The organism is Nocardioides candidus, from assembly GCF_041321175.1.
In the GTDB taxonomy this organism is placed as follows: domain Bacteria; phylum Actinomycetota; class Actinomycetes; order Propionibacteriales; family Nocardioidaceae; genus Nocardioides.
Genome location: NZ_JBGGWC010000003.1, coordinates 400,652 through 512,746, shown reverse-complemented (window position 1 = coordinate 512,746; position 112,095 = coordinate 400,652). Strand labels below are relative to the sequence as shown.

106 protein-coding genes and 1 pseudogene (2 of these 107 only partly in view) are annotated in these 112,095 nt (G+C 71.5%); 59 read left to right on the top strand and 48 right to left on the bottom strand.

Annotated features, from left to right (window positions below; translation table 11 throughout):
* The 4 genes in view from ACAX67_RS16720 to ACAX67_RS16705 are tightly spaced (each overlapping or abutting the next) and all read left to right on the top strand, a layout consistent with a single transcriptional unit that may run on beyond the window.
* On the top strand, positions 1-18 hold the 3' portion of the coding sequence (locus ACAX67_RS16720; RefSeq protein WP_370705002.1) for an SDR family NAD(P)-dependent oxidoreductase. The gene continues 828 nt to the left of window position 1, outside the view; 18 of the gene's 846 nt are visible here — the last part of the coding sequence; the start codon falls outside the window, past its left edge; it ends in the stop codon at positions 16-18.
* Positions 15-944: a ferritin-like domain-containing protein gene (locus ACAX67_RS16715; protein WP_370705001.1), complete on the top strand. Its 930-nt coding sequence runs from the start codon at positions 15-17 to the stop codon at positions 942-944. Before ACAX67_RS16720 ends, ACAX67_RS16715 begins: the two co-directional genes overlap by 4 nt.
* A complete protein-coding gene (locus ACAX67_RS16710; protein WP_370705000.1) occupies positions 941-1,528 on the top strand; it encodes an NAD(P)/FAD-dependent oxidoreductase in 588 nt (195 codons plus the stop codon). Before ACAX67_RS16715 ends, ACAX67_RS16710 begins: the two co-directional genes overlap by 4 nt.
* Positions 1,525-3,045, top strand: coding sequence for a flavin-containing monooxygenase (locus ACAX67_RS16705; RefSeq protein ID WP_370704999.1), 1,521 nt, complete (start codon positions 1,525-1,527; stop codon positions 3,043-3,045). Before ACAX67_RS16710 ends, ACAX67_RS16705 begins: the two co-directional genes overlap by 4 nt.
* Here ACAX67_RS16705 and ACAX67_RS16700 read toward each other — a convergent pair.
* Positions 3,032-3,235, bottom strand: coding sequence for a hypervirulence associated TUDOR domain-containing protein (locus tag ACAX67_RS16700; RefSeq protein ID WP_370704998.1), 204 nt, complete (start codon positions 3,233-3,235; stop codon positions 3,032-3,034). The genes ACAX67_RS16705 and ACAX67_RS16700 overlap by 14 nt on opposite strands.
* Positions 3,236-3,414: 179 nt before the next feature.
* Here ACAX67_RS16700 and ACAX67_RS16695 point away from each other — a divergent pair, with 179 nt between their 5' ends.
* The 11 genes from ACAX67_RS16695 (at position 3,415) to ACAX67_RS16645 (ending at position 14,816) form a co-directional block, all read left to right on the top strand.
* Positions 3,415-3,990 carry an HhH-GPD-type base excision DNA repair protein gene (locus ACAX67_RS16695; protein WP_370704997.1) on the top strand — a complete coding sequence of 192 codons (576 nt, stop codon included), beginning with the start codon at positions 3,415-3,417 and terminating at the stop codon, positions 3,988-3,990.
* Between the two features lie 79 nt (positions 3,991-4,069).
* Positions 4,070-4,696 carry a TetR/AcrR family transcriptional regulator gene (locus ACAX67_RS16690; RefSeq protein ID WP_370704996.1) on the top strand — a complete coding sequence of 209 codons (627 nt, stop codon included), beginning with the start codon at positions 4,070-4,072 and terminating at the stop codon, positions 4,694-4,696.
* Positions 4,693-6,381, top strand: a complete 1,689-nt coding sequence (locus ACAX67_RS16685) for an FAD-binding dehydrogenase (protein ID WP_370704995.1) — start codon at positions 4,693-4,695, stop codon at positions 6,379-6,381. Before ACAX67_RS16690 ends, ACAX67_RS16685 begins: the two co-directional genes overlap by 4 nt.
* A gap of 64 nt (positions 6,382-6,445) precedes the next feature.
* Positions 6,446-7,120, top strand: a complete 675-nt coding sequence (locus tag ACAX67_RS16680) for a TetR/AcrR family transcriptional regulator (RefSeq protein WP_370704994.1) — start codon at positions 6,446-6,448, stop codon at positions 7,118-7,120.
* On the top strand, positions 7,117-7,920 hold the full coding sequence (locus ACAX67_RS16675; RefSeq protein WP_370704993.1) for an alpha/beta fold hydrolase: 804 nt from the start codon (positions 7,117-7,119) through the stop codon (positions 7,918-7,920). The genes ACAX67_RS16680 and ACAX67_RS16675 overlap by 4 nt, the downstream gene beginning before the upstream one ends.
* Positions 7,917-9,386 (top strand): aldehyde dehydrogenase family protein, encoded by a 1,470-nt coding sequence (locus ACAX67_RS16670; RefSeq protein ID WP_370704992.1) that lies wholly within the window; start codon positions 7,917-7,919, stop codon positions 9,384-9,386. Before ACAX67_RS16675 ends, ACAX67_RS16670 begins: the two co-directional genes overlap by 4 nt.
* A 14-nt stretch (positions 9,387-9,400) precedes the next feature.
* Entirely contained in the window at positions 9,401-10,873 is a 1,473-nt protein-coding gene (locus ACAX67_RS16665) for a flavin-containing monooxygenase (RefSeq protein WP_370704991.1), read from the top strand.
* Entirely contained in the window at positions 10,873-12,543 is a 1,671-nt protein-coding gene (locus tag ACAX67_RS16660) for a GMC oxidoreductase (protein ID WP_370704990.1), read from the top strand. The genes ACAX67_RS16665 and ACAX67_RS16660 overlap by 1 nt, the downstream gene beginning before the upstream one ends.
* Before the next feature lie 11 nt (positions 12,544-12,554).
* On the top strand, positions 12,555-13,115 hold the full coding sequence (locus ACAX67_RS16655) for a DUF4334 domain-containing protein (RefSeq protein ID WP_370704989.1): 561 nt from the start codon (positions 12,555-12,557) through the stop codon (positions 13,113-13,115).
* A complete protein-coding gene (locus tag ACAX67_RS16650) occupies positions 13,112-13,909 on the top strand; it encodes an enoyl-CoA hydratase/isomerase family protein (protein ID WP_370704988.1) in 798 nt (265 codons plus the stop codon). The genes ACAX67_RS16655 and ACAX67_RS16650 overlap by 4 nt, the downstream gene beginning before the upstream one ends.
* 1 nt (position 13,910) lies before the next feature.
* Positions 13,911-14,816, top strand: a complete 906-nt coding sequence (locus ACAX67_RS16645; RefSeq protein WP_370704987.1) for an oxygenase MpaB family protein — start codon at positions 13,911-13,913, stop codon at positions 14,814-14,816.
* Here ACAX67_RS16645 and ACAX67_RS16640 read toward each other — a convergent pair.
* Positions 14,813-16,402: a TolB family protein gene (locus tag ACAX67_RS16640; RefSeq protein WP_370704986.1), complete on the bottom strand. Its 1,590-nt coding sequence runs from the start codon at positions 16,400-16,402 to the stop codon at positions 14,813-14,815. The genes ACAX67_RS16645 and ACAX67_RS16640 overlap by 4 nt on opposite strands.
* Before the next feature lie 194 nt (positions 16,403-16,596).
* Between ACAX67_RS16640 and ACAX67_RS16635 the strand changes: the two genes are divergently transcribed.
* On the top strand, positions 16,597-18,099 hold the full coding sequence (locus tag ACAX67_RS16635) for an RNA polymerase sigma factor (RefSeq protein ID WP_370704985.1): 1,503 nt from the start codon (positions 16,597-16,599) through the stop codon (positions 18,097-18,099).
* 48 nt (positions 18,100-18,147) lie between these two features.
* Here the strand turns inward: ACAX67_RS16635 and ACAX67_RS16630 are convergent, their stop codons facing one another.
* The 5 genes from ACAX67_RS16630 to ACAX67_RS16610 form a co-directional block, all read right to left on the bottom strand.
* Entirely contained in the window at positions 18,148-18,495 is a 348-nt protein-coding gene (locus ACAX67_RS16630) for a DUF2510 domain-containing protein (RefSeq protein ID WP_370704984.1), read from the bottom strand.
* A 191-nt stretch (positions 18,496-18,686) separates the two neighbouring features.
* Positions 18,687-19,877, bottom strand: a complete 1,191-nt coding sequence (locus tag ACAX67_RS16625) for a CapA family protein (protein ID WP_370704983.1) — start codon at positions 19,875-19,877, stop codon at positions 18,687-18,689.
* Between the two features lie 56 nt (positions 19,878-19,933).
* Positions 19,934-21,283: an amidase gene (locus ACAX67_RS16620; protein WP_370704982.1), complete on the bottom strand. Its 1,350-nt coding sequence runs from the start codon at positions 21,281-21,283 to the stop codon at positions 19,934-19,936.
* Positions 21,284-21,314: 31 nt separating this feature from the next.
* Positions 21,315-22,151: an EamA family transporter gene (locus tag ACAX67_RS16615; protein WP_370704981.1), complete on the bottom strand. Its 837-nt coding sequence runs from the start codon at positions 22,149-22,151 to the stop codon at positions 21,315-21,317.
* Between the two features lie 85 nt (positions 22,152-22,236).
* On the bottom strand, positions 22,237-22,467 hold the full coding sequence (locus ACAX67_RS16610; protein WP_370704980.1) for a DUF7455 domain-containing protein: 231 nt from the start codon (positions 22,465-22,467) through the stop codon (positions 22,237-22,239).
* A gap of 224 nt (positions 22,468-22,691) precedes the next feature.
* Here ACAX67_RS16610 and ACAX67_RS16605 point away from each other — a divergent pair, with 224 nt between their 5' ends.
* Positions 22,692-24,809: a DNA gyrase/topoisomerase IV subunit B gene (locus ACAX67_RS16605; RefSeq protein WP_370705095.1), complete on the top strand. Its 2,118-nt coding sequence runs from the start codon at positions 22,692-22,694 to the stop codon at positions 24,807-24,809.
* 35 nt (positions 24,810-24,844) lie between these two features.
* Here the strand turns inward: ACAX67_RS16605 and ACAX67_RS16600 are convergent, their stop codons facing one another.
* Genes ACAX67_RS16600 through ACAX67_RS16580 form a run of 5 tightly spaced genes read right to left on the bottom strand, consistent with a single transcriptional unit; the run spans position 24,845 to position 30,673 of the window.
* Complete coding sequence (locus ACAX67_RS16600) at positions 24,845-25,339, bottom strand: beta-class carbonic anhydrase (protein WP_370704979.1); 495 nt, start codon at positions 25,337-25,339, stop codon at positions 24,845-24,847.
* Between the two features lie 13 nt (positions 25,340-25,352).
* Positions 25,353-27,086 carry an MFS transporter gene (locus ACAX67_RS16595; protein WP_370704978.1) on the bottom strand — a complete coding sequence of 578 codons (1,734 nt, stop codon included), beginning with the start codon at positions 27,084-27,086 and terminating at the stop codon, positions 25,353-25,355.
* Positions 27,087-27,093: 7 nt separating this feature from the next.
* Positions 27,094-27,861, bottom strand: coding sequence for an LppX_LprAFG lipoprotein (locus ACAX67_RS16590; RefSeq protein WP_370704977.1), 768 nt, complete (start codon positions 27,859-27,861; stop codon positions 27,094-27,096).
* Between the two features lie 4 nt (positions 27,862-27,865).
* Positions 27,866-30,355 (bottom strand): DNA gyrase/topoisomerase IV subunit A, encoded by a 2,490-nt coding sequence (locus ACAX67_RS16585; protein WP_370704976.1) that lies wholly within the window; start codon positions 30,353-30,355, stop codon positions 27,866-27,868.
* Positions 30,356-30,409: 54 nt separating this feature from the next.
* Entirely contained in the window at positions 30,410-30,673 is a 264-nt protein-coding gene (locus ACAX67_RS16580; protein WP_370704975.1) for a hypothetical protein, read from the bottom strand.
* A gap of 66 nt (positions 30,674-30,739) precedes the next feature.
* On the opposite strand from ACAX67_RS16580, the gene ACAX67_RS16575 reads away from it, so the two are divergent.
* The 8 genes from ACAX67_RS16575 to ACAX67_RS16540 all read left to right on the top strand — a co-directional run bounded on the left by ACAX67_RS16575 (position 30,740) and on the right by ACAX67_RS16540 (position 40,397).
* Complete coding sequence (locus ACAX67_RS16575) at positions 30,740-33,445, top strand: bifunctional acetate--CoA ligase family protein/GNAT family N-acetyltransferase (protein ID WP_370704974.1); 2,706 nt, start codon at positions 30,740-30,742, stop codon at positions 33,443-33,445.
* An 18-nt stretch (positions 33,446-33,463) separates the two neighbouring features.
* Entirely contained in the window at positions 33,464-34,057 is a 594-nt protein-coding gene (locus ACAX67_RS16570) for a DUF5998 family protein (RefSeq protein WP_370704973.1), read from the top strand.
* Positions 34,054-35,187, top strand: a complete 1,134-nt coding sequence (locus ACAX67_RS16565) for an alkaline phosphatase family protein (RefSeq protein ID WP_370704972.1) — start codon at positions 34,054-34,056, stop codon at positions 35,185-35,187. The genes ACAX67_RS16570 and ACAX67_RS16565 overlap by 4 nt, the downstream gene beginning before the upstream one ends.
* A gap of 73 nt (positions 35,188-35,260) precedes the next feature.
* Positions 35,261-36,940 carry a calcium-binding protein gene (locus ACAX67_RS16560; RefSeq protein WP_370704971.1) on the top strand — a complete coding sequence of 560 codons (1,680 nt, stop codon included), beginning with the start codon at positions 35,261-35,263 and terminating at the stop codon, positions 36,938-36,940.
* Between the two features lie 106 nt (positions 36,941-37,046).
* A complete protein-coding gene (locus tag ACAX67_RS16555) occupies positions 37,047-37,586 on the top strand; it encodes a SigE family RNA polymerase sigma factor (RefSeq protein WP_370704970.1) in 540 nt (179 codons plus the stop codon).
* A complete protein-coding gene (locus ACAX67_RS16550; RefSeq protein ID WP_370704969.1) occupies positions 37,583-38,776 on the top strand; it encodes a hypothetical protein in 1,194 nt (397 codons plus the stop codon). The genes ACAX67_RS16555 and ACAX67_RS16550 overlap by 4 nt, the downstream gene beginning before the upstream one ends.
* 42 nt (positions 38,777-38,818) lie before the next feature.
* On the top strand, positions 38,819-39,472 hold the full coding sequence (locus ACAX67_RS16545) for a thymidine kinase (protein WP_370704968.1): 654 nt from the start codon (positions 38,819-38,821) through the stop codon (positions 39,470-39,472).
* Between the two features lie 103 nt (positions 39,473-39,575).
* Entirely contained in the window at positions 39,576-40,397 is an 822-nt protein-coding gene (locus tag ACAX67_RS16540; protein WP_370704967.1) for a hypothetical protein, read from the top strand.
* Between the two features lie 19 nt (positions 40,398-40,416).
* On the opposite strand, the gene ACAX67_RS16535 is transcribed toward ACAX67_RS16540, so the two are convergent.
* The 7 genes from ACAX67_RS16535 to ACAX67_RS16505 all read right to left on the bottom strand — a co-directional run bounded on the left by ACAX67_RS16535 (position 40,417) and on the right by ACAX67_RS16505 (position 47,028).
* Positions 40,417-41,610, bottom strand: coding sequence for a sensor histidine kinase (locus tag ACAX67_RS16535; protein ID WP_370704966.1), 1,194 nt, complete (start codon positions 41,608-41,610; stop codon positions 40,417-40,419).
* A 5-nt stretch (positions 41,611-41,615) separates the two neighbouring features.
* Positions 41,616-42,767, bottom strand: a complete 1,152-nt coding sequence (locus ACAX67_RS16530) for a histidine kinase dimerization/phospho-acceptor domain-containing protein (protein ID WP_370704965.1) — start codon at positions 42,765-42,767, stop codon at positions 41,616-41,618.
* A 1-nt stretch (position 42,768) separates the two neighbouring features.
* Positions 42,769-43,470, bottom strand: coding sequence for a response regulator transcription factor (locus ACAX67_RS16525; RefSeq protein WP_527891038.1), 702 nt, complete (start codon positions 43,468-43,470; stop codon positions 42,769-42,771).
* 1 nt (position 43,471) lies between these two features.
* On the bottom strand, positions 43,472-43,849 hold the full coding sequence (locus tag ACAX67_RS16520; RefSeq protein WP_370704963.1) for a hypothetical protein: 378 nt from the start codon (positions 43,847-43,849) through the stop codon (positions 43,472-43,474).
* Entirely contained in the window at positions 43,849-45,672 is a 1,824-nt protein-coding gene (locus tag ACAX67_RS16515) for an Ig-like domain-containing protein (protein ID WP_370704962.1), read from the bottom strand. The genes ACAX67_RS16520 and ACAX67_RS16515 overlap by 1 nt, the downstream gene beginning before the upstream one ends.
* A 58-nt stretch (positions 45,673-45,730) precedes the next feature.
* Positions 45,731-46,396 (bottom strand): signal peptidase I, encoded by a 666-nt coding sequence (locus ACAX67_RS16510; RefSeq protein ID WP_370704961.1) that lies wholly within the window; start codon positions 46,394-46,396, stop codon positions 45,731-45,733.
* Between the two features lie 98 nt (positions 46,397-46,494).
* Positions 46,495-47,028 carry a TasA family protein gene (locus ACAX67_RS16505; RefSeq protein WP_370704960.1) on the bottom strand — a complete coding sequence of 178 codons (534 nt, stop codon included), beginning with the start codon at positions 47,026-47,028 and terminating at the stop codon, positions 46,495-46,497.
* A 160-nt stretch (positions 47,029-47,188) separates the two neighbouring features.
* Here ACAX67_RS16505 and ACAX67_RS16500 point away from each other — a divergent pair, with 160 nt between their 5' ends.
* Together ACAX67_RS16500 and ACAX67_RS16495 are read left to right on the top strand one after the other, a co-directional pair.
* Positions 47,189-48,361, top strand: a complete 1,173-nt coding sequence (locus ACAX67_RS16500) for a hydroxymethylglutaryl-CoA reductase (RefSeq protein ID WP_370704959.1) — start codon at positions 47,189-47,191, stop codon at positions 48,359-48,361.
* A 51-nt stretch (positions 48,362-48,412) separates the two neighbouring features.
* Positions 48,413-50,440, top strand: a complete 2,028-nt coding sequence (locus ACAX67_RS16495; RefSeq protein WP_370704958.1) for a M3 family metallopeptidase — start codon at positions 48,413-48,415, stop codon at positions 50,438-50,440.
* A gap of 156 nt (positions 50,441-50,596) precedes the next feature.
* On the opposite strand, the gene ACAX67_RS16490 is transcribed toward ACAX67_RS16495, so the two are convergent.
* The 3 genes from ACAX67_RS16490 to ACAX67_RS16480 are packed head-to-tail and all read right to left on the bottom strand — an operon-like array spanning position 50,597 to position 53,214.
* Complete coding sequence (locus ACAX67_RS16490; RefSeq protein ID WP_370704957.1) at positions 50,597-51,829, bottom strand: PQQ-dependent sugar dehydrogenase; 1,233 nt, start codon at positions 51,827-51,829, stop codon at positions 50,597-50,599.
* Positions 51,830-51,847: 18 nt separating this feature from the next.
* On the bottom strand, positions 51,848-52,678 hold the full coding sequence (panB, locus tag ACAX67_RS16485; RefSeq protein WP_370704956.1) for a 3-methyl-2-oxobutanoate hydroxymethyltransferase: 831 nt from the start codon (positions 52,676-52,678) through the stop codon (positions 51,848-51,850).
* 47 nt (positions 52,679-52,725) lie between these two features.
* Positions 52,726-53,214, bottom strand: coding sequence for a VOC family protein (locus ACAX67_RS16480; protein ID WP_370704955.1), 489 nt, complete (start codon positions 53,212-53,214; stop codon positions 52,726-52,728).
* Between the two features lie 61 nt (positions 53,215-53,275).
* Here ACAX67_RS16480 and ACAX67_RS16475 point away from each other — a divergent pair, with 61 nt between their 5' ends.
* From ACAX67_RS16475 to ACAX67_RS16455, 5 genes are all read left to right on the top strand, one after another.
* Positions 53,276-55,300, top strand: a complete 2,025-nt coding sequence (locus tag ACAX67_RS16475; RefSeq protein WP_370704954.1) for an NAD(+) synthase — start codon at positions 53,276-53,278, stop codon at positions 55,298-55,300.
* A 68-nt stretch (positions 55,301-55,368) separates the two neighbouring features.
* A complete protein-coding gene (locus ACAX67_RS16470; protein ID WP_370704953.1) occupies positions 55,369-56,706 on the top strand; it encodes a glutamine synthetase family protein in 1,338 nt (445 codons plus the stop codon).
* A gap of 19 nt (positions 56,707-56,725) precedes the next feature.
* Entirely contained in the window at positions 56,726-57,415 is a 690-nt protein-coding gene (locus ACAX67_RS16465; protein ID WP_370704952.1) for a type 1 glutamine amidotransferase, read from the top strand.
* A complete protein-coding gene (locus tag ACAX67_RS16460; protein ID WP_370704951.1) occupies positions 57,412-60,414 on the top strand; it encodes a bifunctional [glutamine synthetase] adenylyltransferase/[glutamine synthetase]-adenylyl-L-tyrosine phosphorylase in 3,003 nt (1,000 codons plus the stop codon). Before ACAX67_RS16465 ends, ACAX67_RS16460 begins: the two co-directional genes overlap by 4 nt.
* A gap of 558 nt (positions 60,415-60,972) precedes the next feature.
* Positions 60,973-61,098, top strand: coding sequence for a hypothetical protein (locus ACAX67_RS16455; protein WP_370704950.1), 126 nt, complete (start codon positions 60,973-60,975; stop codon positions 61,096-61,098).
* Positions 61,099-61,102: 4 nt separating this feature from the next.
* On the opposite strand, the gene ACAX67_RS16450 is transcribed toward ACAX67_RS16455, so the two are convergent.
* Positions 61,103-62,461 (bottom strand): helix-turn-helix domain-containing protein, encoded by a 1,359-nt coding sequence (locus ACAX67_RS16450; protein WP_370704949.1) that lies wholly within the window; start codon positions 62,459-62,461, stop codon positions 61,103-61,105.
* Between the two features lie 128 nt (positions 62,462-62,589).
* Here ACAX67_RS16450 and ACAX67_RS16445 point away from each other — a divergent pair, with 128 nt between their 5' ends.
* Positions 62,590-63,477 (top strand): Gfo/Idh/MocA family protein, encoded by an 888-nt coding sequence (locus ACAX67_RS16445; protein WP_370704948.1) that lies wholly within the window; start codon positions 62,590-62,592, stop codon positions 63,475-63,477.
* A gap of 28 nt (positions 63,478-63,505) precedes the next feature.
* On the top strand, positions 63,506-63,952 hold the full coding sequence (locus tag ACAX67_RS16440; RefSeq protein WP_370704947.1) for a DUF4383 domain-containing protein: 447 nt from the start codon (positions 63,506-63,508) through the stop codon (positions 63,950-63,952).
* A 54-nt stretch (positions 63,953-64,006) separates the two neighbouring features.
* Here the strand turns inward: ACAX67_RS16440 and ACAX67_RS16435 are convergent, their stop codons facing one another.
* On the bottom strand, positions 64,007-64,693 hold the full coding sequence (locus ACAX67_RS16435; RefSeq protein ID WP_370704946.1) for a hypothetical protein: 687 nt from the start codon (positions 64,691-64,693) through the stop codon (positions 64,007-64,009).
* A gap of 140 nt (positions 64,694-64,833) precedes the next feature.
* Here ACAX67_RS16435 and ACAX67_RS16430 point away from each other — a divergent pair, with 140 nt between their 5' ends.
* Together ACAX67_RS16430 and ACAX67_RS16425 are read left to right on the top strand one after the other, a co-directional pair.
* Positions 64,834-66,141, top strand: coding sequence for an ammonium transporter (locus tag ACAX67_RS16430; protein ID WP_370704945.1), 1,308 nt, complete (start codon positions 64,834-64,836; stop codon positions 66,139-66,141).
* A 48-nt stretch (positions 66,142-66,189) separates the two neighbouring features.
* A complete protein-coding gene (locus tag ACAX67_RS16425) occupies positions 66,190-66,681 on the top strand; it encodes a VOC family protein (RefSeq protein WP_370704944.1) in 492 nt (163 codons plus the stop codon).
* Between the two features lie 127 nt (positions 66,682-66,808).
* Here the strand turns inward: ACAX67_RS16425 and ACAX67_RS16420 are convergent, their stop codons facing one another.
* Positions 66,809-67,261, bottom strand: a complete 453-nt coding sequence (locus ACAX67_RS16420; protein WP_370704943.1) for a nitroreductase/quinone reductase family protein — start codon at positions 67,259-67,261, stop codon at positions 66,809-66,811.
* A gap of 71 nt (positions 67,262-67,332) precedes the next feature.
* On the opposite strand from ACAX67_RS16420, the gene ACAX67_RS16415 reads away from it, so the two are divergent.
* From ACAX67_RS16415 to ACAX67_RS16400, 4 genes are all read left to right on the top strand, one after another.
* Positions 67,333-67,923, top strand: a complete 591-nt coding sequence (locus ACAX67_RS16415) for a DUF6529 family protein (protein WP_370704942.1) — start codon at positions 67,333-67,335, stop codon at positions 67,921-67,923.
* 142 nt (positions 67,924-68,065) lie between these two features.
* Positions 68,066-68,437: a cupin domain-containing protein gene (locus tag ACAX67_RS16410; RefSeq protein ID WP_370704941.1), complete on the top strand. Its 372-nt coding sequence runs from the start codon at positions 68,066-68,068 to the stop codon at positions 68,435-68,437.
* The gene (locus ACAX67_RS16405) at positions 68,434-68,859 is read left to right on the top strand and encodes a hypothetical protein (protein ID WP_370704940.1); all 426 of its coding nucleotides are present in this window, start codon (positions 68,434-68,436) and stop codon (positions 68,857-68,859) included. The genes ACAX67_RS16410 and ACAX67_RS16405 overlap by 4 nt, the downstream gene beginning before the upstream one ends.
* Positions 68,860-68,875: 16 nt before the next feature.
* The gene (locus tag ACAX67_RS16400; protein WP_370704939.1) at positions 68,876-70,567 is read left to right on the top strand and encodes a hypothetical protein; all 1,692 of its coding nucleotides are present in this window, start codon (positions 68,876-68,878) and stop codon (positions 70,565-70,567) included.
* Here the strand turns inward: ACAX67_RS16400 and ACAX67_RS16395 are convergent.
* On the bottom strand, positions 70,525-71,715 hold the full coding sequence (locus ACAX67_RS16395) for an MFS transporter (protein WP_370704938.1): 1,191 nt from the start codon (positions 71,713-71,715) through the stop codon (positions 70,525-70,527). The genes ACAX67_RS16400 and ACAX67_RS16395 overlap by 43 nt on opposite strands.
* Entirely contained in the window at positions 71,712-73,031 is a 1,320-nt protein-coding gene (locus tag ACAX67_RS16390) for an FAD-linked oxidoreductase, L-gulonolactone oxidase family (RefSeq protein ID WP_370704937.1), read from the bottom strand. Before ACAX67_RS16390 ends, ACAX67_RS16395 begins: the two co-directional genes overlap by 4 nt.
* Positions 73,032-73,123: 92 nt before the next feature.
* Here ACAX67_RS16390 and ACAX67_RS16385 point away from each other — a divergent pair, with 92 nt between their 5' ends.
* From ACAX67_RS16385 to ACAX67_RS16375, 3 genes are read left to right on the top strand one after another with little or no spacing between them, the layout of a single operon-like run.
* Positions 73,124-74,344 (top strand): alanine racemase, encoded by a 1,221-nt coding sequence (locus ACAX67_RS16385; protein ID WP_370704936.1) that lies wholly within the window; start codon positions 73,124-73,126, stop codon positions 74,342-74,344.
* Positions 74,345-74,386: 42 nt separating this feature from the next.
* Positions 74,387-74,659 (top strand): hypothetical protein, encoded by a 273-nt coding sequence (locus ACAX67_RS16380; protein ID WP_370704935.1) that lies wholly within the window; start codon positions 74,387-74,389, stop codon positions 74,657-74,659.
* Positions 74,656-74,925 carry a hypothetical protein gene (locus ACAX67_RS16375; protein ID WP_370704934.1) on the top strand — a complete coding sequence of 90 codons (270 nt, stop codon included), beginning with the start codon at positions 74,656-74,658 and terminating at the stop codon, positions 74,923-74,925. The genes ACAX67_RS16380 and ACAX67_RS16375 overlap by 4 nt, the downstream gene beginning before the upstream one ends.
* A 15-nt stretch (positions 74,926-74,940) precedes the next feature.
* On the opposite strand, the gene ACAX67_RS16370 is transcribed toward ACAX67_RS16375, so the two are convergent.
* From ACAX67_RS16370 to ACAX67_RS16355, 4 genes are all read right to left on the bottom strand, one after another.
* The gene (locus ACAX67_RS16370; RefSeq protein WP_370704933.1) at positions 74,941-75,237 is read right to left on the bottom strand and encodes a DUF4235 domain-containing protein; all 297 of its coding nucleotides are present in this window, start codon (positions 75,235-75,237) and stop codon (positions 74,941-74,943) included.
* Entirely contained in the window at positions 75,227-75,451 is a 225-nt protein-coding gene (locus ACAX67_RS16365; RefSeq protein WP_370704932.1) for a DUF3618 domain-containing protein, read from the bottom strand. Before ACAX67_RS16365 ends, ACAX67_RS16370 begins: the two co-directional genes overlap by 11 nt.
* Positions 75,448-75,894 (bottom strand): phage holin family protein, encoded by a 447-nt coding sequence (locus tag ACAX67_RS16360; RefSeq protein ID WP_370704931.1) that lies wholly within the window; start codon positions 75,892-75,894, stop codon positions 75,448-75,450. Before ACAX67_RS16360 ends, ACAX67_RS16365 begins: the two co-directional genes overlap by 4 nt.
* 67 nt (positions 75,895-75,961) lie before the next feature.
* Positions 75,962-76,360 carry a hypothetical protein gene (locus ACAX67_RS16355; protein WP_370704930.1) on the bottom strand — a complete coding sequence of 133 codons (399 nt, stop codon included), beginning with the start codon at positions 76,358-76,360 and terminating at the stop codon, positions 75,962-75,964.
* 46 nt (positions 76,361-76,406) lie between these two features.
* Between ACAX67_RS16355 and ACAX67_RS16350 the strand changes: the two genes are divergently transcribed.
* Together ACAX67_RS16350 and ACAX67_RS16345 are read left to right on the top strand one after the other, a co-directional pair.
* Positions 76,407-76,748: a DUF1801 domain-containing protein gene (locus tag ACAX67_RS16350; RefSeq protein WP_370704929.1), complete on the top strand. Its 342-nt coding sequence runs from the start codon at positions 76,407-76,409 to the stop codon at positions 76,746-76,748.
* Between the two features lie 13 nt (positions 76,749-76,761).
* Positions 76,762-77,274, top strand: a complete 513-nt coding sequence (locus tag ACAX67_RS16345; protein WP_370704928.1) for a VOC family protein — start codon at positions 76,762-76,764, stop codon at positions 77,272-77,274.
* 15 nt (positions 77,275-77,289) lie between these two features.
* Here the strand turns inward: ACAX67_RS16345 and ACAX67_RS16340 are convergent, their stop codons facing one another.
* The gene (locus ACAX67_RS16340; RefSeq protein WP_370704927.1) at positions 77,290-78,051 is read right to left on the bottom strand and encodes an SDR family NAD(P)-dependent oxidoreductase; all 762 of its coding nucleotides are present in this window, start codon (positions 78,049-78,051) and stop codon (positions 77,290-77,292) included.
* A 105-nt stretch (positions 78,052-78,156) separates the two neighbouring features.
* Here ACAX67_RS16340 and ACAX67_RS16335 point away from each other — a divergent pair, with 105 nt between their 5' ends.
* Positions 78,157-80,961, top strand: coding sequence for a type II toxin-antitoxin system Rv0910 family toxin (locus ACAX67_RS16335; RefSeq protein WP_370704926.1), 2,805 nt, complete (start codon positions 78,157-78,159; stop codon positions 80,959-80,961).
* 27 nt (positions 80,962-80,988) lie between these two features.
* The gene (locus ACAX67_RS16330; RefSeq protein WP_370704925.1) at positions 80,989-81,402 is read left to right on the top strand and encodes a hypothetical protein; all 414 of its coding nucleotides are present in this window, start codon (positions 80,989-80,991) and stop codon (positions 81,400-81,402) included.
* Here the strand turns inward: ACAX67_RS16330 and ACAX67_RS16325 are convergent.
* On the bottom strand, positions 81,386-82,144 hold the full coding sequence (locus ACAX67_RS16325; RefSeq protein ID WP_370704924.1) for a M14 family zinc carboxypeptidase: 759 nt from the start codon (positions 82,142-82,144) through the stop codon (positions 81,386-81,388). The two genes, ACAX67_RS16330 and ACAX67_RS16325, sit on opposite strands and share 17 nt — an antisense overlap.
* Positions 82,145-82,169: 25 nt before the next feature.
* On the opposite strand from ACAX67_RS16325, the gene ACAX67_RS16320 reads away from it, so the two are divergent.
* Positions 82,170-83,915 carry a DUF429 domain-containing protein gene (locus ACAX67_RS16320; RefSeq protein ID WP_370704923.1) on the top strand — a complete coding sequence of 582 codons (1,746 nt, stop codon included), beginning with the start codon at positions 82,170-82,172 and terminating at the stop codon, positions 83,913-83,915.
* Between the two features lie 10 nt (positions 83,916-83,925).
* On the opposite strand, the gene ACAX67_RS16315 is transcribed toward ACAX67_RS16320, so the two are convergent.
* Positions 83,926-84,399, bottom strand: a complete 474-nt coding sequence (locus tag ACAX67_RS16315; RefSeq protein ID WP_370704922.1) for a hypothetical protein — start codon at positions 84,397-84,399, stop codon at positions 83,926-83,928.
* Between the two features lie 98 nt (positions 84,400-84,497).
* Complete coding sequence (locus tag ACAX67_RS16310; RefSeq protein WP_370704921.1) at positions 84,498-84,758, bottom strand: hypothetical protein; 261 nt, start codon at positions 84,756-84,758, stop codon at positions 84,498-84,500.
* A 252-nt stretch (positions 84,759-85,010) separates the two neighbouring features.
* Between ACAX67_RS16310 and ACAX67_RS16305 the strand changes: the two genes are divergently transcribed.
* Genes ACAX67_RS16305 through ACAX67_RS16295 form a run of 3 tightly spaced genes read left to right on the top strand, consistent with a single transcriptional unit; the run spans position 85,011 to position 87,834 of the window.
* Positions 85,011-85,361 carry a YciI family protein gene (locus ACAX67_RS16305; RefSeq protein ID WP_370705094.1) on the top strand — a complete coding sequence of 117 codons (351 nt, stop codon included), beginning with the start codon at positions 85,011-85,013 and terminating at the stop codon, positions 85,359-85,361.
* A gap of 56 nt (positions 85,362-85,417) precedes the next feature.
* Complete coding sequence (locus tag ACAX67_RS16300) at positions 85,418-86,695, top strand: RNA polymerase sigma factor (protein WP_370704920.1); 1,278 nt, start codon at positions 85,418-85,420, stop codon at positions 86,693-86,695.
* A gap of 20 nt (positions 86,696-86,715) precedes the next feature.
* A complete protein-coding gene (locus ACAX67_RS16295) occupies positions 86,716-87,834 on the top strand; it encodes a carboxylate-amine ligase (protein WP_370704919.1) in 1,119 nt (372 codons plus the stop codon).
* On the opposite strand, the gene ACAX67_RS16290 is transcribed toward ACAX67_RS16295, so the two are convergent.
* From ACAX67_RS16290 to ACAX67_RS16280, 3 genes are read right to left on the bottom strand one after another with little or no spacing between them, the layout of a single operon-like run.
* Positions 87,831-88,226: a hypothetical protein gene (locus ACAX67_RS16290; RefSeq protein WP_370704918.1), complete on the bottom strand. Its 396-nt coding sequence runs from the start codon at positions 88,224-88,226 to the stop codon at positions 87,831-87,833. The two genes, ACAX67_RS16295 and ACAX67_RS16290, sit on opposite strands and share 4 nt — an antisense overlap.
* Positions 88,223-89,602, bottom strand: coding sequence for a DUF4331 domain-containing protein (locus tag ACAX67_RS16285; protein WP_370704917.1), 1,380 nt, complete (start codon positions 89,600-89,602; stop codon positions 88,223-88,225). The genes ACAX67_RS16290 and ACAX67_RS16285 overlap by 4 nt, the downstream gene beginning before the upstream one ends.
* Positions 89,602-89,871 (bottom strand): twin-arginine translocation signal domain-containing protein, encoded by a 270-nt coding sequence (locus tag ACAX67_RS16280; RefSeq protein WP_370704916.1) that lies wholly within the window; start codon positions 89,869-89,871, stop codon positions 89,602-89,604. The genes ACAX67_RS16285 and ACAX67_RS16280 overlap by 1 nt, the downstream gene beginning before the upstream one ends.
* Before the next feature lie 174 nt (positions 89,872-90,045).
* Between ACAX67_RS16280 and ACAX67_RS16275 the strand changes: the two genes are divergently transcribed.
* Positions 90,046-91,485: a glyceraldehyde-3-phosphate dehydrogenase gene (locus tag ACAX67_RS16275; RefSeq protein ID WP_370704915.1), complete on the top strand. Its 1,440-nt coding sequence runs from the start codon at positions 90,046-90,048 to the stop codon at positions 91,483-91,485.
* 88 nt (positions 91,486-91,573) lie between these two features.
* Here ACAX67_RS16275 and ACAX67_RS16270 read toward each other — a convergent pair whose 3' ends face one another.
* Positions 91,574-92,155, bottom strand: a complete 582-nt coding sequence (locus ACAX67_RS16270; RefSeq protein ID WP_370704914.1) for a dihydrofolate reductase family protein — start codon at positions 92,153-92,155, stop codon at positions 91,574-91,576.
* Positions 92,156-92,318: 163 nt separating this feature from the next.
* On the opposite strand from ACAX67_RS16270, the gene ACAX67_RS16265 reads away from it, so the two are divergent.
* The gene (locus ACAX67_RS16265) at positions 92,319-92,729 is read left to right on the top strand and encodes a VanZ family protein (protein WP_370704913.1); all 411 of its coding nucleotides are present in this window, start codon (positions 92,319-92,321) and stop codon (positions 92,727-92,729) included.
* A 104-nt stretch (positions 92,730-92,833) separates the two neighbouring features.
* Here the strand turns inward: ACAX67_RS16265 and ACAX67_RS16260 are convergent, their stop codons facing one another.
* The 4 genes from ACAX67_RS16260 to ACAX67_RS16245 all read right to left on the bottom strand — a co-directional run bounded on the left by ACAX67_RS16260 (position 92,834) and on the right by ACAX67_RS16245 (position 95,855).
* Positions 92,834-93,289, bottom strand: a complete 456-nt coding sequence (locus ACAX67_RS16260; protein ID WP_370704912.1) for a pyridoxamine 5'-phosphate oxidase family protein — start codon at positions 93,287-93,289, stop codon at positions 92,834-92,836.
* A gap of 4 nt (positions 93,290-93,293) precedes the next feature.
* Positions 93,294-94,214, bottom strand: a complete 921-nt coding sequence (locus ACAX67_RS16255; RefSeq protein WP_370704911.1) for a universal stress protein — start codon at positions 94,212-94,214, stop codon at positions 93,294-93,296.
* Positions 94,215-94,332: 118 nt separating this feature from the next.
* Entirely contained in the window at positions 94,333-95,283 is a 951-nt protein-coding gene (locus ACAX67_RS16250) for an Acg family FMN-binding oxidoreductase (RefSeq protein WP_370704910.1), read from the bottom strand.
* Entirely contained in the window at positions 95,280-95,855 is a 576-nt protein-coding gene (locus tag ACAX67_RS16245) for a CBS domain-containing protein (protein WP_370704909.1), read from the bottom strand. Before ACAX67_RS16245 ends, ACAX67_RS16250 begins: the two co-directional genes overlap by 4 nt.
* 152 nt (positions 95,856-96,007) lie before the next feature.
* Between ACAX67_RS16245 and ACAX67_RS16240 the strand changes: the two genes are divergently transcribed.
* Complete coding sequence (locus tag ACAX67_RS16240; RefSeq protein WP_370704908.1) at positions 96,008-96,679, top strand: response regulator; 672 nt, start codon at positions 96,008-96,010, stop codon at positions 96,677-96,679.
* Position 96,680: 1 nt separating this feature from the next.
* Positions 96,681-98,402 carry a sensor histidine kinase gene (locus tag ACAX67_RS16235; RefSeq protein WP_370704907.1) on the top strand — a complete coding sequence of 574 codons (1,722 nt, stop codon included), beginning with the start codon at positions 96,681-96,683 and terminating at the stop codon, positions 98,400-98,402.
* A gap of 9 nt (positions 98,403-98,411) precedes the next feature.
* Here ACAX67_RS16235 and ACAX67_RS16230 read toward each other — a convergent pair whose 3' ends face one another.
* Positions 98,412-98,816, bottom strand: a complete 405-nt coding sequence (locus ACAX67_RS16230; protein WP_370704906.1) for a pyridoxamine 5'-phosphate oxidase family protein — start codon at positions 98,814-98,816, stop codon at positions 98,412-98,414.
* A gap of 275 nt (positions 98,817-99,091) precedes the next feature.
* On the opposite strand from ACAX67_RS16230, the gene ACAX67_RS16225 reads away from it, so the two are divergent.
* Entirely contained in the window at positions 99,092-99,688 is a 597-nt protein-coding gene (locus ACAX67_RS16225) for a hypothetical protein (RefSeq protein ID WP_370704905.1), read from the top strand.
* A 108-nt stretch (positions 99,689-99,796) separates the two neighbouring features.
* On the opposite strand, the gene ACAX67_RS16220 is transcribed toward ACAX67_RS16225, so the two are convergent.
* The 4 genes from ACAX67_RS16220 to ACAX67_RS16205 form a co-directional block, all read right to left on the bottom strand.
* Positions 99,797-100,633, bottom strand: a complete 837-nt coding sequence (locus ACAX67_RS16220) for a UbiA family prenyltransferase (RefSeq protein WP_370704904.1) — start codon at positions 100,631-100,633, stop codon at positions 99,797-99,799.
* A gap of 16 nt (positions 100,634-100,649) precedes the next feature.
* Positions 100,650-101,717, bottom strand: a complete 1,068-nt coding sequence (locus ACAX67_RS16215; protein ID WP_370704903.1) for an NAD-dependent epimerase/dehydratase family protein — start codon at positions 101,715-101,717, stop codon at positions 100,650-100,652.
* Between the two features lie 236 nt (positions 101,718-101,953).
* Positions 101,954-106,681 carry a Calx-beta domain-containing protein gene (locus tag ACAX67_RS16210; protein ID WP_370704902.1) on the bottom strand — a complete coding sequence of 1,576 codons (4,728 nt, stop codon included), beginning with the start codon at positions 106,679-106,681 and terminating at the stop codon, positions 101,954-101,956.
* A 132-nt stretch (positions 106,682-106,813) separates the two neighbouring features.
* Positions 106,814-108,199: a hypothetical protein gene (locus ACAX67_RS16205; RefSeq protein ID WP_370704901.1), complete on the bottom strand. Its 1,386-nt coding sequence runs from the start codon at positions 108,197-108,199 to the stop codon at positions 106,814-106,816.
* Between the two features lie 400 nt (positions 108,200-108,599).
* Between ACAX67_RS16205 and ACAX67_RS16200 the strand changes: the two genes are divergently transcribed.
* The 3 genes and pseudogenes from ACAX67_RS16200 to ACAX67_RS16190 form a co-directional block, all read left to right on the top strand.
* Complete coding sequence (locus ACAX67_RS16200) at positions 108,600-109,130, top strand: phytanoyl-CoA dioxygenase family protein (RefSeq protein WP_370704900.1); 531 nt, start codon at positions 108,600-108,602, stop codon at positions 109,128-109,130.
* Between the two features lie 367 nt (positions 109,131-109,497).
* Positions 109,498-110,513: pseudogene (mobF, locus tag ACAX67_RS16195) on the top strand (MobF family relaxase); the annotation flags it as partial.
* A 225-nt stretch (positions 110,514-110,738) separates the two neighbouring features.
* Positions 110,739-112,095: the 5' portion of an AAA family ATPase gene (locus tag ACAX67_RS16190; protein ID WP_370705093.1), read on the top strand. The gene runs 908 nt beyond the window's last position; only the first 1,357 of its 2,265 coding nucleotides appear in the window; the start codon lies at positions 110,739-110,741; its stop codon lies off the right edge, out of view.

Sequence of the window (112,095 nt, the reverse complement as noted above, 5' to 3'; positions counted from 1 at the left end):
GAGGAGGACCCGTCATGACCTACGACTTCGAGGCGATGCTGCAGACCATCAAGGACAAGCAGTGGTCGCTGGCCGACATCGACTGGGACGCCCCCGGTGCCGAGGAGATCACCGACGAGGTACGCGCCCGGATGCAGCCGTTCATGGCCGATCTGGTCTGGATCGAGCACGTCGGCGCGCGGGGCTTCGCCTCGCTGGCGAAGAAGGCGCCGACCCCGGCGATCAAGGAGATCTACGAGTACTTCCACGCCGAGGAGCAGAAGCACGCCAACGCCGAGCTCGCCCTGATGAAGCGGTGGGGGATGCTCGACGACGACGGCAACGTCCCCGAGCCCAACATCAACGTCAAGCTGGCGATCAAGACGCTCGACACGTTCGGCGACTCCCTGCCGCTGACGGGCCTCGCGACGCTGATCCCGCTGCTGGAGTGCGCCCTCGACGGCGCCCTGGTGAAGTTCCTCCTCGACGAGGTGCACGACCCGGTCTGCCACGAGGTGTTCCGCCACATCAACTCCGACGAGGCCCGCCACATCGCCGTCGACTTCCAGGTGCTGGAGCTGATCGGGGCCGGACCGCTGCACAAGCTCGTCATCGAGTCGGCGGCCAACCTCAAGCCGCAGGTGGTGCTCGGGCTGATCGTGGTCTTCACGCCCCTGATCAGCAAGATGCGCGACAACATCGTCGCGATGGGGCTGCCGGAGCAGAAGCTCTACAACGCGGTGAAGCGGTTCGGGTCGATCGGCGGCAGGGGCGAGCACACCAGCCGGATCCCGGCCTTCCACGTGCTCAAGGCCCAGGCCGCGATGATCATCGACCGGTCCTCTCCCTACCACCGGCTCCTCGCCGACCCGATGGTGCGGATCACCTCGTTCGTGCCCGCCAAGGTCCTCGGCAAGCCGCAGTCGTGGACCGAGGAGATCACCCACGAGCCGGTGGCCCCGTGAGCGGCCTCCCCGCCGAGCTCCCCGACGTCTTCACGGGCGAGCTCCTCCTCGGCGACGCCTGGCGCGACCACTCCTTCGGTGGCAGGCGCGTGGCGATCATCGCGCGGGGCAACGACGCCGTCCGCGTGCTGCCCGACATCGCCTGGACCGCGCGCAGCGTGAAGGTGTTCCTCGATGACCCGGCCTGGGTGCTGCCGGCGCTGCCGGTGCCGGTGGGCGTCGCGGTGCGCGCGGCGTCGTACGTCCCGGTCGCGGGGCCACCCGCCCGCCGGCTGCTGGCCCGTGCCCACCTGCGGCTCGCGGTCAGGGACCCGTGGGTCCGCCGGCTGCTCACCCCGGACGACCGGTTCGGGCCGCACCCCGCGGCGCGCGGCGACCTCTTCTACTCCGTGCTGCAGCAGGCGCACTGCACGCTCGTGCGGTGGCCGGTCTACGCCGTCACCGAGGACGCCGTGCGCTCGGCAGAGGGCATCGAGCACCAGGTCGACTGCATCGTCGTGCCCGACCCCGACCGGCTGCGCCGGATCCCCGTAGCGTTGGCCACCGCCGGCCCGCGCCGCACCCGAGAGGACCGCTCCGCATGACCGATCGCCCCGACCACCCCAAGCAGCCCGACCACGAGGTCGCCATCATCGGCGGCGGCTTCTCCGGCATCGGCGCTGCCATCCTGCTCGACCGGGCCGGCTTCGACGACTACCTGATGATCGAGGAGGGCGACGGCGTCGGCGGGGCGTGGCACTGGAACACCTATCCCGGCGTCGCGGTCGACATCCCGTCGTTCAGCTACCAGTTCTCCTTCGAGCAGATGACCGACTGGTCGCGGGTGTACGCGCCCGGCGAGGAGCTCAAGGCGTATGCCGAGCACTGCGTCGACAAGTACGACGTGCGACGGCGGACCAGGCTCGGCACGCGCGTCGTGTCCGCAGAGTTCGACGACGACGGCGAGCTCTGGCGGCTCGGCACCGCCGGCGGCGAGCAGATCACCGCGCGCCACGTGGTGGTCGCGACCGGGGTCCTCACCCAGCCGAAGAAGCCCGAGATCGAGGGCATCGGGGACTTCGCGGGCGCGGTCATGCACACGGCGCGGTGGGACCACGACGTCGACCTGCGCGGCAAGCGGGTCGCGATCATCGGCACCGGTGCGTCCGCGGTGCAGACCATCCCGTCGATCGCGCCGGAGGTCGCCCACCTGACGGTCTTCCAGCGCACGCCGATCTGGTGCCTGCCCAAGCTCGACGCCCCGCTGCCGCTGCCGGCGCGGCTGGCGATGCGGGTGCCGGGGGCCCGCCGCGCCACGCGTCTGGTGAGCCAGACGTTCGTCGAGCTGACCTTCCCGATCGCCGCTCACTTCCACGACCTGTTGCCTGTCGCGGGCGTGGGCGAGCGCATCGGCCACGGCCACCTGCGTCGCGCGGTGAAAGACCCCGAGGTGCGGGCGAAGCTCACGCCGTCGTACGCCCTCGGGTGCAAGCGGCCGAGCTTCTCCAACGACTACCTGCAGACCTTCAACCGCTCCGACGTGCACCTGGAGACGACCCCGATCGAGCGGGTCACGCCGACGGGCGTCGTCACGACCGACGGCGTGGAGCACGACGTCGACGTGCTGATCCTCGCGACCGGCTTCAAGGTCTTCGAGAAGGGCAACATGCCGGCCTTCGGCGTCGCGGGCACCGGTGGAGCGGACCTCGAGGACTGGTGGGGCCGGCACCGCTTCCAGGCCTACCAGGGCGTCAGCGTGCCGGGCTTCCCGAACTTCTTCGCGATCCTCGGCCCCTACGGCTACAACGGGTCGTCGTACTTCAACCTCATCGAGACCCAGATGGCCCACATCGTGCGCTGCCTGAAGCAGGCGCGGCGGGTGGGTGCCACCCGGGTCGAGGTGACACCTGAGGCGAACACGCGCTACTTCGAGCGGATGCTCGGGCGGCGCCGGCACCAGGTCTTCTTCCAGCCGTCGTGCTCGACGGCCAACAGCTACTACTTCGACGCCAACGGCGACGTCCCGTTCCGCGCCTCGCCCACGCTCGAGACGATGTGGACCAGCAGCCGGTTCGACCTCGACGACTACGCGTTCGCGAGCCGTTCGGTCACGACAGCCTGAGCGACGACTCCTTGTGGGCCGCTCGGGCCCCGGTCTTCTCCGACTCCACGATCCAGTACGGCTCGTCGTCGGAGGCGTTGAAGGTCTGCTTGTCGAACTGGAACTGCTGCGTCCGCTTCTCCACCGCGTGTCCGTAGGTGCGGCCCTGAGAGGTGCCCCAGGAGACCGCTGTGCCCTTCCTGATCGCCATGCTGGGTCGGTAACCGCCGCAGCGTTCGTCAACCGGGGGAGTGGGGGAGGGCGGCCCCCGTCGCGCGCCGACGGACGTACCGAACCCGCCTTTCCGGGGGGACCGTCAGGCGTGACGGATCGTCCCGGACCGACTTTGGTACGTCGGTCGGCTGTTGCCGGATGAGAGAAGATGGCGCCATGGCGTTCCAGATGACGGGCCTGCCCGAAGCCGACGAGGTCCTCGACCAGCACCCGTTCGCCGTGGTGGTGGGGATGATGCTCGACCAGCAGTACGGGATGGAGCACGCCTTCCGGGGCGGTTGGAAGGTGCTCGGCCGGTTCGGCACGCTGGACCCTGCCGCGATCGCGGCCGCCGAGCCCGAGGCGTTCAAGGCACTGTGCAGCGAGCCGCCGGCGATCCACCGCTTCCCGGGTTCGATGGCAGCGCGGCTGCAGGAGCTCGCTGCGCTCGTCGAGAGCAAGTACGACGGCGACGTGACCCGGCTCTGGTCCGAGGCGACCACCGGCAAGGAGCTCTTCAAGCGGGTGCAGGAGCTGCCCGGCTTCGGCAAGCAGAAGGCCCAGATCTTCGTGGCGCTCCTCGCCAAGCAGCTCGGCGTCCGGCCCGAGGGTTGGGAGGCTGTTGCGGGGGACTACGCGCTCGAGGGCTACCGGTCGGTGGCCGACGTGGTCGACCCGGACTCGCTGCAGAAGGTGCGGGACTTCAAGAAGGAGAAGAAGGCCGCTGCGAAGGCGGCCGCCTCCGCGGTGTGACCGCACCTCGACGCTCGCACGTCTCCTCGCACGTCTCCGCCCGCTCGATACACCGCTGTATCCGATACAGTTCTGCATCGTGACCGAGCGACCAGCCACCCGGCGCCGCGCCGAGACGCGCCAGCGACTGCTGGACGCCGCGCTCGAGGTCTTCGCCGCGCGGGGCTTCGGGAGCACCTCGGTCGAACAGGTCTGCGCCGGCGCTGGCTTCACGCGAGGCGCGTTCTACTCGAACTTCGACTCCCTCGACGAGCTGTTCCTCGCGATGTGGGAGCAGCGCTCGCAGCAGATGCTCCAGGAGCTGGAGGCGCTGCTCGCTGCGCCCGCCACCCGTCCGTCAGGCGACGCGCCCCGAACGCTGAGGGACGCGGTCGCTCAGGTGGCGGACGCCGTACCAGTGGACGACGCGTGGTACCGCGTGACGGCCGAGTTCACCGCGCACGCCCTCCGCAACCCCGCGCTCAGGCAGGTGGTCGCTGCGCGGGAGGACGCGATCCTCGCGACCCTCCTGCCGTTGCTCGACCGACTGCTCGCGCTGGTCGGGCGCCGCATCACCGACCGCGATGCGCTCGGCCCGGCCCTGGTCGCCGCCCACGACGGCACCACCGTCCAGTGCCTGATCGACAACGACCCGCGGGCTGCCCGCGCCCGCCGTACCGACCTGTTCACCGTGCTCGTCGAGCACTACACCGAGGAGATCCGATGAGTGCGGACAAGAGCTCTGACTTCCAGTCCGACGTGATCGTCGTCGGCGCCGGCCTGGCCGGCCTGGTGGCGACGCACGAGCTGGCGAAGGCCGGCCGGAAGGTGCTCGTCCTCGACCAGGAGAACCGCAACAACCTCGGCGGACAGGCGTTCTGGTCGCTCGGCGGCCTGTTCTTCGTCGACTCTCCCGAGCAGCGCCGGGTCGGCATCAAGGACTCCTTCGACCTGGCCTGGCAGGACTGGCAGGGCTCGGCCGCCTTCGACCGCCTCGACGACGAGGACGTCTGGCCGCGGCGCTGGGCGGAGGAGTACGTCGCCTGGGCGGCCGAGGGCAAGCGCGACTACGTCCGCGAGCTCGGCCTGAGGTCGATGCCGTTCGTCGGCTGGGCCGAGCGCGGCTCGGGGTCGGCGACCGGTCACGGCAACTCCGTGCCGCGCTTCCACCTGACCTGGGGCACCGGTCCCGAGGTCGTGCGGATCTTCGCCGAGCCGGTGCAGGAGGCGGAGCGGGCAGGCCTGGTGCGCTTCGCGTTCCGCCACCAGGTGGACGAGCTCGTGCTCGAGGACGGCCGGGTCGTGGGCGTGCGTGGCACCGTGCTCGAGGCCGCCGACGGGCTCGCGCGGGGTGTGCGGTCGTCTCGCGAGGCCGTCGGCGCGTTCGAGCACCACGCTTCGGCGGTGGTGGTCTCCTCGGGCGGCATCGGTCACAACCGCGACCTGATGCGCAAGAACTGGCCGATCGAGCGGGTCGGCCCGGCGCCCGAGCACATGATCTGCGGCGTGCCCGCGCACGTCGACGGCCGGATGCTCGCGATCACCGAGGAGGCCGGGGGCCGGATCATCAACCGCGACCGGATGTGGGCCTACGTCGAAGGCATCCACAACTGGGACCCGGTCTGGCCCGACCACGCGATCCGGATCCTGCCGGGCCCGTCGTCGATGTGGTTCGACGCCAACGGCGACCGGCTCACGGGGATGGCGGGTGTGCCCGGCGCCGACTCGATCGGGTCGATGAAGCAGATCCTCGCGACCGGGCACGACTACTCGTGGTTCGTGCTGACCCAGTCGATCATCGAGAAGGAGTTCGCCCTGTCGGGCTCCGAGCAGAACCCCGACATCACCGGCAAGGACCTCAAGTTCCTCCTGAGGTCGCGCGTCGCCAAGGGTGCGCCCGGCCCGGTCGAGGCGTTCAAGCAGCACGGTGAGGACTTCGTGGTCGCCGACAGCCTGGCCGACCTGGTGGAGGGCATGAACGCCATCGCCCGCGGGCCGCGGCTCGACCCGGCCCACCTCGAGCGCCAGATCGAGGCGCGCGACCGGCAGGTCGACAACGCCTTCGCCAAGGACGCCCAGGTGATGCAGATCCACAACGCCCGCAAGTCGCTGACCGACAAGCTGATCCGCGTGGCCAAGCCGCACAAGATCCTCGACCCCGAGCACGGTCCGCTCATCGCCGTACGCCTCAACATCTTGTCGCGCAAGACGCTGGGCGGGCTCGAGACCAACCTCGACTCGCAGGTGATGGGTGCCGACGGGGCGCCGGTCCCGGGCCTCTACGCCGCGGGCGAGGTGGCCGGTTTCGGCGGCGGGGGAGTGCACGGCTACAACGCGCTCGAGGGGACCTTCCTCGGCGGCTGCATCTTCTCCGGCCGGGCGGCGGGCCTCGCGCTGGCGCGCGACCTGTAGCCCGAAGGCAAAAAGAGGAATCAGGTGCTTCCGGGAATCGCATGATTCCTGTTATGGTCTGTTCGTGGCCAGCGCGACGACGACCCCCGAGGACGACCCGTCCGGGTCGTCGGGCCGGCTCTGGCAGGGTCAGACGCCCGACGCGCGCGAGGCCGACCGTCGCCAGCGGCTCGTCGCCGCGGGCATGGAGCTGGTCGGCACCCAGGGCGTCTCGGCCCTGACCATGCGGGCCGCCTGCCGGGAGGCCTCGGTCGGGCCGCGCTACTTCTACGACCTGTTCGCGACCCGCGAGGACCTGCTCGAGGCCGTCTACGACGAGACGGTCACGCAGATCCGCGAGCCGATCCTCGCCGCCGTCGTCGCCGCGGTGGCGACCGAGGGCGTCGCGGCCGCGATGAGGATCGCCTTCGACACCGCGGTGGCCGTGGTCGAGGACGATCCCCGGATCGGCCGGATCCTCTTCCGCGAGTCCTCCGCCGACGACACGCTGCGGCCGCGGTCGCAGGCCGCGATGCCGGAGTTCGTGCTGGCCGTCGTCGCCGAGGTCTTCCCCGACCGCGTCGAGGAGCTGCGGGCCGATGCGGGGCGATGGACCCTGATCGGCTTCTCAGCGGCGATCTTCGCGCTGTTCCTCGCCTGGAGCGAGGGGCAGCGCCACACCACGCGCGAGGAGTTCGTGCGTCACTGCACGGCCCTGGCCGTCGACTCGCTGGGGCTGGACATGGAGGTGGTCCGATGATCAGCCACGAGCGGCGCGGCAGCGGCGCACCGATCGTGCTCGTGCACGGCATCGGCAGCCGCTGGCAGGTCTTCGAGCCCGTCCTCGACCGGCTCGCGGAGAGCCACGAGGTCGTCGCGATCGACCTGCCCGGCTTCGGCGCCTCGCCGCTGGTCGACGGCGTCCGGCCCGGTCCGCAGGGGTACGCCGACTGGCTGACCGGCTGGCTGGCCGACAACGGCATCGAGCGTCCGCACGTCGTCGGCAGCTCGATGGGCGGCGGCATCGGCCTCGAGCTCGGACGCCGCGGTGTCGCGTCGGCGGTGACCGCCTTCTCGCCCGTCGGCTTCTGGCGCGCCCCCGGGCTGCGCTGGACCCAGTCCCTCCTCAGCGTCCTCCGGGTAGCCGCGGTGACCAGCGGACCGCTCCTCGACCGCGTCGTGGAGCACCCGGTCGGTCGGGCGGTCGCCCTCGGCAGCATGTTCGGCCACCCCACCCGGGTCAGCCCGGAGGCCGCTCGCGGCGACCTCGCGGGACTTGCCGGCGCGACGGCTTTCCACGCGGCCCGCAACGACTTCGGGCGCTACTTCGTCGCCGCCGACGGCGACCCCGGCCACCTCCCCGAGATCCCGGTGACCGTGGCGTGGGGCACGCGCGACGTCGTCCTCGTCCACCGCACGCAGAGCGCGCAGGCCCGCCGGGCGCTGCCGTTCGCCCGCCACGTCGACCTCCCGGGCTGCGGGCACCTCCCGTTCTCCGACGACCCCGTCACCTGCGCGCGCCTCGTCCTCGAGGACGCCACCCAGAAGGAGCACCGATGACCGAGCAGCTGGTCAGCACCAACCCGGCGACCGACGAGGTCGTCGCCACGTTCGACATCCACACGCCCGAGCAGGTGCAGGCGATCGTCGCCCGCGCCCGTGAGGCGTCGGTCTGGTGGCGCGACCAGGGGTACGACGGCCGGCGGGCCGCGCTGCTCAGCTGGAAGCGCCACATGGCCAAGCACAGTGCCGACCTGGTCGACCTGATGCACCGGGAGAACGGCAAGCCGCTCACCGATGCGCGGCTGGAGCTGATGCTCGCGCTGGAGCACATCACCTGGAACGCCAAGCACGCCGCCAAGGAGCTGAGGTCGGAGAAGCGCAAGCCCGGCTTCCTGCTCTCGAACTTCTCCGCCCGTCTGGAGCACGTGCCCTTCGGCGTGGTCGGCGTGATCGGCCCCTGGAACTACCCGATCTTCACGCCCAACGGCTCGATCGCGACCGCGCTCGCCGCCGGCAACACCGTGGTCTTCAAGCCGAGCGAGTACACCCCCGCGATCGCGCAGTGGTACGTCGACGCGTTCGCCGCCGCCAACCCGGACGCGCCCGACGGGGTGCTGTCGCTGGTGACCGGCTTCGGCGAGACCGGCGCCGCGCTCTGCCGGGCCGGCGTCGACAAGCTCGCCTTCACCGGCTCCGGTCCGACCGGCCGCAAGGTCATGGCGGCCTGCGCCGAGTCGCTCACGCCGGTCGTGATGGAGCTCGGTGGCAAGGACGCCGCGATCGTGGCCCACGACGCCGACCTCCCGAAGGCCGCCGAGGCGATCGCGTTCGGCGCGATGGGCAACAGCGGCCAGACCTGCGTGGGCATCGAGCGGGTCTACGTGGAGCGCGCGGTCCGCGACGAGTTCCTCGACGAGCTGACCCGGCAGGTCGAGAAGGTCCGGCCGGGCTCCGACGGCTCGGCCTCCTACGGACCGATGACGATGCCCAGCCAGATCGCGATCGTGCGCCGCCACGTCGAGGACGCGATCGCGGGCGGCGGCAAGGCCGTCGTCGGCGGCGTGGCCAGCGTGGGCGAGCGCTACATCGAGCCGGTCGTCATCCTCGACCCGCCGCACACGTCCTCCGCGATCCAGGAGGAGACCTTCGGCCCGACCCTGACCGTCACGACGGTCGAGTCCCTCGACGAGGCCGTCAAGCTCGCCAACGACACCCCCTACGGCCTGGCCGGTGCCGTCTTCTCCAAGGACCACGCCGACGAGATCGTCGACCACCTCGACACCAGCCAGGTCTCGGTCAACTCGGTGCTCGGCTTCGCCGGCATGGCGACGCTGCCGCTCGGCGGCAAGGGGGAGAGCGGCTTCGGCCGCATCCACGGGCCGGAGGGGCTGCGCGAGTTCACCCGCCCGCGCGCGATCGCGACGCAGCGCTACGCGCCGCCGATGAACCTGCTGACCTTCGGCCGCAAGCCGTGGGTCGTGCGCCTCCTGCCGCGCATGATCAAGTGGCTCCACGCCCGCTGAGAGGCCCCCACACCATGAAGAAACCCTCTGTCGCCGTCATCGGCACCGGCTTCGGCGGCCTCGCCGCCGTGATCGAGCTGAAGAAGCGCGGCTTCGACGACATCGTCGTCCTGGAGAAGGCCGACGACATCGGCGGCACGTGGCGGGAGAACACCTACCCCGGTGCCGCCTGCGACGTGCCGTCGCCGTTCTACTCCTATTCCTTCGAGCCGTTCCCGGTGTGGCCGCACCGCTTCTCGCGGCAGCCGGTGATCCTCGACTACATCCGTCACGTCGCGAAGAAGTACGACGTCCTGCGCCACATCAGGTTCGGCACGGAGGTCACGGGCGCGAGCTACGACGACGACACGGGCCGATGGACCGTGCAGGTGAGCGGGGGAGACCCGCTCGAGGTCGACGTGCTCGTCTCGGCCGTCGGCCAGCTGTCGCGGCCGTCCTACCCGGACATCCCGGGTGCGGAGACGTTCGCGGGACCGGCCTTCCACTCGGCGCTGTGGGACCATGACGTCGACCTCGCGGGCAAGCGGGTCGCCGTCATCGGGACCGGGGCCAGCGCCATCCAGTTCGTGCCGGCCATCCAGCCTGAGGTCGACCGGATGACCGTCTTCCAGCGCACGCCGCCGTACCTCGTGCCGCGGTTCGACCGGGAGTTCTCGAAGCACCACCACACGGTCTTCGAGAAGGTGCCGCTGACCCTGCTCGCCGAGCGGGCCGCGTGGTACGGCGTCACCGAGGGTCTCAGCGTCGCGTGGGTCTACTCCAAGACCCTCTCCTCGGCGATCCAGGCGATGTCGAAGCGGCACATGCGCAAGCAGGCGAAGGACAAGCCGGGGCTGTTCGAGAAGATCTGGCCCAGCTACCAGATCGGCTGCAAGCGGATCCTCTTCTCCAGCGACTACGTGCCGGCGCTCGCGCAGCCCAACGTCGACCTGGTGACCGACGCGATCAGCGAGATCACCCCGACCGGGGTCCGTACGGCCGACGGCGTCGAGCACGAGGCCGACGTCCTCATCTGGGGCACCGGCTTCAAGGCGACGGAGTTCCTCGCACCGATGTCGATCAAGGGCGGCGACGGGCGCGACCTCCACGACGACTGGCGGGACGGGGCGCGGGCCTACTACGGCATGACCGTCCCGCACTTCCCGAACCTGCTCATCATGTACGGCCCCAACACCAACACCGGTGGCGGCTCGATCATCTACTTCCTCGAGGCCCAGGCGAGCTATCTCGGCGACTACGTCGAGCACGTGGCGGCCACGGGGCGCCCGCTCTCCGTGCGGCCCGAGGTCGAGCAGGACTACGACGAGCGCATCCAGGAGCAGCTGTCCGGGAGCGTCTGGAGCCGGTGCTCGTCGTGGTACCGCAACGCCAACGGGCGCATCACGACCAACTGGCCGACGCTCGGCCGGCAGTACAAGAAGCAGGCGAGGTTCGACCCGGCCGACTACCAGGTGGCCGCCAGAGCTGCCGAGAAGGTGGATGTCTGATGAGCAAGTACGACTACGACGTGATCGTCGTCGGATCCGGCTTCGGCGGCAGCGTGACCGCGCTGCGGCTGACGGAGAAGGGCTACAAGGTCGGCGTGCTCGAGTCCGGCCGGCGCTGGGACGCGGACAACCTGCCCAAGACCAACTGGAACATCCGGAAGTCGATCTGGGCGCCGCGCCTGGGCCTGACCGGCCCGCAGCGGATCAGCTCGCTCGGCAAGTGCCTGGTCTTCAGCGGTGCCGGTGTCGGCGGCGGCTCGCTGATCTACGGCAACACGCTCTACGAGCCGCTGCCCGACTTCTACCAGGACCGCGCGTGGTCCCACATCACCGACTGGCAGGACGAGCTGGCGCCGTACTACGACCAGGCGAAGCGGATGCTCGGCGTCGTCGAGAACCCGCGCACCGGCCCGAAGGACGAGCTGCTCCTCCAGGTCGCCCGGGACCGAGGTGTCGCGGACACCTTCCACAGGACCCAGGTCGGGGTGTTCTTCAACGAGGGCCGCGAGGGCGAGGAGGTGCCCGACCCCTACTTCGGTGGCGCCGGACCGAGCCGCGCGGGCTGCATCCACTGCTCGGAGTGCTTCACCGGCTGCAAGCACAACGCCAAGAACACCACGACGACCAACTACCTCTACCTCGCCGAGAGCAAGGGTGCCCAGGTGCACCCGCTGACCACGGTGACATCGGTCCGGAAGGGCGACGACGGCGGCTACGTGGTCGAGACGGAGAAGTCCAACGGCAAGCTGCGCAAGGGCCGACGCACGTTCACCGCCGAGCAGGTGGTCTTCGCGGCGGCCGCGCTCGGCACCCAGAAGCTGCTCCACCGGCTGAAGGACGACGGCGTGCTGCCCGAGCTCTCGCCGCGTCTCGGCGAGCTGACCCGCAGCAACTCCGAGGCGATCATCGGCGTGCAGAGCCAGTCGCGCTTCGACTTCGCCCAGGGCGTGGCGATCACCTCCTCGATCCACCCGGAGCCGCAGACGCACGTCGAGGTCTGCACCTACGGGAAGGGGCACAACTCGCTCTTCGCCCAGACCGTGCCGATGGTCGACGGCGGGGCGTTCCGCTTCCTGCGGTTCCTGCTCGGGATCGTGCTGCACCCGCTGCTGTTCCTGCGCTCGCTCAACCTGCGTCGGGCCTCGGAGCGGTCGGTGATCCTCCTGGTCATGCAGTCGCTCGACAACTCGCTGACGTCCTACCGCAAGGGCGGGCTTCTCAAGACGAAGCAGGGGAGCGGTGAGCCCAACCCCGACTGGATCCCGATGGCGCACGAGATCGCCCGGCAGTACGCCGGCCACGCCGATGCCGACACCGGCAACATCGCGACCGACATCTTCAACATCCCGGCGACCGCCCACTACATCGGCGGGTGCACGATCGGCGACTCGAAGGACACCGGCGTGATCGACCCCTACCAGCGCGTCTACGGCTACCCGGGGCTCCACATCGCCGACGGCAGCGCGATCACCGCCAACCTCGGGGTCAACCCGTCGCTCACGATCACCGCCCAGGCGGAGCGGGCGATGGCCTTCTGGCCCAACAAGGGGGAGGCCGACACCCGACCCGCCCTGGGCTCGTCGTACCAGCGGGTCGCCCCCGTCATGCCGCACGCACCGGCGGTGCCCGAGTCCGCGCCGGGCGCGCTGCGCCTGCCCGCCTCGGCCTGAGAGGAATGCTGATGCCCAGGACGAGGACCACCCCCACCGCTGCCGAACGGCTCGCGGCCCTGGAACCGGCGTGCACCACGGCCGAGGCCCTGGCGCTGTACGACGACCTGCCGGCCGTGCGCCCCGAGGAGATCACCGGTCGCTACCACGGCCGGGAGCTCGCGACCGGGCACGCGATGGACGGGCTGCTCGTGCCGTCGGGCTGGTACGGCAAGCAGTTCGACTCCGTCGATGCCGTCCACCCGCTGCTGTTCTCGACGCCGAAGGGCGAGATCTTCGCCGTCGACCCGCGCAAGGTGCCGCTCGGGCTGGTCGGGAAGGCGCCGGCCGCCCTCGTCGACCGCTCGCGGGCGCTGCTCGCCGCGCTGAAGCCGGCGGTCCGCACCCGCAAGCCGCGTGCCCGGCTGCGGGCGGTCGAGCACCGTGGCGTCGTCACCGCCGCGATGGTCTACGACCACCTGCCGATCATCGACGTCTTCCGCCGGGTCGACGAGACCATGCTGCTCGGGGTGATGGACCTGCGGATCGACCCGCAGCCCTACTTCTTCATCCTCGAGAAGGACCCTGCATGAGCACCATAGCGACCATGACGGCCGACGAGCTGGCGCACGCCGGGCTGCGTCTCTCCGTCGACGGCGTGGTCGCCACGATCACGCTCGACCGGCCCGCGGTCCGCAACGCGCAGGTGCCGCGGTTGTGGGCCGGCATGGCCCGCATCCTCCGCGAGCTCGGCGACGACGTGCGGGTCGTGGTCGTGCGTGGTGCCGGCGGCACCTTCTCCGCGGGCCTCGACCTGTCCCTCCTCGACCCGGCGCAGGCCGAGGAGGAGGGCAACTTCATCGCCACCCTCGCGAGCAGTGACCAGGAGATCATCGACCAGATCGCCATCTACCAGGAGCCGTTCGCGCTCCTGTCGGACCCGCGGTTCATCACCGTCGCGGTCGTCGAGGGACACGCGATCGGCGCCGGCTTCCAGCTGGCGCTGTGCTGCGACCTGCGGATCGTGGCCGACGACGCCCGCTTCTGCATGAAGGAGCCCGCGCTCGGCCTGGTGCCCGACCTGGTCGGCACCAAGCCACTCGTCGCCGCCGTCGGCTACGCCCGTGCCCTGGAGATCTGCGCGTCCGCGCGGGTCGTCTCCGGCGCCGAGGCGGGCGAGATCGGACTCGCCCAGGTGGTGGCGCCCGCCGCCGAGCTCGACGGTGCACTGGCCGCGATGGTCGAGGCGCTCACCGCGCACCCGCACGGCGCCGTGTCCGCGACAAAGGCGCTGCTCCAGGACGCTCCCGCGCGCAGCCTGGACGACCAGCGGCTCGCCGAGCGCACCGCACAGGTGAAGCGGTTCCGGGCGCTCGCCGGACGCTGACGTGGGCGGCTACTTCGGGCGCCGGTCGATGGTGGTCCGCGCCCTGCAGCAGCGAGCGGTCGGGCTGTCCTGGGGCCAGCGCGCGCTCGTCATCGGCGCGCTGCACCCGCGGCTCTTCGTCGGCACCGCCCAGCACACGAGCCACCGGACCTCGCCCTACACGCGCCTCGGGCTGACCGCCCGGCTCATGGAGGCTGTGTTCCTCGGCAGCCGGGAGGAGGCCGACCGCGCCCTGGCCTTCAGCGCGAAGCGGCACGAGACGGTCCGCGGCACGATGGCGGTCGACGGTGGTCCCGCCCACCCCGCGGGAGCGCCCTACGACGCCGCCGACCCCGCCCTGATGTGGTGGACCGCGGCCTTCTCGCTGGACTCCGTGGAGTTCATGTACGACGCCCTGGTCGGCCGGCTGACCGGCGACCAGCGCGAGGACCTCTTCCAGGGCTTCGTGTCCTGGGCGGAGCTCTTCGGCATGCCGCGCTCGGCCGCCCCGACGTCGTACGACGACTTCCGGACCGCGTTCGACGCCTGGCTGCACTCCGACGAGCCGCACCTGGTCGAGGAGGCGCGCCTGATCGGCCGCAACATCGCCGGCACGTCGGGCTACCACCTGCCGCTGCGGCCCCTGAGCTCCCCGGCGTTGCGCACGGTGGTGCAGGGCAGCCTGCCATCGGTGGTGCGGGAGCACTACGGCATCACGTGGAGCGTCCTCGACGAGGCGCGGTGGCAGGCCGTGGCCCGGGCGAGCCGGCTCGCCCACGGGCCGGTGCCGGTGCTCGCCCGGACGCCGCTGCTTCGTGGGCGCAGCGCGGAGTTCTACAAGGTCGTCCAGCGCTCGGAGAAGGCGCTGCTGCGCCGCGGTGGGGTGAGCATCCCCGGCGTGTCCGACGTGCCGTCGCCGTACGGCTAACCCAGACGGCCGCGCACGAACACGTCGCCGTGGTGGTTGTCGAACCGCCGTGCGACGAGGTTCTCGGCGAGCGAGCTGAACGCGACCCAGCGGCGGTTGGCCGAGATGACCGGCGCGAAGCTGGACCCGTCGGCCGGCCCGTTGGTGAGGCTGAGGCTGAGGGTCGCGGTCCCGACCGCGCCGCGCTCGTCGAAGATCCCGTCACCGTCGGTGTCGCGGTCGCGCAGGTAGATCCCGGACAGGCCGGACTGCGGGGCGATCGTCGACGCGTAGGACTCGAAGACGATGATCCGGCCGTCGGAGGAGATCGACGGTCCGTTGCTCTTGTCGTCGGCCTGACGTCCGTTGCCGCCGACGCTGATCCGGGTGGTGCGGGTGGCTCCGCCCTCGTCGAGGACGCCGTCCCGGTCGGTGTCGCGGTCGATCACGAAGACGTCGCGCACGCCGTTGGTGTCGTTGGCCACCAGGTTGGAGGCCTGCGACGAGAAGGTGACGAACCGGCCGCTCGGCGTGATCGAGGCCTCCTGGCTCTCCTGGTCGGGGACCGCCCCGGCGAGGCCGCGGGTGAGGCGCCGGGTCGTCACGGCGCCCGGCTGGGTCGTCTCGTCCCAGCGGCCGTCGTGGTCGGCGTCGCGGTCGCGCACGTAGATGTCCATCGCGTGGTTGGTGTCGGTCGGGTCGAACGCCTGGCTGAGGGTGTTCCAGACGACGTAGCGACCGTTCGCGCTGATGCTCGGCATCTCGCTGGTGCTCTGCTGGTGGGTGCCGTTCGCCAGCAGTGACATCAGGGTGGTGCGGACGGCGCCGGGCTCGTCGTAGATCCCGTCGTGGTCCACGTCGCGGTCGCGCAGGTAGATGTCCTGGCCGTTGTCCGGGTCGAGCGGCGACAGGGTGGTCGCGATCGAGCTGAAGACCACGTAGCGGCCGTTGGGGGAGATGCTCGGCTCGAGGCTCGCGTTGTCGCCCTGCTGGCCGCCGGTCCCCGTGCTCATCCGGGTCGTGGCGACCGCGTCGGGCTCGTCGTAGATCCCGTCGTGGTCGGTGTCCCGGTCGCGCACGTAGACGTCGTAGGCGCCGTTGGTGTCCTCGGGGGCAAGCGCCTCGGTGCTCTCGAAGGCGACGTAGCGGCCGTCGGCGGAGATCGAGGGCGCGACGCTGCGGGCGCCGTGTTCCTGCCGCCCGTCGGTGCCGACGCTCACCAGGACCGTGGTGACCTGGCCGGCCTCGTCGAGGATGTTGTCGTGGTCGGTGTCGCGGTCGCGGACGAACACCGACGCCCGCCCGTTCGCGTCGCCGGGCACGAGCGTCTCGGCCGTCGACTCGAAGGCGACGAAGCGACCGTCGGACGAGATCGACGCCTCGTTGCGCGCCGTCACGCTCACCCCGACGCCGCCGCTGTCGTACTCGCCCAGACCGCCGTCGGTGCTCACGCTCATGACCGCGTTGCGCGGAGCGGCCACGCGGTCGTCGGCACGGCCGGCGCCGCCCGCGGACGCGCCGGAGGCGGTCGCCGGGAGGGTCGCCAGGCCCGCGCCGGTCAGCACGAGGACGGCGACCACGGCGGCGGATGTGGGCGACCTGCGCATGGACAGCCTCCTCGGGCGGAAAGTAAAGGCCCGAGGCTGCAGACCGTACCCGGGGCGGTGCCATCTCGTGGCGGATCCCCGTACCTCCGGGCTGGGTTCGGTCGGCTTCGCCCTGCGTGGCAGAATGTGACCTGCGGTCTTGACGCCTCCGGGCTGGGCCGCGCCCTACTGCTGGTCTCCGCTGTATTCGAGAGGTGTTCGTGTCGTCGAACGCACGCAAGGTCCCTGCTGAGGTGCTCGCGCATCCGTCCATCGTCGCTCTGATCGAGCGAGCCGCCCCGACGGGCAGCGTCAGTCCGGAGGACGTCCGTCAGGCCTGCGCGGCCGCCGAGGTCGCCGCGCCCCACCTGAAGTCGTTCCTGGGCCACCTGGCCGGTCTCGGCATCCACGTCGCCGTGCCCGCCGCGGGCCGCACCGCCGCGGCGACGAGCACGCGCAAGACCGCCACCGCGAGCACCGCCAAGAAGGCCGCTCCGGCCAAGAAGGCCGCCGCGGAGCCCGCGGCGAAGGCTGCTCCCGCGAAGGCTGCTCCGGCCAAGAAGGCGGCACCGGCGAAGAAGGCCGCTGCGAAGGCCGGCGCGGCCTCTCCCGCTGCAGCCGAGGTCCCCGCCGTCGGTCCCGACGGCAAGAAGGTCCTCCCCGACATCCCCGACGACCAGTTCGAGAAGGACGTCGCCGCCGACCCGACCATCAAGGCGGACGAGGAAGAGGCCAGCGCCACCTCGTCGTTCGTGGTCTCCACCGCCGACGACACCGACGAGCCCGCCCAGCAGGTCATGGTCGCCGGAGCGACGGCCGACCCGGTGAAGGACTACCTCAAGCAGATCGGCAAGGTGCCGCTCCTCAACGCCGAGATGGAGGTCTCCCTCGCCAAGCGGATCGAGGCCGGCCTCTTCTCCGACGAGAAGCTCGCCCGCGGCACCAAGCTCTCCCCGAAGCTCCAGGAGGAGCTCGAGTGGATCGCTGAGGACGGCCGCCGCGCCAAGAACCACCTGCTCGAGGCCAACCTGCGTCTCGTCGTCTCGCTGGCCAAGCGCTACACCGGTCGCGGAATGCTCTTCCTGGACCTGATCCAGGAGGGCAACCTCGGCCTGATCCGTGCGGTCGAGAAGTTCGACTACACCAAGGGCTACAAGTTCTCGACCTACGCCACGTGGTGGATCCGGCAGGCGATCACCCGCGCCATGGCCGACCAGGCCCGCACCATCCGCATCCCGGTGCACATGGTCGAGGTCATCAACAAGCTGGCCCGCGTGCAGCGCCAGATGCTCCAGGACCTGGGCCGCGAGCCCACCCCGGAGGAGCTCGCCAAGGAGCTCGACATGACGCCCGAGAAGGTCGTCGAGGTCCAGAAGTACGGCCGTGAGCCGATCTCGCTCCACACCCCGCTGGGTGAGGACGGCGACTCGGAGTTCGGCGACCTGATCGAGGACTCCGAGGCGATCGTCCCGGCCGACGCGGTCTCGTTCACGCTGCTCCAGGAGCAGCTGCACGCCGTGCTCGACACGCTCTCCGAGCGTGAGGCGGGCGTGGTCTCGATGCGGTTCGGCCTCACTGACGGCCAGCCCAAGACCCTCGACGAGATCGGCAAGGTCTACGGCGTGACCCGCGAGCGGATCCGCCAGATCGAGTCCAAGACGATGTCGAAGCTGCGCCACCCGAGCCGGTCGCAGGTCCTGCGCGACTACCTGGACTGATTGATCGCCCGAGCGCGTCGCAGATGGAGTCTGCGGACGGCGAGAAGATCAGTAACCGTTGTACGTGCTGTAGGTCGTGTCGGGTGTCAGCGCGTTGAGCCAGAACATGAATGCGACGATCGAGATCACCAGCATCGCCGCGCCGTGGCCCCCGCGGCCCTTGGACATCGCGACGATCCCGATGATGAAGCCCACGACCGGGATGAAGATGGCCGTGATGTAGCCGACCACCAGAACGCCGTCGCCCATGCCTTGGGCGCGAACCATCGGCATGGGTGCGAGCATCGGCATGGGCGCGATGTGGTCGGTCCACCTCGAGCCGTCCCAGTAGCGCTGGGTGCCGACCATCGAGGGGTGCGGGTACCAGCCTGCTGGTGCCACCTGCTGCTGAGACATGGTGCGACGATAAAACTCGCCCGAGACGATGTCCGGAGATCGACGAAAACTGCTCCGTGGACCTCAGGGGTGTCACCCGTCGCCGTGCCGATCATGCAGGCCGTACTGGGACGGGAGGACTGGTGCCCGTGGGTCCGATGTGACTCGGGAGGCGGCCCAGGAGGCTGGGCAGACCGACTGCTCCCGTCCGGTTACGGCCGGTCGAGTCGCTCCGCGACGGTCGGCCAGTCCAGGCGCTGCTCGATCGCGCGGGTCTGCGCGGCGTCGGCCGGTCGGGTGACGCCGTCGGCGCTGGTCGTCCCGACGATGCTGTAGCGGTAGTCGAGCCGGGGCTTGGGCAGCCCGGCCTGCCGGACCTGCCGGAGGCAGTCGCCCTGGCGAGCGCGGCAGAGTGCGCCGAGAGCGAGCCAGCGCGCGAGGTCCTCGTCGTCGGTGCTCAGGCTCACCTGGAGCGCGGCGGAGCGGGTGACCTCCGCGTCGAAGCGTTGGTCGAAGATGAAGTTGCCCAGGGAGTAGGCGATCAGCCGGCCGTGCCAGACCTCGGCGGGCTGGATCCAGTGCGGATGGCCGCCGACGACCAGGTCGGCGCCGTGGTCGATCAGGCTGCGGTCGAAGGAGACCTTGATGCTGTCGGGCGTGCTGGTGTACTCCAGCCCGTTGTGCGGCATGGCGACGGTGGGCAGCAGCTCGGCGTAGGTCGCGAGCTCGTCGACCGCGGCCTCCGACGGGATCCGGAACACGCCGTCGAAGCCGCAGAGCGCGAGGGGCAGGCCGCCCGATGTGGTCGAACCGTCGTCGACGGTGACCCGGACGGGCACGGTGACGACGTTGCAGACGTGGTCCAGGCGGCGGGGGTCCGGGTCACCGAAGTGCTGGATGCCGTGCTCGTCGAGGTGGTGGCGGGTCTCGGCCAGGCCGTCGCGGCCCTGGTTGCCGGTGTGGTTGTTGCCCAGGGAGAAGGCGGTGAACCACCGGGCGGCCTCGTCGAGGAAGCCGGGATCGCAGTTGAAGCTGAGCAGGCGGTCCTGCTCAGCCGCCGGCAGGTGCAGCCCGGCGACGACGGGGCACTCCAGGTTGCCGATCCACGCGTCGTAGTGGTCGCGTTCGAAGCCGCGCAGCCCGCTGAAGGGGTAGCGCGCGCCGAGGCCGCTCCGGCGCGCCTCCTGCTCGACGAAGCGCCCCCAGAACGTGTCGCCGACGAACAGGAGGTCGGAGCTCGCCGACACCGGGACCGCCGCGCGCGGGGCGGGGTCGCTCGCGACGCTGGCCGCGGACGGTGCGGGATCGGGAGCGCGCGCCGGGGTCGGCCGCGGGCCAGCGCACGCGGCGGCGAGCAGCGCCGCGACGACCAGCGTCGAGGATCGGCGGAGTGTTGTCGTCACCATCACGTGGTTGACGCACGAGGCTGCCGATCGGTTGCCGCGCCCAGCGGGAAGGGCTAGGGGGCTGTGCGCGGCCAGGGCTGCAGCTGCTCGACCTGGGCGGCGAGTGCGAGCAGGGTGGCCTCCGAGCCGGGGCGGCCGACGAGCTGGACGCCGAGGGGACGGCCCCGGGAGTCGAGACCGGCCGGCACGGACATGGCGGGCCAGCCGGCCATGTTCCAGGGCGCGGCGAAGGGCGCGTAGCGCGCGTTGGACTGGAGGGTGGCCAGCCATCCGCCCTTCGACCAGTACCTCGCCTTGATCGGCGACTGCGCCAGCGTCGGGGTGATGAGCACGTCGGTGTCGGTGAAGAAGTCCTCCGCCCGCGAGCGCCACTCCTCGCGCGGGCCCGGCTTCGGGTGCCCGCGCTTCGCCAGCTGGCGCCCGATGCCGACGTGGCGGGTGTTGCGCTTCTCGATCCTCGTCGGATCGGCGAGCAGGTCGGCGTCGAGAGCGGCGCCGGTGGTCCACAGCGCCATCGCGGTGGTGGTCATCAGGGTCGCGGGGTAGCGCGGCGTGCGCTCGGTGAGCCGATGGCCGGCAGCGCGCAGGGCCTCCGCCGTACGCCGGGCAGCCCCCACCCACTCCTTCGACACCGGGATGCCGGCGCCCGGCGCGCGGGTCGACAGCGCCAGGCGCAGGGTGCCCGGCTCGCCGATCGAGGTGTACGACGGCTCGCCGGCCAGCACGGAGAGCATCAGCGCGGCGTCGGCGACCGTCGTGGCGAGCGGTCCGTTCTCGGCCATCCCGTGCCAGGAGCCGTTGCCGAGGTCGGAGGGCACGACGCCGTAGCCGGGCTTGAGCCCGACCAGCCCGCAGCAGGCCGCCGGGATCCGGATGGAGCCCATGCCGTCGTTGCCGTGGGCGATGGGGACGGCGCCGGAGGCGACCGCCGCCGCGCTGCCACCGGAGGAGCCGCCGGGCGTGATCGCGGTGTCCCAGGGGTTCCGGGTGATGCCGAAGACGGAGTCGGTCGCGCCCCAGATGCACAGCTCGGGCACCCGCGTGATGCCGACGACGACCGCTCCCGCGGCCCGGAGCCGCTTGACGATCTCGTGGTTGCGCGGCTGCGGCGTGGGGTCGGAACCGGCGGACCCGTCGCGCATCGGCTCGCCGGCCACCGGCATGTTGTCCTTGATGGCGACGGGCACCCCGGCGAGCGGCAGCGCGAAGCGGTCCGAGCGCTGGTCGACCGCGTCGGCCTCTCGGAGCGCCGCCTCCCCGCGCACCACCTGCCAGGCATTCGTGACCTTCTGCGAGCGCGCCACCCGATCGAGCGCCGCCTCGGTCGCCTGACGCGCCGTCATGGTGCCGGCGTGCACCTCACCCACGATCGAAGCGGCGGTCGGTGCCGTCGTGTCTGCCATGGGGCCACGCTAGACCCGGGCTCGTCGGGAGTCAGCCGGCGGCCACCAGGGCGACGGCGGCACCGCAGAGGACGAGGCCGGCGCCCTGCCCGCGGTAGATGTGCTCGCGGAGGACGACTGCCGCCAGCAGGATGGTGAATGCGGGGTAGAGCGAGGTGAGCACCGCCGCGACGGTGAGCAGCCCGGACTGGGTCGCGAGCAGGAACATCAGCACCGCGGCGGTCGCGATCAGGCCGGCGACCGCGCCCGACAGCTCCGACACAGCCGTCGGCACCCAGGACTCCCGCAGCACGGCCGCGATGAGGCAGATGGCGACCAGCGAGGCGCCCTGGGCGAGCGCCAACGGCCAGAACCCGGCGTCCTCGGGCACCTGGCCGAGCGCCACGAAGAGCAGTCCGAAGCCCAGGCCGGCGAGCACGCCGTCGACGAAGCCGGTGTGCTCCGGCTGCGCGGCGGGGTCGGCCTCGGGCATCCGGGCCACCAGCCAGATGCCGGGCAGCGCCGCGACGATGCCGACCAGGGTCAGCGTCGAGGGCCGCTCGCCGGTCGCCAGGCCCACCACCACGGGAAGCACGGCCGCGCCGACCGCGGAGACCGGGGCGACCACGCCCATCCGCCCGGTGGCCAGGCCCCGATAGAGGAAGACGCTGCCGGCGCCGCTGCCGAGCCCGGCTGCCGCGCCCCAGGCGAGGTCCGCCCCGGCCGGGTCGCCGCCGCGGACGAGCGCGACGACCGTGGCGCCGACCAGGCCGCCGAGCGCGGCGAGGAAGGCCACCGGCCAGGGCGTCGTACGCCGGCTGGCGAGCCCGCCGACGAAGTCCGACAGCCCGTAGGCGACGGCGGCGCCGAGCGCCAGCACCACACCCATCAGTGCCCCTCCTGGGGACGTCCAGCGAAAAGGGCGAAGGCCCCGGACCAGTGTCCGGGGCCTTCGACGAAGTCGGTCGGGCCGGTCAGCGCTCGTCGTCCGCGGCGACGGCGGGCGTGCTGCCCAGCTTGTGCGTCTCGTCCTGGACGGTCACCGCGACCTCCTTGAGCTTGTCGCCGTGCTCGCGGGCGTGGTGCGCGCAGAACAGGAGCTCGCCGCCCGTGGCGAGCTCGACACGAAGGTAGGCCTGGGCACCACAACGGTCGCAACGATCTTCGGCGGTCAAGGGTGCGCTGGGGGCAACAGCAGTGCTCATGTTGTGCCTCTTTCTTCGGTCGGTACCGGGATCAACGTAGCGAGCGGTGCCAAGATTCCCGCTCTCCTGTGGTCCACGGCACGTCCATCCCATCACATCGGGTCCTGCGCTGATCGGGATTTTCAAACCCCGAAACATCCTTGTTATGCATTGGCGGCTGTTGGCCCATCGTGGCCCCGCCCCGGTCCGTGTCCCTGCACCGAACCTCGGCGTGTCGCAGGTAGATTCGTACCCAGGAAGACCCCGTTCCAACCCAGGTTTCCACCAGGAGCACCGCCATCACCGACAAGACCTACAACGCCGCTCACCTGCTCGTCCTCGAGGGGCTGGAGGCCGTGCGGAAGCGCCCGGGCATGTACATCGGGTCCACGGACACCCGGGGCCTCATGCACTGCCTGTGGGAGATCATCGACAACGGCGTCGACGAGGCCCTCGGTGGGCACGCCCGCCGGGTCGAGGTGACGCTCCACCCCGACGACTCCGTCGAGGTGTACGACGACGGCCGCGGCATCCCGACCGACAAGGAGCCGAAGACCGGGCTCCCCGGAGTCGAGGTTGTCGCGACCAAGCTCCACGCCGGCGGCAAGTTCGGTGGCGGCTCCTACAACGCCTCCGGTGGCCTGCACGGTGTCGGCCTGTCGGTGGTCAACGCGCTGTCGAGCCGGATGGACATCGACGTGGACCGCTCGCCCTCGCAGCAGGGCCTCTCCTTCCAGCGCGGGATCCCCGGCGTCTTCACCGGCGAGGGACCGAAGGCGGCCTTCGAGCCCAGGTCGGGACTGACCCGCAAGGGCAAGCGCGTCGGGAAGGACCGCTCGGGCACCCGCATCCGCTTCTGGCCCGACCGGCAGATCTTCACCAAGGACGCGCGGTTCGAGATCGAGGGTCTCGTGGGGCGCGCGCGCCAGACCGCCTACATCGTGCCGGGCCTCGAGCTGGTCGTGCGCGACCTGCGCGGGCCGGAGCTCGTCGAGGAGAAGATCCGCCACGACGGCGGCATCTCGGAGTTTGCCGAGGCGCTCAGCCACGGCGAGCCGGTCACCGACGTGGTCCGGATCACCGGCACCGACACCTTCACCGAGACGGTCCCGATGCTCGACGACCACGGGCACATGACCCCCCAGGACGTCGAGCGCGAGCTGACCGTCGACATCGCCGCGCGGTGGGACACCGGCTACGAGACCGAGCTGCGCTCCTTCGTCAACGTGATCGCGACGCCCAAGGGCGGCACTCACGTCGCCGGCTTCGAGGCGGCGCTGACCAAGACCTTCAACGACGCGATGCGCGCGTCCAAGGCGCTCAAGGTCAACGACGACGACGTGGTGAAGGACGACATCCTCGAGGGCATGACGGCCGTCGTCACGGTGCGCCTGGCAGAGCCCCAGTTCGAGGGCCAGACCAAGGAGATCCTCGGGACGCCCGCCGTACGAGCGTCAGTGCGGAAGGTCGTTGCCGCCCAGCTCAAGGACTTCCTCACCTCCACCAAGCGCGCCGAGAAGGCCCAGGCCAAGCTCCTGATGGAGAAGGTGGCCGGGGCGGCGAAGACCCGCATCGCGGCCCGCCAGCACAAGGAGACGCAGCGGCGGAAGAACGCTCTAGAGTCCTCGACGCTGCCGGCGAAGCTCGCCGACTGCCGGGCCTCCGACGCCGAGCGCACGGAGCTCTTCATCGTCGAGGGCGACTCGGCGCTCGGCACGGCCAAGCTGGCGCGCAACTCGGAGTTCCAGGCGCTGCTGCCGATCCGCGGGAAGATCCTGAACGTCCAGAAGGCCTCGGTCGGCGACATGCTGAAGAACGCCGAGTGCGCCTCGATCATCCAGGTCGTCGGCGCGGGGTCCGGGCGCACCTTCGACCTCGAGGCGGCGCGCTACGGCCGCATCATCTTCATGGCGGACGCCGACTCTGACGGCGCGCACATCCGCTGCCTGCTCGCGACGCTGTTCTTCAAGTACATGCCCGACCTGGTCCGCGAGGGGCGGGTGTTCTCCGCCGTCCCACCGCTGCACCGCATCGAGATCTCCAACCCGCGCAAGGGCCAGGACAAGTACGTCTACACCTACTCCGACGACGAGCTCCAGCGGAAGCTCGCGGAGCTGAAGAAGAAGAACGTCCGCTGGAAGGACCCGGTGCAGCGCTACAAGGGCCTCGGCGAGATGGACGCCGACCAGCTGGCCGAGACCACCATGGACCCGCGCCACCGCACCCTGCGCAAGCTGACGGTCTCCGACGTCGAGGAGGCCGCCCAGGTCTTCGAGCTCCTGATGGGCTCCGACGTGGCGCCGCGCAAGGAGTTCATCGTGCAGGGTGCCTACGAGGTCGACATGGAGTCGCTCGACGCCTGACGCCTGACCCCGGGCTCTCGGGCGCCCCGCCCGGGTCACACCTCCTGCGTGAGCAGCCCGGTGTCGACGTTGTAGATGAACCCGCCGACCTGGACGGTGTCGGGGATGAGCGGGTGGGCACGCACGCGCTTGACGTCGGCCTGGAGGGCGGCCTCCTGGCCGTCCGTGACCGGCAGGGTCAGCCAGGAGGTGTCCTGGCCGGTCGCACCGTCGAGCCGCTGGCGCAGCGCCGACTCGCTGTTGCTCGCCACGGCACAGCGGGTGTGCGGGACCACCATGATCCGGTCGACGTTGAGCATGTGCACCGAGATGACCAGGGCGTCGAGCGTGAGGTCGTCGACGCGACCGCCGGGGTTGCGCAGGATCTTGGCGTCGCCGGGCTTGAGCCCGACGGTGCGCAGCGGGTCGATCCGCGAGTCCATGCAGGTGACGATGGCGACGCCGGCGTGGGCGATGCCGTCGAAGCCGGACAGGTCGAAGTCGGCCGCGAAGTCGCGGTTGGCAGCGAGCAGGTCGTCGAAGTTGGCCACGCCCGGATGCTATCTAGCCGCCGGTGCGCAGGACCTCGGAGGTGTCCAGCCCGCGAGTAGGCGCCTTGCGGAGCAGCACGAGCGCGAGCGCGCCGGCCAGAAGTGCCGCGGCCGCCGCACCGGTGAAGACGGAGTGCTCCTGCACGATCGCGAGGTCGGTCAGGCCGAGATCGGGGTCGTTGACGTGCTCCACGTGCAGCCGGTGCAGGCCCCAGGTCGTGAGCACCGAGATGCCGACGAGCATGCCGACCATCCGGGCGACGACGACCAGCGCGCTCGCCAGGCCGTGGGCGTCCTGGGTCGTGGTCGCGAGCATCGCCGCGTTGACCGGGGCGAGCGCGAGACCGAACCCGAGTCCGCCGAGGACGAGCGGGATGTTGGAGGCGAAGCCGTCGAGGCTGTGCTCGCCCCACTGGGCCATCCAGAGGAAGCCGCCGGCGGCCAGCACCATGCCGACGGCCGTGATCACGCCGACCGGCAGCCGGCGCACGAGGTAGCCGCCGACCACAGCTCCGACCGGCAGCGCCACGAGGAACCGCAGCAGCACGAGGGCGGCGCCGAGCTGGGAGTCGCGGAAGGTCGTGGTGCGGGCGAAGAGCGGGATGTCGACGAGCGCGGCGATGAGCGCCCAGCCCACCAGGAAGCTGACGACCAGGGAGCCCCACGCGGGCACGGCCACGAGCGCGGACCGCGGGACGATCGGAGCGTCGGCTCGGAGGACGTGCACGACGAACGCCGCCCCGGCGAGCGCGGCGCCCAGCAGGAACCAGCCGCCCTTCGGGTTGAAGACCGCCTGCTCGGGATCGGCGCTCGCGAAGGCGAGCACTAAGCCGGCCAGGGCCAGCGCGAGCAGCGCCGCGCCGACGAGGTCGGCCTCGCGGGCCGAGCCGTACCAGCCGCGCAGGTCGACCAGCGGCCGCCGGGCGAGCAGGCACCAGAGGAACAGCGTGACGCCGGCCGCGATCGTGAGGAGACCGATCGGGGTCACCCAGATGCTGCCCCCGTCGACGTACGGGATGAAGAGCTGGCCCCACGTGAGGTCGCGCTTGAGCTCCACCGGCTGCACGAACGCGACCACGAGCGCGACGACCAGCACGGCGGCCAGCAGGAGACCGATCAGGTCGGGTCGTGGTCGCGAGGATCGCGAAGCCCCCTCCCCGGCCGGCGGCCTGGGCCCGGCCCACAGCACCCGGACCGCGACGGCGAGCAGCACGCCGACGGCGAGGTTGATCGCGAAGATCGTGCGCCAGGTGCCGAACGCCAGCACCACGGCCCCGAACAGCGGCCCCAGGACACTGCCGATCTCCTGGACGCCGGAGACGATGCCGAGAGGCAGGCCGCGGTCCTCGACGGGGTAGAGGGCGGCGACCAGCGCCATCGTCGCCGGCACGAGGCCGCCGCCGCCGGCTCCCTGGAGGAACCGGCCGATCACCATGGTCGGCAGGTCGTAGGAGATCGTCGTGACCAGTGAACCGGCGGCGAACACCACCAGCGACGCCGCGAGCACCGGCACCTGGCCACGGAGGTCGGCGATGCGCCCGATCAACGGGAGCATCGCGACGTAGCCCAGGAGGAAGCCGGACACGATGGGCGCGGCCCGCTGCAGCTCGTCGACCGGGATGCTGACCGCCGCCATCATGTCGGGCAGGGCGAGCACGACGACATAGGTGTCGACCGCCGCGAACGCGACGGCGGCGGCGCAGAAGCCGAGGAGCAGTCGGGACCGCCGGTCGGGGGCGGCGTTCATGCGCGCCTCATTCGGGGGCCGAGATCTCCTGCTCGACGTCGTACTTCTCGACGTCGATGGTGTAGGTGATGGCGTCCTCGCCGGAGAAGAACTCGCCGGTGATCTCGGCCTGGGTCAGCGCGCCGTCGCTGTTGACCCGGAACGTCGCGTCGAAGCTGTCGCCCTTGGCGCAGGGAAGGATGTTGCGCACGCTGTCGCCGGGGACGGTGCCGGTGTAGGGGGTGAGCGTCTCCTTGTTGTCCTCGCCGCCGAGCTCGCTGTCACCGGCCTCGAGGTCCTCGGTCGAGGTGAGGATGGGGGAGACCCCCTTGTCGGGGTCGAGCAGCTGGGCGGGGTCGGGGGCGCAGAAGTCGCTCGGGTCGATGTCGTTCCAGCCGAGGACCGGCACCTTGACGTAGAGGGTGCCGTCGACCGAGACCACGGGGATGTCGGAGGCGTCGACGCCCATGACGCGTCCGGCGACCTTGCCTTCGAAGGCCGGCGGATCGGCGACGATCACGCCGTCGGCGGAGGAGAGGTAGTCGCCGTCGCTCGGCTCGTCGTCGGTGCTGAGGCTGACCTCCACTCCGCTGGTGTCGTCGAGCTTCTGCTTGGCGCCCGCCATGACCTCCTCGGGCGAGACCGTGCCGTCGCCGTCCTCGTCGAGCTTCTTGTTCGAGGTGACCGGGTCGTCGCCCCCGCTGCACGCGGCGAGCGAGGTGGCGGCGACGCCACCGAGCAGGAGGGCTGCGGCGAGCCGGCGGGCGGGTGCGTGGCGTCGGGTCGTGGCGCTCATGGCGTCACCCTGACACAGACGCGGTCAGCACGGTCGCCAGAGGTCCGGCGCACGCCGCCAGCGGCTGGCTGCCCGGCACGCCGGAGCCGTCGCGCCGGCCGGTGGCCTCGGGGAGGTCCACCGGTGCGCCGCTCGCCGCCGCACCGCGGGCCGGCGCCGGGCCCGCCCACGCGAAGACCAGGGTGTCCTCGCCCTTGAGGAAGCGGTGGCACCGCACGCCGCCGGTCGCGCGCCCCTTGCCCGGGTACTCGGCGAAGTCGGTGACCTTGAGGGCGCCCGGCTCGGTGCCGGGGAGTGCCGTCGACGAGCCGGAGGCGGTCACCAGGACCGCGCCGCCGTCGTACGACGGCAGGTCGAGCGCGCCGAACCAGACGACCCGCTCGCCCCCCGTCACGCGTACCCCGGCCATGCCGCCGCCCGAGCGGCCCTGCGGTCGGACCCCGGAGGCGGGGAAGTGGAGCAGCTGGGCGTCGGAGGTCACGAAGCAGAGCTCCTCCTCGCCGGTGCGCAGCTGGACGGCGCCGACCACCTCGTCGCCGTCCTTGAGGCCGATCACGTCCCACTCGTCCCTGCCGAGCACCTCGGGGTTGACCCGCTTCACCACACCCTGGCGGGTGCCGAGGGCCAGGCCGGGTCCGTCCGTGGCGAGCGTGCAGAGCGCGAGCGCGCGCTCCCCGGTCGCCAGCGAGACGAGCTCGGTGAGCGGCACCCCGCCCTGGAGGTTGGCCTCGTTGGCCGACGCCGGGATCGCCGGGAGGTCGAGGACGCCCAGCCTGAGGAGCCGACCGGCGGACGTGAGCACGCCGATCTCCCCGCGCGCCGTGGTGCGGATCGCGGAGACGACGACGTCGTGGTTGGCGCGCGACCCTCCGGTGCCGACCGGCTCGTCGGTGCTGGTGCGCGCGAGCAGCCCGGTGGACGAGAGCAGCGCGAAGCACGGGTCGTCGGGCACCTCGAGGGAGGTGGCGGCTGCCGTGACCGCGGCCGTGCCGGCCGACTCGAGCAGCACGGTGCGCCGCGGGGTGCCATAGGTCTTCGCGACCTCGGCCAGCTCGTTGCTCACCACGCTGCGCAGCAGGTCGTCGTCGGCGAGGATCGCCTCGAGCTCCTCGATCTCGCGCCGGAGCGTCTCCTGCTCCTTCTCCAGCTCGATCCGGGAGAACCGGGTCAGTCGCCGCAGCTGCATCTCCAGGATGTAGTCGGCCTGGGCCTGGGACAGGTCGAAGACCGAGATCAGCCGCTCCTTGGCCGCCGCCGAGTCGTCGCTGGTGCGGATCACCTGGATGACCTCGTCGATGTCGAGGAGTGCGATGAGCAGCCCGTCGACCAGGTGGAGCCGGTCGGCCTTCTTGTCGCGGCGGTAGCGCGAGCGCCGTCGTACGACGTCGTAGCGGTGGTCGAGGAAGACCGTCAGCATCTCCTTCAGCCCCAGGGTGCGGGGCTGCCCGTCGACGAGCGCGACGTTGTTGATGCCGAAGGTGTCCTCCATCGGCGTCTGCTTGTAGAGCTGCTCGAGGAGCGCTTCGGGGACGAAGCCGTTCTTGACCTCGATCACCAGGCGCAGGCCGTGCTCGCGGTCGGTCAGGTCCTTCATGTCGGCGATGCCCTGGATCTTCTTGCCCTGCACCAGGGTCTTGATCCGCTCGACCACCTTCTCGGTGCCGACGCCGTAGGGCAGCTCGGTCACCACGATGCCCTTGCGCCGGCCGATGGTCTCGATGCGCGCGGTGGCGCGCATGCGGAACGTGCCCCGCCCGCTGAGGTAGGCGTCGCGGATGCCGTCGAGGCCGACGATCTTGCCGCCGGTCGGCAGGTCGGGGCCGGGGATGAACCGCATCAGCCCGTCGACATCGGTGCCGGGGTGCTTGATGAGGTGACGCAGCGCCTGCACCACCTCGACCAGGTTGTGGGGGGCCATGTTGGTGGCCATGCCGACCGCGATGCCGGTGGTGCCGTTGACGACCAGGTTGGGGATCGCCGCCGGGAGCACCGAGGGCTCCATCTCGCGGCTGTCGTAGTTGGGCCGGAAGTCGACGGTCTCCTCGTCTATCGAGTCGGTCATCGCCGTCGCCGGGGGTGCCATCCGGCACTCCGTGTAACGCATCGCTGCCGGCGGGTCGTCGCCGCCGGGCGAGCCGAAGTTGCCGTGGCCGTCGACCATCGGCAGCCGCATCGCCCACGGCTGCGCCGTGCGGACGAGGGCGTCGTAGATCGCGCCGTCGCCGTGCGGGTGCAGCCGCCCCATGACCTCACCGACGACGCGCGCGCACTTGGAGTGGCCGCGGTCGGGGCGCAGGCCCATGTCGTTCATCGTGTAGAGGATCCGCCGCTGGACCGGCTTCAGCCCGTCGCGGGCGTCGGGCAGTGCCCGGGAGTAGATGACCGAGTAGGCGTACTCCAGGAACGACGACTGCATCTCGTCGCGGATGTCGGTGTCGAGGATGTGCTCCTCGAAGTCCTCAGGGGGTGGGGGAGTCGTCGTACGCCGTGCCATGCGGTCATTCTCCCCGCCGGGTCCGGCGCAGACGACGACGGCTCGCCGTCCCGGTCAGGAGTAGCGGTGGCTCTTGGCCGTGTGCCCCTTCTCGCGGGTGCACGTGCGCCCGTTCATCGACCGGTGGCCGCACAGCTCGTCGGTCGTCGCCTCGACCGGCACCTCGGCCGCGGGCTTCTTCGCCGACCGGGCCGGTGTCCGCTTCGTCGGCTTGGCGGGCTGGCCCGGCTGGTCTGTCCTGCCGGTCGGGGCGGACGGCGCCGCCGACCGGGCGTACTTGGCTTCCCTCATCGCGCGCAGCGCGGCTTCCTTGCTCATCGGGCCTTCACACCCTGCACTTTAGGGGGAGGGTCCGACACGGGACGACCCCGCTAGATTGAGTCCGTGACGGACGGGACGCCCACCCAGGAGATCAAGACTCCTCCCGCGCACTGGGAGAGCGACGTGCTCCTGCGCGACGGGCGCACCGCGCACATCCGGCCGATCCGCTCCGACGACGAGCAGCTGATGGTCGACTTCTACTCCCGCGTGTCGGACCAGTCGAAGTACTACCGGTTCTTCTCGCCGATGCCGACCCTGTCCGAGCGCGACGTGCGTCGCTTCACCCACGTCGACCACACCGACCGCGTGGCGCTGGTGATGCTGCTCCAGGGCCGGATGATCGCGGTCGGACGCTACGACGTGGTCGAGCCCAAGGAGGCCGAGGTGGCCTTCCTCGTCGAGGACCGCCACCAGGGTCGCGGCATCGCCCAGCTGCTCCTCGAGCACCTGGCCCAGGCCGGACGCGAGCGAGGCGTCGAGCGGTTCACCGCCGAGGTGCTGCCCGACAACAGCCGGATGATCCAGACCTTCCGCGACGCCGGCTACCGCGTGGCGAGCGGGTACGCCGACGGCGTCATCACCCTCGAGTTCCCGATCGACCCCACCGACACCGCCATCGGCGTGATGCACAACCGGGAGCACGTCGCCGAGTCGGCCTCGATCCACCGCTTCTTCCACCCGACGTCGGTGGCGATCGTCGGCGCCAGCCGCCGGCAGGACACGATCGGCCAGCTGCTCGTCCGCAACCTGGTCAACGCCGACTTCGCGGGGCGGGTCTACGTCGTGAACCCGTCGGCCAACGCGGTGAGCGGCATGCCGGCGTACAACTCGGTCAACGAGATCCCCGACGAGGTCGACGTGGCGATCGTGGCGGTGCCGGCCGATGCGGTGACCGACGTCGTCCTCGACTGCGCCGCCAAGGGCGTCCACGGCCTGATCGTCATCTCCTCCGGCTTCGCGGAGACCGGCGACGAGGGCCGTCGCCGACAGCGACACCTGGTCGGGCTCTCGCGCTCCTACGGGCTGCGCCTGATCGGCCCCAACTGCCTCGGCGTGATCAACACCGACCCCACCGTCTCGGTGAACGCCTCGCTGTCCTCGGTGATGCCCGCCCGCGGTCGGGCCGGCTTCTTCTGCCAGTCCGGGGCACTGGGCTCGGCGATCCTGGAGAAGGTCAAGAACCGTGGGCTCGGCATCTCGACCTTCGTCAGTGCGGGCAACCGCGCCGACGTCTCGGGCAACGACCTCCTCCAGTACTGGGAGGAGGACGACGCCACCGAGGTGGTGATGATGTACCTCGAGTCGATCGGTAACCCGCGCAAGTTCTCCCGCATCGCGCGCCGGGTGTCGCTGCGCAAGCCGATCGTCGCCGTGCGCTCCGGGCGCACCACGCAGGGCGTGCCGATGGGCCACACCGTGCGTCAGATCTCCGCGCCGCAGGCGGCGGTCGACGCGATGTTCCGCCAGGCCGGGATCATCCAGGTCGACACCCTCGAGGACATGTTCGACGTCGCCCAGCTGCTCGCGCACCAGCCGCTGCCGCGGGGACGACGGGTCGCGATCGTCGGCAACTCCGACGCGCTCGGCCTCCTCGCCGCCGACGCCGCGGCCGCGGTCGGGCTGGTCGTCAACCGCTCCGTCGCGCTCGGCTCCGACGCCACCGCCGAGGACTTCGAGGACGCGCTCGACGAGGCGATCGACGACCCCGACGTCGACTCGGTGATCGCGGTCTACATCCCCCCGCTCAACGTCTCCGGCGACGAGGTCGCCAACGTGCTGGCAGCGGTGGGGGAGCAGTCCGACAAGCCCCTGGTCTCCTCCTTCCTCGGTGCGTCCGGCATCCCCGAGCTGCTGAGGGTCCCCGACGTCGCGGGGTCGACGGCCGGACGCGGCTCGGTGCCGTCCTACCCCGCCGTCGAGGCCGCCGTGCGCGCCCTCGCGCGCGTGGTGGAGTACGCCGTCTGGCTGCACACGCCCGACAGCGCCCCCGCCGACCCGGGTGATGTCGACCCGCCCGCCGCGCGCCAGTTCGTGCAGCGGGTGCTGCTCGACCGTCCGGAGGAGGTGCTGCTCGACCCCGAGGAGTCGGCCACGCTCCTCGGCGCCTACGGGATCGACGTCTGGCCGGCCGTCCCGGTCGCCAGCCTGAAGGAGGCGCAGGCCGCCGCGCGGACCCTGGACTGGGACGTCGTGCTCAAGGCCACCGCCGAGTCGGTCCGCGAGCGGCCCGACCGGCAGCACGTCTGGCGCAACATCGACTCCACGAGCGAGATGAAGGAGGCCTGGGGCACGCTGACCGCGTTCGTCCCCGACCCGGCCGCGGCCGACTTCGTCGTGCAGAAGAACGCACCGGCCGGCGTACCGATCTCCATCCGGTCGTTCGAGGACCCCCTCTTCGGTCCGGTCGTCTCCTTCGGCATCTCGGGCCCGATCATCGAGCTGCTGGCGGACTGGTCCTACCGGATCCCGCCGCTGCAGGAGCACGACGTCGCCGCGATGATCCGCGAGGTCAAGAGCTCGCCGCTGCTCTTCGGCTACCGGGGCGCGCAGCCGGTCGACGTCGCTGCGCTCGAGCAGCTGATCACCAAGGTGGCTCACCTCCAGAACGACCTTCCCGAGGTGAGTGCGCTCGAGCTGTCGCTGGCGCTGGCCGGCGTCGACGGCGTGACCGTGCTGACCGGCTCGGTGCGCCTCGCTCCGGTGCGCGACCCGCGACCCGACTCCTTCGTGCGGCGGCTGCCCGACGTCGGTGCGACGCTGCCCGACTGACGTGACAGGATGCGAGGCATGCCAGACCTCCGCGCCCGTGCCAATGAGGACCGGGACCGCGCCCCCGAGCTCCGCGAGGCGCTCGACCGCACCGGCTACTACCCCGAGGTCGTCGCCGACGCCGTGACCGAGGCGGTCGGCGGTGAGCACGTGGTGTCCTTCTACGTCCACCACGAGCCGACCTTCGAGCGCGACGAGGTGCGCCGTCACCAGAGCGTCATCGTGCTCACCCCGAGTCGGTTGATCCTGGCCCACACCGACGAGCACGAGGGCGACGACCTGCTGCCCGAGCCCTACACCTCGACCTCGACCGAGGCGGTCAGCCTCAGCGCGGTCTCCTCGGTCGTCGTGACCCGGATGACGACCAACCCCACCGCGGGTCCGCAGCCTCCCGTCGAGGCGGTGCTCACGATCGGCTGGGGCGCCGTGCACCGGGTCGACCTCGAGCCCGCCGGCTGCAACGACCCCCAGTGCGAGGCCGACCACGGCTACACCGGCACGCTCGCGTCCGACGACTTCTCGCTCCGGGTGTCCGCCGCCGCCGACGGCTCCGACGCGGTGGGCGGGCTGTTGTCGTTCGCCGCCTCGCTGTCGGCGCGCACACGCGTGTGAGCACCCTGCCCCCGCCGGCGTTCTGCGAGCCCGCCTACGGCGACCGCTCGCTCGGTGACATCGTGCCCGCCGTCGCCGCGGCCCTCGGGCACGCGCTCGACTCCACCCCGCGCGGCCTCGTCCTGCCCGGCGCACCGTCGTACGTCGTCTTCCTGATCGACGGCCTCGGCCACAACCTGCTGAAGCGCCACGGCGACGCGGCGCCGTACCTGTCGTCCCTGCTCGCCGGTTCCGAGGTCGGCACCGCCGGCGTCCCTTCCACGACCTCGACGAGCCTCACGTCGCTGGGCACCGGGCTGACCCCGGGCGGGCACGGTCTCGTGGGGTTCACCACGCGCGTCCCCGGCACCGAGGAGCTCCTCAACGCACTGGTGTGGGACGTCGACATCGACCCCGTGGAGTGGCAGCCGCACCAGACCGCGTTCTCCCGGCTGCAGTCCGCCGGGGTGCGGGTGAGCGTGGTGAACAAGCGGGAGTTCAACGGCAGCGGTCTCACGGTCGCCGCCCACCGCGGTGCCGAGTACGTCGGCGTCGACCGTGTCGGCGAGCGCATCGCGGCGGTGGTCGCCGCGTCGTCGGAGGCCCCGTCCCTGACCTACGTCTACGACGGCGACCTCGACTGGACCGGTCACCGGTGGGGCGTCGCGTCCAGCCACTGGCTCCAGCAGCTGGCGATGATCGACCACGAGGCCGAGCAGCTGCGCGAGGCGCTGCCGGCCGACCGCAGGCTCCTGGTGATCGCCGACCACGGCATGGTCGACGTGCCGGCCGAGGCGCGGATCGACGTCGCCGACGACGCCGACCTTGCCTCCGGGATCGCCCTCATCGGCGGCGAGGCGCGTTTCCGTCATCTCTACTGCGTGGGTGGTGCGGTGCCCGACGTCGTGGCGACCTGGCGCGAGCGGCTCGCGGACCGGGCCGAGGTGCTGACCCGCTCGGAGGCCGTCGGTCGGGGCTGGTTCGGGCGGGTCGACCCGACCGTGCTGCCCCGCATCGGCGACGTCGTCGTGGCCTGCCGGGGGGATGCCGCGGTGCTGTCGACCGAGGGCTTCCCCTACGAGACCAGGCTGATCGGCATGCACGGCTCGCTCACCGACGACGAGATGCTCATCCCGCTCCTCGTCGACTGATCGGTCTAGACCTCCGGTCCCAATTCTCCGGGTTCGGTGATGCGCGGGGCTCTTTACTGTTTTACTCCCGCGCATGACCTCCCTCTGGCCGCGCGCCACTGCCCGGGCCCTCCTCACCCTGCCGGTCGCGCTCGGTGTCACCGGTCTCGCCGCTTCACCCGCGATGGCAGCGGGCCCGGTGATCTCCAACGTCGGCGGCGTCCTGACGGTCACCGCCACCTCCGCGCTCGACCTCTACGTGACCGGCAGCGGGAGCAGCGTCAGCGTCTCCAACTCGGGCGGCGACTTCGCAGGTGCGACAGGGTCGTGCACCGGCAGCGGCAGCAGCTACCAGTGCACCGGGGTCACCCGGATGGTCGTCAACGGCAGCAGTGCGGCCGACGACGTGCTGGCCATCAGCTCGCCGGTGCCGATGGAGGTGCACGGCGGGTCCGGCGACGACGAGCTCAACACCGGTGACTCCGACGACGTCGTCTACGGCGACGCCGGGTCCGACGAGATCGGGCCGTACGGCGGCGACGACATCGTCGACGGCGGGGACGGGGACGACTGGCAGCTCCGCGGAGACGCGGGCAACGACGTCGTCAGCGGTGGCGCCGGCAACGACGACGTCCAGGGCAACGAGGACGACGACGTCGTCTCCGGTGGTCCGGGCGACGACGACGTGAGCGGCGACAACGGGAGCCACTACAACGCCGCCACCGACGGCGACGACGTCCTCAACGGCGACGCGGGGGACGACAACCTCTACCCGGGCGCGGGGGACGACGTCCTCAACGGTGGTGCGGACGAGGACACGGCTGACTTCGCCGGCTACCACGGCAACGGCGTCTCCTTCCGCGCGTCCCTCGACGGTGTCGCCAACGACGGTCCCGTGGGCGAGGCCGACAACGTCGGTCCGCTCGGCGACGTCGAGGACGTCAGGACGCCCGACCTCAGCGGGATCGAGGACGTCACCCTCGTCGGCGACGGCGGGCCGAACGTCCTGACCGTCGAGAACGCTTCGGGCGTCGTCGAGGTCAGCGGCCTCGGTGGCGACGACGAGATCGTCACCGACTACATCTCCGGCGACGACCCGGCGCACGTCGACGGCGGCACCGGCGACGACGAGATCACCGACTACGCCTCGGTCGACGGCACGGTCCTCGTCGGCGGCGACGGCAACGACACCATCGACGGCCGCTACGGCGCTGACCTGATCGACGGCGGCGCGGGTAGCGACACCATCACGGGCGGGCCGGACGACGACGCCATCGACGGCGGGCCCGGCACCGACTCCATCAAGGGCGAGGAGGGCAACGACGTCATCGAGTCCGCGGACGGCTCGGTCGACACCGTCTCCTGCGGGCTCGACGCCGACATCGCGCACGTCGACGCGGCGGACGTCGTCGCCGTGGACATCGTGAACCTCTGCGAGTCGCTGACCAAGGTGCAGCCCCCGAAGCCGGACGTCACCGTGCCCACCTCGACGAAGTACCGGCTGAACGCCCGCGGTGTGGCGACGTTCTCCCTGACCAACAACAGTGCGTTCGCCGTCACCGCGACCGCGACCGCGAGGACCACGAAGGCGATCGGCTCCGGCACCTCCACCCTCGCCTCGAACGCGAGCGGCAAGCTCGGCATCAAGCTGAGCAAGGCGGCGCTGTCGACCATCAAGAAGAAGGGCAAGCTCAAGGCGAGCGTCACCTTCGTACTCAAGGGCAACGGGCAGTCCACCCAGGTCAAGCGGTCGGTCACCTTCCTCAAGCACTGACCACGTCCTCGTCAGCCGGATGGGATCCTGGCCGAACCATTCCGCGACCTCGCGTCGTCAGGGTGGGTGACGGGGCAACCAGCCCCGCTGCTTCGGAGGAGACAGGATGGCTGCTCGGGACCGGGCTGCGTTCGCGGAGTTCGTCACGGCCAGGTCGACGGCCCTGCACCGCGCCGCCTACCTGATGGTCGGTGACGTCGGCCTCGCCCAGGACCTGGTGCAGGAGGCGTTGACGAAGACCTACGTCGCGTGGCCCCGGCTGCGCGAGGTCGGCAACGCCGAGGCCTACACCCGCAAGGTCATCACCAACACCGCGATCACCTGGTTCCGGCGCAAGGGATGGCACGGGGAGCGCGCCACGGCCGACCTCCCCGAGACGATCCACGCCGGTCACGCGGAGCACGTCGCCGACCGCACGTCGCTCATGCAGGCGCTCCAGCAGCTGCCGCCGCGGCAACGGGCCGCGATCGTGCTCCGTTTCTACGACGACCTCACCGAGGCCCAGACCGCGGCGGCCATGGACTGCGCCGTCGGCACCGTGAAGAGCCAGGTGTCCGCCGGTCTTTCGAAGCTGCGCACCCTCCTTGGTGACGCGGTCGACGCCACCGAGTGGGACGACCTGATGCCCGCAGGAGGTGCGGCATGACCGAGAAGCTGAAGAACCTGATGGACGAGGTGACCGGCATGGTCGACCAGGACTTCGCCACCCCCGACCTCGACGCGATCGTGCGCAGCGGCGACCGCGCCGTGCGCCGCCGGCGCGTGCTCGCCGGCGCGGCCGGCGTCGCGGCGCTCGCGGTCATCGCGACCGGCACCCTGCTCGCGGGCGGCGTCGGCGACGACAAGGCGGACGTCGCCGACGACGTCTTCCCGACCGACGTCCCCCTGTGGGCCGTCGGCAGCACGCTCCACACACCCGACCACACCTACGACCTCGGGGTCGGCGTGACGACGCTGGTGCGCACCTCCGAAGGCATCGCCTTCGTCGGCAAGGACGACGCGGTCTACACCTTCGACGGCAGCCGCGTCGACCGGATCGGCTCGGCGGTCGACACCGAGAGCTCTCCGCTGGTCGGTGACCCCGAGGGCGACTGGGTCGGCTGGATCAGCAACGACGGCGACCAGCGTGACTTCGTGGCGCGCGACGTGGTCTCGGGCACGGAGGTGCGCGACGCCGTGGAGCTCGACCCGGAGGCGGAGAAGCCGCTGGACGCGGGGCTGTTCCTCGCGATCGACGGCACCACCGCCTACCACCTCGACGCACGCGGCACCACGCGGACCGACCTGAGCACGGGAGAGTCGGCCGTCGTGGGCGAGGCCGACCACCCGACCCTCATCATCTCCGCGGCGGACGGTCTCGTCGTCACCTGGATCGAGACCAGGACCGGAGGCGACATCGGCACCGACGTCGTGGACGCCGACGGCCGGGTAGTCCTCGGCCACGAGGGCGGCCGCACGGTGGGTGCCTTGTCGCCCGACGGCACGTGGGCGGCCGACATCGAGGCGGCGTCGGTCTGGGAGGTCGGCACCGGTCGGGAGGTCGGCCTCGACGCCGGGAACCAGGGCGATGCGATCGGCTACGAGTGGCTCGACGACGACTCCCTCATGGTGCTGGCAGAGGGCTCCGGTGACGCGATCAGGCTGCTGCAGTGCGAGGTCCCCGCAGGCACCTGTGCCGACGTGACCGAGCTCGACGTGTCGGGCGAGCCGCTGGCGCTCCCGTCCTACGGCCTGTTCGCCGCGATGCTGGTCGGTGGCGCCGCCACGTCCACCTCCGCCTCCGAGGAGGCCAGCGCCGTCATCCCGGCACCGTCCTCGAGCACCGGCGCCCCCTGACCTCCCGCGGCGCCATGGGGTGGAGCGGCTAGATTTCGACCCGTGGCGGAGCTGACCTTCTGGACGGGCACGATGGACGCGGGGAAGTCGACGCTCGCTCTCCAGACCAACCACAACCACGCGGCGCGCGGCCGGGTCGGCCGGCTCTACACCTCCCATGACCGGGCGGGGGTGGCGACGGTGTCCTCACGCCTCGGGCTGACGGCGGAGGCCTACGAGGTCACGGGGGACTTCGACTTCTGGCGTACGACGGTCGACGCGCTCACCGCAGGCGCGCGGATCGACTACTTCGTGTGCGACGAGGCGCAGTTCTACACCCGCGACCAGATAGACCAGCTCGCCAAGATCGTCGACGAGCTGCAGATCGACGTGTTCTGCTTCGGCATCCTCACCGACTTCCGCACCCGGTTGTTCGAGGGTTCGGCCCGGCTCGTCGAGCTCGCCGACCGCACCGAGCTGCTGCAGGTCGAGGCGTTGTGCTGGTGCGGCAAGCGCGCCACCCACAACGCCCGCACGGAGGACGGCGTGATGATCACCGAGGGCGAGGTCATCGTGGTCGGCGACGTCGACGTCCCCAAGGACGAGCCGGCCGTCGTGTCCTACGAGGTGCTGTGCCGCCAGCACCACCGGCGCGGCCTCACGGCTGCCCGCGCCCGCGCGGTCTCCCTGGCACCCGACCCGCTGCCGTTCGGCTGACCCGAGTCTCAACGTCGGCTCAACTTCGCCGCCGGGACTTCCCGGCAGGGCGGGAACGACCAGCACGATGAAGGGCTTCGTCTCCTCCTGGGAAGGTCCCGTCATGTCCGTCCTCCGTCGTCTGCCCCGCCTGCGCAGGCCCCAGCTGACCTACGCCAACATCGCGTCCACGGCAGCGCTCGTCATCACGCTCGGCACGGGAACCGCCTATGCCGCCAACACCGTCTTCTCGGCCGACATCGTCGACGGTGAGGTGAAGAACGCCGACCTGGCCACCAACGCGGTCAACACCGGCAAGATCATCAACGGCGGCGTCTGGGGCCAGGACATCAAGGCCGGCGACCTCACGGGTGCCCAGGTCGCCGACGGCGGTCTCACCGGCGTCGACCTCGCGGCCGACTCGATCGGCAACGCCCAGGTCGCGGACGGAGCGGTGGGCTCGGCCGAGGTGCAGAACGAGTCCCTCACGGAGAACGACCTGGGCACCGACTCCGTCGGTGCGACCGAGGTCCAGGACGACAGCCTCGACAGCGGCGAGATCATCAACGACAGCCTCACGAGCAGCGACCTGGCACCGGGCTCGGTGGGCGCGAGCGAGGTCAGCGACGGGTCCATCACCGGCGCGGACGTGGCCAACGACGGCCTGACCATGGCCGACATCGCGGGCGGTGGCACGACCAACGGCGTCGTGGCGTTCGGCTCGCTCGCAGCAGGGCGCTGCAACACCTACAACGTGAGCATCTCCGGCGCCACGGCGGGTGACGGTGTCGTCATCACCGCGAAGGCGCCCATGGCGACCGGCACGTTCGTCTACGGGACCAGCGTGACGGCGGCCAACATCGCCCAGATCGTCTACTGCAACCTGAGCGGGGCCACGGCCGCCGCGGTCAGCAGCCTCCCCGTCCGGATCGTCACCTTCCACTGAGGAGGGACGCGGCCGGGTCTCACGCAGGCAGCGTGAACCAGACCGTCGTACCTCCGGCGACGCCGTCCTCGACGCCGATCCGCCCGCCGTGCGCCTCGACCGCGCGGCGGGCGGTGGCGAGCCCGATGCCCGTGCCCTCGACGGACCGGTCGACGCGCTGGTGGAGCTCGAAGACCGCCTCCCGCTGGTCCTCGGGGATCCCGCGGCCGTTGTCGGTCACGGTCAGGCGCCAGGCGTCGTCGGTGCGCTCGGCGCCGATGGCGATCTCCGGGGTCCGGTCGGCCGGGGTGAACTTCACGGCGTTGGTGAGCAGGTTGAGCAGCACGGCGTAGAGCTGCTCGACGTCGCCGACCACCTCGGGCAGCGGCTTCCGGTGCACGACGGCGCCTCGCTCGTCCAGCACCGCGGAGAGGTCCGCGAGGAGATGGTCGAGGACGAGGTCGAGCTGGACGGGGCGGCGGTCGAGGGTGGCCCCGACGCGGGCGTAGGCGAGCATCGTGTCGATCAGGGACGCCATCCGCCGGCCGGCATCGGTGGTGCCCTTCACGAGCGAGACGAGACCCGGGTCGCTGGTCACGGCCGGCTCGGTCGCGAGCAGCTCGGCGTTGGCCAGAACGGCTGTGAGAGGTGACCTGAGGTCGTGGCTCACCTGGCCGGCGAAGAGCGACAGCAGCTCGTTGGAGCGGGTCAGCTCCTCCTGGGTGCGGGTCAGGGTCTCGAGCGACTGCTCGAGCTGTCGGCTGCGCAACCGCAGCTCGAGGACGTCGACCACCCGTGCCGCGACGACGTCGAGGAGGGTGACCCGGTCGGCGGCGAGCTCGTGCGGCTCGGTGTCGAACACGCAGAGCCGTCCGAACGTGGTGCCGTCGGGGGAGACGAGGGGCGCTGAGGCGTAGAACCGGACGGTGTCGATCTCTCCGGAGACGAACGGGTTCGTCGCGAACCGCGGGTCGACGCTGGCGTCGGGCGCGACCACCGGACGGGGGTCGTCGAGCACGAGGGCGCACATCGAGTCGTCCCGCGAGCAGACCGACGGGTCGATGCCTGCGGCGGCGACCTGGTGCTGGTGGTCGCGGGTGATCAGGTTGATCGCCGAGTTGGGCACGCCGCACACGAGCGCAGCCAGCTCGACCAGCGCCTGGAGGTCGCGCCCTCCAGGCTCTTCGAGCGCGCCGTAGCGGGCGATGACGTCGTCGGCAGTGGATGCGGCCACGTTCTTTACCTTACGGTGACCGGCCGTCGGGGCAACCGCAGCAGCACCCCCGTGTCGGTCGTCGTCAGCTGACCCCCGGCCGCGGCGACCAGGTCGGCCGCCTGACCGCGCGAGACGAGCCGCTCGAGGTCGGCGCCGGTGATGCGGACCTCGAGGTAGGAGGGCCGCACGAGCTCGGTGACGTGGTCCGCGTGCGGCAGGAGGAGCTCGAGCGCCGCGACGACCGGCTGCGGGTCGAGACGGGTCGGGATGGAACCGACCGGCGCGTGGGCGACGTGGTGTCCCCGCGCCACCAGCCGGGCCACGGTGTCGGCGACGAGCGCGTCGAGGTCGAGGTCGATCTCCGCGGTGGCCGACAGGTGCTGCGACGTGCTGAGCAGCTCACCGATGGCGTCGGAGAGACGATCGAGCTCGGCGACCGAGCGCTGGAGCTGCTCGGCGACGGCGGGGTCGGTCTCGGGCCACAGGGCGAGGTCCTCCAGCTCCAGGCGCAGCGCGGTCACCGGTGTCCGCAGCTCGTGCGAGGCGTGGACCGTGAGCTCGCGCTCGTGGGCGAGCAGCGCGTCGAGCTTGTCGCCGCTGGCCGCCAGCGCTTGTGAGATCTCGCGGGCCTCCGGGATCCGGTAGGAGGGCAGCTTCGGGTGGAGCTGTCCCGTGCCCAGGCCACGGGCTGCGGTCGCGAGCTGCTGGAACGACCGCGCGATCCGGGCGGCGACGAGGTAGCCGACAGCACCGGCGAGCAGGACCAGGAACAGGCCGAGCAGGACGAGCGGGAGGATCGCGGAGGAGATCTCGGAGCCGATCCGATCGCCGTCCAGCGTCATGATCACGGTGCGTCCCCCGACCTTCACCGTCGAGGAGATGTCGGTCCCACTCGGGTCGGTGTAGCCCGTCGTACGCGTGGCCTTCCCGGACGGGGACCAGACGATGATCGCCTCACCCTCGTCCGCGAGCCCGTCGAGGTACGCGGAGTCGACCTTGCCGTGGGCGGCGCGTCGTTCGGCGACCGTCTCGGCCACGAGCTCCGTGGTCCGGTCGAGGCGCTCCTGCTGCTGGTCGCGGACGAGGTCGGCCAGCACGTAGGCCCGCGGGATGCCGTAGAGCGCGACGACGAGGATCGTCAGCCCGACGAAGGCGGCGACCAGACGCTCGCGCACCTCAGCCCGCTTCGAGCCGGAAGCCGACGCCCCGGACGGTCACGATCCGGACCGGCGCCTTGCTGTCCTCGAGCTTCTGCCGCAGTCGGCCCATGGTGACGTCGAGCGTCTTGGTGGAGCCGAACCAGTTCTCGTCCCACACCTCGTCCATGAGGCGCTCGCGCGTGAGCACGGTGTCGCGCTCGGCGTGGAGGAGGGCCAGGAGGTCGAACTCCTTGGAGGTGAGCGCGACCTCGGTGTCGTCCACCCAGACCCGCCGGGCCTGCACGTCCACGCGCAGCCCGCCGGTCGCCGCCGGAGCGGCGGGCGGTGCGTCGTCGTCGGCCGGGTCGGCGCGGCCGGCGCGGCGCAACAGGGCCCGGGTGCGGGCGAGCAGCTCGGCGAGGGCGAAGGGTTTGCCGAGGTAGTCGTCGGCCCCGACGTCGAGTCCCACGACGCGGTCGAGCTCGCCGCCGCGTGCGGTGAGGATGAGGATGCCGGAGTCGTAGCCCTGGGCGCGCAGCTGGCGGCACACGTCGAGGCCGTCCATGTCGGGCAGGCCGAGGTCGAGCACGACCAGGTCGACGCCACCGCGCTTCGCCCGGGCGAGACCGTCGCCGCCGGTGGCGACCCGCTCGACGCCGTACCCCTCACGCTCGAGGGTCCGGACCAGGGGAGTCGCGATGCCGTCGTCGTCCTCGACCAGGAGGAGGGTGTGCGTCACCTCAGAGAGCATACGGATGCCGCCGGTCGTCCTTGCGCGGCGCGAGCGCCACGCAGCCGACGAGAAGCAGTACGGCGACGCCGACCGCCATGACCGCGAACCCCGTCGCCGTCCACTGCGGCGCAGCCATGCCGGGTCCGCCGAGCCAGGACGCCAGCAGCTGGCCCGTCACGACGACCCCGGCGATCAGCCCGGTCGCCATCCACACCTCCGGGGTGCACACCGCGGCGCGCCACAGGCGGACGGCGGCGGTCACCGCGGCGGCGACCACCGTGCCGACGAGAGCGATGCCGTAGCCCTCGACGTGGCCGGCGCCGGCCAGCTCGAAGGTGACGAGCGTCGCGAGGGCACCGGTCAGCACCGCTGCGGCCCGGCGCATCAGAAGTCCCTGTCCAGGGCGCCGAGCTCCGTGACGGGCGACGTCGAGCAGGCCTTTCCGTTCAGGTCGGTGACCGTCGCGGAGGGGGTCCACACCATGTTCGCCGCCGTGGCGGTGCGCAGGCCGCTGCCGGAGGCGACGGACCCGAGGGTGATGGTGACGACCGTCGCGGTGCTTCCGTTGACGGTCGTGGTCGTGGCGACCATGGTCGCGTTGAACTGGACGGTCTTGTTGTTCTTGATGAAGTTCTGCTTCAGGTTGATCGAGCCGAGCGGGACCACGGCGCCGTTGACCGCCTTGAGGATGTCGACGGTGTCGTTGTTGCCGCTGCTGCCCAGCACCGTCGCGTCGCGGAGGCGGACCACCACGGCGGTCGAGGCGCCGTTCCAGCCGGCCAGGATCGACGTCAGCGAGACCTGCTCGGAGTAGGTGAGCCTGAGCGAGTCGCTCGCAGCCAGCTTGCCGGCGGACGCCCCGTTGGTCGCCTGCACGTCGTAGGCCCGCAGCGGGCTGTTGTCGACGCGCCGGGCGCTGACCACCGTCGAGGTCGTGACGGCCCCGCGGTTGTCGGTCATGACCGCCCGCAGGTCGTAGAGACCGTCGGCGACGGCCGTGGTGTCCCACGAGCAGGTGTAGGGCGACGTGCTGTCGGTGCAGACGGGCGTCCAGCTCGTGCCGCCGTTGACGGCGCGCTCGATGCGGACCGACGCGATGCCGGCGGAGGAGGAGGCGCTCGACGTCAGGGTCACGGTGCCGCTGAGGTAGGCGCCCGGGTCCTCCATCGAGACCGAGCCCACGGTGTTGTCGACGACGCGGTTGCTCACGACGGCCGAGGTCGTGGTGTTGCCGATCGCATCGGTGGCGATCGCCCGGAACGCGTAGGTGCCGTCGGCGAGCTGGTTGGTGTCGTAGCGGCACCCGTAGGGGTCGACGGTCGGCGTGCAGAAGGTGGTCCAGGTCGAGGTGCCCGAGCGCTGGTACTGCAGCTGCACCTGGGCGATGCCCGCGTCGGCGTCGGCGGCGGTCGCGCCGAAGGACGAGGTGCCGCGCAGCGGCGTGCCCGGGTCGGTCATCGTCACGGTCGGCGCGACGTTGTCGACCAGGATGTCGGTCACCACCGCCGAGGTCACCGTGGTGAGGCCGATCGTCGCGGTCGAGCGGAGGTCGTAGGACTCGCCCTGGGTGAAGGCGCTGCCGTTGGTGTTCCAGGTGCAGGTGTACGGCGCGACGAGCAGCGCGGTGCACGTGCCCAGGGTCCTCCAGGTCGTGGTGCCGGTGACGGCGTACTCGACCTTCACGCTCGGCACGCTGATGCCCGCGTTGTAGATGGTGGTCGTCAGGCTCACGTTGCCGCGGACGACGTCGCCCGGGTCGCTCAGCACGACGAGGAGGTTGTTCGCGACCTGCGTCGGGACCTCGTCGGAGAACGCCTGGTAGCCGGCGTTGTCGGTGGCGATCGCGCGGAGGCTGTAGCTGCCGTCGGCGCCGAGCTTGGTGTTCCAGGAGCAGGAGTACGGCGCCGTGGTGGCGGTGCAGAGAGTGGTCCAGCCGGCGGCGCCGGGCGCGAAGTACTGGATCACGACGTTGTTGATGCCCGAGCGGGCGTCCGCAGCCGTGGCGGTGATGGTCACGGTGTCCTTCACCACGCTGCCCGGGTCGCCGACCGACACGGTCGGGGGCGTCCAGTCGTTGGCCGCAGCGACGGTGCTCACCGTGTTGGAGGTGGTCGCGTTGTAGCTCGCGCTGGAGAACGACGGCATGCCGAAGCCCGCTACTCCCACGACGGCCCCCAGGGCCATCAGGATCAGCGGGCGGCGTGCCATGTCGGTGTCTCCTCGTCGGTGCTGCGGTTCGGTGGGTCTTACGCTAGGGATCGGCGGGTCACTGCTCGGCAACAGCGAGCAGGTCCGACTTCAACAGGTCGGTAACAGTCGCGTCGGACTCGTCCTCGTCGGGGACGTTCCCGTCGGGGACGTTCTCGTCGGTGTCGCTCTCGTCGTCCTCGGACCGGCGGAAGGCACCGATCAGCTGGCCGAGCGCGTGGAGCGCGATGAGGGCGGCCGGGATGCCGATCACGCCGATGCGGACCTGGCGGTCGGCGAGCGCGATGAAGACCCAGCCGACGTGCGGGACGCTGTACTTCACGACCGGCTGCTGCTGGTCGACGAGCTTGAAGTGCCACGGGTCGGGCTGGGGGTTGTGGTCGCCCTGCGTGGTGAACAGGACGCCGCCGCCCTCGGCGGGCTCCATCTTGATGATGCGGTGGGTGACCAGGTCGGTCGTGCCCGCATCGGCCGGTGGCCGGTAGGTGATGATGTCGCCGACCTCGAGCTGGTCGACCGACTCCGGCTCCTCGAAGACGACGGAGCCCTTGTCGATCGTGCCGGTCATCGACTCGCCGGTGATGACGTAGCGGCTGAGCCCGAAGAGGCTCGGTGCGATCCACGCGACGCAGAACAGCGTGACCAGGAGGACCGCGGTGGTGAGCGCCCATCCGCCCACGCGGCGCGTGACGCGGGTACGGCGGCGGTGCGGGTTGTTGCTCACGATGGGCTCCTGTCGCGTGTCGGTGGCGGGGTCAGGACGCCGACGACGGCGAGGCGCTCCCCCCGGAGGAGCGCCCCACCGTCATCGGGCGGCCGGGATCACTGGTTGTAGGTCTGGCCGTCCAGCTGCACCGAGCTCCAGCTGTAGACCGCGTTGGCGACCTTGCCCTGGTCGGCGTTCGGGGTGTTGGGGTCGAGCTTGACCACGAACTTGAAGTTGTGGGTGGCGCCGGCGGCCCAGGTGCCGAGGGCCTGCTTCGTGCCGTCGGCGAGACCGCCGAAGGTGCCGGTGTAGACCGTGGTGTTGGCCGTCACGTCGACGATGTCGAGGGTCAGGTTGAGACCGGTGAAGGCGTTGTTCGAGGAGACCTCGGTCAGCGAGAAGGCGGCGGGCAGCGTGCCCGTGTTGGTCAGCGCCAGGCTGCCGTTGAGGGTGTCGCCCGGCTTCATGTTCGTGAGGTTGAAGATCGCCTGGTCAGCCTTCGAGTTCGACTGGGTCAGCGTGCCGGCGGTGACGGAGCTGATGGTGTTGCCCGAGGTGCTGTCGAAGGTCGCACCCGAACCGACCGCGACGGCGCCGGCGGCAGCGAGGGTGGCGAGCGGGATGAGGATCTTCTTGGTCTTGTTCTGCATTGGAATGGCTCCTTGTGAGGTTTCCGCAGCAGTTCCGCTGCGATGAGTTCAGGTCGTTTTCCCGATGACCAGAACGTTATGGAGACCAGATCCACAGGCAGGCAACGCGAAGGACTCAGCCGGACCACACTCAGGAACCAGGCATGACATCCTTCGCAACATGTCCGACCTCAAGATCCCGCGCGACCGTGACGACGACTACGGCGTGGCCGCGGTGAAGGCCCGCCAGGAGCTGGTCCGCGACCGCACCGGTTCCCCCCTCGAGCACGTCGCGAGCCACTCGCTCGACCCCGCGACGCTCCCCGGGAACATCGAGAACTTCGTGGGGGTCGCCCAGGTCCCGATCGGTCTCGCCGGCCCGTTGCTGGTCAACGGCGAGCATGCCCAGGGGGAGTTCCTGGTGCCGCTCGCCACGACGGAGGGGACCCTGGTGGCGTCGTACAGCCGGGGCATGAAGCTGTGCCGCGAGGCCGGCGGCATCACGACCACGGTGCTCGACGACCGGATGCAGCGCGCGCCGGTCTTCAGCTTCGAGAGCGCACGGGAGGCCCGGGCCTTCGGGGAGTGGCTCGACGCGAACTTCGAGCCGATCGCCGCCGCCGCGCAGACCACGACGTCGTCGGGCAAGCTGCTGGAGATCCAGCAGTTCTCGGTGTCCAAGCTGCTCTACACGCGATTCAACTACTCCACCGGCGACGCGGCCGGCCAGAACATGACCGGCAAGGCCACCTTCGCCGCGTGTGCGTGGATCAAGCAGAACTACCCCGGGGAGCTGCACTTCCTCCTCGAAGGACAGTTCGCCACCGACAAGAAGACGTCGGTCGTCAACATGCTGCACACCCGCGGCAAGCGGGTGGTCGCCGAGATCACCCTGCCGGCCGCGCTGGTGGAGGAGCACATGAACGTCTCCACCGACAAGCTGTGGGCGGCCCGGCTGCGCGGTCAGCTCGGCTCGATCATGTCCGTGACCAACAACAACGGCAACCACTCGGCCAACGGCATCACCGCCGTGTTCATCGCCACCGGGCAGGACGTGGCGAACGTCGCTGAGAGCTCGGCGATGTACGGCTTCACCGAGCTGCTCCCCAACGGCGACCTCTACGCCTCGGTGACGCTGCCGTCGCTGATCATCGCGACCTACGGCGGCGGCACCGGACTGGCCACCCAGCGCGAGTGCCTGGAGGTGATGGACTGCTACGGCAGCGGCAAGGTGCGCAAGCTCGCGGAGATCATCGCTGCGACCGTCCTGGCCGGCGAGCTTTCGCTCGGTTCGGCGGTCGTGGCCGAGGAGTGGGTGCAGGCCCACGACGACCTCGGCCGCAACCGCCCCTGACCCGGTCGGCGGGTGTGCGCGTGACGGGGGCGGCTACGTAAGGTGCATCACATGCACCCGATGCTCCTCGCCAGTGACCTGCCCTACCAGCTGCCGCGCTTCTCGGACTTCACCGACGACGACTTCGCGCCGGCCCTCGACGAGGGCATGGCTGCTCAGCTCGAGGCGGTCGCGGCGATCACGGCCGATCCGGAGCCCGCCACGTTCGACAACACCGTGGTGCCGCTGGAGCTGAGTGGCGAGCCGCTGGCGCGGGTGCTGCGCATCTTCTCCAACAAGGCCAGCGCCGACACCAACGAGCAGGTCGACGAGCTGCGGTCCACCTACGCCCCCAAGCTGGCGGCGCACACCGACGCGATCGCGCTGGACCCCGCCCTCTACCAGCGGCTGCTCGCGGTGCACGAGCAGCGCGGCGCCCTCGACCCGGAGGCGCGCTACCTGGTGGAGCGCTACGTCGTGGAGTTCACCCTCGCCGGCGCCGCCCTCGGCGACGACGAGAAGGACCAGCTCCGCAAGCTCAACGAACAGCTCTCCGCCCAGGAGGCGGCGTTCGAGATCACGTTGCAGGCCGACACCAACGACCTGGCCGTGGTCATCGACGACGAGGCTGACCTCGCCGGCCTGACCGCGGGCGAGATCTCGGCGGCAGCTGCTGCCGCTGCCGGGCGCGGGCTCGAGGGCAAGTGGCTGCTGACCCTGGTGCTGCCGACCGCGCACCCCAACCTCGCCTCGCTCACCGATCGCGACGTCCGGCGCCGGCTCTCCGAGGCGCAGCGCTCGCGGGGGAGCCGGGGCGGCGCCCACGACACCCGGCAGACCGTCCTCGACATCGTGCGCATGCGCGCCGAGCGCGCCCGGCTGCTCGGGTTCGCCAACCACGCCGAGCTGGTCACGACGGACAACACGGCGGGCACGCCCGCCGCGGTGCGCGACATGCTCGGCAAGCTGGCGCCGCCGGCCGCGCGCAACGCGCGACGCGAGCAGGAGGCCCTCTCGGCGCAGGCGGGCTTCGCCGTCGAGGCCCACGACTGGCCGTTCTACGCCGAGCAGGTGCGCGCGGCGGAGTACGACGTCGACCTCGCCGCGCTCCGGCCCTGGTTCGAGGCCGAGCGGGTGCTCCACGACGGCGTCTTCTTCGCCGCCGGGAAGCTCTACGGGCTCACCTTCGCCGAGCGCGACGACCTCGAGGGCTACCACCCCGACGTGCGGGTCTTCGAGGTCAAGGAGGAGGACGGCACGCCGGTGGGCCTCTACCTCCTCGACCTCTACACGCGCGACTCCAAGCGCGGCGGGGCCTGGATGAGCAGCTTCGTGGACAGCTCCGCGCTGACGGGGACCGAGACGTCGGTCGTCTACAACAACCTCAACGTGCCGAAGCCGGCGCCGGGCGAGGCGACGTTGCTGACCTTCGACGAGACCCGGACCTTCTTCCACGAGTTCGGCCACGCTCTGCACGGGTTGCTCGGCCGCGCGACCTACCCGCGCTTCTCCGGCACGGCCGTCTTCCGCGACTTCGTCGAGTACCCCTCGCAGGTCAACGAGATGTGGATGCTGTGGCCCGAGGTGCTCGCCAGCTACGCGGTGCACCACGAGACGGGGGAGCCGATCCCGGCCGACGTGGTGGAGCGGATCGAGGCGTCCTCGACCTTCAACGAGGGCTTCGGCACCAGCGAGTACCTTGCCGCCGCGCTCCTCGACCTCGCCTGGCACGAGCTCGGTCCCGACGAGGTCCCGACCTCGCCCGACGACGTGCTGCGCTTCGAGGCCGATGCCCTGGCAGCGGTCGGACTCGACAACCCCGCTGTGCCGACGCGGTACTCGACGCCGTACTTCGCCCACAGCATGAGCTCGGGCTACGCGTCGGCGTACTACTCCTACATCTGGAGCGAGGTGCTCGACGCCGACACCGTGGCGTGGTTCAAGGACAACGGTGGCCTCACCCGCGAGAACGGCGACCTCTACCGCAAGTACGTCATCGGCATCGGCGGCACCAAGGACCCGCTCGACTCCTACGCGGAGTGGCGCGGTCGGCCGGCCCCGATCGAGCCGCTGCTGGAGCGTCGCGGCCTCGCGGAGTGAAGATCCTCCGGAAGGTGGAAGCGCGGGCGTCGGACGTACTGTCGATCGCGGTCTGAGGGGATTCGGGCTGCTCGACGACCGAGGGCTTCGCTCGCCGAGTAGGAGCGAGCGCAGCGAGCGACGTATCGAGACGCCGTAACTGGCGCGGGCGGCGGGTCAGCGGCGGGGATGCACCCAGAGGATCTTGTCGACGCCCGAGTGACCGCCGCCGCCGTTGGAGGTGGTGATGAGCAGGCCGCCGCGGTAGGTGGTCACCCCCCGGATCCGGCCGTAGTCGCCGTGCAGGCGCGCCGGTGCCCAGGTGCGGACGAGGTGGCCGGAATCGTCGAGCTTGACGAACATCAGGCGCTCGCCGGCGAGGCAGCCGACCGCGAGGGTGCCGGACAGGGCGCCCCAGCCCCTGCCGGACACGAACGACGCGCCGGAGGTGGCGATGGTCGGGTTGCCCGAGCGCCAGCGGGCCGGCCACTGCTTGCCCGGCAGGGCGAAGTTGGTCATCGGCGGCGACTCGTCGTAGTGCGGCCCCGGCTGCCACCCGTAGTTGCGACCGCGGCCGAGCAGGTTGATCTCGTCGTCGCGGTAGGTCCCGTGCTCGACCGACCACAAGGTGCCGTCGGCGCGCTGCGCCAGGCCCTGCACGTTGCGGTGGCCGTAGGTGAAGATGTAGCGCTTCTTCTTGTTCTTCGCGTGGCGCCACGGGTTGGTCGACCACGGGCGGCCGGTCTCCGGGTCGAGGCGCAGCGTCTTGCCATTGAGCGAGCGCAGGCTCTGCGGGTTGCGGGTGACCGCGGCGTCGCCGGTGCCCACGTGCATCGAGCCGGCCTTGTCGATCAGCAACCGGCAACCGCCGTGCCGGCCCGTGACCGTCTGGATCCCCTTGATGAGCAGGTCGGGATGGGTGGCGGCGGACAGGTCGGCGTTGAGCCGCCACGCGATCACCCGGATGTCCTTGTGGCCGCCGGGCAGCTTCCAGCCCTGGCAGGTGTAGATGCGGTGGTTGGTGCTGAAGTCAGGATCGATCTCGAGGCCGAGCAGCCCGGTCTCGCCCGAGACCCACACCTTGTTGCTGGGGAACTGCACGTGGTGCAGGTCGGCGTCCTGGTCGATCAGCGTGAGCGTGGCCGAGTCACGCTGGGTGAACAGCAGCTGCCCGCCGCCGATCGGCCGCACGTCCCACGGCACGTCGAGACCGCGCGCGATCGTCTTCACCCGGAGGCGGGGCACCGCACGGCGCGAGGTCGCGTCATGGCGCGGATCCTTCTCCTGGATCCGGGTCGCGTGCGACGAGCCCTCCCGGTGCGTCGAGGACGCTGAGGCCGGGTGGATCGAGAGTGCGGACAGGGCGAGGGCGAGGGCGAGGAGGGCGACGGGGGCACCGAGCTTGCGCATGCGCCCCACCGTACGTCCTCAGAAGGTGTGTTCGGGACCCGGGAACGCGCCGGACTTCACCTCGGAGTCGTAGGACCGCGCGGCGTCGAGGAGGACCGAGCGCAGGTCGGCGTACTGCTTGACGAAGCGAGGCATCCGGCCCGTGCGCAGGCCGAAGGCGTCCTGCCAGACGAGCACCTGGCCGTCGCACTGGTTGCCCGCACCGATCCCGATGGTGGGGATCTGCAGCTTTTGCGTGACCTGGGCCGCGACGTCGCCGGGGACCATCTCCATCACGACCGCGAAGGCGCCTGCCTCCTGCACCGCCTCGGCGTCGCGCAGCAGCCGCTCCGCGGCGTCGCCACGTCCCTGGACGCGGTAGCCGCCGAGGGCGTGCTCGGACTGCGGCGTGAAGCCGATGTGGGCCATCACGGGGATCCCGCCACGCGTCATCCGCTCGATCTGCGGCACCATCTCGACGCCGCCCTCGAGCTTCACGCAGTGCGCGCCGCCCTCCTTCATGAACCGCACGGCCGTCAGGTAGCCCTGCTCCGGCGAGGCCTGGTAGGAGCCGAAGGGCAGGTCGCCGACGACCATGGCCCGCTCGACCGCGCCCGAGACGGCGCGGGTCAGCGGGATCAGCTCGTCGACCGTGATCGGCAGCGACGTGACGTTGCCCAGCACGTTGTTCGACGCGCTGTCGCCGACGAGCAGCACCTCCACGCCGGCCTCGTCGAAGACCTGTGCGGTCAGCATGTCGTAGGACGTCAGCATCGAGAACCGCTCGCCGCGCTGCTTCATCTCGTGCAGGTGGTGGGTCCGGATCCGCTTGATCGTCGGGCCGTACGGCGCCGTCGTCTCCTCGCTCATGGACCAACGCTAGCCCCGGATCGTCCGGGAGGGAGGTGTGCGCTGTGTCACCCCGCGGCGTCGGCGGCCGCCTCCAGCTCGGCGACGACGATCCTGCGCATGCCGAGCATCGCCCGGGTGACCGCGCTCGCCCGCCTCGGTTCCGGGTCCGAGGCGAGCTCGTAAAGCCGAGTGGGGACGATCTGCCAGGACAGCCCGTAGCGGTCCCGCAGCCACCCGCACACCGACTCCTCGCCGCCGTCGGCGAGCGCGTCCCAGTAGTAGTCGACCTCGGTCTGGTCGCGACAGCTCACCGAGAACGACACGGCCTCGGTGAAGCCGAAGTGCGCCGGTCCGCCGTTGATGCCCCGGAAGAGCACGCCGTCGAGGACGAACTCGCCGGCCATCACCGCGCCGGGCCGCCCGTGGCCGGCCTCGTCGTAACGGGCCAGGTGCCCGATCGAGGAGTTCGGGAAGATCCCGGTGTAGAACCGGGCGGCCTCCTCGAGCTGGTCGTCGAACCACAGGCAGGGCGAGATGCTGGACGCGAGGGTCATGTCGAGGTGGACCGGGCGGCGCCGCCGTACTCATCGGCGGGGGTTTCCCTAGACTCGACGTGTGGACTTCTACTCGGCCTACGCCCACGGTTTCGCGAGGGTCGCCGCCTGCACGGTGCCGGTGGCGGTCGCCGACCCGGCGACCAACGCCGCGCGCACGCTCGAGGAGGCCCGGGCGCTGAGCGAGCAGGGCGTCGCCCTGGCGGTCTTCCCCGAGCTCGGGATGAGCGGGTACGCCGTCGACGACCTCTTCCTCCAGGACGTGCTGCTCGACGGGGTCCGTGGGGCGCTCGCCGAAGTGGTCGAGGCGTCGGTCGACCTGCTGCCGGTGATCGTCGTCGGAGCCCCGGTCGCCCAGGGCAACCGGGTCTACAACTGCGCGGTCGTCATCCACCGCGGCCGGGTGCTCGGGGTGGCGCCGAAGTCCTACCTGCCCAACTACCGCGAGTTCTACGAGCGCCGCTGGTTCGCGCCCGGTGACGACGTGACGGGCACGATCGTGCTGGCCGGCCAGGAGGTGCCCTTCGGCGCCGACCTGCTGTTCGAGGCCACCGACGTGCCGGGGCTGGTCGTGCACGTCGAGGTCTGCGAGGACATGTGGGTGCCGGTGCCGCCCAGCGCCGAGGCCGCCCTGGCCGGCGCGACCGTGCTGGCGAACATCTCCGGCAGCCCCATCACGATCGGCCGCGCGGAGGACCGACGGCTGCTCGTGCGGTCGGCGTCCAGCCGGTGCCTGGCGGCCTGTCTCTACGCCGCGGCCGGACAGGGGGAGTCGACCACGGACCTCTCGTGGGACGGCCAGACGATGGTCTACGAGCACGGCGAGCTGCTCGGGGAGACCGAGCGGTTCCCGGAGGGGCCGCGCGCGACCGTCGTCGACGTCGACCTCGACCGCACCCGACTGGAGCGGCTCCGCACGGGGACGTTCGACGACAACCGCCGGACGCTGGCGCCGGAGTTCCGCACGGTCGAGTTCGAGCTCGGCCCCCCGACAGGCGACATCGGGCTGCGGCGCAAGGTCGACCGGTTCCCGTTCGTGCCCGACGACGCCGAGCGGCTGGCCCAGGACTGCTACGAGGCCTACAACATCCAGGTGTCGGGGCTCGAGCAGCGGCTGCGCGCGATCGGGGACCCGAAGATCGTGATCGGCATCAGCGGCGGCCTCGACTCCACCCATGCCCTGATCGTCGCGGCGAAGGCGATGGACCGGCTCGGCCGCCCGCGCACCGACATCCTCGGCTTCACCATGCCGGGCTTCGCGACGGGCAGCGCCACCAAGTCCTACGCGACCCGCCTCGGCGAGTCGCTCGGCATCACGTTCGCCGAGATCGACATCCGGCCCGCGGCCCAGCAGCTGCTCGCCGACCTCGGCCATCCCTTCGCCGACGGCGAGGAGGTCTACGACATCACGTTCGAGAACGTCCAGGCCGGTCTGCGCACCGACTACCTCTTCCGGCTCGCCAACCACCGCGGCGGCATCGTGCTCGGGACGGGCGACCTCTCCGAGCTCGCCCTGGGCTGGTGCACCTACGGGGTCGGCGACCAGATGTCGCACTACAACGTCAATGCCGGCGTGCCGAAGACCCTGATCCAGCACCTCATCCGCTGGGTCATGCACGCCGACCAGTTCGACGACGCGACCAACGCGGTGCTCGGCGAGGTGGTCGAGCAGGAGATCACCCCCGAGCTGATCCCGACGCGCGAGGACCAGCTGCCGCAGTCGACCGAGGCGTCGGTGGGCCCCTACTCGCTCCAGGACTTCACGCTCTTCCACGTGCTCCGCTACGGCTACCCGCCGAGCAAGATTGCCTTCCTCGCGTGGCACGCCTGGCACGACGCGGAGGCGGGGGAGTGGCCGCCCAACTTCCCTGCGGAGCGCCGCGCCGACTTCGACCTCCCGACCATCCGCCGCTGGCTCGAGGTCTTCGTGAAGCGGTTCTTCTCCAGCCAGTTCAAGCGCTCGGCCCTGCCCAACGGGCCCAAGGTCAGCGCCGGCGGCACGATGTCGCCGCGCGGCGACTGGCGGATGCCCTCGGACGCGAGTCCCGCCGCCTGGCTGGCAGAGATCGACGCGAACGTCCCGTAGCCACGGTCGCCGCGCGAGCGGAGCGAGCCTCGGGACCGGGCCGACCCGGCTGGCTCTAGGCTGCAGCCATGGGCAAGCAGGAAGACTTCGTACTCCGCGCTCTCGAGGAGCGTGACGTCCGGTTCGTTCGGCTGTGGTTCACCGACGTGCTCGGCTTCCTCAAGTCGGTCGCGGTTGCTCCTGCGGAGCTCGAGGGCGCCTTCGCGGAGGGGATCGGTTTCGACGGCTCCGCCATCGAGGGCTTCGCCCGGGTCTACGAGGCCGACATGCTGGCCAAGCCCGACCCGTCCACGTTCCAGATCCTTCCCTGGCGCGGCGAGGGACCGTCGACCGCCCGGATGTTCTGCGACATCGTGATGCCCGACGGCTCGGCGTCGTACGCCGATCCCCGCAACGTCCTCAAGCGGACCCTCGGCAAGGCGGCGGAGCAGGGCTTCACCTTCTACACGCACCCCGAGATCGAGTTCTACCTCTTCAAGGACGACCCGCAGCCCGGCGTCGAGCCGGTGCCCATCGACCGCAGCGGCTACTTCGACCACGCGGCGCACTCCGACGGCTCCGACTTCCGCCGCGAGGCGATCACGATGCTCGAGCAGATGGGTATCTCGGTGGAGTTCAGCCACCACGAGGCCGGTCCCGGCCAGCAGGAGATCGACCTGCGCTACGCCGACGCACTGTCGACGGCCGACAACATCATGACCTTCCGCACGGTGATCCGTGAGGTCGCGCTGAGCCAGGGCATCTGGGCGACCTTCATGCCCAAGCCCTTCACCGAGCAGCCCGGGTCGGGCATGCACACCCATGTCTCGCTCTTCGAGGGCGACCAGAACGCCTTCTACGAGGCCGGCGCCGAGTACCAGCTCTCCAAGGTCGGGCGCCAGTTCATCGCCGGTGTGCTGCACCACGCCGGTGAGATCAGCGTCGTGACCAACCAGTGGGTCAACTCCTACAAGCGGATGATGTTCGGCGGCGAGGCGCCGTCCTACGTCTGCTGGGGCCACAACAACCGCTCGGCGATGATCCGGGTCCCGATGTACAAGCCGCTCAAGGGCGTGTCGACCCGGATCGAGCTGCGCACCATCGACGCGGCCTGCAACCCCTACCTCGCCTTCGCCGCCGTCCTCGCGGCCGGGTTGAAGGGCATCGAGCAGGGCTACGACCTCCCGCGCGAGGCGGAGGACGACGTCTGGGCGCTGAGCGAGCGCGAGCGGCGCAGCCTCGGCATCGCCCCGCTGCCGAAGAACCTCAACGAGGCCATCGAGATCGCCGAGCGCTCGGAGCTGCTCGCCGAGACCCTGGGTGAGCAGGTCTTCGACTACTTCCTCCGCAACAAGCGTGCGGAGTGGGACGAGTACCGCGGTCAGGTCTCGGCGTTCGAGCGAGACCGCATGCTGCCCGTGCTGTGAGCGCGACCCGAGCCCGTCGATGAGCGTCCTGGTCGTCCAGCACGAGGACGCCTGCCCGCCCGCCCGGTTGGGCAGCTGGCTGGAGGAGGCCGGCGTCGACCTCGACGTACGACGGCCGTACGCCGGCGACGACCTGCCTGCCGACCTGTCCGGCCACGACGGGCTGGTGGTCCTCGGCGGCGCGATGGGCGCCAACGACGACGCCGACCACGCCTGGCTGGCGGCCACGCGCGAGCTGGTCCGGCAGGCGGCGCGGGACGGCGTGCCGACCCTCGGGGTCTGCCTCGGGCACCAGCTCGTCGCGGTCGCGATGGGCGGGACGGTCGACCGCAACCCGCACGGGCGCCAGATCGGCGTGCTCGACGTGGGATGGACTCCCGACGCCGCGACCGACCCGCTGCTCGGCGGCCTCGCGTCGCCACGCCGGGCGGCCCAGTGGAACGAGGACCTCGTGCTCGCACCGCCGCCCGACGCCGTGGTCCTCGCGGCGACGCCGGCGGGGGAGATCCAGGCGCTGCGCTGCGCACCGACGGTGTGGGGCGTGCAGTGGCACCCCGAGGCCACGCCGGAGATCCTGCGCACGTGGGCCGCCCACGAACCCGGCCCTCGGACCGACGAGGCACTGGCCGCCACGGTGGCCGCTGACGCCGAGCTCGAGCAGTCGTGGCGGGAGCTGGGGAGCGCCTTCGCGGCTACCCTCACCGCATGAACGGGGCGACGCTGCGCGGGGAGCTGCTCCGGCTCGGCTTCGCCGAGCCCGACCGCGCACTCGAGGAGCTCGCGACGCTCGGCGACCCGGGCCAGGAGCTGGTGGCGATCCTGGGTCGCTCGGCCGAGCCCGGTGCGGCGCTGAGTGGCCTCGTACGGCTCGCCGACGCGGTCTCCGACCGCGACGCGCTGCTCTCCGCGCTGGCCGCGGACGAGGGGACGGCGATGCGGCTGCTGTCCATCCTCGGCGCGAGCGTCGCGCTGACCGACCACCTCGCCGCCCACCCCGACCACTGGCAGGTGCTCACCGACCCCACCCTCGGCACCACCCGCCCCGCGGCCTGGGCGGTGCGGGCCGAGCTGATGGAGGCCGTGGGCGCCGACCCGACCGCCGACGTACCGGTGGCGACGCGACCGGAGGCCGAGGCGGTCGACGCGCTGCGCGTGACCTACCGTCGGCTGCTCCTCCCGCTCGCGGCCCGGGACCTCGCGCACGGGCTGGGGGTCGACGACACGGCAGCCGAGCTCGCCGACCTCGCGGCCGGCACCCTCGACGCGGGGCTCGCGGTGGCCCGCGCCGCCCTCGGCGAGGAGGCCGCCGAGGTCCGGCTCGCGGTCATCGCGATGGGCAAGTGCGGTGGGCACGAGCTCAACTACGTGTCCGACGTGGACGTCATCTTCGTGCACGCCCCACGGGACGCGACATCGTCCGACGCGGCCGGTTCTTCGAGCGACCAGGAGGCCGCGGCGGGGCGGACCGCCGCGCGGCTGGCCGCCCGGCTGATCCAGGTCTGCTCCGACCACACCTCCGAGGGCACGATCTGGCAGGTCGACGCCGCACTGCGCCCGGAGGGGAAGCGGGGAGCCCTGAGCCGTACCATGTCCGGGCACCGGGGCTACTACGAGCGGTGGGCCGAGGCGTGGGAGTTCCAGGCCCTTCTGAAGGCGCGACCGGTCGCCGGCGACCTCGCCCTGGGTCGGGAGTTCGTCGAGATGGTCACGCCGATGGTGTGGTCGGTGGCCGACCGCGAGGGCTTCGTCGACGCGGCGCGGGCGATGCGCCGCCGCGTGGTCGAGCACATCCCCGCCAAGGAGGCCGACCGCCAGCTCAAGCTCGGCGTCGGCGGGCTGCGCGACGTCGAGTTCGCGGTGCAGCTCCTCCAGCTCGTGCACGGTCGGGCCGACGAGCGGATCCGGTCGCAGGCCACCCTCAGCGCGCTCGCCGAGCTGACCAGCGCCGGCTACGTCGGGCGCGACGACGGCGACGCCCTCCACAACGCCTACGCCTTCCTTCGGCAGATGGAGCACCGCATCCAGCTGCACCGGCTCCGGCGCACGCACCTCGTCCCCGACGACGACGTGTCGCTGCGCCGGCTCGGCCGCAGCCTCGGCTTCACCAAGGAGCCGGGCGAGCGCCTCCTCAAGACCTGGCACCACCACCGTCGCGAGGTCAGCCGCCTCCACCAGAAGCTCTTCTACCGGCCGCTGCTGTCGGCCGTCGCGCGGATCCCCGGCGACGACGTACGCCTCTCCTCCGAGGCCGCGCACGCCCGCCTCGCCGCGCTCGGCTACGCCGACCCGGGCGCCGCCCTCCGGTCTCTCGAGGCGCTGACGGCCGGCGTCACCCGCACGGCCAACATCCAGCGCACCCTGCTGCCCGCGATGCTGCAGTGGTTCGCGGAGGGTGCCGATCCCGACGCGGGCCTGTTCGGCTTCCGGCGCATCAGCGAGGCTCTCGGCAGCACCCCCTGGTTCCTCACCACCCTGCGTGACGAGGGTGAGGTCGCCGAACGGCTCGCCCACCTGCTCGCCACGTCGCGCTACTGCTCCGACCTTCTCGAGCGGGAGCCGCAGGGCATCAAGTTGCTCGGTGGGGAGTTCACGCCCCCCACCGCCGAGGCGATCACCGAGGAGATGCTCGCGACGGGCGGCCGGCAGGACGACCTCGACGCCTCCGTCAGGGCCATCCGGGCCGTACGACGGCGCGAGCTCCTCACCACCGCCGCCGGCGACGTGCTCGGGCTGATCGACGTCGCCGACGTCGGCAACGCGTTGTCGCGGATCACCGACGCCACACTCGAGGCGACGCTGTCCACCGTGGGCCAGTCGGTCCTGCAGCAGCGCGGACTCGACACGGCGCCGACCCGGATGGCGATCGTGGCGATGGGGCGTTACGGCGGGTTCGAGCTGTCCTACGGCAGCGACGCCGACGTCCTCTTCGTGCACGATCCCGAGCCCGGGGTCGACGCCCAGGTCGCCGCGACCTACGCCAAGGCAGTCGCGGAGGAGGTACGACGTACCCTCGCCCTCCCCGGCGGCGACCCGCCGCTCGTGGTCGACGCCGACCTCCGGCCCGAGGGCAAGAACGGCCCCCTCGTCCGCACGCTCGACGCCTACGCCGCCTACTACGCGAAGTGGTCGAAGGTGTGGGAGGCCCAGGCCCTCCTCCGCGCCGACGCCGTGGTCGGCGACCCCGGGCTGCGGGAACGCTTCACAGCGCTGATCGACCCGCTGCGCTACCCGGCCGGCGGGCTCTCGGACGACGACGTCGTCGAGGTACGGCGCATCAAGGCCCGTGTCGACACCGAGCGGCTGCCGCGCGGGGCCGACCCCACGATGCACCTGAAGCTCGGCCGCGGCGGCCTCGCCGACATCGAGTGGACCGTGCAGCTCCTCCAGCTGCGCCACGGCGCCGAGGTCGAGGGGCTGCGCACCACCCAGACGCTCGCCGCGCTGGAGGCCGCGGTGGCCGCGGACCTCGTCGCGCGCGACGACGCCGACGTCCTCAGCGAGGCCTGGCGCCACGTCAGCAGGGTGCGCAACGCCGCCACCCTCGCCCGCGGCAAGCCCGTCGACCAGATGCCTCGACCCTCCCGCGAGAGGCGAGCCGTCGCCGGCATCCTGGGCTACCAGCTCGACCAGTCCGACGCCATGGTCAACGAGTACTTGCGGGTCACCCGGCGGGCCCGCGCCGTCGTCGAACGGGTTTTCTGGGAATGAGTGATTACCGCCCAGGGTGATGACATCTTCGTGATCCGGGTGTGTAATGATGGGAGAGTCGGGCCGTGGCCGACCCCCCCAGAGGCCCGGGCCCGACGCTGATTTTTTTACCTGGCCGAGCGTGTCGCCGCTTCCGGGATCTCGCCGGCCTTCGGCCGCCGGTTCGCTCCGGTCGCTCGTTCCTCGCTCCCTCCGCTCCCCGTCGTCCGGCGTCCGGCCTCGACCCCGGCGGCGACACGCTGCCGGCCGCTCGGTCGTCGCGTAGCCCGAGCAGCCCCCCGTTCGTCGAGTAGCCCGAGCAGACCCCCGGCGGCACCACAAAATCTGATCGACCCCCTGCCGGCTCCAACGGCAGGGGGTCGAATCTCCGGGTCGGGGAACCCGGGCGGGACGTGCGCTTCGGCGTTCGGCACTGGTGGGGGGAGCACAAGTACCGGTCGCGCGTCACGCGTTGGTCGTCCCGATGAATCAGACGGTAGCACGATTTGACTCACGGCTGTGACGGAATATGACAAAGTTGGTCACGCCCGACGACGACCCCCTGCAAGGAGACCTCCGATGCCGAAGAGCACCAAGATCGCGATCGCCTCGATCGCCGTAGCGCTCACCGCCGCGCTCGGCGTGGCCGCACCGGCCGACGCCGCCAAGCCGGCCGACACGCAGCGGGTCTACGACTGCTGCTGAGACCTCACAAGCCGGTCGGCACCTGGCGCGTCACGGCGCGACGGGGGGTCAGGCCGGAGGTGGCTGCCGCGCTGCGGTAGGCCTGGCGCGCACCGTCCAGGTCGCCCGCGTCCTCGAGGAGGTCGGCGAGCTCGAACCACAGCTGCGCGACCGAGCGATCGGCGCCGGCGGCCGTGAGCACGTGCATGGCCTCGACGTAGGAACGGTGCGCCCGATCGGGGCTGCCGAGCGCCGCGTAGGCCTGGCCCCGGACGACGAGCGCCTCGGCGCGGGCCCCGGGAGCGCGGCCGCCGACGGATTCCTCGACGAAGGCGAGCGTCTCGAGCGCGCGGTCGGCGTCGCCGGCCAGCACGTAGGACTGTGCGATGCGGATGTCGGCGCCCGCGATGTCGACCTCGCTGGCGCTGGAGGAGACCATCTCCGCGCGGGCGCGCGACAGGTGCATGAGCGCGTCGTCGATCGCCGGCGGGTCCATCTGCAGCTGCAGCTCACCGAGCAGCGCGCGCAGGCGGGCGAGGTTGCGGCTGTCGCTGCCCTCGGTCAGCAGGGCGAGCGCTCGCGAGGCCATCGGCGCGGCGGTCGACACGTCGCCGCGCTGCGCGTGCACGAGGCTGGCGTTCCAGTAGGCGCCGGCGCGGGCCCGCGGTGAGGACAGCTCGTCGGCCCGTCGTACGGCGTCGGCACAGATCCGCGCGGCCTTGTGCAGGTCGCCGCGCCGGATGTAGGCGCCCGCCAGGTTGACGGCGAAGAGGACGCCCTCGTCGCACTGATCGAGCCCGGCCGCCCGGATGCGCACCTCGAGCCGCTCGCCGACCTCGATGGCGAGGGCCAGGTCGCCGGTCTCCTTGTAGCAGCGCACCAGGGCGATGCCCGCGCTGATCAGCGCCGGGCCGGCGGCCGATCCGACGAGGGTCTCGAGCTCGTCGATGGCGCCGTCGAGGTCGCCGAGGCTCTCCAGCGAGCGGGCCAGGAGGTAGCGCGCGCGGTCGGCGAGGTCGTTGAGGGTCGCGGCCTCGGCCACGGCGAGCTGCTCCCGGGCCTGTCGCTCGGCGTCGACCGCCTCGCCGTTCTCGAGCGCGAGCTCTGCGTAGTCGAGCCCGAGACGCACCTCGTCGTACTGCTGGGCCGTGACGCCCTGCAGGAGCTGCTGGACGGGGATCTCGAGCCGGGACGCCAGGTCGGTCAGCACGCGGAGGTTGGGACGACGGGTGCCGCTCTCGATGCGCGAGACGTAGCCGACCGAGATGGCCTCGCCCGCGAGGTCGGTCTGGGTCCAGTCCTTGGCGAGCCGCGCAGCGCGCAGCCGTGCGCCGAGGACCGCCAGGTCGACGGTGCGGAGCAGCTCCGCGTTGCTTGCGTGCATGTGACTCATTGTGACGACCAACGGACGATCGCGGGCGAAGTCACTGCGAGTTGTCAGATTTTCTTGGCAAGGTCGTCGCCTCGGGCGGCCCTGTCCGGTCCGCCGCGGCCCGTGAGAGGCTCGGTTCCGTGCGCTTCGGACTGATCGGCACCGGACCGTGGGCGCAGCGCGCGCACGGCCCCGCCCTCGCGAGCACGCCCGGCGTCGAGCTGGCCGGCGTCTGGGGACGGTCGGCCGAGCACGCCGCGAGCCTCGCCGAGACCCTGCACGTGCGTGCGTACGACGACGTGGACGACCTGCTCGCCGTCGTCGACGCCGTGGCGTTCGCTGTGCCACCCGAGGTGCAGGCGGACCTCGCGGTCCGCGCCGCGCGGGCCGGGCTGCACCTGCTGCTTGAGAAGCCGATCGCGCTGGAGCCGTCGGCGGCGTACGCCATCGAGGAGGCGGTCGCGGCCGCGGGCGTGGCATCGATCGTGTTCCACACCGACCGGTTCATCCCTCAGTCGCGGTCGTGGTTCGACCGCGTGGCAGGCACCGACGGCTGGCGCGGGGGCTGGTTCCGCTGGTTCGCCGCGCTGCAGGAGCCGGGCAACCCGTTCGGTGCGTCGGCCTGGCGTCAGGAACGCGGTGCGCTGTGGGACATCGGTCCGCACGCGATGTCCACGCTGACCGCCGCGCTCGGCCCGATCGAGTCGGTGCGGGCCACCGGTGGCGGCGCGGACCTCGTCGCCCTCACCTTCACCCACCGGTCGGGTGCGCTCAGCACGGCGACCCTCACCGCTTTCGCCCCCCTGCCCGCATGCGGCTTCGAGGCCGCGGTCTGGGGCGAGCACGGCGTGCTGCTGATGCCGCCTCGGCCCGAGGACGCGGTGCTCGACGCGCTCCGCTCGGCCGCCCAGGAGCTGGTCGCGTGCGCGACCACCGGCGAGCCGCACGCGATCGACGTGCGGTTCGGCGCTCACACCGTCCGGGTGCTCGCCGAGGCCGCGGGCCAGATCGTCGCCGGGCAGTCCTAAGTCACCACGACACGGGTACCTGTCGGCCATGACCAATGACGTCCGCGCCGCCACGGCGACCCCCGTCCAGAAGGCCGCCCTGCTCGTCGGGGCCGCCTTCCTCCTCGTCGGCATCCTCGGCTTCGTCCCGGGCATCACGACCGACTACGACCACATGGAATTCGCCGGCCACGAGTCCGGCGCCCAGCTCCTCGGCATCTTCGGGGTGTCGGTGCTGCACAACATCGTGCACCTCGCCTTCGGCGTCGCCGGACTGCTGATGGCGCGCACTTGGGGCGGGGCGCGCACCTTCCTCCTCGCCGGCGGGCTGATCTACCTGGTGCTCACCGTCTACGGCTGGGTCGTCGAACGCAACGGCGACGCGAACTTCGTGCCGGTCGACGACGCCGACAACTGGCTGCACCTGGTGCTGGGCGCTGCGATGGTGGCGCTGGCCCTCGCGCTCGGGCGTGACCCGGCGCGGGTGCGTCCGTAGCCTGCTCCGTCTCGCTGGCTGTCCCCGCCCGGCTCGGCCGAGCCGGGCGAGGGGTCAGCGACCGCTGGCGTCCCGGGCGGCACGGTAGGCGGGCGCGCGCAGCCGCTGCACCCAGCGGTAGAAGGTCAGGTCGGGCAGCGGGTTGCGCACCGGGTCGAACGAGATGGCCGGGTCCGGCCCCGACGTTTCGCTCAGGTCGAGCCGGCCGAACGTGACCCACGGACCGGCCGGGGAGGCCCACATCAGCTCGAAGGCCGGCCGGGCGGGGCCCGGCAGCTCGAGGTCGGCGACGGGACGTGCCGCGATCAGCACCGGACCGCGAGGACCTCGGTAGGGGAGCAGGGACGTGAGCGCCCGGCGACCGGTACTGCGCTCGGGCAGGAGGACGAACCGGCCGAGCCGTCCGAGGCCTGTGGTGGCGAGGAGCAGGTCGGCGAAGTCGTGGTCACCGGTGGGGATGCGGACGGCGAGGCCGTGGATGTCGGGCAGCGGACGCGGCAGGCCGACGGCCCGCGAGAGCCGGACGAGCACCTCGTCCTCACCGGCGGTGTCGAGCCACGTCGCCCCTGACGGTGGCTGCCCGCCGGTGCGGACCAGGCGGCCGACGAGCACGTCGCCGGCGGGATGGAGCGGTTTGCGCGACGGCCGCGTCCACGCGAGGGTGCGGGACGCTCCCGCGAGGACCTTGCCGGCCGCGGACGACGCGGTGCCGGCGATCTCGGAGGCGACAGGAGGTGTCATGGCTGCCCGGTACCCCGATCGCCTGTTAACGCACACGTAACACGTGTGGTGGACCTGTTACGCCCACGAAACCTCCTCCCTCGACCCTGGTTCGGTTGCCCGGCGGCCGGCCGTCGGGCCGGACCGTGAGGTGAGACCCGATGACGTCGTACGTCGCTGCCGCCCCGACCGCCGCGGGTGACACCGCGTGGCTGCTCGCCGCCGCTGCCCTGGTGCTGCTCATGGCGCCCGGACTGGCGTTCTTCTACGGCGGCATGGTCCGCTCGAAGAGCGTGCTGAACATGATGATGATGGTCTTCGGCGCGCTCGCGGTGGTCACCGTGGTGTGGGTCGCGGTCGGCTACTCGATCGCGTTCGGCGACGACGTGGTGGGCGGTCTCTTCGGCAACCCGGCGCAGTACCTCTTCTTCGACGGACTGGTCGACGTCGGCAGCGTCGAGCTCCCGACCATCCTCTTCGCGATCTTCCAGGGCCTCTTCGCGGTGATCACGGTCGGCTTGATCGCGGGCGCGATCGCCGACCGCACCCGGTTCGGCACCTGGCTCGTCTTCTGCGTGGTCTGGACGGTCCTGGTCTACGCGCCGGTCGCCCACTGGATCTTCGACTTCAGCGCCGGCGACCACGTGGGCGGCTGGATGGCCAACAAGCTCGGCGCCCTCGACTTCGCCGGTGGTACGGCGGTCGAGATCAACTCCGGCGCGGCGGGACTCGCCGCGGCTCTGGTGCTGGGTCAGCGGATCGGCTTCGGCCGCGACCCGATGAAGCCGCACAACCTCACCCTGGTGATGATCGGCGCCGGTCTCCTGTGGTTCGGCTGGTTCGGCTTCAACGCCGGGTCCGCCCTCGGGGCCAACGGGTTGGCCGCCGTCGCGTTCGTCAACACCCTGCTCGCAGGCTGCACCGGCCTGCTCGCGTGGCTCGCGGTGGAGCGGGTCCGGGACGGCCACGCCACCTCCTTCGGCGCGGCCTCGGGCGCCGTGGCCGGCCTGGTCGCGATCACCCCGTCGTGCGGCACGGTCATGCCGGTCGGGGCGATGGTCGTCGGGATCGCCGCCGGCGCGACCTGCGCGCTCGCTGTCGGCCTCAAGTACCACTTCGGCTACGACGACTCCCTCGACGTCGTCGGCGTGCACCTGGTCGGTGGCCTGGTCGGGACCCTCCTCATCGGCCTGCTCGCCTCCGCCGACGTCACCTCCGTCGACGGGCTCCTCTACGGCGGGGGAGCGAGCCAGCTCGGAAAGCAGCTGGTGGCAGCCGGCGTGACCCTGGTGTTCTCCTTCGTCATGACCGCCGCCATCGCGTGGGTGCTCGAGAAGACGATGGGCTTCCGCATCCACGAGGACCACGAGGCGTCCGGCGTCGACCTGGTCATCCATGCCGAGACGGCGTACGACCTGCACGTCGCCGCGGGTGGTCGTCCGCACTTCGGCGGCCACGGTCCCGGCTGAGCCGACAGGACCGGCGGGAGCGGAGCCGCGGCCGTCTAGGGTCGGGCCATGACGATCGCGTCCGGTCCGGTCATCCAGGTGTGCTGGGTGGTCGAGGACATCGAGGCAGCCGAGACCTTCCACTCCCAGCACTTCGGGGTCGGGGCGTGGTTCCGTCTGCCCGACATCAGGTTCGGACCCGACGAGGTGACCCTGCACGGCGATCCCGCCGACTTCACCGTGCACGTGTCGATGGCCTACGCGGGCGACCTGCAGCTGGAGCTGATCCAGCCGGTGTCGGGAGAGTCGATCTACACCGAGCACCTCGCGCGCTCCGGGCCCGGCCTGCACCACATCTGCTTCGAGACCGACGACCTCGACGCGGCCGTCGACCGGGCGCGGGCCGCCGGGCTCGACGTGCCGCAGCAGGGCGTGATGGGCGGTGGGCTGATGTCGTTCGCCTACGTCGACGGCGCGCGCTGGGGTGTGCCGTACGTCGAGCTCGCCCAGCTCAGCGACGGCATCCGTGATCTCTATGCCGCCATCAAGGATCCCCGGTAGCACTTGCTACATCGCGCTCCGGCCGCTGCTCGCCGTCGTCGACCGCGACTTCAGCGTCCTCGGCACGCACCCCCACCTGACCTGGGTCAGGACCGCGAGCGCGCGTCGTCCTCTCCTCGACGCGTGGTCAGCGGGGCGTCAGCACCACGATCGGGAGCGGCCGGTCGGTGCGTGCGCGGTACTTCGCGAAGGTCCCGCGGTTGGCCTTGTTGCAGAGCGCGAAGAGCCGCTCGTAGTCCGGGGCGTCGGTGCGCAGCACACTCGCCACCGCCGGGATCCGGCGGACGCCGACCTGCAGCTCCACCTCCGGTTCGGCCTCGAGGTTGAGGATCCACGCCGGGTCCCGGCGGTGGCCGCCGTTGGAGCCGACCACCAGGCGCCGGCCGGCGTCCTCGGCGTAGACCAGCGCGGTGGTGCGGACCTGGCCGGTCCTCCGGCCGGTCGTGCGCAGCAGCAGGGTCGGCATCCCGGCCAGCAAGCGGTGACCGATCACGCCGCGGCTCTTCTCGTAGACGGCCTGGTGGAGGTCGAGGGTCTTGAGGAAGACCGTGCGCCGGGTCGGGACCGAGGGGAGCTTCATGACGCGAGCATCCCAGCCGTTCCTCCGATCGGGCTATTCCCAAGGGCGGGGGGCCGGGCCATCCTGGCCCGATGGCGCAGACCGCTCCCGAGGGCGCACCGCAGGATCCCAAGAGCATCGCCGTCCCGCTGACCGCGTTCGCGGCCGGTGCTGTGGTGGCGATCCTCCTCGGTCTGTTCGCCCGGGCCCACGACCCGACCCTCGACGGCACGACGACGCTCGGCTTCAGCACCGTCCTGGCGATGAAGTCGGCGGTCGCGGTGGTGATCGGCGTGCTGGCGGTCGGCCAGCTGGTCGGCGCGCTGTGGCTCTACGGGAGGCTCGGCATCACGGCGCCTCGCTGGCTCGGCGTGGCGCACCGGATCTCCGGCACGGTCGTGGTGCTGCTCACCGTCTTCGTCGGCTACCACTGCCTGTGGTCGCTGGGCTGGGAGAGCGGGGTCACCGACGACGGCTACCACGTGCCGGCGCGCACGGTCGTCCACGAGGTGCTCGGGTGCACGGTGTTCGGCGCGATCGTGGTCAAGGTGGTCGCCGTGCGGTCGCGGCGTGCGCCGGGCTGGTACCTGCCCGTCGCCGGAGGCCTGCTGTTCACGTTGCTGGTCGCGGCCGTGCTGACCTCGGCGGGCTACTACATCGACGACCACGGCTGGCCCAGCTGATCGACGCTCGCGCTGCATCGCGCTCCGTGGCGATCCTGCGAGCGGGCGGTAGCCGCGTCCCGACCCGGGAGTCGGCAGGTCACGGTGTGACGCGCGGCGTCACGCCTCAGGGGTGAGAACCAACCCGACCGAGGAGGCAACGATGCCCAGCGCCAACAAGATGACCACGCCCGTGAGCGTGGACCTGCCCGCCCTGCAGGGCAGGTACGCCGAGCTCGACGACTACACCGTCGGCTTCGAGAGCTACCCCGAGGACGTCGACCCCGGCCCGCTCTTCGCGGGTCTGCCGGACGACCGCTGCCAGTGCCCCCACTGGGGAGTGGTGCAGAGTGGCCAGGTCACCTTCCGGTGGGCCGACCACGAGGAGACCTACGGCTCCGGCGACGCCTACTACGCCGCGCCCGGCCACCTCCCGCTGCTCGCCGCAGGCACCAGCCTGGTCGAGTTCAGCCCGACCGACGGCCTCGAGCGGACGATGGCCGTCATCGAGAAGAACTTGGCGGCCGCGTCATGACCGCCGCGACCACGGCGCCGCTCCCGGCGGTCGTCCGGGGCAGCGTGGACCGGTTGGTGGCGTTCCTCGAGACCGGTGCGACCGAAGGGCTGTTCGCGCCGGACGTGTTCGCCGACGTCAGCCTGCCGCACTGGCGCGTGCAGACGCAGGGCGCGCAGGCCCTCGTGAGCTCGAAGAACCAGCTGCACCCGCCGGCGGGACGCACCCGCATCGAGAAGGTGCTGGCGGCCGAGCACGGCTACGCGATCAAGTTCGAGGAGCGGTGGGAGGACCAGGGCCAGCAGTGGTACTGCAGGGAGGCGGCGATCGTCGACCTGGACGACCAGGGCCGGATCGCGGAGTTCCACTACTACTGCACGGGCGACTGGGACGAGGCACTGGTGGGCCGGCACGCAGAAGCAGTGACGCTGCTCCGCCCGTGATGCCACGATGACCGACATGGACACCGGCGAGGTCGACGCCCGCACGAAGGCGGCGCTCGACCTCGCCGGTACCTATGTCTTCGGCACCGAGCCGGGCCGCATCCCCGCGGTGCTGTTCGAGGCGTACGACGGCACCGACGCCGATCTCGACCGGGCCCTGCTGGGCGCCGCCCTCGCGCGGCTCTGGGCGTATGCCGGCGAGCGCAACCGAGCGGCGCCCTTCGCGGCGGCAGCGGTCAAGCACGCCGAGGCGACCGGCGACCCGGTCGCCCTCGCCGGGGCGCTCGACGCCGCGCTCGCCACGCACTGGGGGCCCGACGAGCTCGACGTGCGCGTCGACCTCGCGGGCCGGCTGGCCGACGTCGCGGCCCACCTGGCCGACGTGGACGCCCGCACCCGGGCCCATCTCTGGTTGCTCACGGTCGCGGTCGAGACGCTCGACACCGCGGGCCTCAACCGGCAGATGCGAGCTCTCGAGCGCCTCGGCGAGGAGTCGGGGCGCGCGCTGTTCTTCGCCGCCACCCGTCGGCTCATGCTCGACCTGATGCGTGGGCGCACCGACACGATCGCACCGCTCCTGGCCCTGGCCGCCGACCACGCCGGCGAGCTGCCCGACGGGCCCATGGTGGTGAGTGCGCTGACCGGCTACAGCGCGGCCCAGGCCGGTGATCGCAGCCCCAGCATCATCGACGGCGCTCGGGCCGGGGAGGCGCTCGCCGAGGTCGAGGGCATCCGCGAGATCACCGCCGAGATCGCGTGGCTCTACCGGGAGCTGGGACTCGCCGACGACGCGCGCCGGCTGGCCTCGACCTTCGACAGCCGCACGCTGACCCACCTGCCCCGCGACCACAACTACCTGCTGGTGCTGCAGCTGCTCCTCGACGTCGCTCTGCACACCGACCTCGACGAGCTGGTGGCCACGATCACCCCGTTGCTGATGCCGTACGCCGGCCGCGCCGTCGTCAACTCCGGCGCGGTGATGTTCCACGGTGTCACCGACGACACGCTCGCGCGGGCCAGCGAACGGCTCGGCGACGCCGAGCGGGGCGCTGCCCTCCGGGAGAAGGCGTTGGCGACCTACCGCCGGATCGGCGCGACCTGGTGGCGCGAGCGGTTGGAGGCCACCTCGCCCCCGAGTGCGGCGCTCCCCACGGCGTCGACCTCCACCACGATGACACTGCGGCCCGGCCCGGCCGGGGTGTGGCTGGTCGGCCGCGCAGACCAGGAGACCGCCGTCCCCGCCCGGCGCGGGCTCGAGCACCTGCACGCCCTGCTGTCGCGGCCGGGGGTGGAGGTCGAGGCGCTGCACCTCGCCGGCGGGGCGACCACGGTGGAGCAGGCCGGACTGGGGGCGGTCGTCGACACGCAGGCGCTGGCGGCGTACCGCCGTCGGCTGGGCGAGATCGACGGTGAGCTCGACGCGGCCGACGCATCGGGCGACGCCGCCCGCGGTGAGCGGCTGACCGCCGAGCGCGACGCCCTGCTGGCCGAGGTCTCGGCGGCAACCGGGCTCGGCGGCCGCGCCCGGGTCGTCGGGAGCGGCGCCGAGCGCGCGCGCGTCACTGTCCGGAAGGCCGTCGCTGCCGCGCTCGACGCGATCCACGGGGCCGACCCGGTGGTCGCGCGCCACCTCACGACGCACGTCCGCACGGGGTTGCGGTGCAGCTACGTGCCCGATCCGGACGCGCCCGTCGAGTGGAGGCTGTGAGTGCGGGTGCCGAACCGCGAGGCCATCAGCGGCAGGAGCGGTACGACGGCCAGTGGCACCACGAACATCCAGCGGTTGCCGGCCGTCTCGGCCACGAGCGCGATCGTGAAGGCCGCCAGCAGGTACCCCGCGTAGTTGGCGAGGTTGACCCGCGCGATGGCGGTCGATCCGCCCTCGACGTCGTGCACCGCTGCGGCGACGTAGGAGAGCGGCGGCACGAGCGCCAGGCCGCCGCCCAGCAGGGCGAAGCCGAGGTAGACGACGGGCAGGCCCGGCGCCCACACGATCAGTGCGACCGCCAACGTGCTCACCGCGCCGCAGGAGCGGACCACCCGCACCGCACCGAAGGCCGCGACGAGCCGGTCGCCGACGAGTCGGACCAGCAGCAGCACGAGCTGGTAGGCGGCATAGGCGATGGGCGCGGCGCTCTTGCTGACGTCGAGGCCGTCGGTCAGGTAGATCCCGCTCCACACCGACGTCGCCGAGTCGGTCAGCCACATCGCTGTGGTCGGCACCGCGATGAGGAGGATGGGCAGCCACGGCACGCTCGGGGCGGACCGGTCCGCGCCGGACGCGGTCGCGCCGGCAGGCTCCTGGGGCAGCAGGTCGCCCATCAGCACCGCGTTGACGGCCAGACCGACGACCGCGACCAGTGCCATCGAGGGGAGGAGCCCGAGGTCGAGCGCCAGCGTGGCCGACGCGAGGACCGCGCCGAGCACCGCGGCACCGCTCCACATCGCGTGGAAGCCGGTCATGATCGGGCGGCCGTAGCGGTCCTGCACCGCGACGCCCTGCGTGTTCATCGCCGCGTCGACCGCGCCGAGGAAGACGCCGTAGACGCAGGTGGCGACGACGAGGAGCGCGACGTCGGGCATCAGGGCGGGAAGCACGACCGTCAGCGACGCGAGGGCCGAGGCGTGGCGGAGCGCGGCGGCGCTGCCCCGGCGACTCGCGTAGTGACCGGCCAGCAGGGAGCCGAGGCCCGACGCCACCGCGACCGCCGCGAGCAGCAGCAGGATGTGGGCGTCGGTGAGCCCGAAGTCGTCCTTGACCTCCGGCAGGCGGGTGGCGAGCGAGGCGAAGGTGAAGCCTTGGACGGCGAAGCCGGCGAGCACGGCACGGCGGGCCGCGCGCGGCGGGGTCGTCATCGTCCGGCCGGCCCGAGGACCCGGTCGAGGTACGGGTTGGCGAACACGCCCGTGGGGTCGAGCTGGTCGCGCAGCGCGACGAAGTCGGCGAAGCGCGGGTAGCGCCCGGCCAGGTCGGTCGCGGTCATGTCGTGCATCTTGCCCCAGTGCGGCCGTCCGCCGGCCGCACCGAGGATGTCGAAGCAGGCCTGGAAGAACCGCTGGTGGGGGAGCCGGTGGTACTGGTGGAAGGCGATGTAGGCGACGTCCCGCTCGTGGGCGGGGGAGAGCCACATGTCGTCGGCGGCGCCGTAGCGCACCTCGAAGGGGAAGGCGACGGGCTCGTCGTGCGCCTCGATCCAGGCCTTGAGCTCGCGGAGGACCGGCACGAGGGCCGCGCGCGGGACGGCGTACTCACCCTCGCGGAAGCGCACGTTGCGGTGCGACGCGAAGACCTTGGAGGACAGGTCGGTGAAGCTGCGGTCGGAGATCGCGCGGGTGATCGTGCGGTTGAGGGCCGGCACCCGGCCGGGGAACCGGGCGCCGATGCGGCACAGGGTCTCCAGGCCGAGGTTGGTGACGAGCTTGTCGTCGACCTCGCGTCCCCACCAGCTCAGCGGCGCGAGCGGGGCGTCGCCCGGCAGCCGCGCGAAGCGTCGCGTGAGCGCGGTGTCGGTCCACGGGAACCAGAAGAACTCGAAGTGGTCGTGGGCGCCGGCGAGCTCGTGCGTGCGGTCGAGCACCTCCCCGAGCGGCATCGCCGCGTCGTGCACGCTCAGCGCGAAGAGCGGGACGGTCTGGAGGGTCACCTTGGTGACCACGCCGAGAGCGCCGAGCCCGACCCGGGCCGCCGCGAAGAGCCGCGGTCGCTCCTCGTCCGAGCAGGTGACGACCGAGCCGTCGGCGAGCACGAGCTCGAGCCCGCGGACCTGGTGCGAGATCGAGCGGAAGCCCGCCCCGGAGCCGTGCGTGCCGGTGGAGATGGCGCCCGCCAACGTCTGCCGGTCGATGTCGCCGAGGATCTCCATCGCGAGCCCGTGCCGGGCGAGTGCCGGGTTGAGGCGGTGCAGCGGGATGCCGGCCTCCACCGTGACCAGGCCGGTCGCCGGGTCGACGTCGAGCACGCGGTCGAGGTGGTCGAGCCGCAGTTGCACGCCGGGCGCGACGGCCGCCCCGGTGAAGGAGTGTCCGGCGCCGACCGCCTTGACCGCGAGCCCCTCGCTGACGGCGGTCTTCACCGCCACCGCGAGGTCGTCGGCGGTGCTCGGCACCTCGACGCGGACCGGGCTGGCGGTCTCGGTGCGGGCCCAGTTGGTCCAGGTGGTGCGGTCGGTCACGGGGGCTCCTCTCAGCGGCTCCAGCATGGGGCGCGAGACCGAGTAGGTCAAGTGTCCTGGACAACCGTCCTGGCGCGAGTCATGCTGGTCCCATGGAGACCACGACGCTGCCCGCCCTGACCGCGGTGCGGCCCGGGCGGGCCGCGGTCGGCGCGCTCGACGAGGCGACCGCGCGACTCGACCCGCCCTTCGCCGCGCTCGACCTCGGCGCCCTGCGCGCCAACGCCGACGACCTCGTCCGGCGAGCGGGCGGCAAACCGGTGCGGGTGGCGTCGAAGTCGGTGCGGTGCCGCTGGGTGGTCGAGGAGGTGCTGCGCCTGCCCGGGTACGCCGGCGTGCTGGCCCTGACGCTGCCCGAGGCCCTCTGGCTGGCGGACCGCGTGGACGACGTCGTGGTCGGCTACCCGACCGCCGACCGCGCGGCGCTCGCGGCGCTCGCCGCCGACCCGAGGCTCGCTGCGCGGGTGACGCTCATGGTCGACTCCGTCGAGTCGCTCGCCTTCCTCCGCGCTCACCTGCCGGCCGCCGCCCCCGCCATCAGGATCTGCCTCGAGCTCGACGCGGCGCTCCGGATCGGACGCCTGCACCTCGGCGCGCGGCGCTCGCCCACCCGCGACGCGGGCGCGCTGGGGGCGCTCGCGTCGGAGGTCGCGGCGGACGCCCGGTTCCGTCTCGTCGGGGTGATGGGCTACGAGGGCCAGATCGCCGGTGTGGGTGACGACGGGCCGGACCGGCTCCGTCGCCTGCCCACCCGTGCCGTGCAGGCCGCCTCCGCATGGGAGCTGGCGCGTCGACGTGCGGCGGCGGTGGCCGCCGTACGGTCCGTGGCCGACCTGGAGTTCGTCAACGGCGGCGGCACCGGCTCGATCGAGCGCACCGTGCGCGAGCAGGCCGTGACCGAGGTGGCGGCGGGGTCCGGGCTCTACGGTCCCGCGCTCTTCGACCAGTACCGCGCGTTCACGCCGGCGCCGGCGGCGTACTTCACGACCGCCGTCGTCCGCCGGCCCGCACCGGGCATCGTGACGGTCCAGGGCGGCGGGTGGATCGCGTCGGGACCGGTCGGCGCCGACCGTCAGCCGGTGCCGGTGTGGCCGGAGGGTCTCGCGCTGACCGCTGCGGAGGGTGCCGGGGAGGCGCAGACGCCGCTCGTGGGCGAGGTCGCCGACCGGCTCCGCCTCGGCGACCGCGTCTGGTGGCGCCACGCCAAGGCCGGTGAGTTCTGCGAGCGGGTCTCCTCGCTGGTCCTCGTCGCCGACGGTGCGGTCGTGGGCTCGGTGCCGACGTACCGCGGCGACGGGCACGCGTTCCTCTGACGGCCCTCTCGAGCGTTGGGAGCGCGACCTAGACTCCGCGGAGTGATCCAGGTCGTCGGCTACCTCGGCAGCCTCGGGGCGGCGATCATGTGGATCCCGCAGGCGGTCCGGGCGGCGCGGCACCGTCACGACCTGGCGGCGCTCGCCGGCATCAGTACGACGGCCTACGCCTCCGCCGCGGTCTTCAACGCCCTGCTCCTTGCCTACGGCTGGCTCAGCGATGCGGGCCCGGTCGTCGTCGCCGGCGCGGTCAACCTCACGTGCGCGACCGCAATCGTGACGGTGCTGGTGGGGGCGCGGAGGACGGCGACGTGATCGTGCTCGGGTGGCTCGTCGGCCTGGTCGACGTCGGCCAGTTCCTGCCGCAGGCGCGCCACACGCTGCGGCTGCGGAAGGACGCCACCGCCATCCGCGGCCTCAGCGTGTGGACCTGGACGATCGCCACGCTGCAGGGCATCGCCTGGGTGGTCTACGGCTTCGCCGAGGGGCTGCTGCCGATCGCGGTGCCCAACCTGGTGATCACGCCGATCTGCGCCACGATCCTGGCGATCCGGCTGAGCCACCGCGCCTCGAGCGGCTGAACCGCTGTCGCTCGCTCAGTCGCCCGGCCACTCGCCGGTCGCGCGCTGGAACGCGCGCGCGCCGCCGCGCTGGATCGCCGCCTTGACCGTGGCGAACACGGCGCCCTGTGCGGCGGCGGCCGCGAGGATCTGCGGCCAGGAGTACTCCGACTCGAGAGCCTTCGGGGCGTCGGGGCTGTTGGTGGGACTCGCCCGCTTCCACACCTGCTTGAACAGCTGGCCGGCGACGACGCCGCCGATGATGCTGCTGGTCAGGCCGACGGGGAGGTAGAGGATCTTGGCCGGTTTGCTGGCCGGTTGCTCAGCGGGCACGGCGCTTCCTCCGGACGAGGAGGCCGATGCCGGCGACGAGCACGACGACCGCGCCGATCGGCACCGCCGGCGGCGTCGCACGCACCTTCTCCTTGGCCCGCGTCTTCACGTCGAGCCGGTGGGTGAGCTCCTCGACCGTCTCGCCGACGGCGTGGCGCAGCTCCTCGATCTCGGCCTCCAGCTCGGCCCTGGTCTGTCCCTGCTCGGTGCTCATCGGTGTCGAGCCTCCTTCACCTCGGCGACGTCGGCCTTGACGTTCTCGATGGCGCGCTCCGGCACCGGCGGGCTGCCCTCGGCGACGTTCTTGCGGCCGTGGAGCGCGACCACCCCGGCGGCGGCGAAGAGCACGCCGGTCACGATCAGGGCGGCGGCCCACGCGGGCATGGCGAGGTCGAGCGCGAGCACGGCCGTGGCGACGAGGGTGCCGAAGCCGAACCAGGCGAGCACGCCCGCCGCTCCGAACAGTCCGGCGCCCAGGCCGACTGCCTTCGCCCGCTCGGTCACCTCGGTCTTCGCCAGGGCGATCTCGTCGCGGATCAGCTGGGTGCTCTCGGCCGAGAGCCGCGCCAGCAGCTGCGCGGTCGACGCCTCGGACAGGTCCTCGTGGACTGGGGTCGCTGTCGTCGTACTCGCGGGTGAGTGCACTGTGTCGGTCATCCGTCACCTCCGGGATCGGGGTCCGTAGGAGCAGTAACCCGATCCCCCGAGGGGATACCCGCGGGCCTCAGCCGGCCAGGACCACCCCGAGCACCAGGGCCGCGACCGCGGTGAGGCCCGTCAGTGCACCGAAGACGGCAAGCTGCGTCCGCGACCTCGCCCGGATGTGGGCGTACGCCGTCAGGCCGGATGCCGCGACCGCCACCAGCTTGAGCGTCAGCACCAGCCTGTAGCTCCCGGTCGCGTCGTCGGAGGTGACGGCGACGTTCCATGCGCCGGTGAGCACGAGCACGCCGAACGCGGGCCACGCGACCCGGTTGAACGCCCGCGCCGCCCGGCGGGGGAGGTCGGGGTCGCTGCTGCGCAGGACGGGCAGGAGCGCTGCCAGCGTCAGCTGCCCGCCGACCCAGATCGTCGCCGCGAGGACGTGCAGGCTCAGGCGCAGGGCCTCGGTGAAGTCAGCCACGGGCTGAACGTACCCGTAGGGGCGGGCGCCCTAGTACGGTCGGCCCATGGATGCTGACTGGCGAGCGGAGACCGTCGACAAGGTGCGTTCGCTCATCGTGAAGGCCGCCCCCGACGTCGAGGAGGAGGCGAAGTGGCGCAAGGCGTCGAACCCCGACGGCGTGCCGACGTTCAGCCTCGACGGGATGATCTGCACGATCGAGACCTACAAGGACAAGGTGAAGGTCACGATGGCCAAGGGCGCCTCGCTGCCCGACCCGACGGGCCTCTACAACTCCAGCCTCGACGGCGCCACGCGGCGCGCCATCGACATCTTCGAGGGCGAGGAGATCGACGACGACGCGTTCGTCGCCCTCATCCGCGCCGCCGTCGAGCACAACCGGTCGTGAGGACGGTGCGGCGATGAGCGAGCAGCGGCACAGCGACGACGAGCTCGCCGGCTTCGAGGCCGAGCGCGCGCGGCTGCGCGAGGAGCACCTGCGGCCGCCCGGTGAGCGACCCGCGTCGACGGCCCGCGGCGTGCACCACACCGCGCTGATCAGCAGCGACGTCGAGACGACCATCCGCTTCTACCAGGACCTCCTCGGCTTCCCGCTGACCGAGCTGATCGAGAACCGCGACTACCCCGGCTCCTCGCACTTCTTCTTCGACATCGGCAACCAGAACCTGCTGGCCTTCTTCGACTTCCCCGGTCTGGGGGTCGGGCCCTACGCCGAGGTGCTCGGCGGGCTGCACCACATGGCCATCTCCGTGGAGCCGGAGCGGTGGGACGCGATCGTCGCCCGCCTCACCGAGGCCGGTGTCGACCACGTCGTGCACAGCGAGGTCTCGGTCTACTTCCAGGACCCCGACGGCGCGCGGATCGAGCTCATCGCCGACCCGCTGGGGGAGATGTACGGCACGCAGGTGCTGTGACCGCTCGTCTGCCTGTCAGGTGATGGTGATGCCGCCGTCGACCGCGATGGTCTGACCGGTGATGTAGCCACCGGCGTCGGAGGCGAGGAAGACGACCGCGGCCGCCAGCTCGCGCGGGTCGCCCTTGCGGCCCATGGGGAGTCGGAGCGACATCGAGTCGAGGTAGCCCTCGGGGTACTGCTCCGTCATCTCGGAGGCGAAGAACCCCGGCGCGATCGCGTTCACCCGGATGCCCTTGCGGCCGGTCCACTGCTGGGCGAGGTCGCGGGTCAGGCCGATGAGTCCGGCCTTCGAGGCTGCGTACGCAGCCTGGGGGAGGCCCGCGGTGGTGATGCCCAGGATCGAGGAGATGTTGATGATGCTCGAGCCCGGCTGCATCACGCGGCCACAGGCCTGCGCCATCCAGTAGCAGCCGTTGAGGTTGACGTCGATCACCGAGCGGAACTGCTCCGGCGTCTCGCGGGTCGCCGGCACGGCGGTGCCGATGCCGGCGTTGTTGACGAGGATGTCGACCCGGCCGAGCTCCTCCATCGCTGCGGAGACGAGTGCGGTGCAGGCGTCCGGGTCGGCGACGTCGGTGGCGACCGAGACGCTGCGGCGGCCGGCCCCCTCGACGAGCGCGGCCGTGTCGGCGAGCCGGTCGACCCGGCGCGCGCCGAGCGCGACGTCGGCCCCCGCTTCCGCGAGCGCCTGCGCGAACGCGACACCGAGGCCCGAGGACGCACCGGTGACGACAGCGACCTTCCCGTCGAGGCGGAACATCTGATCGATCGACATGGCTGTGATCGTAGGCGTGCCGGCCCACCGGCCGGTGGCCGTCCACCCGCGGGACGTGACAAAACAAACAGTCACGCCGGACTGTTTCTTCGCTAGGGTGCCGCCATGACGCTGGATGACGAGCGGCCCGTGGCCGACGCAGTGGCCGGACACGATCGACAGGTCCGCGCGCAGGTGCTGGTCGCGGCGGAGCCGAGCCGGGTCCGCGACGTGCTCGGCGACCTCGGCCGGCTGCCGGCGTGGATGGAGATGCACGGCGGGTGGCGCGGCACGCCGCCGACCACCGCCGTCGAGGGGCTGGCCTTCGTCGAGCAGGTCAAGATCATGGGCATCCCGGCGGAGGTCGCCTGGACGGTGACCCGGGCGACCGACGACGAGCTCACGATCGCGGGCGAGGGCCCGATGGGCATCGAGCTGGTCCTCGCCTTCGGGTTGGAGGCGGGCGACGGCCGGACGCTGGTGACCCTCGACTGCGGGTTGAGCGGCGACCCGGTGCGCGGTCCCATGGGCGGTTCGGTGTCCTCGAGCGTCGGTGAGGCGCTCGACGGGTCGCTGGCGGCGCTGGAGCGCCTCGTCGCCTCCGAGGTCGAGGCCGGCCCGCGCGACGGCGGGACCGTCCTGCACCACGCGAGCGGCGCGCGGCTCGACCCGCGCACCCCCGTCATCGTCGGCGTCGGCCAGGTCGTCCAGCGCACGCCCGACCCCGCCAAGGACCCGGTCGCCCTCGCCGTGGAGGCGTTGCGCGCCGCGGGCGAGGACGCTGGCGCGCCCGACCTCCTCTCCGGCGCCGACGCGGTCTACGCCGTGGCCACCGCCTCGTGGACCTACCGCGACCAGGCCGCCCTCGTGGCCGAGCGGCTCGGCGCCGCGCCGCGGGAGACCGTGCAGTCCGCCCGCTTCGGCGGCGACGCCGGGCAGGCCCTCGTCAACGCGGCCGGCCAGGCGATCGCCGACGGCGACGTGTCGGTCGTGCTCGTCTGCGGAGCCGAGGCGGGCGCCACCCTCGCGGCCGCGCAGAAGCAGGGCGTCGAGGTCGCTTGGCCGCAGCAGGACGCCGACGTCGCGCCGACCCGCGTGCTCGGCAGCGAGCGCGAGGCCAACAACAAGGCCGAGGCCGACGCCGGGCTCGGTGCTCCGGTCTACACCTACGCCCTCATCGAGTCCGCGCTGCGTGCCCGTTCCGGCGCCTCGGTCGAGGAGCACCAGGCCCTCGTCACCGAGCTCTGGTCGCAGCTGTCGGGTGTCGCGGCGGACAACCCCTACGCCTGGCAGCCGACCGCGATGACGGCGGAGGAGCTGCGCGACACCGGCGAGCACAACCGGCCGGTCTCGTCGCCGTACTCCAAGCTGCTGTGCGCCAACCTCCAGGTCGACCTCGCGAGCGGGCTGGTCATGACCAGCGTCGAGGCGGCCGAGGCCGCCGGCGTACCCCAGGAGAAGTGGGTGTTCCTGCACGCGGGCGCGGCGGCGTACGACGAGTGGTTCGTCTCGGAGCGCGGCGACCTGACCGCGTCGCCGGCCATCCGGACCATCGGCAGGACGGCGCTCGCCGACGCAGGCCTGACGGTCGAGGAGATCGAGCACGTCGACCTCTACTCCTGCTTCCCCGCGGCCGTGCAGATCGCGGCGCGCGAGCTGGGCCTCCCTGTCGCCGACCCCGCGCGGCCGCTCTCGGTCACCGGAGGCCTGACGTTCGCCGGCGGGCCCGGCAACAACTACGGCGGCCATGCGGTGGCCACGCTGGTCCAGCGGCTCCGCGAGGACCCGGAGTCCTACGGCCTCGCGACCTCGCTCGGGTGGTACCTCACCAAGCACGCGATCGGCATCTACTCCGCCCGGCCGCCGGCCCACCGCTACCGGGCGCGCACGCCCGTGGTCGCGCCCGAGCCGACCCGGCCGGCGCTCGTCGGCCACGAGGGAGAGGGCATCGTCGAGGCCGCGACCGTCCAGTACGACCGCAGCGGACGGCCGGAGGCGGCGATCGTCAGCGTGGTCACGGCCGCCGGCGGCCGCGCGCTCGTGCGCACCACCGACGAGGCCGTCGCGGCCGAGCTCGCCGGTGCCGACCCGATCGGCTGGCGGTTGAGCGTCGCCGGCACCCAGGTCACCGTCGAGGACCGCGAGCGACACCCGGTGCCGCCCTGCCCCGAGCCGACCGTGCTCGTCGAGGACCGTGGGCGGGTCCGGGTGATCACCCTCAACCGGCCGAGCCGTCGCAACGCCATCGACCTGGCGACCGCACAGCTCCTGGAGCGGGTCGTCGACGCGTTCGAGGCCGACGACAGCGTGGGCGTCGCGGTGCTGACCGGCGCCGGCGGCACCTTCTGCGCAGGGATGGACCTCAAGGCCGCGGCGATGGGGGAGTTCGCCATCACCGAGCGCCGCGGTCCCCTCGGCATCGCGGGACTGCCGATCACCAAGCCGGTGATCGCGGCCGTGGAGGGCCACGCGCTGGCCGGCGGGTGCGAGCTCGCGCTGGTCTCCGACCTCATCGTCGCCTCGACGGACTCCCAGCTCGGCATCCCGGAGGTCAAGCGCGGGCTGGTCGCCGCCGCCGGCGGGGTGCTCCGGCTGAGCCAGCGGCTGCCGCGCAACGTCGCCGTCGAGCTCGCCCTCACCGGCGACCCGATGCCGGCGAGCCGGATGGCCGAGCTCGGTCTGGTCAACCGGCTCGCCGAGCCGGGCGCGGTGCTCGACGCCGCTGTGGAGCTGGCCGAGCGGATCGTCGTCAACGCGCCGATCTCGGTCGCGGTGAGCCGGGAGATCATCGAGCAGGCGCCGGGGTGGAGCCGCGAGGAGGAGTTCCAGCGCCAGCTCGACCTGGCCACCCGCGCGGTGCTGTCGGAGGACGCTGCCGAGGGTGTCGCCGCGTTCGCGGAGCACCGGGCGCCGGTCTGGAAGGGCCGCTGAGCGCGGACCGACCGCTAGGTTCGGGGTGTGCGCCGACTCGTCCTAGGGATGCTCGCCGTGGCGGTGGTCCTCGACATCGCCTACTGGACGCTGTGGTTCGCCGACCGTGACTCGATAGCGAGCGAGCACGGCCAGGCCTACTACGACTTCGAGAACGCCTTCCCGCTGGCCGACTTCTGGCTCGGCGTCGCCTGCCTGGCGGCTCTCGTCACGTTGCGACGCAGGCGGCCGGCCGCGCTGCTGTGGCTGATCTGCTCCGGGGCTGCCGCGCTCTACCTGGGCTGCATGGACCTGCTCTACGACCTCGAGCACGGGATCTTCGCGAAGGGGTTCGGCGGCGCGTTCGAGGCGGTGATCGTCGCGCTCACCTGGATCTTCGCGGTGACGGTGCTGTCGTGGTCGTGGCGGCACCGGGTGCAGCTGCTCAGCGGTGCCGCGTAGCGCCCCAGATCGAGAGCACCTGTCGCGGCGCGCTGACCACCATCCGATGGCGGGAGGGGTGCGCGCCGTACTCCGCCGTGAGCGCAGCGCCGGCGAAGTGGTGGTTGAACCAGCTCGTCATCGTGCCGTGGCACACGCCGCCGCAGCTCAGCGACGTGCGGGGCAGACGCAGGGCGCGGGCGACCTGACGGGAGAACCGCCTGCTCTTGGTGAGGGTGTCCACGCCGTTGAGCGGCTGGTGGAAGCTGATGATCCGGTGCGGCCGGATGCTGCGCAGGAAGCGGATCATCGCGCGGGTCTCCGGCTCGGACCGGGCGTGCGGGCCGGACTCGTAGGACCCGTCCAGGTCGGCCCAGTGGTAGGGGAAGTTGCGGTTGAGGTCGACGCCGCGGGCGTTCTTGCGGGTGTGGTGCGCCAGGCCGTCGGGGTTGTAGGTGGGCAGCACCCACAGGTCGATCCCGTGGATCGGCCGCCCGTCGCGCAGGCTCTGCAGGATCAGCCGGGGCCGCGGCTCGTCGCCGTGCATCGTCGCGACCAGCAGCACCTTGGTCGTCCCCGGCTCGCCGAGGTGCCAGGCGACGATCGGCCGGCCCTGGACGGAGTGACCGATGACCCGCTTGCCGATCACCGCCGGCCGGTCATCGGCCGCGACGTGGCTGGCGTGAGGGGCCGCAGTCACGGGTTCGGCGGTCACCAGGACCGCGCTGACGAGCAGGGTGGCGATGAGGATCCCGAGCCGCATGCCGCGACAGACTACGCTCGCGCGCGTGCACTACGTCGGAGTCGACCTCGCCTGGGGTGAGCGCAAGCCGACGGGCCTCGCCGTCGTCGACGACGGCGGTCACCTCCTGCACGTGTCCGCCGCGCGGTCCGACGACGAGATCGTCGAGACGCTGACGCCGTACGTCGAGGGCGACTGCCTGGTCGCCATCGACGCCCCGCTGATCGTGGTCAACGCCGAGGGCAACCGGCCGGCCGAGGCGGCGCTCAACAAGGACTTCGCGCGTTTCGACGCGGGCGCGCACCCGTCCAACACCGGGAAGCCCGAGTTCAGCGGGCAGCCGCGCGGCGCGCGGATCGCCGCCCGCCTCGGGCTCGACATGAACCCGCGCTCGGGCCGCTCGCGACGCGCCATCGAGGTCTACCCGCACCCTGCGACAGTCGCGCTCTTCCGGCTCGGGCGGACCCTGAAGTACAAGAACAAGCCCGGTCGCGACCTCGAGCTGCTGCGCGCCGAGCTGCTGGTGCTGCTCGGGCTGGTGGAGGGCCTCGGCGCGGCCGAGCCGCCGCTGCTCGTCGACGGGCACCCCGGCGGCGACGTGCGCACGTCTCCCTGGCAGGCGCTCCGTGCCGACGTGGAGACGGCGACGCGCAAGAGCCAGCTGCGGGTGGTCGAGGACCAGGTCGACGCGGTCGTCTGCGCCTACGTCGCGCTGTTCGCCGCGCGCGAGCCCGGCCGCACCACGACCTACGGCGACTTCGAGACCGGCTACATCGTGACCCCGACCCTGCCGCCCGACCACCGCCCGGCGCCGCGCGGCGCCAAGGGAGCGGTCGTCCACGACCCAGCGGCGGCGGTGCGTGACTACGGCCGCCTCCAGCCCACGCTGCAGGTCGCCACGGAGCAGTTCGTCGCCCTGGTCACCTCGATCCTCGACGAGGCCGGCATCAACTACCTGACGGTGACCGGCCGCGCGAAGTCCGTCGCCTCGTTCGCCGCCAAGGCGGCGCGCACGGTCGACGGACGGCCGGTCTACCCCGACCCGCTGCGCGACATCACCGACCAGATCGGGCTGCGGGTCATCACCTACGTGCACAGCGACGTGCAGGCCGTCGCGGACCTCCTCGACGACCAGGTGGTCGTCCTCGACGACCGCGACCTCGGCGAGGAGACGGCAGGAGAGGGCCGGTTCGGCTACGCCAGCCGTCACCTGCTCGTCGGCCACGAGCAGCTGGAGGGGCGCCAGGCGCAGATCCAGATCCGCACGGTGCTGCAGCACGCCTGGGCCGAGTTCGAGCACGACATCCGCTACAAGGGGTCGATCCCGGCGGAGCACGTGCCCGACTTCGACCGTCGCTTCACCCTTGCCGCCGGTCTGCTCGAGGTCGCCGACCGGGAGTTCTCCACGATCCGCGACCGGTTGCGCGAGGGCGTCGCCGAGTCGGCGCCGCTCGCGCCCGACGACGACCCGCGCCTGACGCCGCGCGAGCTGGCCGCGTTCCTCGCGGGCCAGTACGCCGACTCCGACTGGTCCCGCACCGACCACTACGCGTGGATCTCCGGGCTGGTCCTCGAGCTCGGCATCGGTTCGCTGGCCGAGCTCGGCGACGTCGTACGGGCTGTCGACGGTGAGGCCCTGCGGGCCGCCATGGACTACCGCTACCCGCCCGGCGCCGTACGTCGTCTCGACGACGCCCTGCTCTGGGCGTACGGCGACCGCTACGTCGACCTCACCGGCAACGCCCACCGCGCGCCGGCGCTGCGGGCACGGCTGGCGAAGATGCGGGCCTGAGCGGGATCGCTCAGGGGTGCCCGGTGATCGGGTCGAGCACGCAGTCGAGGACCGCAGGGAGGTCGGTGCACGACGGCGCCGGGTCGGTCGGTGGGCTGCTGGGCGGCGGCGTGCTCGGCGGGTTGCTCGGCGTGTGCGAGGGCGTGTGCGTCGGCTGCGACGGCGAACCGGGGTCGGTGCTGTCGGGGGCGCTCGGGGTGTCCGACGGGAGGTCGACGACGTCGACCGCGGAGTCGGTCGGGAGGTCCGAGACGTCCGACGGACCGGCGTCGCGCGTGCGCCGGTGCTGCGGACGCACCGGGTCGCCGGCGTGGTGGACGCGGTGGTGCTGGAAGTGGTGCGTGGTCTCGCGCTCGACCTTGGGTGGCGACTTCTTCGCGTCCTCGCCGCTCGACGCGAGGCTCCAGCCCCAGGCGCCGACCACGACCGCGACGACCACGATGGTGACGCCGCGGCTCAGCCACGTCTTCCATCTCTTCACCATGCGCGCTCCGATGTCAGGTACCGACCGCAGCACCGTATCGCTGCCGAGTGATCAACTGCCCGGACACCCCCGCGTCACGCCTCGCGGCGCGCGCCGGGTCAGGCGTTGGCGGTGAGGGCGCTGACGACCTTCTTCTGCACGTCGAGCGCGAGGTCGAGCAGCTCGTTGGCCGTCGCGGTCACCTGGTCCATGACGTCGCTCGGCGCGGGGACGAGGTCGGCGACCCTCTCGAGTCCCGGAGCCTTGTCGCGGACGGCGCCGCGCGCGGCGTCGTAGAAGGAGTCGGCGGCGCCGACCGCCTTGGCGAGGATGTCCTGGCCCTTGCTGGTCAGGCCGTTGAGGTCGGGAACGTCGGGCATAGCTGCTCCTGGGGGTACGGGGTGTACTGGTCAAGGGCACCACCCCCGACCCCTCCGCCTCAAGTGGGCGGGGGCGTGTGTCCCCTCACACCCGGTCCGCATCGGCACCTCCGGGAGGCCGCCGAAAATACTTCCGGGATCGATGTCGAAGGCGGAGGATGCCCTTCGACGTACGGGTGAATCGGCCACCGAGCAGCGGTCGGCCCTGAGGATGAGGAGCGAGCAATGCCGCGTTTCATGGGTTTCGTGAGGATGGAAGAGGGTGGCGGCATGCCGCCGCAGGCGCTGTTCGACGCGATGGACACCTACATCGGTGAGCAGGCGCAGCAGGGCCACTTCCTCGACGGCGGTGGCCTCTACGGCACCGAGGACGCCGTCAACTTCGTGGTCCGCAAGGGCGAGACCACCCGCGTCGACGGCCCCTACGCCGAGGCCAAGGAGGTCGTCGGCGGCTGGGCGCTGCTGCAGTACGACACCCTCGAGGAGGCGGTCGCAGGGCAGCAGGAGTTCGCCGAGCTGCACGCGAAGTACTGGCCCGAGTGCCAGATGGTCGCCACGCTCCGCCAGATCTCCGACGAGGCGCCGCAGCCCGCCGACGCCTGAGGCGTACGACGTCGGCGACCGTGCGGCCGGCCGGAGGTCACTCCTAGGCTGGCCGCATGGTCCCTACGGCGCCCACGACCGCGGACGCGATCACCGCCACCTGGCGGGCGGAGTCCGCGCGGCTCGTCGGCGCCCTGACGCGGATGACCCGCGACCTCGACCTGGCCGAGGACCTGGCCCAGGACGCGCTCGTGAGCGCGCTCGAGCAGTGGCCCGCGCACGGCATCCCGGCCAACCCGGCGGCCTGGCTGATGACCACCGCGAAGCGCCGCGCCATCGACGGCTTCCGGCGCGCCGACAACCTGCGCCACAAGACCGAGGAGATCGGTCGCGGCCTGAGCGAGGAGGACGGCATGCCCGATCTCTCCTCGCAGGTGGACTTCATCGAGGACGACGTCCTCCGGCTGATCTTCCTGTCCTGCCACCCCCAGCTGAGCGCCGAGTCGCGGGCCGCGCTGACGCTGCGCCTGGTCGGCGGCCTGACGACGGCGGAGATCGCGCGCGGCTTCCTCGCCGCCGAGTCGGCGATGGGGCAGCGGATCTCCCGCGCGAAGAAGACGCTGAGCGAGGCGCGGGCCGAGTTCGAGCTGCCCGTCGGCGCGGAGCGGGAGGCGCGGCTCGACGACGTGATGGCCGTCGTCTACCTGATCTTCAACGAGGGCTACACCGCGACCGCGGGCGACGACTGGATGCGCCCCGAGCTGACCAACGAGGCGATCCGGCTCGCGCGGATGCTGGCCGAGCTGATGCCCGACGAGCCCGAGGTGCACGGCCTGCAGGCGCTCCTCGAGCTGCAGGCGTCGCGAGGAGCCGCCCGGGTCGGCGCCGACGGCCGCGCGGTGCTCCTCGACGACCAGGACCGCAGCCTGTGGGACGAGCTGCTGATCCGTCGGGGGCTGGTCGCCCTCGACCGTGCCGAGCAGCTGGCCCGGCGAGGCCTGCCCGTCGGGCGCTACTACCTCCAGGCCGCCATCGCCTCCCGGCACGCGCGGGCGGCGACGGCGGAGGAGACCGACTGGGCCACGATCGCGCGGTTGTACGACGTACTCGCCGAGGCCGCTCCGGGCCCGGTCGTGGAGGTCAACCGCGCCGTGGCCCACGGCCGTGCGTCGGGGCCGGCCGCCGGCCTCGCGGTCCTCGACGCGCTCCCCGAGGGTGCGCTCGCCGGCTCGCACCTGCTCCCGAGCGTGCGCGGCGACCTCCTCGCCAGGGGCGGCCGGCCCGCCGAGGCCGCCCTCTCCTTCCGGGAGGCGGCTGCGCTCACCCGCAACGAGAGCGAGCAGGCGCTCCTCCTCGGCCGGGCCGAGGACTGCGAGAGGGCATCCTCGGGCTGAATCGCGGGTACCGCCGCTCCGTGACCACCCCTGGCCAGCACCCTGCGCCCATCCCCGACTGGCCTGCCGGGAGCGAGTTCACGCTGGGTGTCGAGGACGAGCTGCTCCTCGTCGACGAGGAGAACCACCTCCTCGGGGCGTCCGCGGCGCCACTGCTGGCCCGGCTCCGCGCGCAGGCACCTGCCGACGGGGTGGTCAAGGGCGAGATCTTCGCCGACGAGGTCGAGCTCGAGACGCCGGTCTGCGCCGATGCCGAGGAGGTGGCGCGGTCGCTGGGCGGGCTGCGCGGGTCGCTGGTCGAGCAGGGCGCGCGGCTCATGGCGGCCGGCGTCCACCCGGCGGCCGACATCGGGACCGCGGCGCTCACCCGGTCGCCGCGCTACGACCTCCTCGCGGCGGAGTTCGGAGGTCTGCTGCGGACGCCGACGGCCGGCTTCCAGGTGCACGTCGGTGTGCCCGACGCTGCGAGCGCAGTGCTGGCGTTCCGGGGTCTCCGCAACCGGTTGGCTCTCTTCCGGGCGCTGGCCGCCGGGTCGCCGTACTGGCACGGCCGGGACTCCGGGCTCGCGTGCGTCCGGCCGGCGATCCTGAGGTCCTATCCGCGCACCACGATGCCGCCGGTGCTGCGCAGCTGGGACGACTACCTCGACAAGGTCGGCCGGGCGATCTCGGCGTCGGAGGTGCCGGACTACACGTACGTGTGCTGGGAGCTGCGTCCGCAACCCCGGCTCGGGACGATCGAGGTGCGCGTCATGGATGCGCAGCACTCGCTGGCGACCGTCGCCGGACTGGCCGCGCTGGTGCAGGGCGTCGCCCGCTGCGCGGTCGAGGACCCCGACCCCGACGACCTCCCGGAGGAGTACCTGCTCGACAACGACTTCCGGGCCTGCCGCCACGGTCTCGACGCGATGGTGCTCGACAGCGACGGGTGCCGGCGACCGTTGCGCGAGGTCGCGGCGACCGCGGTCGCCGGTGCGCGCCGCGTGCTCGGCCCGGACGGGCTCGCGGGGAGCCTCGACGTCGTCGACGACCTGCTGACGCGGACGCCGGAGCCCACCCGCCAGCGCCACCTGTGCGAGGGGCGCGGGATGGCCGCACTCCTCGCCGACCTCGCGGCGCGCACCATGGGCAGGGGCTAACCCGCCCAGGCGGTGGTCGTCACCTGCGCGCCGACCACCTCGACCTCCATCCGCACCTCGTGCTCGCCCTTGGCGAAGAGCCGGTAGCGCCCCTCGCGCAGCTCCGGGAAGACGAGGGACGCGACCGAGCCGGTGAGGACCGGACGGGACACCACCGCGACGTGTGCGCGGTGATGACCCCCGTGGTCGTGGCCGTGGTCGTGGTCGTGGCCGTGCCCGTGGCTGTGCTCGTGACCGTGGTGGCCGTCGACGGGCTCGATCTCGATCTCCGTGCCGAGCAGGTGCTCCGGCATCGTCACCACCAGCGCCCCGACGTCCCCGCCGATGTCGAGCAGGACTGCACCCTGCCCGGCGTACCGGTTCTCGGCCTCCGCCTGCGTCGCGGTGCTCATGACGCCTTCGTCGTGCCGGGCTCGGTCTGGTAGCCGCCTCCCGGCAGTCCGAGGTAGGGGAAGTGATTGAGGAGCTTGGCGTTGGTGTTGGACGTGCCGTCCTGGATGGCGCTCGTCGCACCGTCCGGGGTGAACGACGGGTCGACGAGCGGGATCGTCAGGCCCGCGATCGCCCGCAGCTCGATCGTCACGACGTCGTCGTCGATGCGGCGCCCGTTGGGGAAGCCGGCCGCGTCCCCGGCGACGAGTCCCAGGTCGTTGGGTGACTCCGACGGAGGGATCGCCACGTTGAGCCGCAGCATGTCCGCCGGGGTGTCGCCCGTGTAGTTCTGGAAGCCGGGCACCACGCCGGTCGGGATGCCCGTGAGCAGGATCGCGTGCAGGTCCGCCCGGGGCTTGTCGTAGGCCTTCAGGTTCGGGAACACCCCGGGGTAGAGGACCGGCAGCAGCCCGGCGAGCTCGGGGTGGTTGACGTACTGCTCGTACGCCGCGTCGCCGGCCGGCGGCTCCACGTTCCACTTGTCCTTCGAGGCCATCGGCACGACGACCTCGTTGAAGAGCGGGTTGCCCAGCCGGGAGACCTGCTGCCAGGGCCCGACGCCGACGTACGTGCCCGAGGCGGCGTCGAAGACGCGTGACTTGCGGCGGCTCGCCGTCGCCCACACGCCGATGACGGACTTCTTCAGCATCGGGTCGTGCGGTCGCGACCCGTCCCGGGTGAGCTGGTCGATCGGCACCTGGATCGCGATCGTGTGCACGTTGTAGGACTGGACGGCGTTGCGGCCGTTCATCTCCGGCATCGAGATGAGGTGGGCCTCGTTGAACGGACGCAGCGCACCGAGGTCGAAAATGCTGCCGAGGTCGACGTGGAAGGCGTCGGCACGCTGGCCGGCGAACACCTTCTTCCCGCCCGGCAGGTTGACCTTCGCCTGGCGGGCGACGGCGGCGTAGTCGGGCAGGCTGCGCGGCCCGACGTTGACCGGCGGGCAGGGCAGGTTCTTGCCGAGCACCCGCTTCTCGCCGTCCCGCACCTCGGTGACGGAGTAGTACTGCGGCCGGTTCCACGTCGTGTCCGCGATGTCGGAGATCGGCCCGGTGTTGTAGAGGAACGTGTTGGGGTTGCGCACCTCGGTGTGGAAGCGGAACTGGTAGGTGAGGTCCGCTGCGGGCCGCCGGTCGTTGTTGACGTGGATCTCGTACAGCACGTCGTCGCCGAACTCGTAGAAGTTCGGCCCTCCGTCCGGCTTCTGCAGCGGGATGAAGTTGGCGATGAGGGTGACCGTGTCGGGTCGGTCGGGGCTGACGAAGGCGTAGACGTCGGTGCCGTCGGCCACGGGGTCCTTGGAGATCTCGGGTGCTTCGCGGTGGGACGACATCACTTGCCTCCCGTCGCCGAGAGGAGCCGCGCCACCAGGTCGCGATCGCGCACGGTGACCTCGCGGTCGCCGGACATCAGCACGAGCTGGTCGGAGGCCGGGTCCTCGATCCAGGCGACGACGGGCTCCTTGCCGTGCGTCGACGGGCCCCGCTTCGACGGGCTGGAGGCGTCCGCCGACGTGATGGTCAACCCCACGGTCCCTGCTGCGACGCCGCCCGCTCCCGCTGCTGCCGCAGCCAGGAACTTGCGCCTGCTCGTGTCGTTCATCCGAACCTCCCTGTTCCGGGCGCGGCTCGTGTGACGCGCCTCACAGCGTCTTCGGAGCCGCTCGGCGAACGGATGGGTAGTGCTCGATTTCACGTCCGCGGCGTTGGTGGCCGAGCGCGCGAGGGGTGGTTGGATCTTCCTGCGATCCCGCCCGTTGCTAGCAGGAGAAGTTGCGTGACGACCTACGAAGAGACCCTCGCCGAGTGGAACGAGCGGGAGGCGGTCGCCGAGGCAGCGATCCCCCTGATCGGGGCCCTCCACCGCGAGAAGAACGTGACGGTCCTGCTGCACAGCCGGTCCCTGGTCAACAAGGACGCGGTCCGCATCATCAAGACCCACCGGTTCGCCCGGCGGGTGAGCGGGGAGGAGCTGTCGGTCCAGGACACCTTCGCCTTCCTCCAGGCGGTCAGCGACCTGGACATCGGGTCGGTGAAGATCGACCTGGCGCGCCTGCACGCCGCCTACGCCGCCGACGCCCGCGGCCTGAGCATCGCCGACTTCGTCGCCGAGGCGCTCGACGACATCGCGGGGGACAACAAGCCCGCGGGAGCCGAGCCGCGGGACGTCGTGCTCTACGGCTTCGGCCGGATCGGCCGGCTGGTCACCCGGCTCCTCGTCGAGAAGACCGGCGCGGGCAGCGGCCTGCGGCTGCGAGCCGTCGTCGTCCGCGGCGGGGGAGAGGGCGACCTCGCCAAGCGGGCCTCGCTGCTGCGGCGCGACTCGGTCCACGGCCAGTTCAACGGCACCATCCAGATCGACGAGGCCAACAACGTCATCGTCGCCAACGGCACTGCGATCCAGGTGATCTACGCGGGCTCGCCCGACGAGATCGACTACACGTCGTACGGCATCGACGACGCGATCCTGGTGGACAACACCGGCGTCTGGCGCGACCGCGAGGGCCTGGAGCGGCACCTGCGGCCCGGCATCGCGAAGGTGCTGCTGACCGCGCCGGGCAAGGGCGACATCCCCAACATCGTGCACGGGGTCAACCACCTGGGCGTCGACCCCGACGAGCGGGTGCTGTCGTGCGCATCGTGCACGACCAACGCGATCGTCCCGACCATCAAGGCGATGGACGACGAGTTCGGGCTGGTGCGCGCGCACGTCGAGACGGTGCACTCCTACACCAACGACCAGAACCTGCTCGACAACTACCACAAGGCCGACCGGCGCGGCCGGTCCGCGCCGATCAACATGGTGCTCACCGCCACCGGCGCGTCGTCGGCGGTGAAGAAGGTGCTCCCCGACCTCGAGGCGTCGATCTCCGGCAACTCGATCCGGGTGCCCACGCCCGACGTCTCGATGGCGATCCTCAGCCTGCAGCTGAAGAAGGCGACCGACCGCGCCGAGGTGCTCGATCACCTGCGGCGGACCTCGCTCGAGGGCCCGCTCAGCCGCTGCCTCGACTTCACCACGGCCAACGATGCGGTCTCGAGCGACTTCGTCGGCTCGCGCGCGTCTTCGATCGTCGACGCCAACGCGGCTCTGGTCGACGGCGACCAGGCCATGCTCTACGTCTGGTACGACAACGAGTTCGGCTACTCCTGCCAGGTCGTGCGGGTCGTCCAGAGCATCTCGGGCGTGGAGTACCCCACCTACCCGCTGGCGTAGCTCCGGCTGCGGGTCGCCGTACGCACTGGCCGACCTGGCGTCGTCGATGAAGGTCGTCGACCCGCGCTTCTGGCGCGGCCCGCGCCGGCTACGCGTGCGCCGCGGAGCTGGTGGGCGGCCGGTCCAGCACGGTCGGCACGAACTCCATCAGCTGGAGGCGGCCGTCGAAGGTGCGGTGGTCGATGGTCTCGAGGGCGATGTCGGGCCAGCCCGTGTAGAAGTGCTCGCGGCCCGACGCACCCGTGACGACAGGGAAGACGACGACCCGGAACCGGTCCACGAGGTTCGCCGCGACGAGCGCCCGGCACAGGCTGAGGCTGCCGATGGTGCGCAGGGGAGTCTCGCCGTCCTGCTTCATGGCCCGCACCGCCTCGACCGCGTCACCGCGCACGAGCCTGGTGTTGGCCCAGGCGAGCGGTTCGTCCAGCGTGGAGGAGAACACGACCTTGTCGAGGGCGGTGAGATCGCTCAGGTCCTCCTCGCCCGACTCCACGAACCCCGTGAACAGGCGGTACGTCGTCGCACCCATCAGCGTCGTGCGCGCTCGGGCTCCGTCCTCTGCGAGCCACGCGAAGTAGTCGGGCCCGCCCAGGCCCCACAGGCCCGGCCAGCCCTCCGCCGACGAGAACCCGTCGAGCGACGTGATGACGTCGACCATGAGCTCGGCCATGTGCTCCTCCTCCGTCGTCGTCCTCCGACCCTGCCTCGCCGAGGGCCGGGCCGCAACCGACGGGTGCCGCCGCGGAGAGGTCGACCGGAAGCGGTACCGAGGGACCGCTGATCGGTACCCGAGGCCGAGCTGGGTCGGCCGGCCGCTGCCTAGCGTCGAAGGCATGCGCTGGACCGCCGCTGCTCTTCTCGCCCTCTACTCGTTCTTCGTCGCCCGGCTGACGCTCGCCGAGCCGGCTGCCGGCCGCCCGGTCTTCGACCTGGCCGACTACTGGGCCACCCACCTCTCGAGCGGGAGGATGGACTGGAGCGAGACCGAGGTGCTCGCCAACGTCGCGTTGTTCGTGCCCGCAGGCCTGCTGCTCGCCGTCGTGCTCGGGCGTCCGCTGCTGGCGGCTGCCCTGTGCGTCCTCGCGTCGGCCTGCATCGAGCTCGCCCAGCAGCGTTGGTTCCCGACCAGGGTGCCCTCGGTCGCCGACGTCGAGCACAACGCCCTGGGCGCCGTCATCGGCGCCGGGCTGGCTGGCCTCCTGCCACGCCGTCGCCCCATCGGCCGGCCCGGTACGTGGCCTTGAGCTCCGGCCGCGGCCCGCGGACGTAGATCAGCGCCCCGACCAGTGCCCGGAGCCAGAAGCCCACGATGGCGACCGCGACCACGATGCCGCCGGGGGTGGACCCCTCAGCCACCTGTCCTCGTGCCGGACCTCAGCACCGGCATCTCTGCCGCAGGGCTCCACCCGTGGCCCAGCCGGCGCCCGGTGAGCGTGATCCACCGCAGCCTGAGCCACGACTCCTCCTCGCGTGTGACCCAGTGCGGCGGTCTCGGTGATCGCTGCTCGTCATCGGTCAGGTCGTCGGCGCACAGTCGCTCGCCCACGCCGCGCGCGACCACGGACCAGCCGTGCCACCGTTCGTAGTTGACGTCGTCGACCTCGAACACGAGGTGGGCGCCGCCGGCGTACCGGTCGAGGAGGGTCCCGGGCGCGGTGCGCACGAGCACCGCGTCGCCGGCGACGGTGTAGTTCACGGGGACGATCTCGGGCCCGGTCGGCCGGCTGAGCACCATCCGACCGAAGACGCCGGCGCGGAGCAGCATCGCGCAGTCGTCGTACGACAGCTCGTGGACGTGGGACACGGCGTCATCCTCGGCCGCGGCGGGCCCGGGACAACGAGCCCGCCGCGGCCTCGGGGACCACGGCGACGTTCGTGTGGGTCCGCTCCAGGACGGCGGTCGCGACGGCGCTCGACAGGTGGCGAGCGACGGAGTCCGTCGGGTGATGACCGAGGACGACCAGGCTGTGGCGGTCGGCGATCGCGGACACGGTGTCGGCAGGGATCCCGTGCGTGACCTGGACGCCGACCCGGACCTCGGGGTAGCGCTCGCCGAAGCCGGCGATGGTCTCGGCGACCCGCAGTCGCTGCCGCTCCAGCCCGGGCTCGTCACGGCGCGCGAGGTCGGCGCCGTCACCCACCGCCAGGTCGTCGAAGAACGAGTGCAGCACCGTGAGGGGCTGGTCGCGCAGGGAAGCCTGGCGGAACGCGAAGTCGAGGACGGGGAGGGACTCCGCGGTGCCGTCGGCTCCGACGAGGACCCCGTTCTTGACGCGGAGGTCGGTACCCGGCCGGCAGACGACGACAGGGCACCCGGCGTGCCTCGTGACGAAGGCGCTGACCGACCCCAGCACCTTGCTCCCGACCGGCCCGCGTCCGCGGGACCCGAGGACGAGGAGGTGGGCGTCCGAGGCGAGATCGATCAGCGCCGAGCGTGCCTCGACGGTTGCGGTCGAGGCCGCCACGGCGATCCCGGGGCGGTGGCGGGAGGCGAGGGCTGATGCCTCGTCGGCGATGTCCTGGGCGCTCGCGAGCAGCTCGTCCGGCGGATAGACGTAGGCGGGACCGGGCCAGCTGCCGACCATCGCAGGAGTCTGGCGTGCAGCCGTGAACACGACGAGGGGCCGTCGCTCGAGAGCCGCCTGCTCGGCGGCCCACTGGACGGCTCGACGGGCGTCGGCGGATCCGTCGGCGCCGACGACGATGCTTCCTGGCTGGATGTTGTTCATGCCCTCAGCCTGGGTCTCGCGGCGCGGCCCCGGTACGGTCCGAGTCCCCGGAACCGGCGGGACCTATGGCCCCTCGCGGACAGGGTGCTCGGCGCGAGCCTGACCGGCCGCCCGCTCGTCACCCGACGAGCACGTCCGCGAGCGGTCGCCTCGGGGTGCGAGGCAGCTCGCTGCGGCCGATCGCCTGCCAGCCGATGCGGACCAGGATGTGCGGTTGGAACGCGCCGCCGAGGACCGCGTCGCGCAGCTCGTCGCGCACCGAGGAGACCTCGATGGGAAGGCTCATGGGCACGGTCGACAGACCGTGCCTGGTCGCGTGCAGCCACAGGGCGCTGAGGGCCTCTCCCGTGCGGAGCCAGGCCATGGGGTCGTCGGAGACTGCGCCGAGCACGATCACCCCGTCGCCGCCGTCGAGCAGGGCGCGACCCTCGACGACCACGCCGGGGGCGAATCGCGCGGATGCCGGCCCCGGGTCGGCAGGCAGTACGGCGACGGGCACCCCGTCCGACCCGTGCCGGCCGACCCAGCGGCGCTGCTCGGCGGTCGGACCGGGATCGACGGCGCGCAGGAGGTGTGCGCGCTCGGAGAGGAGCTCGAGACGGAACCGGGTGCCGGGGTCGGTGACCGACAAGGCGTGCACCCCGTGCGGTCGCGCTTGCGCCGACAGCTCGTCCAGGAGCTCGCCGGGCACGGGCCACGACGTGAATCTCCGCCGGTCGGTGCACCGCTCACGGAGGAGTGCGATGTCCTCGGCAGCGGTGTCGGAACGCTGGCCGGGGGAGAGCAGGACCTCGGCAAGCAGGCTGCTCTCGACGCCCTGGGGGAGTCGGACGACCTCTGCCGCCAGACCGAGAGCCCGCGCTGCGACACGGAGGTGGTCGAGGGCGGCGCCGCAGCTGATCACCAGGTTGCGACCGAGCGGGTCCTCCTCCTGCAGCAGGCGGTCGTCGTCGCCGTACAGCAGCACCCGGTCATCCTTCGTCCGCCAGGCCCACGGCTGGGTGTTGTGCACGCTGGGCGCCAGGCACGCCAGCTCGATCAACCTGTGCAGCACGGGTCGCGGGATCACGAGACCCGGACCTCGAGGACACCGGGGACGGTCCGCGCGAGGAGCGGCGCGATGGCTCGCTCGGAGACGTCGGCGGGTCCGGTGAGGTCGACGATCCCGCTGCTCACCTCGACCAGCCAACCGGCGAGGCCGCAGGACGTCAGGAAGGCGTCGACCTCCCTCTGGAGGCTCTCGTCGCTGCGCGCCAGGGTCCGCACCACATCGCGGCGGCTGATCATCCCCACGACGTGCTGGTCGCGATCGACGACGGGGAGGCTCTTGATCGTCGTCGAGGTCATGAGCCCGACCGCCGTCGCCACGTCGTCCTCGGGCCGGATGGTGACCGCATGGGGAGACATCACCTCGGCGACGACCTCCGGGAGGCCGAAGGGATCCCTGACAGGGGGGAGGAGGCGCTTCATCCGTGGATCCGCCGGCACCAGCTCGCGGATCAGGTCGGCCTCACTCACCATGCCGACGATCACGCCGTCGTCGTCGACGACGGGCAACGACGTGACACCGTTGTCGTCCAGAAGCCTCAGAGCGGCCTTCAACGTGGCATCCGGGCTGACCGTGACCGGACTCGCGGTCATCACTTCTCCGACCAACATCGCTTCGCACCTCAATCTTGTCGCGTGGTGCGAGCCTGGCCGGGATCCTGCGGCCACCCCAGGGGCAAAGGTCCTTGTCGTGGAAGGCCTTTGATCTGCTGTTGCGCGACCGCGGGGGGTCTAGCGTTGCTGCCATGAGCGATGCGCCCACCCCCTCACCGGCGACGATCCGGATCTTCCTGCTCGACGACCACGAGGTGGTGCGGCGGGGCATCCGTGAGCTCCTGGAGAGCGAGCCCGGTTTCGAGGTGGTCGGGGAGTCCGGTCTGGCCGACGAGGCGAGGAGGCGGATCCCGGCGCTGCGGCCCGACGTCGCGATCCTCGACGGGCGCTTGCCCGACGGGTCCGGCATCGACGTATGCCGCGACATCCGATCGCAGGACCCGTCCATCGCAGCGCTGATCCTCACGTCGTACGACGACGACGACGCGCTCTTCTCCGCGATCATGGCCGGCGCGGCCGGTTACGTCCTCAAGCAGGTCCGGGGCAACGACCTCGTGGACATGGTGCGCCGAGTGGCAGCGGGCCAGTCGACGTTGGATCCGTCCGTGACTGCACAGGTGCTGGAGCGGTTGCGCAACGGCCCGCCGGTGGACAAGGAGATCCAGGCGCTCACCGAGCAGGAGCAGCGCATCCTCGAGCTGATCGGGAGGGGCATGACCAACCGGGAGATCGCCGGCGAGCTGTTCCTGGCCGAGAAGACCGTGAAGAACTACGTGTCCTCGCTGCTGGCGAAGCTCGGGCTGTCGAGCCGCACGCAGGCGGCGATCTTCGCGGTGAAGCACGAGCGGCCCTCCGGCGCCTGAGATGGCGTCGTCTGCACCGGGCAGCGGCCCCGGCTCCACCGACCCTGCCCTCGAGAAGGCGGACTTCGAGACGCTCGTGCGTGAGGTCGAGGCGCGGATGCAGGGCGCGCTCGACCAGCAGGAGCGGCTCCGGCTCCTCCTCGACGCGGTGGTCTCGATCGCGGCCGACCTCACGCTCGACGGCGTCCTCTCCCGGATCGTCGCGATCGCCAGTCGGCTGGCCGAGGCCCGTTACGCCGCGCTCGGTGTCCTGGGGGATGCATCGGACAAGCGGCTCCGCACGTTCATCTACCACGGGATCACGGAGGAGGAGGCCGTCGAGATCGGGGACCTGCCCCGCGGGCACGGCCTGCTCGGGCTGCTCATCGACCGGCCCGAGCCCATTCGTCTGCACGACATCGCCGAGCACTCGGAGTCCTACGGATTCCCCGCGAACCACCCGCCCATGCACTCCTTCCTCGGGGTGCCGGTGCGGATCCGCGACCAGATCTTCGGCAACCTCTACCTCACGGAGCGGCAGGGTGGCACCGACTTCACGAACGACGACGAGGAGATCGTGGTCGCCCTCGCCGCCGCCGCGGGGGTTGCGATCGAGAACGCGAGGCTCTACGAGGAGGCGCGACGGCGCGAGGCGTGGCTGCGGGCGACGGCCGAGATCACCGCCCTGCTGTCGGGCACCCACACCGCGAACGCCCTCCAAGCCATTGCTGACCACGCCCGCGAGGTGGCCGCGGCAGATGTGGCGTGGATCGTCGCGGGGTCGTCCCCCGAGGCGCTGAGCGTCCGGGCGATCTCGGGCGTCGATGCGGACCCCGACGAGCTGGCGTCCCTCCAGGTGAGCAACGCGGTCGGAGGGCGCGTCGTCGAGTCCGGTGAGCCGATCTCCATCCCCGACGTCGCCCAGGAACCGGTCAGCGTCGCCGGCCTGTCCGCGTGGCCGGTGATCGGCCCCGCGATCGTGGTGCCGCTCGGCGCGACATCGAGCGAGATCCGCGGCGCGCTGGCACTCGGCTGGAGCCCGGAGAACGCCGACCAGCACCGCGCCGTGGGCTTCGAACTGCCCTCGAGCTTCGCTCGTCAGGCGGCCCTGGCCCTCCAGGTGGCGAGGGCTCGCGAGGACCAGCAGCGTCTCGCCGTGCTCGAGGACCGCGACCGGATCGGTCGTGACCTGCACGACCTGGTGATCCAGCGGCTGTTCGCGGTGGGTCTCGGCTTGCAAGGGACCGGCCGCCTTTCCGACCGCCCCGAGGTGGCGAAGCGCCTGGACCAGGCCGTCGACGACATCGACGCCACGATCAAGGACATCCGCCGCACGATCTTCGAGCTCGGGTCCTCGGACTCGTCCGACGACGTACAGGCAGAGGTCAGCCGCCTCGTCGATCGCGCCGCGGCGACCCTCAAGTTCCGGCCGAAGCTGACCTTCGAGGGCCCGATCCGCACCTTGGTCGCTGCCGAGCTCGTCCCCGACCTGCTCGCGGTGCTGGGCGAGGCCCTGTCGAATGCCGCCCGCCACGCCTCTGCCTCTTCGGGCGAGGTCCGTCTCGTCGCTGGTGACGAGATCGCGCTGACGGTCACCGACGACGGGCGGGGCATGCCGGCCGACGCCATCGAGAGTGGCCTCGCCAACATCCGGCGCCGGGCGGAGAAGCGTGGCGGCACCCTGACGATCGAGTCCAGCCGAGGTCGAGGGACGCGCCTGCGCTGGTCGGTGCCGCGCCGCTGAGCCCCCGCGTCAGGAGGGGATCAGCCGCCGACCGCTGATGACGTCGGGAGTGATCCGCAGGACGTAGGTCCGTACGCCGTCGACCCAGGGTCGAGGCTTGTCTGCCGACGTCACGAACGGCGCCTCGCGGGTGGCCCGCCCGCGGACCACGATCGACCATCCCGACTCGGTGTACCCGTCGAGCTCGTCCACCTCGAAGGCCACCCGCCCGTTCGTCGCCGCGCGGGCGATCGCGCCGTAGGCGGACGTCGCGATGAGGACGTCCTCGCCGGACATCATGTAGTTGACCGGGAGCACGTCGGGGCCGGAGTCGTCGGCGAACGCGATCCGACCGACGCACTGCGAGTGCAACAGGCTGAGGGCCTCGTCCCGAGTGAGGTCGCGAAGCTTGCTGCTGAACCAGTGGTCCTTCATCACCGTCTCCTTCTGTCGACCCCGACCGCTTGGCCGAGGACTGGGCTCGCTCCCACCCTCCGGCACCGACGGCGGAAGGGGACCGGCCATTCGTCGCAGGTGGGGGAGTCGAAGGTCCCGATGTCGTGCCTCGGGCGACTCGAACGTCCTTCCGTCGACAGGACCTTCTGCCTGTCGAAGGCCTGTCCCCAGGCCCTGATGCCCGGCCCCGGTGCGGTGCCAACGTGGAGCCAACGCGGAGGGCGCCGGCCCACCGCAACGGAAAAGGAGTCATCATGCGCTCGGCGTTCGACAAGCTCATCTCGTGGACGGGTCTGGCCCTTGCCGCCGTCCTCTTCACGGCCGGCGGTCTGTTGACCTGGGCCAACATCTTCATCGGCGACCAGGTCCACGACCAGCTGGCCATGCAGGACATCACCATGCCCGCGGGCGACGCGCTCGCCGACCTGCCGAAGGCGGACGCCAAGGCGCTCGAGCCCTACGCGGGCAGCACCCTCGACACCGGCGCAGAGGCCAAGGCCTTCGCCGACCACTACATCCTGGTGCACATGAACGCCGCCAGCGACGGCCGCACCTACGAGGAGGTCAGCGGCCAGTACATCGCCCTGTCCGACGCCGACAAGGCCACGCCCGATGGCCAGGCCCTGGGCCAGCTGCGGCAGACGCTGTTCATGGGCGACACCCTGCGCGGCCTGCTCCTCTACGGCTACGCCTTCGCCACGATCGGCACCATCGCCGGGATCGCCGCCTATGTGTCCTTCGGGGCCGGCGTCGTCCTGCTGGTGCTCGTCGCGCTCGGCCTCTGGCACGCCCGTCGGGCCGAGAAGCCTGCCGAGCGCCTCGTCGCCGAACGGGTCGTCCAGATGGCCTGAGCGATGACGACCCGATCTCCCGGTGTTCCGATGGACACCGGGAGATCGGTGCATTTCTGCTGCTCGTCGCTCAGTGCGAGGCAGGTCGCCGACACCTGCCCGTGGCGATCACCGGCTGGCGAGGGCGAGGAGCACCACGTCGAGCAGCGCGATCGCGATCGCGGCCCGGAAGGGGGCTCGACCGCGGCCGCCGAGAGCGAGGGCGGCCAGCAGGAGGACGAGGCCGAGGACACCCCACGCCCAGGCCGCCGGACGACCCGGAGGACCGAGTACCGACGCTGCCGACGCGGCTGTGAGGAACAGTGTCGCGACGAGCCGGGCAGGCCCGGCACCCAGGCGGTGCGGAAGACCCCGCACGCCGGTCGCCACATCGTCGGCCAGGTCGGGCACCGCGTTGAGCAGGTGCGCCGCCACGCCGAGTCCCGCCGCGGCGCCGACCATCCACCAGGGTGCACCCGACGGCGTGGGGCCGGCCTGGAACACGACGACAGGGAGGGCGCCGAACGCGACGGCGTACGGCAGCCACGACAACGCGGTGGCCTTGAACCAGAGGTTGTAGGCGTGGGCCGGCCCCACCCCGAGCGCCAGGTGCAGCAGCCCGCAACGCCAGCCGGCGGCGACCGACAGGGCCACGCAGGCGAGGCCGGCGACCCAGAGCCAGGTCGTCACCAGCCGGGCCGGCAGAGCACCGGTGGCGATCGGCTTGTCGCTGCGCCCGACGGCCCGGTCGCGAGCGACGTCGGCGAGGTCGTTTCCCCAACCGACCGTCAGCTGGCCGGTGAACACGGCTGTCACGAGCAGCGCGGTCGTCAGCGGTGGCACGTCGCGGGTCGCGGCCAGCACTCCGACGACGACGGTGACCGCGAGGCCCGGACCGATGTGCGCCGCGGTCAGCAGTGCCGCGACGCGGTTGGTCGCCGGGTGCGCGACCGACGCTGAGGTCATCAGGCAGGGTACGACGTCAGGGCTGCTGCCGGCTGCTCACCGGGCCCTGTCGGACAGCGGCTCGCAGCTGGGCTGCGACCGAGCGCGGGCGGAGCACCGACGTGCGGTCCGACGCTGCTCCACGCATGCCGGCGAGCGTCTCCTCGAAGACGGTCTGAGCATCGACGGTCGGCACCCAGCCCAGCTCACGGCGCGCCCGCGAGGTGTCGAGCAGCGGGAGCCCGAAGGCCAGGTCGAGCCAACCGGGGTCCACCTGCTGGAGGCGAGCGTGCCACGCCGCCGACATGAGGGGGCGGAGTACTGCTGACGGCACGTGCAGCGGCCGTGCGCCGAGTGCCTTCGCGATCCGATCGGTCGTCAGGGGCGGCTCCGCCGCGAGGTTGAACGCACCCGTGGCGCGCCTCAGCAGGACTTGCTCGACCGCTGCCGCAACGTCGTCGCTGTGCACCATCGGCACCCGGAGGCGGCGGTCCATCGGCAGGACGGGGAGCCAGTCGAGAGCGGCGGCGGGCACGAGCCCGGGCACGCCGTAACGGAGCAGAGCGCTGCCTGCGCTGCGCTGTCCCACGATGCCGGGACGCATCCGGGTCACGACGGGGCTGCGGCCACTCGCCTCGTGCGCGTCGAGCATCCGCTCGGCCGCCGCCTTGGTGCGGCCGTACCAGGAGCTGGCGATGCCCTCCGTGGGCCAGTCCTCGGCGACCGGCTCGTCGTCGACCTTCGCCGAGTAGGCGCCGATCGAGGACATGTGCACCAGGTGCGGCACCTGCTCGGCCGTCGCCGCCTCGATCACACGCCGGGTGCCGTCCAGTGCGAGCCTCTCCAGGTAGTCCTGGTCATGAGACGGCTGGAAGCCCCACGCCAGGTGGATCACGGCGTCGGCACCGGCGAACGCCGCGCGCAACGCCGGCGCGCAGCTCTCACGGGTGAGGTCGACGGCCACCCACGTGACGTCGGGGTCGGTGTAGCCCGCGTCCGGAAGACGGCGGGCCAGTCCGGTGACCTGGTGCTGCCCGGACCCGGTGAGCCGGCGGAGCAGTGCGCTACCGACGTTGCCGGTGGCGCCGGTGACGGATATGCGCACAGCTTCTCCAGGGTCGACGGTCCTGCTGTGTTACCCGGGCGCGCACCTCCCACACCGGCGCGGGAGACGAAACGTCGTCCGGCAGCCCTCGGACGCACGTGGTCGAGGTCAGGACCCGCCGACGGGCGTACCCAAGTGGTCCTGAGACGTCGTCCCGAGCGTGGAGCTCAGGGCGATCTCGGACTTTGGTACGTCCGTCGGCGCGCAAAGGGCGACAGCCCGCCCTGCTGGGCGCGTCAGCCGTCGTCGTTCTCGATGGTCGCCGCGCCGACGTCATCGGAGATCACGGCGCCGACCGGCGAGGAGAGCCGCAGCAGACAGGTCTCGTCGGCCTCCGGCGCCGTGTCGCCGAGGACAGGCACGGAGACGGTCTTGGTGGTCTCGCCGGCCGCGAAGGTCAGTACGGTCGCCGGCACGGCTGTGTAGTCGGATCCGGCGGTCGCAGTGCCGTTCGCGGTCGCGTAGGTGACCGACACGGGCTCGGTCGTGCTGCCGCTGCGGACGACGGTGAAGGTCATGCTCCTCGACCCGGCGTCACCCTCCTGGACCACTACGTCACGGACGGCGAGGTAGGCGGGTGCGTCATCGTCGACGATGGTCGCGACCCCGGTGTCGTCGCTGATGATCGCGCCCGTCGGCGAGGACAGGCGGAGCCAGAAGGTCTCGCTCGGCTCGTCGGTGGTGTCGCCGAACACCGTGACGGAGACCGTCCGCCTCGTCTGGCCCGGGTCGAAGGTGAGCACCGTGGCGGGGATGGCCGTGTAGTCGGTGCCTGCGGTGGCCGTGCCACCGGTGGTGGCGTAGCTGACACTGATGGCCGCCGCACTGCTGCCGGACCGGCTCACCGTGAAGGTCGCCGTGTGGCTTCCCGAGCTGCGCTCTGGGGTCGAGATGTCGCTGATGCTCAGGTACGTCGCCGGGTCGTCGTCGATGATCGTCGCCACGCCGGTGTCGTCGCTGATGGTCGCTCCGACCGGGGAGGTCAGGCGGAGCAGGAACGTCTCGGCCGGTTCGTCGACGGTGTCGCTGACGACCGTGACACCCACCGTCTTGCGGGTCTCTCCGGCGGCGAAGGTGACGGTCGACGGGGGCACGCTGGTGTAGTCGGTGCCCACGGTCGCGGTGCCGTTGGCCGTCGCGTAGGTGACACTCGCCGGGGCCGAGGTGGCGCCCGACCGCGTGATGGTGAACGTGACCAGATGACTGCCGCTGTTGCGCTCGGTGGTGGTGACGTTCGCGACCTTGAGGTACGTGGTCGGATCGTCGTCCGCGAGAGTGGCGAGACCGGTGTCGTCGGCGATGGTCGCTCCCGTCGGGCTGCTCAGCCGGAGGCTGAACGTCTCGGCCGGCTCGTCGAGGGTGTCGGACAAGAGAGGCACGCTGACGGTCGTCGCTCTCTGACCTGGGGCGAAGGTGAGCGATGCCGGCGCGAGCGCGGTGTAGTCGGTGCCGGCCTGCGCCGAGCCGTTGCTGGTCGTCCGGGTGATCGTCGTGGTGCCGCTGGTGTCGCCGGAGCGCGTGATCCGGAAGGTGACCGACCCGTCGCTCTCCTTCGCCGACACGTCGGCCACCGAGACGAAGGTGCTCGGTCCAGGCGACGCGGTGCCATCGTCGTCGACGATCGTGCCGACTCCCGTGTCGTCGCTCAGTGTTGCGCCGACCGGGCTGCTCAGTCGAAGGAGGAGGGTCTCGTTGGCCTCGGTCGCAGTGTCGCCGAGCACCGGCACCGTCACCGACTTGCTCGTCTCGCCCGCAGCGAAGCTCAGCGTCGTCACCGGCAGCGCGGTGTAGTCGCTGCCTGCGGTCGCGGTCGCGTTCGAGGTCGCGTAGTGCAGCGACACCGGTACCGCCGTGTTGCCGCTGCGAGTGATCCGGAACCTCATGTCGGTGGATCCCGCGCTGCCCTCGGTCACCACGGCGTCGGCCACCCCGACGTAGGACGCGGGGTCGTCGTCGGTGATCGTCGCGACGCCGGTGTCGTCGGCGATCGTGCCGCCGACGGCCGTGCTCAATCGCAGCAGGAACGTCTCGTCCGGCTCATCGGTGGAGTCGCTGTCGATCGTGACCGCGATCCTCTTGCTCGCCTCACCGGCCGCGAAGCCGAGCGTGGTGGTGGGGATCCCGACATAGTCACTTCCGGCGGTCGCACCGCCGTTCGAGGTGGAGTAGTTGACGCTCACCGGGGCGGCGGTGCTGCCCGAGCGGGACACGGTGAAGCTCACCGTGTGGGTGCCGGTGTTGCCCTCCGGGGTCGAGACGTCACCGACGGTGAAGGAGACCGCGGGATCGTCGTCCACGATCGTCGCCACCCCCGTGTCGTCGCGCACGAGGGCGCCGGCGGGCTGGCTCAGGTGCAGCAGGAAGTACTCGTCGGGCTCGTCTGCCGTGTCGGGCACGATCGGCACGCTGACGGTCTTGCTGGTCTCACCTGCCGCGAAGTCGAGCTCGGTCGACGGGAGCGCCGTGAAGTCGCCGGGCGCGTTCGCAGATCCGTTGCTGGTCGAGTACCTCACCGAGACCGGCTGGGAGGTCCGTCCGCTGCGGGTGATCCGGAACGTCGCGACCGGGCTCCCGCTGCTCCTCTCGGTGACGGAGGAGTCGCCGACCGCGAGGTAGGTCGCGGCGTCGTCATCGGTGATGGTGACCACTCCGGTGTCGTCGCTGACCGTCGCACCGGTAGGACTGGTCAGGCGCACGTTGAAGGTCTCGTCGGGCTCGCCCAGGGTGTCCTCGAGGATCGGCACCGCGACGGTCACGCGCGCCTGGCCCGCGGCGAAGCTGGCCGTCGTGGAGGAGAGTGCGGTGTAGTCGGCTCCGGCGGTCGCGGTCCCGTTGGTCGTGGTCACGCTCACTGACGCGGCGGTCGAGGTCGCTCCGGTCCGGGTGAGCGTGACGGATGCCTGGGTGGCGGACTCGCGCACGCTGACGTCGCCGACAGAGATGTAGCTCGGCCGCGGCTTGACGACCAGGGTGTACCAGGTCGCGTGGGTGGCGCCGGCGCCGGTCGCGGTGAGCTTGATCGGGTAGCTGCCCGGCAGGGTGTTCGTCGCGGTGTGCAGGGTGAGCGTTGTGCTGTCCCCGGTCGAGACGGTGGTGCTGCTGAAATCGGCGGTGACCCCGGTCGGCATCCCGCTCGCCGACATCGTGACCGGCTGGGCGGCGCCGTGGGTGATCGCGGTGTCGATGGACGTGTCCCGGTCGAAGCCCGCGGTGACCGCAGCGGTCCAGGTGCGCGCCGCGAGGTCGAAGTCGTCGGCGGCGAGCCCGCAGCCGGGTACCGCGAAGGATCCGATCCTGGTGCGCCAGTTCTTCCGGCCGTCGGTCGCGTGGTACTCGTTGACGTACCAGAACGTGCACTCGTCGGCCGGGTCCACGCGCATCGCGGTGTAGTCGCCCCAACGGTTGCGCGGCGAGGTCTCCTGCGTCTGCGCCCCGGTGCCGTCCACGAGGCTCGTCTCGGTCGCGGTCATCAGGCCCGGTGGGTCGTCGGCCTGCCGCCCGGTGTAGTACGCCGAGGGATGGCTCGTCGGGCTGGAGATCGAGTAGCCCAGTCCGATCCCGCCGGACTGGTCCATCGCGACGCTTCCCATCCACCGGTAGTTCCCGTCGGGCGCGTAGGTGCCCTGCTGGTAGACCTGCGGGTCTCCCTGGGCGTTGAGCCGCAGCTCGTACCAGCGCGGCCCGACCGACGAGCCGCTCACGATGCTGTGCGTGACCACCCAGGACTGGTGGCCGCCGAAGTTGCGGTAGGCCAGGCGGTACATCAGCCGGTCGCCGATGCCGTCGACCGACGGCGCTCCATCTTGGGGGATGCAGTTCGCGCCCGAGCAGGTGCCGGCGTACGGCGCCACCGCGACCTGTGTCGGTCCGGTGAAGGTGGTCGCACCGGGATCGGCCCAGTCGACGTGGAAGCGCCAGGCGTTCAGCGACGTGCTGGAGGCCGTCAGTCCGAGCACGAGGTCGGGGGCTCCCGCGGGAGGTGGGGTGCCGTCCACGTCGGAGGGCATGAGGCCGCCGGTGCTCGTCGTGAAGCACTGTTGGGTGGCCTGGTTGCCGGCCAGCATGCTCGCGCGGTCCAGTGCACACACCTGGCCGCCCTGGAAGCCGCCGTCGGCCGAGTCGAACATGTTGTAGCTGATGTAGTAGGCGTCCGGCCACACCCCCACCTTCGGGTAGTCGGGGAAGCCGGCGTACTCGAACGCGTACCTGTGGTAGGCGCCGGTGGGGTCGGCGGTGGCCGAGACCGCGACGCACTCGTCGTACGGCCCGGTCGACGAGCCGACGTTGGCGAACTGGCTGATGATCCAACGGTCGGCGGCGGCGTCGTACTGCACGATCGGGTCGCCGTCGTTGTCGACCTCGCACGCGCCACCGAAGCCGGCGAACACCGTGTTGACCTGAACGGGCCCGTACGTCGGCGTCCCGTTCTTGGCGAACACCGCAAGATCGGTGTTGACGACCTCGACGATGTCGTGGGGCCCCACCGCGATGTTCGGGTCGGGCGGGAACACCGGCGGGGTGTAGGTGCCCTGGGGTCCGGTGAACCCGTCGCCCACCCCTTCGAAGTTCGCGCCCGCCACAGGTGCGATGGCCGCGCTCGTGGCCGGTCGACCCTGGCGGACCTGATCATGGCGGGCCGCGTGTCCGTGGGCGAGCACGTAGTCGTCGACCCGGTCGTGCGACTCGGGGTGTCCGTCACGGTCCGGGCCGTCGCCCTCCTCGCCCTCGTCACTCTCACCGTTGCTCCGGGTGCGGGGGGTGCGCAGCGAGGTCAGCGCACTGGACTCGTCGTGGGCCACGGCGGCAGTGGTGAGTGGGTGCCGGTGGCGGGGGGCGGCGGGTGTCGTGGCGGCGGATCGGGTGGTGGGCTCAGGCGAGCGGGTCGCCGACGGCACGGCGAGCGAGAGCGCGACGCCGAGGATGAGCAGCGCCGCGAGGCGGCGCCGGACCGTCCCAGAGGACATGACTTCGGTATATCAACGCGTCGCGGCCGACCGTGCGGCTTTCAGGAGATTCTTGGGGACGGCGGGCTGCTGCTGGCGCTCGGCGGGCCCACGGAGCCGAACGGGAGAGGGATTCGCCGCGCCGGGCGCACGCTACGGCTCGATCGTGGCTTTCCACAGCTCGACACCGGCCCCAGGGCTGGAGTCGCGATAGTAGAGCGTCCCGTTGAAGGAACCCAAGCCCGAGGGCACCCCGTCTCCCGCGGGACCCGCCACACCGACCGGGACGGTGCCGGCGGCGGTGCCGTCGGAGCGGACCAGCTGGTCGTAGGGCCTGCTCTCGCTGGTGTTGAAGGAGGTGAGGGCATGGAAGAAGAGATGGTCGCCCACGACGGTGAGCTCGGTGGGCGAGCTGCCGCCGCCGTTGTAGATGTCCTTGACGAGCACCGTGCCGGCGAAGGTGCCGTCGGAGCGGTAGAGCTCGGTGTTGCCGTCGATCGTCGCCTGGAAGTAGAGCTCGTCGTGGAAGGCGGTCAGCTCGCTCGGAGCCGAGCTGCGCTGCAGGTTGATGTTGCGGACGCGGCGGGTCCCTGTCGTCGTGCCGTCGGAGCTGTAGAGCTCGCGATCTCCGCCGACGTCGGCTGAGAAGAAGACGCGGTCGCCGACCGCGGTGAGCTCGTCCGGGTTGCTCGGACTGCCGGGGAACGTATCGAGGTCACGCAGCATCCGGGTGCCGGCGGCGGTGCCATCGGTCACCCACGGCTCGCGGTTGTAGCTGCCCCTGCTACCGGTGAAGAAGAGCAGGTTGCCGACCACCGTGAGCGCTTCGGGAGCCATCGGGACCGCAGAGACGGGGACGGTGCCGGTCCGGGTCCCGTCGCTGCGCCACAGTCGGACGCCGTACTGGTCGACCGCCCTGAAGTACAGCCCGCCTCCCCAGGACGTGAGGAAGCTCGGGTTGCTGGAGCCGGCGGCATGGGTGGCTCCTTGGCTGAGGATGTTCGCGACGCGGCGGGTGCCCGCGGCGGTGCCGTCGGAGACGTAGAGCTCACGGTCGTCGGCGGGCTGCAGGCCGCTGATCGGGTCGGGCTGCTGGCCCACCTGGGCCGCGAAGAACAACCTGCCGTTGACCTCGGTCAGCTCCGCGGGCCAGCTGGCCGCGTTGGGGTTGGAGTCGGGGTTCGGCACCCGGTTGATGTTGCGGACCCGGACCGTCCCAGGTCCAGTGCCGTCGGACTTCCAGAGCTCGCGGTCGCCGGTGCCGTCGTCGGCGGTGAAGAAGAGCGTCGAACCGACCGCGGTGAGCTCCTCCGGGTTGCTGCTCATGGTCCCGGGGTCGATGTTCTTGACCATCTTCGTCACCCCGTCGGAGGTGGTCTTCCACAGCTCCCTCCCGTACGACGGGTGGTCGGCGGTGAAGAAGAGCGTCGAGCCCACGACCGTCAGTCGTTCGGGGCTGGAGGAGGCGGCTCCCGGGGCGATCTCGCGCGCCACACCCGTCTGGACGTCGCCCGGGGCCCCGAGGGCCACAGGGGCCACCGCAGCAAGAACGAGCGCAGCCACAGCCGCAGCGATCAACAGGGACGGACGCTTCAGACGAGCCGGCACGGCTGTCTCCCAACTCCTTGGCGAGCCCCGAGCGCCACGGGAGTTGCGGCATGGCTCTGGCCCACCCTCGCGGAGATCTGGATCCGCGTCTGCAGAAGTCGGGAATTCGAAGCCTCGAGCTCGGCGCGCTCAGAGGCTCTCGGGCTCAAACGCTCACTGCGTTGGCTGGGCCCGTGCGCGGCGGTGGCCCGGACACCGAGGCAGCGCTGCCCCATGGCTGCGACAGAGTGCACACCGTTGCGCGAATCGGGGTGCGCAGTGTCGTAGTCCGCCCAGGCGTCCGGCGTGATCGTGATCACGTTCATCCACCGGAACCTGAAGGACGTGCGTCATGGGAACACTCACCACCCTCGAACCCGGGGCATCGCTCGAGGAGGCGGTCGCGGTCGTCGACCGCGACGGAGGGGTCATCGTCAGGGACTTCTTCGACGAGGCCACGCTCGCGGAGCTCCGCGGCGAGATCGATCTCGCCATGGCAGCGACGCCCTGGGGGCAGGACGACTTCTCCGGACACCGCACGAAGCGTCTGTACGGGATCTTCCAGCACACGAAGCACGCGGCGACCGCGGTGCGGCATCCGCTGTACGCCGGCATCGCCAGCCACTTCCTCGAGATCCCGCAGAGCGGGTACTTCGGCGAGGACCGCCTCGAGCTGACCCCCACCTACAGCGTCGGCGTCAGCTCCATCATCGACATCCACCCGGGGGAGGGGGCGCAGCCGCTTCACCGGGACGACGGCGTCTGGCAGTGGCGGCATCCTGAGGGCTACCGCCAGGCGCGCGTCCAGATCATGGTGGCGGTCACCGACTTCACCGCCGACAACGGCGGCACGATGTCCTTGTCCTCTCACCATTCGGCGTGAGGCGCGACGACGGCCCGCGGGCGGTGCGTACATCGTCTGACCTCATCGTAAGCCCGAATCCTGATTTCGGACCCGGCGTCTTTACCCCGGGCCTCGTCAGGGGTCAGGCGCTCGGCATTGCCCAAGCCCAGCCTGCCACCGTCGTCACCCGCTCGTCTCTCTCCTCGCTCCGCTGCCCTCCGCTGCCTCACTCGTTTCCACCGGCCCATCGCCACTCGCTGCACTCCGTCCGGCGCCCCTCCCGCTACTCCTGCCTCTCTACCGCCTCCTCGCCTTCACACGTGTGCAGATCGAGGGGGTCTGTGGAGAGAAGCGCGCACCTGGGGTCTGTGGAACGGAAGCGGCCGTGACGGTCTCGATACGCAGGATGTCCGCGGGCAGCGGCTATCAGTACCTGCTGCGCAGCGTCGCGGCGGGCGACGGCAATCGCCCGCTGTCGACGCCGCTCACGCGCTACTACTCCGAGGTCGGCACGCCCGCGGGGAGGTGGATGGGGGCGGGCCTCAGCGCCTTCGGCGGAGGACAGCTGATGGCCGGGATGACGGTGACCGAGGACCAGCTCGCCCTCCTCATCGGCATGGGCCGCGACCCGATCACAGGCGAGCAGCTCGGGCGAGCGTTCCCGACCTACAAGCGCCTGGCCGACCGGATCAGTGAGCGTTTCGCCGCGCTCGACCCCGAGATGACCCAGGACGACTGTGCCGCCGAAAGATCACGGATCGAAGCCGAGGAAACGGCTCTCGGCATGCGCCATGCAGTCGCGGGTTTCGACCTCACCTTCAGCGTTCCCAAGTCCGTGTCGGTCCTGTGGGGTGTCGCTGATGCCGCCACTCAGGAGCGAGTCGTCGCGGCTCATCGTGCTGCGGTCGCGGAGTGCTCGCGTTCTTCGAGCGCGAGGTCGCCGCCACCCGCGCGGGCATCTCGGACAGCGACGGTGCGGTCGCGCAGGTCGGCGTCGTCGGTGTTGCGGCGGTGGCGTACGACCACTTCGACTCCCGCGCTGGTGACCCGCAGCTCCACACCCATGTCGTCGTCTCCAACAAGGTCCTCACCCAGATGGATGGACGTTGGCGCAGCCTCGACGGACGACCCGTCTTTTCGTCCAGGACCGGGCTGTCCGAGCACTACAACGCACTACTCGCGGACCGGCTGTCTCGGGACATCGGCGTCGAGTGGGAGATGCGGCAGCGCGGAGCTGAGAAGAACCCGCGGTGGGAGGTCGTCGGAGTAGGCGACGATCTGATCACCGAGTTCTCGAGCCGAGCCCGAGAGATCGACTTGACGACCGACGAGCTGATCGCCGAGCACGTCGCACGACACGGCCGTCAGCCCTCTGACAAGGCCGTTGTCGAACTGCGCGCCCAGGCGACCCTCGCGACGCGTCCACCGAAGCAGGTCCGCTCACTCGCCGATCTGACAGCGGAATGGCGCCGGCGTACGTCGGAGAAGGTGGGCACTGACGCCACTACGTGGGCTTCGATATTGCTGGGCGCCAGTGGACTCCCGTTGAGGGTCGACGACGTCCCGCTCCGGGCGCTCCACGCTCTCGCTGCCGATGTTGTCGCCGCCGTCAGCTTGAAGAAGTCCGTGTGGAACCACTGGAACCTGATGGCCGAGGCGTCGAGGCAGACGATGGATCTGCGCTTCGCGACGACTGCTGACCGCGAGGCGGTAGTCGCCATGATCGTTGACGAGGCGCAGGGCCAGTCGGTGGCGCTGACCCCGCCGGAGATCACGATCAGCCCGGCTCGATTCCAGCGCGAGGACGGGACCAGCGTGTTCCGGCCGAAGCACTCGGTGAAGTACTCGTCGACGGCGATCATCGAGGCCGAGGAGCGGCTCTTGAGGCGCTCCGAGACCCGGGGCGCGCCGGATGTGCGCTCGACCGTCACCAGCCGCGTTCTTGCCCACTCGAAGGGGCAACTGAGCTCGCAACAGCGGACGGCGCTGGAGAGCATTACGACCTCCGGCCGGAGGCTCGATCTCCTTGTCGGTCCGGCCGGCGCCGGCAAGACGACCGCCATGCGGGCGCTTCGTTCGATGTGGATCACCGAGCATGGCCGGGGGAGTGTGATCGGTCTGGCCCCGTCGGCCGCTGCCGCTCAGGCGCTGGCGGACGATCTCGGGATCGCCTGCGACAACACGGCGAAGTGGCTGACCGAGTTCGACCTGGGCCGGACATCCCTCAGTGTTGGTCAGCTCGTGATCGTCGACGAGGCCACGCTGGCCAGCACCGCGACGCTCGACCGGATCACGGGCATCGCCGAGGCGGCCGACGCCAAGGTGCTGCTCGTCGGTGACCAGTACCAACTCCAGTCGGTCGAGGCGGGTGGCGCCTTCTCGCTTCTCGTGGACCGGCGTACTGATGCCCCCGAACTCACAGAGATCCACCGGTTCATCAACCCGTGGGAGAAGCACGCGTCCTTGGCTCTGCGCCGCGGCGAGGTCGAGATCATCTCCACCTACGCCCGCCAGAAGCGCATCCGTGAAGGCCTGACCGACGAGATGCTCGACGAGGCGTACGAGGCATGGCGAGCCGACGTGCTGGACGGCAAGGCGAGCATCCTCGTAAGTGAGTCGGCCCGCGCCGTACGCGCACTCAACGAGCGCGCCCGCGCCGACCGACTGCTCCTGGAAGGTGCTGTAGACGGACGCGAGCTCGAACTCGGTGACGGCTGCCGCGCATCCATCGGCGACGTTGTGATCACCCGGCGGAACGACAGGACCTTGCGTACGTCCGCTGGTGGATGGGTGAAGAACGGCGACCGGTGGTTGATCGCCGACATCCGGCGCGACGGCTCAGCCGTCGTCAACCGGGTCGGCCCGCGGCGACGTGGGAAGGCGGTGCTTCCACGCGAGTACGTGGGGGAGAACCTTGACCTCGGGTACGCCGTCACCGCGCACCGAGCCCAGGGCGTCACCGTCGACACGGCACACGTCGTCGTCACCCCGACAACGACGCGGG

Excerpts from the sequence above, each read along its gene's own strand:
- ACAX67_RS16715 (WP_370705001.1), top strand. The coding sequence starts at position 15 with ATGACCTACGACTTCGAGGCGATGCTGCAGACCATCAAGGACAAGCAG.
- ACAX67_RS16705 (WP_370704999.1), top strand. The coding sequence starts at position 1,525 with ATGACCGATCGCCCCGACCACCCCAAGCAGCCCGACCACGAGGTCGCC.
- ACAX67_RS16700 (WP_370704998.1), bottom strand. The coding sequence starts at position 3,235 with ATGGCGATCAGGAAGGGCACAGCGGTCTCCTGGGGCACCTCTCAGGGC.
- ACAX67_RS16695 (WP_370704997.1), top strand. The coding sequence starts at position 3,415 with ATGGCGTTCCAGATGACGGGCCTGCCCGAAGCCGACGAGGTCCTCGAC.
- ACAX67_RS16685 (WP_370704995.1), top strand. The coding sequence starts at position 4,693 with ATGAGTGCGGACAAGAGCTCTGACTTCCAGTCCGACGTGATCGTCGTC.
- ACAX67_RS16675 (WP_370704993.1), top strand. The coding sequence starts at position 7,117 with ATGATCAGCCACGAGCGGCGCGGCAGCGGCGCACCGATCGTGCTCGTG.
- ACAX67_RS16670 (WP_370704992.1), top strand. The coding sequence starts at position 7,917 with ATGACCGAGCAGCTGGTCAGCACCAACCCGGCGACCGACGAGGTCGTC.
- ACAX67_RS16665 (WP_370704991.1), top strand. The coding sequence starts at position 9,401 with ATGAAGAAACCCTCTGTCGCCGTCATCGGCACCGGCTTCGGCGGCCTC.
- ACAX67_RS16660 (WP_370704990.1), top strand. The coding sequence starts at position 10,873 with ATGAGCAAGTACGACTACGACGTGATCGTCGTCGGATCCGGCTTCGGC.
- ACAX67_RS16655 (WP_370704989.1), top strand. The coding sequence starts at position 12,555 with ATGCCCAGGACGAGGACCACCCCCACCGCTGCCGAACGGCTCGCGGCC.
- ACAX67_RS16650 (WP_370704988.1), top strand. The coding sequence starts at position 13,112 with ATGAGCACCATAGCGACCATGACGGCCGACGAGCTGGCGCACGCCGGG.
- ACAX67_RS16640 (WP_370704986.1), bottom strand. The coding sequence starts at position 16,402 with ATGCGCAGGTCGCCCACATCCGCCGCCGTGGTCGCCGTCCTCGTGCTG.
- ACAX67_RS16630 (WP_370704984.1), bottom strand. The coding sequence starts at position 18,495 with ATGTCTCAGCAGCAGGTGGCACCAGCAGGCTGGTACCCGCACCCCTCG.
- ACAX67_RS16620 (WP_370704982.1), bottom strand. The coding sequence starts at position 21,283 with ATGGCAGACACGACGGCACCGACCGCCGCTTCGATCGTGGGTGAGGTG.
- ACAX67_RS16615 (WP_370704981.1), bottom strand. The coding sequence starts at position 22,151 with ATGGGTGTGGTGCTGGCGCTCGGCGCCGCCGTCGCCTACGGGCTGTCG.
- ACAX67_RS16610 (WP_370704980.1), bottom strand. The coding sequence starts at position 22,467 with ATGAGCACTGCTGTTGCCCCCAGCGCACCCTTGACCGCCGAAGATCGT.
- ACAX67_RS16595 (WP_370704978.1), bottom strand. The coding sequence starts at position 27,086 with ATGAACGCCGCCCCCGACCGGCGGTCCCGACTGCTCCTCGGCTTCTGC.
- ACAX67_RS16590 (WP_370704977.1), bottom strand. The coding sequence starts at position 27,861 with ATGAGCGCCACGACCCGACGCCACGCACCCGCCCGCCGGCTCGCCGCA.
- ACAX67_RS16585 (WP_370704976.1), bottom strand. The coding sequence starts at position 30,355 with ATGGCACGGCGTACGACGACTCCCCCACCCCCTGAGGACTTCGAGGAG.
- ACAX67_RS16580 (WP_370704975.1), bottom strand. The coding sequence starts at position 30,673 with ATGAGCAAGGAAGCCGCGCTGCGCGCGATGAGGGAAGCCAAGTACGCC.
- ACAX67_RS16570 (WP_370704973.1), top strand. The coding sequence starts at position 33,464 with ATGCCAGACCTCCGCGCCCGTGCCAATGAGGACCGGGACCGCGCCCCC.
- ACAX67_RS16560 (WP_370704971.1), top strand. The coding sequence starts at position 35,261 with ATGACCTCCCTCTGGCCGCGCGCCACTGCCCGGGCCCTCCTCACCCTG.
- ACAX67_RS16555 (WP_370704970.1), top strand. The coding sequence starts at position 37,047 with ATGGCTGCTCGGGACCGGGCTGCGTTCGCGGAGTTCGTCACGGCCAGG.
- ACAX67_RS16550 (WP_370704969.1), top strand. The coding sequence starts at position 37,583 with ATGACCGAGAAGCTGAAGAACCTGATGGACGAGGTGACCGGCATGGTC.
- ACAX67_RS16540 (WP_370704967.1), top strand. The coding sequence starts at position 39,576 with ATGTCCGTCCTCCGTCGTCTGCCCCGCCTGCGCAGGCCCCAGCTGACC.
- ACAX67_RS16520 (WP_370704963.1), bottom strand. The coding sequence starts at position 43,849 with ATGCGCCGGGCCGCAGCGGTGCTGACCGGTGCCCTCGCGACGCTCGTC.
- ACAX67_RS16515 (WP_370704962.1), bottom strand. The coding sequence starts at position 45,672 with ATGGCACGCCGCCCGCTGATCCTGATGGCCCTGGGGGCCGTCGTGGGA.
- ACAX67_RS16505 (WP_370704960.1), bottom strand. The coding sequence starts at position 47,028 with ATGCAGAACAAGACCAAGAAGATCCTCATCCCGCTCGCCACCCTCGCT.
- ACAX67_RS16500 (WP_370704959.1), top strand. The coding sequence starts at position 47,189 with ATGTCCGACCTCAAGATCCCGCGCGACCGTGACGACGACTACGGCGTG.
- ACAX67_RS16495 (WP_370704958.1), top strand. The coding sequence starts at position 48,413 with ATGCACCCGATGCTCCTCGCCAGTGACCTGCCCTACCAGCTGCCGCGC.
- ACAX67_RS16490 (WP_370704957.1), bottom strand. The coding sequence starts at position 51,829 with ATGCGCAAGCTCGGTGCCCCCGTCGCCCTCCTCGCCCTCGCCCTCGCC.
- panB (WP_370704956.1), bottom strand. The coding sequence starts at position 52,678 with ATGAGCGAGGAGACGACGGCGCCGTACGGCCCGACGATCAAGCGGATC.
- ACAX67_RS16480 (WP_370704955.1), bottom strand. The coding sequence starts at position 53,214 with ATGACCCTCGCGTCCAGCATCTCGCCCTGCCTGTGGTTCGACGACCAG.
- ACAX67_RS16470 (WP_370704953.1), top strand. The coding sequence starts at position 55,369 with ATGGGCAAGCAGGAAGACTTCGTACTCCGCGCTCTCGAGGAGCGTGAC.
- ACAX67_RS16465 (WP_370704952.1), top strand. The coding sequence starts at position 56,726 with ATGAGCGTCCTGGTCGTCCAGCACGAGGACGCCTGCCCGCCCGCCCGG.
- ACAX67_RS16460 (WP_370704951.1), top strand. The coding sequence starts at position 57,412 with ATGAACGGGGCGACGCTGCGCGGGGAGCTGCTCCGGCTCGGCTTCGCC.
- ACAX67_RS16455 (WP_370704950.1), top strand. The coding sequence starts at position 60,973 with ATGCCGAAGAGCACCAAGATCGCGATCGCCTCGATCGCCGTAGCGCTC.
- ACAX67_RS16450 (WP_370704949.1), bottom strand. The coding sequence starts at position 62,461 with ATGCACGCAAGCAACGCGGAGCTGCTCCGCACCGTCGACCTGGCGGTC.
- ACAX67_RS16440 (WP_370704947.1), top strand. The coding sequence starts at position 63,506 with ATGACCAATGACGTCCGCGCCGCCACGGCGACCCCCGTCCAGAAGGCC.
- ACAX67_RS16435 (WP_370704946.1), bottom strand. The coding sequence starts at position 64,693 with ATGACACCTCCTGTCGCCTCCGAGATCGCCGGCACCGCGTCGTCCGCG.
- ACAX67_RS16430 (WP_370704945.1), top strand. The coding sequence starts at position 64,834 with ATGACGTCGTACGTCGCTGCCGCCCCGACCGCCGCGGGTGACACCGCG.
- ACAX67_RS16425 (WP_370704944.1), top strand. The coding sequence starts at position 66,190 with ATGACGATCGCGTCCGGTCCGGTCATCCAGGTGTGCTGGGTGGTCGAG.
- ACAX67_RS16420 (WP_370704943.1), bottom strand. The coding sequence starts at position 67,261 with ATGAAGCTCCCCTCGGTCCCGACCCGGCGCACGGTCTTCCTCAAGACC.
- ACAX67_RS16415 (WP_370704942.1), top strand. The coding sequence starts at position 67,333 with ATGGCGCAGACCGCTCCCGAGGGCGCACCGCAGGATCCCAAGAGCATC.
- ACAX67_RS16410 (WP_370704941.1), top strand. The coding sequence starts at position 68,066 with ATGCCCAGCGCCAACAAGATGACCACGCCCGTGAGCGTGGACCTGCCC.
- ACAX67_RS16405 (WP_370704940.1), top strand. The coding sequence starts at position 68,434 with ATGACCGCCGCGACCACGGCGCCGCTCCCGGCGGTCGTCCGGGGCAGC.
- ACAX67_RS16400 (WP_370704939.1), top strand. The coding sequence starts at position 68,876 with ATGGACACCGGCGAGGTCGACGCCCGCACGAAGGCGGCGCTCGACCTC.
- ACAX67_RS16395 (WP_370704938.1), bottom strand. The coding sequence starts at position 71,715 with ATGACGACCCCGCCGCGCGCGGCCCGCCGTGCCGTGCTCGCCGGCTTC.
- ACAX67_RS16385 (WP_370704936.1), top strand. The coding sequence starts at position 73,124 with ATGGAGACCACGACGCTGCCCGCCCTGACCGCGGTGCGGCCCGGGCGG.
- ACAX67_RS16365 (WP_370704932.1), bottom strand. The coding sequence starts at position 75,451 with ATGAGCACCGAGCAGGGACAGACCAGGGCCGAGCTGGAGGCCGAGATC.
- ACAX67_RS16360 (WP_370704931.1), bottom strand. The coding sequence starts at position 75,894 with ATGACCGACACAGTGCACTCACCCGCGAGTACGACGACAGCGACCCCA.
- ACAX67_RS16350 (WP_370704929.1), top strand. The coding sequence starts at position 76,407 with ATGGATGCTGACTGGCGAGCGGAGACCGTCGACAAGGTGCGTTCGCTC.
- ACAX67_RS16345 (WP_370704928.1), top strand. The coding sequence starts at position 76,762 with ATGAGCGAGCAGCGGCACAGCGACGACGAGCTCGCCGGCTTCGAGGCC.
- ACAX67_RS16340 (WP_370704927.1), bottom strand. The coding sequence starts at position 78,051 with ATGTCGATCGATCAGATGTTCCGCCTCGACGGGAAGGTCGCTGTCGTC.
- ACAX67_RS16335 (WP_370704926.1), top strand. The coding sequence starts at position 78,157 with ATGACGCTGGATGACGAGCGGCCCGTGGCCGACGCAGTGGCCGGACAC.
- ACAX67_RS16325 (WP_370704924.1), bottom strand. The coding sequence starts at position 82,144 with ATGCGGCTCGGGATCCTCATCGCCACCCTGCTCGTCAGCGCGGTCCTG.
- ACAX67_RS16315 (WP_370704922.1), bottom strand. The coding sequence starts at position 84,399 with ATGGTGAAGAGATGGAAGACGTGGCTGAGCCGCGGCGTCACCATCGTG.
- ACAX67_RS16310 (WP_370704921.1), bottom strand. The coding sequence starts at position 84,758 with ATGCCCGACGTTCCCGACCTCAACGGCCTGACCAGCAAGGGCCAGGAC.
- ACAX67_RS16305 (WP_370705094.1), top strand. The coding sequence starts at position 85,011 with ATGGAAGAGGGTGGCGGCATGCCGCCGCAGGCGCTGTTCGACGCGATG.
- ACAX67_RS16300 (WP_370704920.1), top strand. The coding sequence starts at position 85,418 with ATGGTCCCTACGGCGCCCACGACCGCGGACGCGATCACCGCCACCTGG.
- ACAX67_RS16290 (WP_370704918.1), bottom strand. The coding sequence starts at position 88,226 with ATGAGCACCGCGACGCAGGCGGAGGCCGAGAACCGGTACGCCGGGCAG.
- ACAX67_RS16285 (WP_370704917.1), bottom strand. The coding sequence starts at position 89,602 with ATGTCGTCCCACCGCGAAGCACCCGAGATCTCCAAGGACCCCGTGGCC.
- ACAX67_RS16280 (WP_370704916.1), bottom strand. The coding sequence starts at position 89,871 with ATGAACGACACGAGCAGGCGCAAGTTCCTGGCTGCGGCAGCAGCGGGA.
- ACAX67_RS16270 (WP_370704914.1), bottom strand. The coding sequence starts at position 92,155 with ATGGCCGAGCTCATGGTCGACGTCATCACGTCGCTCGACGGGTTCTCG.
- ACAX67_RS16265 (WP_370704913.1), top strand. The coding sequence starts at position 92,319 with ATGCGCTGGACCGCCGCTGCTCTTCTCGCCCTCTACTCGTTCTTCGTC.
- ACAX67_RS16255 (WP_370704911.1), bottom strand. The coding sequence starts at position 94,214 with ATGAACAACATCCAGCCAGGAAGCATCGTCGTCGGCGCCGACGGATCC.
- ACAX67_RS16245 (WP_370704909.1), bottom strand. The coding sequence starts at position 95,855 with ATGACCGCGAGTCCGGTCACGGTCAGCCCGGATGCCACGTTGAAGGCC.
- ACAX67_RS16240 (WP_370704908.1), top strand. The coding sequence starts at position 96,008 with ATGAGCGATGCGCCCACCCCCTCACCGGCGACGATCCGGATCTTCCTG.
- ACAX67_RS16235 (WP_370704907.1), top strand. The coding sequence starts at position 96,681 with ATGGCGTCGTCTGCACCGGGCAGCGGCCCCGGCTCCACCGACCCTGCC.
- ACAX67_RS16230 (WP_370704906.1), bottom strand. The coding sequence starts at position 98,816 with ATGAAGGACCACTGGTTCAGCAGCAAGCTTCGCGACCTCACTCGGGAC.
- ACAX67_RS16225 (WP_370704905.1), top strand. The coding sequence starts at position 99,092 with ATGCGCTCGGCGTTCGACAAGCTCATCTCGTGGACGGGTCTGGCCCTT.
- ACAX67_RS16220 (WP_370704904.1), bottom strand. The coding sequence starts at position 100,633 with ATGACCTCAGCGTCGGTCGCGCACCCGGCGACCAACCGCGTCGCGGCA.
- ACAX67_RS16210 (WP_370704902.1), bottom strand. The coding sequence starts at position 106,681 with ATGTCCTCTGGGACGGTCCGGCGCCGCCTCGCGGCGCTGCTCATCCTC.
- ACAX67_RS16200 (WP_370704900.1), top strand. The coding sequence starts at position 108,600 with ATGGGAACACTCACCACCCTCGAACCCGGGGCATCGCTCGAGGAGGCG.